General features: G+C 63.6%; 103 protein-coding genes and 1 pseudogene (1 of these 104 only partly in view). 52 read left to right on the top strand and 52 right to left on the bottom strand.

What is annotated here, in order from left to right:
- Positions 1–311 precede the first annotated feature (311 nt).
- From gatC to hslU, 18 genes are all read left to right on the top strand, one after another.
- Positions 312–611 carry an Asp-tRNA(Asn)/Glu-tRNA(Gln) amidotransferase subunit GatC gene (gene gatC / locus C404_RS52960; protein WP_021196954.1) on the top strand — a complete coding sequence of 100 codons (300 nt, stop codon included), beginning with the start codon at positions 312–314 and terminating at the stop codon, positions 609–611.
- 79 nt (positions 612–690) lie between these two features.
- Positions 691–2190 carry an Asp-tRNA(Asn)/Glu-tRNA(Gln) amidotransferase subunit GatA gene (gatA, locus tag C404_RS52955; protein WP_021196953.1) on the top strand — a complete coding sequence of 500 codons (1500 nt, stop codon included), beginning with the start codon at positions 691–693 and terminating at the stop codon, positions 2188–2190.
- A 157-nt stretch (positions 2191–2347) separates the two neighbouring features.
- A complete protein-coding gene (locus C404_RS52950) occupies positions 2348–2839 on the top strand; it encodes a hypothetical protein (protein ID WP_031330015.1) in 492 nt (163 codons plus the stop codon).
- Positions 2818–3828: a dienelactone hydrolase family protein gene (locus tag C404_RS52945; protein ID WP_031330013.1), complete on the top strand. Its 1011-nt coding sequence runs from the start codon at positions 2818–2820 to the stop codon at positions 3826–3828. The genes C404_RS52950 and C404_RS52945 overlap by 22 nt, the downstream gene beginning before the upstream one ends.
- Before the next feature lie 69 nt (positions 3829–3897).
- Positions 3898–5364: an Asp-tRNA(Asn)/Glu-tRNA(Gln) amidotransferase subunit GatB gene (gene gatB / locus C404_RS52940; RefSeq protein WP_021196950.1), complete on the top strand. Its 1467-nt coding sequence runs from the start codon at positions 3898–3900 to the stop codon at positions 5362–5364.
- Between the two features lie 14 nt (positions 5365–5378).
- The gene (locus C404_RS52935; RefSeq protein ID WP_021196949.1) at positions 5379–6056 is read left to right on the top strand and encodes a DUF484 family protein; all 678 of its coding nucleotides are present in this window, start codon (positions 5379–5381) and stop codon (positions 6054–6056) included.
- Between the two features lie 13 nt (positions 6057–6069).
- Complete coding sequence (gene xerC / locus C404_RS52930; protein WP_021196948.1) at positions 6070–7080, top strand: tyrosine recombinase XerC; 1011 nt, start codon at positions 6070–6072, stop codon at positions 7078–7080.
- A gap of 55 nt (positions 7081–7135) precedes the next feature.
- A complete protein-coding gene (locus tag C404_RS52925; protein ID WP_021196947.1) occupies positions 7136–8341 on the top strand; it encodes a class I SAM-dependent rRNA methyltransferase in 1206 nt (401 codons plus the stop codon).
- 78 nt (positions 8342–8419) lie between these two features.
- Positions 8420–8938 carry a metal-dependent hydrolase gene (locus tag C404_RS0130380; protein ID WP_037012530.1) on the top strand — a complete coding sequence of 173 codons (519 nt, stop codon included), beginning with the start codon at positions 8420–8422 and terminating at the stop codon, positions 8936–8938.
- A gap of 155 nt (positions 8939–9093) precedes the next feature.
- Positions 9094–10620 (top strand): FAD-binding protein, encoded by a 1527-nt coding sequence (locus C404_RS52920; protein ID WP_021196945.1) that lies wholly within the window; start codon positions 9094–9096, stop codon positions 10618–10620.
- A 14-nt stretch (positions 10621–10634) separates the two neighbouring features.
- Positions 10635–11882, top strand: coding sequence for a lactonase family protein (locus C404_RS52915; protein ID WP_031330011.1), 1248 nt, complete (start codon positions 10635–10637; stop codon positions 11880–11882).
- A gap of 84 nt (positions 11883–11966) precedes the next feature.
- On the top strand, positions 11967–12494 hold the full coding sequence (locus C404_RS52910; RefSeq protein WP_021196943.1) for a Fur family transcriptional regulator: 528 nt from the start codon (positions 11967–11969) through the stop codon (positions 12492–12494).
- A complete protein-coding gene (locus C404_RS52905) occupies positions 12482–13558 on the top strand; it encodes a CobW family GTP-binding protein (RefSeq protein WP_031330010.1) in 1077 nt (358 codons plus the stop codon). The genes C404_RS52910 and C404_RS52905 overlap by 13 nt, the downstream gene beginning before the upstream one ends.
- A gap of 434 nt (positions 13559–13992) precedes the next feature.
- Positions 13993–14412 (top strand): RNA polymerase-binding protein DksA, encoded by a 420-nt coding sequence (gene dksA / locus C404_RS0130375; protein ID WP_031330009.1) that lies wholly within the window; start codon positions 13993–13995, stop codon positions 14410–14412.
- A gap of 99 nt (positions 14413–14511) precedes the next feature.
- Entirely contained in the window at positions 14512–15828 is a 1317-nt protein-coding gene (zigA, locus tag C404_RS52900) for a zinc metallochaperone GTPase ZigA (protein ID WP_021196940.1), read from the top strand.
- 111 nt (positions 15829–15939) lie between these two features.
- Entirely contained in the window at positions 15940–17529 is a 1590-nt protein-coding gene (locus C404_RS52895; protein ID WP_021196939.1) for an ABC transporter substrate-binding protein, read from the top strand.
- 145 nt (positions 17530–17674) lie between these two features.
- Positions 17675–18211 (top strand): ATP-dependent protease subunit HslV, encoded by a 537-nt coding sequence (hslV, locus tag C404_RS52890; protein ID WP_021196938.1) that lies wholly within the window; start codon positions 17675–17677, stop codon positions 18209–18211.
- Positions 18212–18237: 26 nt separating this feature from the next.
- Positions 18238–19569 (top strand): ATP-dependent protease ATPase subunit HslU, encoded by a 1332-nt coding sequence (gene hslU / locus C404_RS52885; protein WP_021196937.1) that lies wholly within the window; start codon positions 18238–18240, stop codon positions 19567–19569.
- A gap of 159 nt (positions 19570–19728) precedes the next feature.
- Here hslU and C404_RS60120 read toward each other — a convergent pair whose 3' ends face one another.
- From C404_RS60120 to C404_RS52875, 3 genes are all read right to left on the bottom strand, one after another.
- The gene (locus C404_RS60120; RefSeq protein WP_152524485.1) at positions 19729–19986 is read right to left on the bottom strand and encodes a hypothetical protein; all 258 of its coding nucleotides are present in this window, start codon (positions 19984–19986) and stop codon (positions 19729–19731) included.
- Between the two features lie 144 nt (positions 19987–20130).
- Entirely contained in the window at positions 20131–20709 is a 579-nt protein-coding gene (locus tag C404_RS52880) for a response regulator transcription factor (RefSeq protein WP_021196935.1), read from the bottom strand.
- 42 nt (positions 20710–20751) lie between these two features.
- Positions 20752–22098 carry an ATP-binding protein gene (locus C404_RS52875; RefSeq protein ID WP_021196934.1) on the bottom strand — a complete coding sequence of 449 codons (1347 nt, stop codon included), beginning with the start codon at positions 22096–22098 and terminating at the stop codon, positions 20752–20754.
- Positions 22099–22242: 144 nt separating this feature from the next.
- Between C404_RS52875 and C404_RS52870 the strand changes: the two genes are divergently transcribed.
- Positions 22243–22752: a copper chaperone PCu(A)C gene (locus tag C404_RS52870; RefSeq protein WP_037012527.1), complete on the top strand. Its 510-nt coding sequence runs from the start codon at positions 22243–22245 to the stop codon at positions 22750–22752.
- Between the two features lie 47 nt (positions 22753–22799).
- Complete coding sequence (locus tag C404_RS52865) at positions 22800–23015, top strand: hypothetical protein (protein ID WP_021196932.1); 216 nt, start codon at positions 22800–22802, stop codon at positions 23013–23015.
- Between the two features lie 224 nt (positions 23016–23239).
- On the opposite strand, the gene C404_RS0130370 is transcribed toward C404_RS52865, so the two are convergent.
- On the bottom strand, positions 23240–23455 hold the full coding sequence (locus C404_RS0130370) for a zf-HC2 domain-containing protein (RefSeq protein WP_031330006.1): 216 nt from the start codon (positions 23453–23455) through the stop codon (positions 23240–23242).
- Between the two features lie 21 nt (positions 23456–23476).
- Positions 23477–24070 (bottom strand): sigma-70 family RNA polymerase sigma factor, encoded by a 594-nt coding sequence (locus tag C404_RS52855; protein WP_021196929.1) that lies wholly within the window; start codon positions 24068–24070, stop codon positions 23477–23479.
- A gap of 186 nt (positions 24071–24256) precedes the next feature.
- Between C404_RS52855 and argB the strand changes: the two genes are divergently transcribed.
- From argB to slmA, 3 genes are read left to right on the top strand one after another with little or no spacing between them, the layout of a single operon-like run.
- Positions 24257–25189, top strand: coding sequence for an acetylglutamate kinase (argB, locus tag C404_RS52850; RefSeq protein ID WP_021196928.1), 933 nt, complete (start codon positions 24257–24259; stop codon positions 25187–25189).
- Between the two features lie 10 nt (positions 25190–25199).
- Positions 25200–26075 (top strand): pyrimidine 5'-nucleotidase, encoded by an 876-nt coding sequence (locus C404_RS52845; protein WP_021196927.1) that lies wholly within the window; start codon positions 25200–25202, stop codon positions 26073–26075.
- 48 nt (positions 26076–26123) lie between these two features.
- The gene (gene slmA, locus C404_RS52840; protein ID WP_021196926.1) at positions 26124–26774 is read left to right on the top strand and encodes a nucleoid occlusion factor SlmA; all 651 of its coding nucleotides are present in this window, start codon (positions 26124–26126) and stop codon (positions 26772–26774) included.
- A 49-nt stretch (positions 26775–26823) separates the two neighbouring features.
- Here the strand turns inward: slmA and pdxR are convergent, their stop codons facing one another.
- Entirely contained in the window at positions 26824–28335 is a 1512-nt protein-coding gene (gene pdxR / locus C404_RS52835; RefSeq protein WP_031330005.1) for a MocR-like pyridoxine biosynthesis transcription factor PdxR, read from the bottom strand.
- Positions 28336–28489: 154 nt separating this feature from the next.
- Here pdxR and gabT point away from each other — a divergent pair, with 154 nt between their 5' ends.
- From gabT to gabP, 3 genes are all read left to right on the top strand, one after another.
- The gene (gabT, locus tag C404_RS52830; RefSeq protein ID WP_031330004.1) at positions 28490–29782 is read left to right on the top strand and encodes a 4-aminobutyrate--2-oxoglutarate transaminase; all 1293 of its coding nucleotides are present in this window, start codon (positions 28490–28492) and stop codon (positions 29780–29782) included.
- Positions 29783–29786: 4 nt separating this feature from the next.
- The gene (locus C404_RS52825) at positions 29787–31289 is read left to right on the top strand and encodes an NAD-dependent succinate-semialdehyde dehydrogenase (protein ID WP_021196923.1); all 1503 of its coding nucleotides are present in this window, start codon (positions 29787–29789) and stop codon (positions 31287–31289) included.
- 99 nt (positions 31290–31388) lie between these two features.
- Complete coding sequence (gene gabP / locus C404_RS52820) at positions 31389–32771, top strand: GABA permease (protein ID WP_021196922.1); 1383 nt, start codon at positions 31389–31391, stop codon at positions 32769–32771.
- A 51-nt stretch (positions 32772–32822) separates the two neighbouring features.
- On the opposite strand, the gene C404_RS52815 is transcribed toward gabP, so the two are convergent.
- Positions 32823–33386, bottom strand: coding sequence for a carboxymuconolactone decarboxylase family protein (locus C404_RS52815; RefSeq protein WP_021196921.1), 564 nt, complete (start codon positions 33384–33386; stop codon positions 32823–32825).
- Between the two features lie 61 nt (positions 33387–33447).
- Here C404_RS52815 and C404_RS52810 point away from each other — a divergent pair, with 61 nt between their 5' ends.
- From C404_RS52810 to C404_RS52795, 4 genes are all read left to right on the top strand, one after another.
- On the top strand, positions 33448–33786 hold the full coding sequence (locus tag C404_RS52810; RefSeq protein WP_021196920.1) for a winged helix-turn-helix transcriptional regulator: 339 nt from the start codon (positions 33448–33450) through the stop codon (positions 33784–33786).
- A gap of 284 nt (positions 33787–34070) precedes the next feature.
- A complete protein-coding gene (metX, locus tag C404_RS52805; protein ID WP_021196919.1) occupies positions 34071–35276 on the top strand; it encodes a homoserine O-succinyltransferase MetX in 1206 nt (401 codons plus the stop codon).
- A complete protein-coding gene (gene metW, locus C404_RS52800; protein ID WP_021196918.1) occupies positions 35273–35917 on the top strand; it encodes a methionine biosynthesis protein MetW in 645 nt (214 codons plus the stop codon). The genes metX and metW overlap by 4 nt, the downstream gene beginning before the upstream one ends.
- A 126-nt stretch (positions 35918–36043) precedes the next feature.
- The gene (locus tag C404_RS52795) at positions 36044–36757 is read left to right on the top strand and encodes a tetratricopeptide repeat protein (protein ID WP_021196917.1); all 714 of its coding nucleotides are present in this window, start codon (positions 36044–36046) and stop codon (positions 36755–36757) included.
- Between the two features lie 72 nt (positions 36758–36829).
- On the opposite strand, the gene C404_RS52790 is transcribed toward C404_RS52795, so the two are convergent.
- Both C404_RS52790 and C404_RS52785 read right to left on the bottom strand, forming a co-directional pair.
- Positions 36830–37024, bottom strand: a complete 195-nt coding sequence (locus C404_RS52790) for a YbdD/YjiX family protein (RefSeq protein WP_003268276.1) — start codon at positions 37022–37024, stop codon at positions 36830–36832.
- A gap of 61 nt (positions 37025–37085) precedes the next feature.
- Positions 37086–39140, bottom strand: coding sequence for a carbon starvation CstA family protein (locus tag C404_RS52785; RefSeq protein WP_021196916.1), 2055 nt, complete (start codon positions 39138–39140; stop codon positions 37086–37088).
- 290 nt (positions 39141–39430) lie between these two features.
- On the opposite strand from C404_RS52785, the gene C404_RS52780 reads away from it, so the two are divergent.
- From C404_RS52780 to otnI, 3 genes are read left to right on the top strand one after another with little or no spacing between them, the layout of a single operon-like run.
- On the top strand, positions 39431–40855 hold the full coding sequence (locus C404_RS52780; RefSeq protein WP_031330001.1) for a cache domain-containing protein: 1425 nt from the start codon (positions 39431–39433) through the stop codon (positions 40853–40855).
- On the top strand, positions 40852–41484 hold the full coding sequence (locus C404_RS52775; protein WP_021196914.1) for a response regulator: 633 nt from the start codon (positions 40852–40854) through the stop codon (positions 41482–41484). Before C404_RS52780 ends, C404_RS52775 begins: the two co-directional genes overlap by 4 nt.
- Positions 41485–41531: 47 nt before the next feature.
- On the top strand, positions 41532–42320 hold the full coding sequence (otnI, locus tag C404_RS52770) for a 2-oxo-tetronate isomerase (RefSeq protein WP_021196913.1): 789 nt from the start codon (positions 41532–41534) through the stop codon (positions 42318–42320).
- Positions 42321–42393: 73 nt separating this feature from the next.
- Here the strand turns inward: otnI and C404_RS52765 are convergent, their stop codons facing one another.
- The 3 genes from C404_RS52765 to C404_RS52755 form a co-directional block, all read right to left on the bottom strand.
- Positions 42394–42858 (bottom strand): DUF3617 domain-containing protein, encoded by a 465-nt coding sequence (locus tag C404_RS52765; RefSeq protein ID WP_031329998.1) that lies wholly within the window; start codon positions 42856–42858, stop codon positions 42394–42396.
- Between the two features lie 73 nt (positions 42859–42931).
- A complete protein-coding gene (locus C404_RS52760) occupies positions 42932–43762 on the bottom strand; it encodes a winged helix-turn-helix domain-containing protein (RefSeq protein ID WP_021196911.1) in 831 nt (276 codons plus the stop codon).
- Between the two features lie 856 nt (positions 43763–44618).
- Positions 44619–46487 carry a phosphoenolpyruvate carboxykinase (GTP) gene (locus C404_RS52755; RefSeq protein ID WP_021196910.1) on the bottom strand — a complete coding sequence of 623 codons (1869 nt, stop codon included), beginning with the start codon at positions 46485–46487 and terminating at the stop codon, positions 44619–44621.
- 435 nt (positions 46488–46922) lie between these two features.
- Between C404_RS52755 and C404_RS52750 the strand changes: the two genes are divergently transcribed.
- A complete protein-coding gene (locus tag C404_RS52750; RefSeq protein ID WP_021196909.1) occupies positions 46923–47951 on the top strand; it encodes a D-2-hydroxyacid dehydrogenase family protein in 1029 nt (342 codons plus the stop codon).
- Positions 47952–47973: 22 nt separating this feature from the next.
- Here the strand turns inward: C404_RS52750 and C404_RS52745 are convergent, their stop codons facing one another.
- The 7 genes from C404_RS52745 to C404_RS52715 form a co-directional block, all read right to left on the bottom strand.
- Entirely contained in the window at positions 47974–48864 is an 891-nt protein-coding gene (locus tag C404_RS52745; RefSeq protein WP_031329996.1) for a DODA-type extradiol aromatic ring-opening family dioxygenase, read from the bottom strand.
- Positions 48865–49013: 149 nt separating this feature from the next.
- A complete protein-coding gene (locus tag C404_RS52740; RefSeq protein WP_021196907.1) occupies positions 49014–50483 on the bottom strand; it encodes an efflux transporter outer membrane subunit in 1470 nt (489 codons plus the stop codon).
- Position 50484: 1 nt separating this feature from the next.
- A complete protein-coding gene (locus C404_RS52735; RefSeq protein ID WP_021196906.1) occupies positions 50485–53673 on the bottom strand; it encodes an efflux RND transporter permease subunit in 3189 nt (1062 codons plus the stop codon).
- Between the two features lie 15 nt (positions 53674–53688).
- Entirely contained in the window at positions 53689–54897 is a 1209-nt protein-coding gene (locus C404_RS52730) for an efflux RND transporter periplasmic adaptor subunit (RefSeq protein WP_031329993.1), read from the bottom strand.
- 343 nt (positions 54898–55240) lie between these two features.
- A complete protein-coding gene (locus tag C404_RS52725; protein WP_021196904.1) occupies positions 55241–56662 on the bottom strand; it encodes a dihydrolipoyl dehydrogenase family protein in 1422 nt (473 codons plus the stop codon).
- Positions 56663–56775: 113 nt separating this feature from the next.
- On the bottom strand, positions 56776–57669 hold the full coding sequence (locus tag C404_RS52720) for a patatin-like phospholipase family protein (protein ID WP_021196903.1): 894 nt from the start codon (positions 57667–57669) through the stop codon (positions 56776–56778).
- Positions 57666–58337 (bottom strand): TetR family transcriptional regulator, encoded by a 672-nt coding sequence (locus C404_RS52715; protein WP_021196902.1) that lies wholly within the window; start codon positions 58335–58337, stop codon positions 57666–57668. The genes C404_RS52720 and C404_RS52715 overlap by 4 nt, the downstream gene beginning before the upstream one ends.
- Positions 58338–58898: 561 nt before the next feature.
- Between C404_RS52715 and C404_RS52710 the strand changes: the two genes are divergently transcribed.
- From C404_RS52710 to C404_RS52690, 6 genes are all read left to right on the top strand, one after another.
- Positions 58899–60158, top strand: a complete 1260-nt coding sequence (locus C404_RS52710) for an efflux RND transporter periplasmic adaptor subunit (RefSeq protein WP_021196901.1) — start codon at positions 58899–58901, stop codon at positions 60156–60158.
- Positions 60159–60173: 15 nt separating this feature from the next.
- A complete protein-coding gene (locus C404_RS52705; RefSeq protein ID WP_021196900.1) occupies positions 60174–63326 on the top strand; it encodes an efflux RND transporter permease subunit in 3153 nt (1050 codons plus the stop codon).
- A 2-nt stretch (positions 63327–63328) separates the two neighbouring features.
- On the top strand, positions 63329–64888 hold the full coding sequence (locus C404_RS52700; RefSeq protein WP_021196899.1) for an efflux transporter outer membrane subunit: 1560 nt from the start codon (positions 63329–63331) through the stop codon (positions 64886–64888).
- Between the two features lie 180 nt (positions 64889–65068).
- Entirely contained in the window at positions 65069–65281 is a 213-nt protein-coding gene (gene rpsU / locus C404_RS52695; RefSeq protein WP_021196898.1) for a 30S ribosomal protein S21, read from the top strand.
- A 411-nt stretch (positions 65282–65692) separates the two neighbouring features.
- Positions 65693–65869 carry a hypothetical protein gene (locus C404_RS60340; RefSeq protein WP_021196897.1) on the top strand — a complete coding sequence of 59 codons (177 nt, stop codon included), beginning with the start codon at positions 65693–65695 and terminating at the stop codon, positions 65867–65869.
- A 21-nt stretch (positions 65870–65890) separates the two neighbouring features.
- On the top strand, positions 65891–66142 hold the full coding sequence (locus C404_RS52690) for a hypothetical protein (protein ID WP_021196896.1): 252 nt from the start codon (positions 65891–65893) through the stop codon (positions 66140–66142).
- A 9-nt stretch (positions 66143–66151) separates the two neighbouring features.
- Here C404_RS52690 and C404_RS52685 read toward each other — a convergent pair.
- From C404_RS52685 to C404_RS52660, 7 genes and pseudogenes are all read right to left on the bottom strand, one after another.
- Positions 66152–66412: pseudogene (locus tag C404_RS52685) on the bottom strand (low molecular weight protein tyrosine phosphatase family protein); the annotation flags it as partial.
- Positions 66413–66636: 224 nt separating this feature from the next.
- On the bottom strand, positions 66637–66777 hold the full coding sequence (locus C404_RS60335) for a hypothetical protein (RefSeq protein ID WP_021196894.1): 141 nt from the start codon (positions 66775–66777) through the stop codon (positions 66637–66639).
- A 61-nt stretch (positions 66778–66838) separates the two neighbouring features.
- A complete protein-coding gene (locus C404_RS52680) occupies positions 66839–67498 on the bottom strand; it encodes a hypothetical protein (RefSeq protein ID WP_031329991.1) in 660 nt (219 codons plus the stop codon).
- 575 nt (positions 67499–68073) lie between these two features.
- Positions 68074–68928 carry a metallophosphoesterase gene (locus C404_RS52675; RefSeq protein WP_021196892.1) on the bottom strand — a complete coding sequence of 285 codons (855 nt, stop codon included), beginning with the start codon at positions 68926–68928 and terminating at the stop codon, positions 68074–68076.
- Positions 68929–68933: 5 nt separating this feature from the next.
- A complete protein-coding gene (locus C404_RS52670) occupies positions 68934–69332 on the bottom strand; it encodes an NUDIX hydrolase (protein WP_021196891.1) in 399 nt (132 codons plus the stop codon).
- 30 nt (positions 69333–69362) lie between these two features.
- Positions 69363–69998, bottom strand: a complete 636-nt coding sequence (locus C404_RS52665; protein WP_021196890.1) for a hypothetical protein — start codon at positions 69996–69998, stop codon at positions 69363–69365.
- Positions 69999–70030: 32 nt separating this feature from the next.
- Positions 70031–70939 carry a LysR family transcriptional regulator gene (locus tag C404_RS52660; protein WP_021196889.1) on the bottom strand — a complete coding sequence of 303 codons (909 nt, stop codon included), beginning with the start codon at positions 70937–70939 and terminating at the stop codon, positions 70031–70033.
- Positions 70940–71063: 124 nt separating this feature from the next.
- Between C404_RS52660 and C404_RS52655 the strand changes: the two genes are divergently transcribed.
- A complete protein-coding gene (locus C404_RS52655) occupies positions 71064–72083 on the top strand; it encodes a zinc-dependent alcohol dehydrogenase family protein (protein ID WP_021196888.1) in 1020 nt (339 codons plus the stop codon).
- 100 nt (positions 72084–72183) lie between these two features.
- Here the strand turns inward: C404_RS52655 and C404_RS0130355 are convergent, their stop codons facing one another.
- Entirely contained in the window at positions 72184–72510 is a 327-nt protein-coding gene (locus C404_RS0130355; protein ID WP_031329990.1) for an EthD family reductase, read from the bottom strand.
- A 264-nt stretch (positions 72511–72774) separates the two neighbouring features.
- On the opposite strand from C404_RS0130355, the gene C404_RS52650 reads away from it, so the two are divergent.
- A complete protein-coding gene (locus tag C404_RS52650) occupies positions 72775–73014 on the top strand; it encodes a hypothetical protein (RefSeq protein WP_021196886.1) in 240 nt (79 codons plus the stop codon).
- Positions 73015–73161: 147 nt separating this feature from the next.
- Here C404_RS52650 and mnmE read toward each other — a convergent pair whose 3' ends face one another.
- On the bottom strand, positions 73162–74607 hold the full coding sequence (gene mnmE / locus C404_RS52645) for a tRNA uridine-5-carboxymethylaminomethyl(34) synthesis GTPase MnmE (RefSeq protein WP_021196885.1): 1446 nt from the start codon (positions 74605–74607) through the stop codon (positions 73162–73164).
- A 59-nt stretch (positions 74608–74666) separates the two neighbouring features.
- Here mnmE and C404_RS52640 point away from each other — a divergent pair, with 59 nt between their 5' ends.
- Positions 74667–75065 (top strand): VOC family protein, encoded by a 399-nt coding sequence (locus tag C404_RS52640; RefSeq protein ID WP_021196884.1) that lies wholly within the window; start codon positions 74667–74669, stop codon positions 75063–75065.
- A gap of 65 nt (positions 75066–75130) precedes the next feature.
- Here C404_RS52640 and yidC read toward each other — a convergent pair whose 3' ends face one another.
- The 4 genes from yidC to rpmH all read right to left on the bottom strand — a co-directional run bounded on the left by yidC (position 75131) and on the right by rpmH (position 77736).
- Positions 75131–76786, bottom strand: coding sequence for a membrane protein insertase YidC (yidC, locus tag C404_RS52635; protein WP_021196883.1), 1656 nt, complete (start codon positions 76784–76786; stop codon positions 75131–75133).
- Between the two features lie 6 nt (positions 76787–76792).
- Positions 76793–77107: a membrane protein insertion efficiency factor YidD gene (gene yidD, locus C404_RS52630; protein ID WP_021196882.1), complete on the bottom strand. Its 315-nt coding sequence runs from the start codon at positions 77105–77107 to the stop codon at positions 76793–76795.
- Positions 77104–77529: a ribonuclease P protein component gene (rnpA, locus tag C404_RS52625; RefSeq protein ID WP_021196881.1), complete on the bottom strand. Its 426-nt coding sequence runs from the start codon at positions 77527–77529 to the stop codon at positions 77104–77106. The genes yidD and rnpA overlap by 4 nt, the downstream gene beginning before the upstream one ends.
- A gap of 72 nt (positions 77530–77601) precedes the next feature.
- Positions 77602–77736 (bottom strand): 50S ribosomal protein L34, encoded by a 135-nt coding sequence (gene rpmH / locus C404_RS52620; RefSeq protein ID WP_003262958.1) that lies wholly within the window; start codon positions 77734–77736, stop codon positions 77602–77604.
- A gap of 607 nt (positions 77737–78343) precedes the next feature.
- On the opposite strand from rpmH, the gene dnaA reads away from it, so the two are divergent.
- The 3 genes from dnaA (at position 78344) to gyrB (ending at position 84013) form a co-directional block, all read left to right on the top strand.
- Positions 78344–79945 carry a chromosomal replication initiator protein DnaA gene (gene dnaA / locus C404_RS52615; RefSeq protein ID WP_021196880.1) on the top strand — a complete coding sequence of 534 codons (1602 nt, stop codon included), beginning with the start codon at positions 78344–78346 and terminating at the stop codon, positions 79943–79945.
- 277 nt (positions 79946–80222) lie between these two features.
- The gene (gene dnaN, locus C404_RS52610; protein ID WP_021196879.1) at positions 80223–81335 is read left to right on the top strand and encodes a DNA polymerase III subunit beta; all 1113 of its coding nucleotides are present in this window, start codon (positions 80223–80225) and stop codon (positions 81333–81335) included.
- 140 nt (positions 81336–81475) lie between these two features.
- Complete coding sequence (gyrB, locus tag C404_RS52605) at positions 81476–84013, top strand: DNA topoisomerase (ATP-hydrolyzing) subunit B (RefSeq protein ID WP_021196878.1); 2538 nt, start codon at positions 81476–81478, stop codon at positions 84011–84013.
- Positions 84014–84319: 306 nt separating this feature from the next.
- On the opposite strand, the gene drmC is transcribed toward gyrB, so the two are convergent.
- The 9 genes from drmC to C404_RS52560 form a co-directional block, all read right to left on the bottom strand.
- Positions 84320–85117, bottom strand: coding sequence for a DISARM system phospholipase D-like protein DrmC (drmC, locus tag C404_RS52600; RefSeq protein ID WP_064496156.1), 798 nt, complete (start codon positions 85115–85117; stop codon positions 84320–84322).
- The gene (drmB, locus tag C404_RS52595; protein ID WP_021196876.1) at positions 85114–86943 is read right to left on the bottom strand and encodes a DUF1998 domain-containing protein; all 1830 of its coding nucleotides are present in this window, start codon (positions 86941–86943) and stop codon (positions 85114–85116) included. Before drmB ends, drmC begins: the two co-directional genes overlap by 4 nt.
- Positions 86943–90506, bottom strand: coding sequence for a DISARM system helicase DrmA (gene drmA, locus C404_RS52590; RefSeq protein WP_021196875.1), 3564 nt, complete (start codon positions 90504–90506; stop codon positions 86943–86945). The genes drmB and drmA overlap by 1 nt, the downstream gene beginning before the upstream one ends.
- Positions 90507–90575: 69 nt before the next feature.
- A complete protein-coding gene (locus tag C404_RS52585) occupies positions 90576–92750 on the bottom strand; it encodes a KAP family P-loop NTPase fold protein (protein ID WP_021196874.1) in 2175 nt (724 codons plus the stop codon).
- Positions 92751–92760: 10 nt separating this feature from the next.
- Positions 92761–97041: an Eco57I restriction-modification methylase domain-containing protein gene (locus C404_RS52580; protein WP_021196873.1), complete on the bottom strand. Its 4281-nt coding sequence runs from the start codon at positions 97039–97041 to the stop codon at positions 92761–92763.
- A gap of 4 nt (positions 97042–97045) precedes the next feature.
- Positions 97046–100225 carry a DISARM system SNF2-like helicase DrmD gene (drmD, locus tag C404_RS52575; RefSeq protein ID WP_021196872.1) on the bottom strand — a complete coding sequence of 1060 codons (3180 nt, stop codon included), beginning with the start codon at positions 100223–100225 and terminating at the stop codon, positions 97046–97048.
- 15 nt (positions 100226–100240) lie between these two features.
- Complete coding sequence (locus tag C404_RS52570) at positions 100241–100429, bottom strand: type II toxin -antitoxin system TacA 1-like antitoxin (protein WP_021196871.1); 189 nt, start codon at positions 100427–100429, stop codon at positions 100241–100243.
- A gap of 5 nt (positions 100430–100434) precedes the next feature.
- A complete protein-coding gene (locus tag C404_RS52565) occupies positions 100435–100911 on the bottom strand; it encodes an ImmA/IrrE family metallo-endopeptidase (protein ID WP_235180671.1) in 477 nt (158 codons plus the stop codon).
- An 88-nt stretch (positions 100912–100999) separates the two neighbouring features.
- The gene (locus C404_RS52560) at positions 101000–101335 is read right to left on the bottom strand and encodes a helix-turn-helix domain-containing protein (protein WP_021196869.1); all 336 of its coding nucleotides are present in this window, start codon (positions 101333–101335) and stop codon (positions 101000–101002) included.
- Positions 101336–101490: 155 nt separating this feature from the next.
- Between C404_RS52560 and C404_RS52555 the strand changes: the two genes are divergently transcribed.
- Positions 101491–101685, top strand: a complete 195-nt coding sequence (locus C404_RS52555) for a hypothetical protein (RefSeq protein WP_021196868.1) — start codon at positions 101491–101493, stop codon at positions 101683–101685.
- On the opposite strand, the gene C404_RS60115 is transcribed toward C404_RS52555, so the two are convergent.
- Entirely contained in the window at positions 101643–101957 is a 315-nt protein-coding gene (locus tag C404_RS60115) for a hypothetical protein (protein WP_152524484.1), read from the bottom strand. The two genes, C404_RS52555 and C404_RS60115, sit on opposite strands and share 43 nt — an antisense overlap.
- A 161-nt stretch (positions 101958–102118) precedes the next feature.
- Complete coding sequence (locus tag C404_RS52550) at positions 102119–103165, bottom strand: hypothetical protein (protein ID WP_064496161.1); 1047 nt, start codon at positions 103163–103165, stop codon at positions 102119–102121.
- Positions 103166–103232: 67 nt separating this feature from the next.
- Here C404_RS52550 and C404_RS60110 point away from each other — a divergent pair, with 67 nt between their 5' ends.
- Positions 103233–103472, top strand: coding sequence for a hypothetical protein (locus C404_RS60110; RefSeq protein ID WP_104577692.1), 240 nt, complete (start codon positions 103233–103235; stop codon positions 103470–103472).
- A 75-nt stretch (positions 103473–103547) separates the two neighbouring features.
- On the opposite strand, the gene C404_RS52545 is transcribed toward C404_RS60110, so the two are convergent.
- From C404_RS52545 to C404_RS52510, 9 genes are all read right to left on the bottom strand, one after another.
- The gene (locus C404_RS52545) at positions 103548–104156 is read right to left on the bottom strand and encodes a hypothetical protein (RefSeq protein WP_021196866.1); all 609 of its coding nucleotides are present in this window, start codon (positions 104154–104156) and stop codon (positions 103548–103550) included.
- A 50-nt stretch (positions 104157–104206) separates the two neighbouring features.
- Complete coding sequence (locus C404_RS52540) at positions 104207–104983, bottom strand: hypothetical protein (RefSeq protein WP_021196865.1); 777 nt, start codon at positions 104981–104983, stop codon at positions 104207–104209.
- 255 nt (positions 104984–105238) lie between these two features.
- Positions 105239–105568, bottom strand: a complete 330-nt coding sequence (locus tag C404_RS52535) for a hypothetical protein (protein ID WP_031329982.1) — start codon at positions 105566–105568, stop codon at positions 105239–105241.
- The gene (locus C404_RS52530) at positions 105565–106257 is read right to left on the bottom strand and encodes a hypothetical protein (RefSeq protein ID WP_021196863.1); all 693 of its coding nucleotides are present in this window, start codon (positions 106255–106257) and stop codon (positions 105565–105567) included. The genes C404_RS52535 and C404_RS52530 overlap by 4 nt, the downstream gene beginning before the upstream one ends.
- A complete protein-coding gene (locus C404_RS58930; RefSeq protein WP_081659374.1) occupies positions 106254–106793 on the bottom strand; it encodes a PAAR domain-containing protein in 540 nt (179 codons plus the stop codon). The genes C404_RS52530 and C404_RS58930 overlap by 4 nt, the downstream gene beginning before the upstream one ends.
- 284 nt (positions 106794–107077) lie before the next feature.
- Positions 107078–107980 carry a plasmid partitioning protein RepB C-terminal domain-containing protein gene (locus tag C404_RS52525; RefSeq protein ID WP_021196861.1) on the bottom strand — a complete coding sequence of 301 codons (903 nt, stop codon included), beginning with the start codon at positions 107978–107980 and terminating at the stop codon, positions 107078–107080.
- Positions 107977–108846, bottom strand: coding sequence for a plasmid partitioning protein RepB C-terminal domain-containing protein (locus C404_RS52520; protein ID WP_031329980.1), 870 nt, complete (start codon positions 108844–108846; stop codon positions 107977–107979). Before C404_RS52520 ends, C404_RS52525 begins: the two co-directional genes overlap by 4 nt.
- A 29-nt stretch (positions 108847–108875) precedes the next feature.
- Positions 108876–110441: a recombinase family protein gene (locus tag C404_RS52515; protein WP_031329978.1), complete on the bottom strand. Its 1566-nt coding sequence runs from the start codon at positions 110439–110441 to the stop codon at positions 108876–108878.
- A gap of 165 nt (positions 110442–110606) precedes the next feature.
- A complete protein-coding gene (locus C404_RS52510) occupies positions 110607–111050 on the bottom strand; it encodes a hypothetical protein (protein WP_021196858.1) in 444 nt (147 codons plus the stop codon).
- A 733-nt stretch (positions 111051–111783) separates the two neighbouring features.
- On the opposite strand from C404_RS52510, the gene C404_RS60330 reads away from it, so the two are divergent.
- From C404_RS60330 to C404_RS52490, 4 genes are all read left to right on the top strand, one after another.
- Positions 111784–112146, top strand: a complete 363-nt coding sequence (locus C404_RS60330; protein WP_021196857.1) for a hypothetical protein — start codon at positions 111784–111786, stop codon at positions 112144–112146.
- 574 nt (positions 112147–112720) lie between these two features.
- Positions 112721–113497: a FadR/GntR family transcriptional regulator gene (locus tag C404_RS52500; RefSeq protein WP_021196856.1), complete on the top strand. Its 777-nt coding sequence runs from the start codon at positions 112721–112723 to the stop codon at positions 113495–113497.
- The gene (locus tag C404_RS52495) at positions 113494–114321 is read left to right on the top strand and encodes a transporter substrate-binding domain-containing protein (protein ID WP_021196855.1); all 828 of its coding nucleotides are present in this window, start codon (positions 113494–113496) and stop codon (positions 114319–114321) included. The genes C404_RS52500 and C404_RS52495 overlap by 4 nt, the downstream gene beginning before the upstream one ends.
- Positions 114322–114405: 84 nt before the next feature.
- On the top strand, positions 114406–114416 hold the 5' portion of the coding sequence (locus tag C404_RS52490) for an amino acid ABC transporter permease (RefSeq protein ID WP_021196854.1). Its footprint extends 715 nt past the window's final position; the window shows 11 of its 726 coding nt (coding positions 1–11); the start codon lies at positions 114406–114408; its stop codon lies off the right edge, out of view.

Below are 114416 nucleotides of genomic sequence, written 5' to 3'. Positions count from 1 at the left end.
CCCAAGGAACCTTTGATTAAGTGTCGCCAGATGCTGACGGCGGCGTCGCCGGGAGGTTCCCGGCCACTTAATCAGAGGGTCCGTGGCTGCACGAAGTCGCCTGCTGACTTAGAAATTTAGTCGGCAATCATACCTTATAATTCGGGCATTCTGCGGGTATTCGGCGGGCGTTTGCCTCCAATTTTGCGGCAAATCGGCACAACTCGGGCGTAACCTGAGCGAGCCTGGCGCGCAGTAGCCGTCGCTTGGCTGCCACTTGCGCACATTGCCCGCCTGCCTTTACTGATTGCCGCACTCACTGATCCACTCCGATGGCACTCGAACTCTCCGACGTCAAACGCATCGCCAACCTCGCCCGCATTGAAGTCTCCGATGGCGAGGCGGCGCAGACCCTGACCCAACTCAACCAGTTCTTCACCCTGGTCGAGCAGATGCAGGCCGTGGATACCACCGGCATCGAGCCGATGGCCCACCCGATCGAGCTGATCCAGGCGCCGGCACAGCGCCTGCGCGAAGATGCCGTCACCGAGGCCGACCGCCGCGCTGACTACCAGCAGTGCGCCCCGGCCACCGAGGCTGGTTTGTACCTCGTGCCAAAAGTGATCGAGTAATCGGCGCCCAAACGCGCGACTTGAGCCTCCCCTTTTTGCTGTCGCCGGCCGCAGCCGGCAGCCCATCCGAACGTATTCGATGACCGCATCCACGATCAAAGCCCTGTCTGCCCAACTCGCCGCCAAGGAGGTTTCGGCGGTGGAACTGGCGCGCCATTACCTCGCGCGCATTGACGCCGGGGCACACCTCAACGCCTTCACCCATGTTGATGCCGAGGCCACGCTCGCGCAGGCACAGGCCGCCGACGCACGCATCGCTGCCGGCAATGCGGTGCCGCTGACCGGCGTGCCGATCGCGCACAAGGACGTGTTCGTCACGCGCGGCTGGCGCGCGACGGCTGGCTCCAAGATGCTGGCCGACTACGTCAGCCCATTTGATGCCTCCGTGGTGGAGCGCCTGGGCGCCGCCGGCATGGTGACGCTGGGCAAGACCAACATGGATGAGTTTGCGATGGGCTCGTCCAACGAAAATTCGGCCTTTGGCGCGGTCAAGAACCCGTGGAACGTCGACTACGTGCCGGGCGGCTCGTCGGGTGGCTCGGCGGCGGCCGTGGCGGCCGATCTGGCGCCGGCGGCAACCGGCACAGACACCGGCGGCTCGATCCGCCAGCCGGCATCGTTCTCGGGCATCACCGGCATCAAGCCGACGTATGGGCGCGTGTCGCGCTACGGCATGATCGCCTTCGCCTCGTCGCTGGACCAGGGCGGCCCGATGGCGCGCACGGCTGAGGACTGCGCCCTGCTGCTGTCCGCCATGGCCGGATTCGATGCGCGCGATTCGACCAGCCTGGAACCGGGCCGCGGTGGTGACGTGGAAGACTTCACCCGCCTGCTCGGCCAGCCGCTGCAAGGTGCGGACGCTGCCCGCCCGCTGGCCGGCCTGCGCATCGGCCTGCCCAAGGAATACTTTGGCGAAGGCTTGGCCGACGACGTGCGCGCCACGGTGCGCGCCGCGCTGGCGGAACTGGAAAAGCTCGGTGCCACGCTGGTCGACATCAGCCTGCCCAAGACCGAGCTGTCGATCCCGACGTACTACGTGATCGCCCCGGCCGAGGCCTCGTCCAACCTGTCGCGCTTTGATGGCGTGCGCTACGGCCACCGTGCGGCCGAGTATCGCGATCTGGCCGACATGTACCGCAAGTCCCGCGCCGAAGGTTTCGGCTGGGAGGTCAAGCGCCGCATCCTGGTCGGCGCCTATGTGCTGTCGCACGGCTATTACGACGCGTACTACCTGCAGGCGCAGAAGATCCGCCGCATCATCGCGCAGGATTTCCAGAACGCGCTGGCGGGTGCAAATCGCCAATGCGACGTGATCATGGGCCCCGTGGCGCCGACCGTTGCGTGGAAATTGGGTGAGAAGAGCGACGATCCGGTGCAGATGTACCTGGAGGACATCTTCACGCTGTCGACCAGCCTGGCCGGTCTGCCGGGCATGAGCGTGCCCGCCGGTTTTGGCGCAAACGGTCTCCCGGTTGGCTTGCAGATCATTGGCAACTATTTTGAAGAGGCACGCATGCTGCAGATCGCGCATGCGTTCCAGCAGGCGACCGACTGGCACGCACGCCAACCGGCAGCCTGACGGCAATCACAAGCGCCAAGACCACCGCTGCACCGCAGGGGGCCGCATGAACAGTAAGCAGGGGCCCCGCGCAGCGGGGAGGCGCACGTCCGTGAATGCAGGCTGTCGCCGACACCACGAAGGCAAAATGAACGCAATCCGCTCGGAGGCGATCGCAATGAACCCCCGCAACCGCAACGCATTCGGGCTGGCGCTTGCCGCCGTCCTGCTGGCGGCCTGCGTGCCGATTCCGTTGCCATCGCTGCCGGGCATTCCCGGTTTTGGTCGCCCGTCTGGGCCGCCGCCGATTGCCGATCGCACCATCAGCGTCAACGGCTACTGCAGCCAGACCGAGGAAGACGGCTTCCGCGAGCAGGCAACCCTGACCGTGGACAACAACAACGTCAGTGCGTTGCAGTGGCAGTTGTGGGTTGGCCGTCGCGGTTCGTGCCAGTTTGATCTGTCGACCTTCCAGCAGACCAAACGCCGCCCGAGCATCGAACTGCGCGAGCGCAATGGCAGTTGCACGCTGATGGTCTGGCAGGACCCGCGCCGCGTGACGCTGGCCCACGCCAACTGCGAAGCGCATTGCACGCCCGGCATCTACGAAGAAGCCTGGCCGGTGATGTTCGACCCGCAAACGGGCCAATGCGCCCGCAATGCCCGGTAATGCGCCCGGTGATGCGCACATCGCTTCGGGTGGTGGCCGTGTTGACGGGCGCCCTGCTGGCGCTGCACGCGCTCGCCCAGCCGACACCCGACGCGGACGGCGCCCTGCCGGACATGCCGGCCGCGCGCGCCCCGTCGGCAGCGGAACTGGGGGTGCAGACGGTGGAGATTCCGCGCGCGGTCATGAAGGACGCTGAAGACGCGCCGCAGACGCTGACCGCGTACTGGGTCAAACCGGGGATCACGCCTGCGGGCAAGGCGCCGGCGGCCGGTTTGCCGGTGGTGATCGCGCTGCACGGCTGCAGCGGTTTGTACACGCAGGCCGGTACGGATGCGAAGGCGCTGGGTACGCGCTATCGCGGCTATGCGCAGTGGCTGGGCGCGCGTGGTTACGCGGTGGTGCTGCCCGACAGCTTTGGCCCGCGCGGCAAACCGCACGGCATCTGCACCGAGCGGTTTGCGGCACGCGATATCAACGGTGCCGTGCGTCGCGCAGACATTCTGGCGACGATGCGCTGGGTAGCCGCACAGCCCGGCGTGGATGCGCGCCGCATCGTGCTGCTGGGCTGGTCCAACGGTGCGCAGGCGGTGCTGGAAACCGTGGACGCGAGCCTCGCCTGGCCCGCCGACACGCCGGCCGTGGAGCGCGCCGTGGCGTTTTACCCGGGCTGTGCCGCTGCACTGCAGCGTGCGAAGTACCAGTTGAACGCGCCGTTGCTGCTGCTGGCCGGCGGCAATGACGATTGGACACCCGCCGACCGATGCCAGTCCTTGCAGACCGCGGTGCTGGCCCGCCAGCCGCAGGCGCGCTTCGAGCTGGAGACGTTTGGCGGGGCCTATCATGGCTTTGATGGCACGGCACCGGTTACGGAGCGCAGCGGCATCCCGAACGGGCGGCGTCACGGAACAGTCACCGTGGGTGGCGATCCGGCGGCACGCGAGGCCGCCTTCGCGAAGCTTGCGGCCTGGCTTGACGCGCCGCACCCCTGATCGCACCGAGCAGAAATACACGCAACACCTCAACATTCACACCACAACAATCGACAGGACACACGCAACATGCAATGGGAAGTGGTGATCGGCCTCGAGACGCACACGCAGCTCTCGACGGTCTCGAAGATTTTCTCCGGCGCCTCCACCGCATTCGGTGCTGAGCCCAATACGCAGGCCGCGCCGGTGGATCTGGCGCTGCCGGGCGTGCTGCCGGTGCTGAACAAGGGCGCCGTTGAGCGCGCCATTACGTTCGGCCTGGCCATCGGCGCCAAGATCGCGCCCAAGAGCATCTTCGCGCGCAAGAATTACTTCTACCCCGATCTGCCCAAGGGCTACCAGATCAGCCAGTACGAGATCCCGGTGGTGCGGGGCGGCACGCTGACCATCCAGGTGGAAGGCAAGAACGGCCAGCCCGGGTATGAGAAGACCGTGCAACTGACGCGTGCCCACCTGGAAGAAGACGCCGGCAAATCGCTGCACGAAGACTTTGCCGGCATGACCGGTATCGACCTGAACCGCGCCGGCACACCGCTCTTGGAAATCGTGACCGAGCCCGACATGCGCAGCGCTGCGGAAGCCGTGGCGTATGCCAAGGCACTGCACGCGCTGGTGATGTGGCTGGGCATCTGCGACGGCAACATGCAGGAAGGCAGCTTCCGCTGCGATGCCAACGTTTCGGTGCGCCCGGGCCCGGATGCGCCGTTCGGCACGCGCTGCGAAATCAAGAACCTGAACTCGTTCCGTTTCCTGGAAGAGGCGATCAACTACGAAGTGCGTCGCCAGATCGAACTGATCGAAGATGGCGGCACCGTGGTGCAGGAAACCCGCCTGTACGACCCGGACCGCAAGGAAACGCGCTCGATGCGCAGCAAGGAAGACGCGCAGGATTACCGCTACTTCCCGGACCCCGACCTGCTGCCGCTCGTCATCGGCGACGACTGGATCGAGCGCGTGCGCGCCACGCTGCCCGAACTGCCTGCCGCGATGGCTGCGCGCTTTGAATCGGCCTATGGCCTGCCGAAGTACGACGCCAGCATCCTGACCGCTACCAAGGCGACTGCCGCGTACTTTGAAGCCGTCGTGGCGGATGCCGGCGCTGCCAACGCCAAGGCGGCCGCCAACTGGATCATGGGCGAGCTGGCCTCGAACCTGAACCGCGCGGATCTGGAAATCGACACCGCACCGGTCAAGCCTGCGCAACTGGCCAAGCTGCTCGCCCGCATTGCCGACGGCACGATCAGCAACAACACCGCGAAGAAGGACGTGTTCCCCGCCATGTGGGCTGGCGAGCACGGAGGGGACGCCGACGCGATCATCGAGGCAAAGGACCTCAAGCAGACGTCCGACTCTGGCGAGCTGGAGAAGATCATCGACGATGTGTTGGCGGCCAACGCCAAGTCGGTCGAGGAATTCCGCGCGGGCAAGGAGAAGGCGTTCAACGCGCTGGTCGGCCAGGCCATGAAGGCTACGCGCGGCAAGGCCAACCCCGCACAAGTGAACGATCTGCTGAAGAAGAAACTGGGCGCAGCCTGATGAGCACCTCCACGATGAACGCACAAGACGTCGCCAACTATCTGCAAGCGCACCCGGCCTTCTTTGAAGAGCACGCGGAATTGCTGGCCGCCATTCAACTGACGAGCCCGCACAGCCACCGTGCCGTGTCGCTGCAGGAGCGCCAGATGGAAATCTTGCGCGACAAGAACAAGCACCTCGAACTCAAGCTGTCGGACCTGATGCGCCACGGCAACGAGAACGATCGCACGCAGCAACGCGTGCACGCGTGGACGGCGCGCCTGCTGGGCGAGGCCGACACGCATGCGCTGCCGTACGCGGTGCAGGATGGTCTGCGCGAGATTTTCGAAGTGCCGGCCGTGGCACTGCGCGTCTGGCAGGTGGGCGAAGAGTTCGCGCATCTGGAAGTCGCGCAAGGCGTGAGCGAGGAAGTGCGCCTGTTCGCGGCTGGCTTGCGCGCGCCGTACTGTGGCGCCAATGCCGGCTTCGAAGCCGCCGGCTGGCTGGAGACCGCTGAGACGATCGAGTCGGTCGCCATCGTTACGCTGCGCGTGCCTGTACGTGGCGATGCCGATCAGGCGGCAGCGCCCGCCTTCGGCCTGCTGGTGCTGGGTTCCCCCGATGCGCGTCGCTTCCACGACGGCATGGGCACGACCTACCTCGCGCAGATTGGCGAACTGGCCGCTGCCACGCTCAACCGCCTGCGCGACTGAGCGCGCGCTCCGCATGCCGCAATCTGCTCACCACGCGAGTGACGACGATGCGCGCGACGCACCCGCGCCGCCGCATCCGCAGATTGCGGCCTACCTCGATGCGCTGAAGTTCGAGCGGCAACTCTCGCCGCATACGCTGGCAAGCTACGGCCATGAGTTGGCCGTACTGCAGCGATTGGGCACGCAGCTCGCAGCCGGTATCGATCTCACGCAACTCCAGACGCACCACATCCGCCGCATGATGGCGCAACTGCACGGTAGCGGTCTGTCGGGCCGCAGCATTGCGCGGGCGTTGTCGGCGTGGCGTGGCTGGTACAAGTGGATGGCGCTGCGTGATGCGGCGGTGACGGCCAACCCGGTCGACGGCGTGCGTGCACCCAAGAGCCCGAAGCGGTTGCCGAAAGCCCTGTCCGTCGAACAAGCCGTCGCGCTGATGGAGCAACTGCCTGGCGACGACGCAGAGACGATCCGCGATCGCGCCGTCAACGAGCTGTTCTATTCGTGCGGGCTGCGCCTCTCGGAACTGGTCAGCCTCGACTTGCGCCACGTGAAGGCCGGCGAGTATGAGTCCGCCAGTTGGTTGGACCTCGACGCACGCGAGGTGATGGTGCTTGGCAAGGGTAGCAAGCGCCGCACCGTGCCGGTCGGCTCCAAGGCTGCCGAAGCGCTGTCCGCGTGGCTGGCGGTGCGCGAGCAACTGGCCAGGCCTGCGCAGCTTGATACGGCGCCGGAGGATGCGTACGCGCTGTTCCTGTCGCCGCGCGGCAAGCGCCTTGCACAGCGGCAGATTCAACTGCGCATGAAGCGCAACGCCATCGAGGCTGGTGTCCCGGCGGATGTGCACCCGCACGTGCTGCGGCACTCGTTTGCCACGCATATGCTGCAATCGTCCGGTGACTTGCGCGCCGTGCAGGAACTGCTCGGGCACGCCAGCATCGCCAGCACGCAGGTTTATACTTCGCTCGATTTTCAGCACCTGGCCAAGATCTACGATCAGGCGCATCCCCGCGCGAAGAAGAAGTAACGCGCCGCCCTGATTCCGCTGTCCCTGTACAGGGGCGCACTCATTTCCCAGTCGTATGCAAACCCTGATTCTCAAGCCCGGCAAGGAGCGCTCGCTGCTGCGCCGGCACCCGTGGATTTTCGCCAACGCCATTGACCGCATGGAAGGCCGCCCGCCGGCCTCTGGCGCAACGGTGGTCGTGCGTGCCGCCAACGGCCAGTTCCTGGCGCGCGCCGCGTTCAGCCCCGTCTCGCAGATTCGCGCCCGCGTGTGGAGCTTTGACGAGGCCGAGCCGATTGACCACGCTTTCTTCAAGCGCCGCATTGCTACCGCCGTGGCGTACCGCCGCGCCTGGGTGCATGACACCGATGCCGTGCGCCTCATCATGGGCGAGGCCGACGGCCTGCCCGGCCTGATCGTCGACCAGTACGGCACGGGCAAGGATGGCAATGGGGGCCAACTCGTCTGCCAGTTCAGCGCCGCCGGCGTGGAGCACTGGAAGGACGCCATCGTCGCTGCGCTCATCAAGGAGACCGGCTGCCCGAACGTGTACGAGCGCTCCGACGTGAGCGTGCGAGAGCGCGAAGGCTTGGAGCAGATGACCGGCGTGCTGGCCGGCGCCGAACCGCCAGAAGACCTCTCCGCCACCGAGCACGGCGTGCGCTACTACGTGGATGTGCGCGAGGGCCACAAGACCGGCTTCTACGTCGATCAGCGCGACAACCGTGCGCTCGTCGGCGCGCTGGCGAAAGACCGCGACGTGCTCAACTGCTTCTGCTATACCGGTGGATTCTCGCTGGCAGCGCTCAAGGGTGGCGCGAAGTCTGTCGTGTCGATCGACTCGTCGGGCGAGGCACTGGCGGTGGCTGAGCGCAATGTTGCCCTCAACGGCTTCGATCCGGCGCGCGCCGAGTGGCTCGATGCGGATGTCTTCAAGTCGTTGCGCAACTTCCGCGCGGAAGGCCGCCAGTTCGACCTGATCGTGCTGGACCCGCCCAAGTTTGCGGCGTCGGCCCAGCAGGTGGACCGTGCAGCGCGCGCGTACAAGGAGATCAACCTGGTCGGCATGCAACTGCTGCGACCGGGCGGTCTGCTGTTCACGTACTCGTGCTCGGGCGCGATCGATGCGGATCTGTTCCAGAAGATCGTTGCGGGTGCGGCGGCCGATGCCAAGGTGACGGCGCGTATTCAACGTCGTTTGGCTGGGGGCGTGGACCATCCGTTGCTGACGAGCTTTCCGGAAGGCGAATACCTCAAGGGTTTGCTGCTGCAGATCGGCTAGCAATTTGTCGCAATTTTTGGCTTGTTCCCGCAAGCCGCCATTGCGAAGATGCGGCCCTTCGTTTTCCGCATCACGTTGATGGCATCCAACGCAGCACATCATGCGACGGGCTGGGCGGCAGGTTTGATCGCCGCCAGCTTCGTCGCGCAGGCTTCCCACACCTCCCTCGAACACCTCGCTTCCATTCTCGCGTTTTGCGCTGCGGTTGCCGGCAGCACGGCGCCTGACTGGATGGAGGTCGCTTGGTGGAGCCGCGCCCGCCGGCTCTGGATCACGCACCGTACCGTCACGCACTGGGGCATCGGCTGGGTCGCAGCGCTGGTGCTGTCTTACCAAGCGCTGAGCCATGATCACCTGTGGGCGCCGCTGCTGTTCGGCTTTGCCTGCGGCGGACTGATGCACTTGCTGGCCGATTGGCCGAACCCGCTGGGCGTGCCCTGGATCTGGGGGCGCCATTCCCTGAACCTCTGGAAGAGCGGGCGCTGCGACCTGATCGTGGTGATCCTGGCATGGGCGGCGGCGTGCTGGCTGGTGCGCCCGCTGTGGGCGACGACGGCATCACGGGTGCTCACTTGGTTTGCCCATCTGGTGCGCTGAGGTGGCCTTGGCCGACCCAGCGCACACGTTGTGCCGGCAATGTCTGATGGAACCCGGACGCACGAACGACTAAGTTGGAACCGCCGGACGTATCGCGTCCGAATCCAACTCCGTTTGCGCAACGCTTGCGCAAACGCCCTCACCGGGAGTCGTCGATGACACTGGATGTGACCCGCCAGGACCCTCGCTACAACACGCTCAAGCATGGCTTCAACCTGCGCTGGCCCGCCACGGACGCCCAGGCCGCTGGCCGGATCGCCCTCGTTGAAAAGCCCGATGACGTTGCCCCCGCCATTCAGCGCATCGTCAACGCGGGCCAGCGCCCGACGGTGCGCAGCGGCGGACATTGCTATGAAGACTTCGTCTCCAACAACCCCGACGGCACGATCGTCGACCTGAGTCTGCTCGACTCGCCCGATGTACGTGCCGACGGCTCGGTGCACATTCCCGCCGGCACGCAGAACTGGAACGGCTACCTCGAGCTCTACAAGTGCCACAACGTGACGCTGCCCGGCGGCTCGTGCTATTCGGTGGGCGCGGGCGGGCACATCTGCGGAGGCGGTTACGGGCTGTTGTCGCGGCTGCAGGGGCTGACGGTGGATTGGTTGTCCGCCGTGGACATCGTCACCGTGGACAAGGATGGCAAGGCGGCCGCCCGCATCGTTGATGCCACGCGCGATCCGGAGCTCTTTCGTGCATGCCGTGGCGCGGGCGGCGGTACCTTCGGTGTCATCACCGGCTACACGTTCGCCAAGCTGCCCGAGGCGCCGCAGGAGGTGGCGCTGGCCACGGTGGCCTTCGACTGGGCCAGCATGACGCCGCAGCGCTTTGCCGAATTGCTGCGCATCTACGGCGAATACTGGGAGACGCGCGGCAAGGACCCGGATACCTGGGGCATGTTCTCCCTGCTCAAGCTCACGCACAAATCGGCCGGGCAGATCGTGCTGCTTACGCAATTCTGCAACCCCGATGGCACGTGCCGCGATCTTTCCGTGCTCAACGATTTTCTCGATCGCTTCCAGGCCTGCGCACCCACGCCCGTGAAGGGCCATCCGCCCGGCTATGGTCCCGCGCACAAGCCGGGCATGGGGCAACTGCTCTGCTCGAAGCCGCACACCATCGTGCAGTACGACTGGCTGACCGCCACGCAATACCTGAACGGCTCGGGTGCCAACCAGCGCGGCAAGTACAAGTCCGCTTACATGAAGCGCGGCTTCACGGCGCGCGAGGCGCAGCGCATCTACACGCACCTTACGCGCACCATCCCTGGCGTGGACTTGAGCCAATCGCTGCTCCAGGTGGATTCGTACGGCGGCGCCGTCAACAAGACCGAGCGTATTGCCGACACCGCCGTGCCGCAGCGCGCTTCCATCATGAAGCTGCAGTACCAGACCTACTGGACCGCCGCTGCCGACGACGCCGGCCACCTGCGCTGGATCAGCGATTTCTACCGCGATGTCTACGGCGCCCCCGACGTGCCCGCGCCGCACAGCGGCACACCCTACCCCGGCGACCGGTACGAGGGCTGCTACATCAACTACCCAGACGTCGACATGCTCGCCTACTCGTTCTGGCCGCAGCTCTATTACGGCGATGGCGATCTCTATGCGTTCCTGCAACGCGTCAAGCGCCGTTATGATCCGAACAACATCTTCCACCACGCGATGTCCGTGCGTGCGTGAGGAGGAGCCTATCCATGACTAACCGCAATTCGCCAACCCGTCGAACCTTCATGCAGTGGACCGGTAGCCTGCCCTTGTTGGGCGCTCTTCCCAAAACCGCGATGGCCCAGGCGAGTGAGCAGCCTGCCGCCTCCGGTGCACAACCCGCCGGCGCCGCGCGCCCGCCGCGCTTTGCCTACGTCGGCACCTACACATTCAACGCACCGGGTGGTACCGCCGGTGGCCCGCCCGCACGTGGCATCTACGTACTCGCCCCGCGCGGCGATGCGTGGACGCAGGTGCGGGTGGTCGAAAGCGCCAACCCGTCGTTCCTGGCGGTGCACCCGAATCAGCGCTTCCTGTACGCGATCAACGAGCTCGAGGTCTACGAGGGCCGCCCCAACGGCAGCGCCGAGGCCTACGCCATCGACCCGCACGACGGTAAGCTGACGTTGCTCAACCGGCAGCCCCTGTCGCTGTCGGGCACGAACCCGGCGCACGTGGTGGTGTCGCCGGACGGGCGCTATCTGGCGGTTTCGATCTATAGCGGCGGTGCGTACAACCTCCTGCCGATCGGCGCGGACGGTAAGCTGGGCGACGTGTCGGGCATCTTCAAGGACACCGGCGCCGGCCCACGCCCTGAACAGGAGGCGCCACATGCGCACATGATGCTGTTTGATCCGGCGGGCAAGCACGTGATCGGCACCGACCTGGGCACCGACCGCATCAACGTGTTCGCCATCGAGGGCGGCAAGCTGGCGCCGCGCGACCGGGCGCAACTCAAGCCCGGCAGCGGCCCGCGCCATCTGGCGCTGCATCCACAGGGCAAGCTGCTCTACGTCATCAACGAGCTGGACGGCACGGTCGCCTGCCACGGTTATGACGCGGACACCGGCCGCGTACTGGAGGAGCGCCAGCGCATCTCCACCACCCCCGCCGACTACACCGGCCAGAAGAGCGGCGCCGAGGTGCTGCTGCACCCGTCCGGGCGCTTCCTGTATGCCAGCAATCGCAAGCTGAAGTCGGATCACCCGCTGGCCGACAGTGTGGCCGCCTTCAGTATCGACACCTCGGGCAAGCTCACCGCCATCCAGTACTGGAGCGAGGGCCTGCACTTCCCGCGTGCGATGACGATGGCAGCCGACGGCAACCACCTCTACGCACTCAGCCAGAAGGGCGACACGATCCTGCGGCTGCGCATTGACCCGCAGACCGGCAAGCTGGATCAGCCCGTGGTGGTGGCCAAGGTGCCGACGCCGGTGTGCCTGGTGTTTGCCACCTAACGCGTTGAAAAACCCTGGGCGGTGCAAGGCCGCCCAGTTGCAACTCAATTGCAGCACCCCTCCGGCCGTGGGACAATCCCGCGCATGAACACCCCGGCCCCGCGAGACGATCTCGCCACATCACAACCTGATTCGCCTGATGCGGCTGCCCGCACACGCCTGCGCAGCCTGGGCAGCCGCGTGACGGAGCCCCGTGTGCGCGTGCTGGCCGTGCTGATGCAAGACGCCGAGCCGCTCTCGCACCAGGCCGTGTGTGATGCGTTGCCAGAAGACGCCGGCATCGACCGCGTGACGGTCTACCGCGTGCTCGACTGGCTGGTGGCCGGCGGCATCGTCCACAAGACGGCCGGCGCCGATCGCGTCTTCCGCTTCAGCCTGGCCGAGCACGACGCCGCGCGTGAAGCCGCGCACCGTTCGCACAGCCATTTCCACTGCACGCAATGCGGGCGCGACTTCTGCCTGGAAACGGCGGAGCCGCCGGCCATGCCGAAGGCCGCCCTGCCCGCCGGTTTCGCGGCCGACCACGCTGAACTCACCATCAAGGGCTGCTGCGCCGACTGCGCGCATCCAGCCGCCCATCACCAGACAGGAAACGCCTCATGTCCAAAATGATCCCGGTCACCATCCTGACGGGCTTTCTCGGTAGCGGTAAGACCACGCTGCTCAAGCGCATCCTGACCGAGCAGCACGGCATGAAGATCGCCGTGATCGAAAACGAGTTCGGTGAAGAGAACATCGACAACGACATCCTCGTGCAGGACGGCAACGAGCAGATCGTGCAGATGAGCAACGGTTGCATCTGCTGCACCATCCGTGGCGACCTTGTGGCGGGCCTGTCCGACCTGCTCACGCGCCGCGACAACGGCCAGATCCAGTTCGACCGCGTGGTCATCGAGACCACCGGCGTGGCCAACCCCGGCCCCGTCGCGCAGACCTTCTTCATGGACGACGAGATCGCCAGCCGCTACCTGCTGGACGCCGTCATCACGCTGGTCGACGCCAAGCACGGCAACATGCAGCTCGACAAGCAGGAAGAGGCGCAGCGCCAGGTGGGCTTTGCCGACGCCATCTTCATCACCAAGAGCGATCTGGTGCCGGCTGAGGACGTGGACGCGCTGCGCCACCGCCTGCTGCACATGAACCCGCGCGCCCCGATCCGCACCGCCAATTTTGGCGACACGCCGATCGACACGATCTTCGACCTGCGCGGCTTCAACCTGAACGCCAAGCTGGAGATCGACCCCGACTTCCTGCGCGAAGATGATCATGACCATAACCACGATCATGATCACGACCATGCCTGCTCGGCCGACTGCGACCACGGTCATGACCATGACCACCATCACGGTCACCACCATCACCACGGCCACGCGCACCACACGGATCGCATCGCCTCGTTCGTCTTCCGCAGTGACCGGCCGTTCAACTACGCCAAGCTGGAGGAATTCCTCTCGGGCGTGCTGAACATCTACGGCGAGAAGCTGCTGCGCTACAAGGGCGTGCTCTATATGGAAGGTGTCGACCGCAAGGTGGTGTTCCAGGGCGTGCACCAGCTCATGGGCAGCGACGTGGGCGGCAAGTGGGATGGTGAAAAGCCCAGCAATCGCATGGTTTTCATCGGGGTGGATCTGCCGCGCGAAACAATTTTGAAAGGATTGGAGAACTGTCTGGCCTAGGGCTTGTTTCCCTCGGGCCGCTTTCCCCCCTCCTTTTGGGTGGCCTTGTCCGGCGCTTTCAGGCAGAATCCGGGCCGTATTTTCTGTCCGTGTTTCTCCGATAGTTCGGGTAAGATCGTTCGGCTACAATAAGTCGATTCAGTGCACGTCGTCCCAGGCACGTCCGGTAGGAGGAGCAGGCGATGGTGACCAAGAACAAGGATGGACGCGGCGCCAACGGCGGCGCCCTGCGGTCCAATACGGAGTCGGCTGCAGCCCAGGCTGCGCCAGCCACCCGAAAAAAAGCGGCAGGGGGCGCCGCTGCGGGCAAGGCAACAGGAGGCGCGCGGGGCGGCAAGTCCGCCGCTAGCCAGAACGAGTCCAACGCATCCCCGCGCAAGGACGACGCGACAGCCGACACGGCGCGCGATTTACCAGGATCATCCGCAGCAACCATGAGCAGCAAGAAACTACTCACCGAAGCCGAAATCCTGAAGATGGGCGAAAAGGATTACATGAACGAGGCGCAGCTCGCCTTCTTCAAGGACCGGCTCGAACAAATGAAGGCTGACATTGAGAAGAATGCCAGCCAAACCGTCAACGAGCTGCGCGAGACCGTGGTCGTGCCGGACCCGGCCGACCGCGCGACCATCGAGGAAGAGCACGCGCTGGAATTGCGCACGCGTGACCGCGAGCGCAAGCTGCTCAAGAAGGTGGAGCAGTCGATCGCCCGCATCGAGAAGGGCGACTACGGCTACTGCGACGAAACCGGCGAGCCGATCGGCATTCCGCGCTTGCTTGCACGCCCCACCGCCAACCTGTCGCTGGAGGCGCAGGAGCGCCGCGAAAAGCGTCAGAAGTTGATGGGTGACTGACGCGCGCGTCGCACTCGGTTGACGCATTCGTTTGAATCTTGCAGCCCGGTCACCCACCGGGCTGTTTGCTTTTTTTAGCCACAAACTAGGGCCACGATCATGTCCCGTCCGCTTCCCGTTACCGTGTTGTCCGGCTTTCTGGGCGCCGGCAAGACTACGCTGCTCAACCATGTGCTCGCCAACCGCGAGGGCAAGCGCGTGGCCGTGATCGTCAATGACCTGTCGGACGTCAACATCGACGCGCAGCTCGTGGGCGACGGCACGGCCACCAGCGCCCAGCTCTCGCGTACCGACGAGCGCATGGTGGAGCTATCCAACGGCTGCATCTGCTGCACGCTGCGCGAAGACCTGCTCGACGAGATCGCGCGTCTGGCCCGCGAAGACCGCTTCGACTACCTGCTGATCGAATCGACGGGCGTGGCCGAGCCGTTGCCGATCGCCGAGACCTTCACGTTTGAAGACGCCGAGGGCGACGTGCTGTCCGACCTCGCACGCCTGGACACCATGGTCACGGTGGTCGACGCCCAGCACTTCCTGGCTGACTACGATGCTGCCGATTTCCTGGCAGACCGCGGTCAGGCCCGCGACGAAGACGACGACCGCACCGTGGTTGACCTGCTGATCGAACAGGTCGAGTTTTGCGACGTGATCGTGCTCAACAAGATCGACCTCGTGAGCGAGGCCGAGCGCGCGCGTCTGGCGAGCATTCTGCATTCGCTGAACCCGCGTGCGCGCATCGTGCCGGCGTCGTTCGGCAAGGTGCCGCTGGACGAAATTCTGAATACGCATCGCTTCGATTTCGATGCGGCATCGGCCGCGCCCGCCTGGCTGGCCGAACTGCGCGGCGAACACGTGCCCGAGACGGAAGCGCTCGGCATTCGCAGCTTCGTCTATCGCCGCCGCGTGCCGTTTCACCCGCAGCGCCTGTGGGATCTGATGCACACCGAATGGCTGCGCAGTCCGAACGGTGGCGGCCGCGTGCTGCGCTCGAAGGGCTATTTCTGGTTGGCCTCTCGCATGGAGACTGCCGGGAGCTGGGGCCAGGCTGGCGGCGTGATGCGCCACGGTGGCGCCGGCGCATGGTGGGCGGCAGTGGATCAGGCTGAATGGCCCGATGAGGACGAGGCCCGCGCCGACATCATCGACAAGCTGCACGACAACGGTGCGCCTGCGCCGTGGGGCGACCGCCGTCAGGAGCTCGTCTTCATCGGCACCGATCTGGATGAGGCCGCACTCGTCGCGCAGCTCGATACGTGCCTGCTGACCGATGCGGAACTGGCCGCCGGCCCTGCAGCATGGGCCGTGCTGCCCGATCCCTTCCCCGCCTGGGCCTTCGATGATCACGACGACGTTGATGACGACGAAGACCACGATCACCAGCATGGTGACGACTGCGATTGCGGGCACCATCACTGAGCATGCACACCCCCTGCTTCACCGACGTTGACACCGGCGTCATCCGGTCCTGACAATCCCCGAACGTTTTGCGAATGTATTGATTGAGTAACGAGCTATCGGGGAGTCGTCATGCCGGTTCTGCGTTTGCTGCGTGCCGCGGGTTTGGTCGCTGCGCTGTCTCTCACTACCGCCGCACCGCTTGCCGCGCAGGCTGCGCCGGCCAACGCGCTGGTGGTTGGCCTGTCAGGCGACATCACCTCGCTCGATCCACACTTCCATAACGTCACGCCCAACGATAACGTTGCCGAGCACATGTTCGAGACGTTGATCGCCAAGGACGAGAGGATGCGTATGAAGCCCGGCCTCGCCACCTCGTGGAAGGCCGTGAGCGACACGGTGTGGGAGATCAAGCTGCGCCCCGGCGTGCATTTCCATGACGGCAGCGAGTTCACCTCGGCCGACGTTGTCTACTCGCTGGCGCGCCCGGCCACGATCAAGAACAGCCCGTCGCCATTCACGATCTACACGCGCGGCTTCAAGGAGGTGACGGCGGTCGACAAGCTGACCGTGCGCATCACCACCAACGGGCCGTATCCGCTTGTGCCGAACGATCTGTCGACCATCTACATCGTGTCGAAGAAGGTGGCTGAGAAGGCCGGCCCGGAAGATTTCAACAATGGCCGTGCGCTGATTGGTACGGGGCCGTACAAGTTTGTGTCGTTTACCAAGGGCGATCGTGTGGAGCTGACGCGCTTCGATGGCTACTGGGGCAAGAAGCCGCAATGGGAGCGCGTGACGCTGCGCATCATGACGGCCGATCCGTCGCGCGTGGCGGCACTGCTGGCCGGCGATGTGCAGGTGATCGAAAACGTGCCGACCTCCGACATCAAGAAGCTGTCGAGCGATCCGGCGGTGTCGGTGTTCAAGATGCCGGTGTTCCGCATGATGTATCTGCACCTGGATTCGAATCGCGATGTATCGCCGTTCGTGACCGACAAGGCCGGCAAACCGCTGGCGAAGAATCCGCTCAAGGATGCGCGCGTGCGCGAGGCGATTTCGCTGGCGATCTCGCGCCAGGCCATCGTCGACCGCGTGATGGAAGGCGCTGCCGAGCCGACCGGGCAACTCGTCAACAGCGCCCTGTTCGGCCATGTGCCAAGCCTGAAGGCGCCAGCGGCGGACCCTGCTGCCGCAAAGAAACTACTTGCCCAGGCGGGTTATCCCGACGGCTTTGCCATCACGCTGCACGCCACCAACAACCGCTACGTGAACGACGACCGCGTCGCGCAGGTGATCGCTTCGATGCTTTCGCGCGTGGGGATTGCCACCAAGGTGGAGGCGATGCCATCGGCGACGTTCTTCACGCGCGCCAACAAGCTGGACTTCTCGTTCCTGCAGGCGGGTTGGGGGGCGGATACGGGTGAAGCCAGCTCCAGCCTGAAGGCGCTGCTGGCAACCTATGACCCGGCGCGCGGCTGGGGTGCCTCGAACCGCGGGCGCTATTCCAATCCGGCGCTGGATGCCAAGCTGGCCGAGGCGCTGCAGACCATCGACGACCTCAAGCGCGAGAAGCTGCTGCAGGAAGCCACGGAAATTGGCATGCGCGACTACGGGGTGATCCCGCTGTACTTCAACATCAACGTGTGGGCTGCCCGCAAGGGCTACACGGCGGTGCCGCGTCTGGATGAGCGCACCTACGCTTTCGACGTCACGCACTGACGATCCGACAAGCGATGCGGCGCGCACAAAAACTGTGCGCTGCTGCGGAAATCAGGCTTGAAATCCTGGGGGCTGGCGTCAAGTATGGAACTCTTTGACCGGCCCGCGGTGGGCCGGCTCAGGCTGCACCCCAAGGAACAAGCGCATGGAACAGTATCACGGCACCACCATTGTCAGCGTGCGGCGCGGCAACCAAGTCGCGCTCGGCGGCGACGGCCAGGTCACGCTGGGCAGCATCGTGATGAAGGGCACCGCCCGCAAGGTGCGCGCCATCTATGATGGCAAGGTGCTGGTCGGCTTTGCCGGCGCCACCGCTGATGCCTTCTCGCTGCTCGACCGCTTCGAAGCCAAGCTGCAGAAGCACCAGGGCAATCTGCTGCGCTCTGCCGTTGATCTCGCCAAGGACTGGCGCACCGACCGTGCGCTGCGTCACCTCGAAGCGATGCTGATCGTCGCGGATCGCGAAACGACCCTCATCATCACCGGCAACGGTGACGTGCTGGACCCGGAAGGCGGCATCGCGGCGATTGGCTCGGGCGGTTCGTACGCGCAATCGGCGGCCAAGGCACTGGTGGAGAACACCGACCTCAGCCCCCGCGACGTGGTGGAGAAATCGCTGAAGATCGCCGGCGAACTCTGCATCTACACCAACACCAATTTCGTGATCGAGACGCTCGAGTAAGCGGTCTCGCTCTGCACAGGATTCCCATGTCTGAAACCATGACGCCGTCGGAAATCGTTTCCGAACTCGACAAGCACATCATCGGCCAGCAGAAGGCCAAGAAAGCCGTGGCCGTGGCCCTGCGCAACCGCTGGCGCCGTCAGCAGGTGGGTGACCCCCTGCGCCAGGAGATCACGCCCAAGAACATCCTGATGATCGGACCGACCGGCGTGGGCAAGACCGAAATCGCCCGCCGCCTGGCCAAGTTGGCGGATGCGCCGTTCATCAAGATTGAAGCGACCAAGTTCACCGAAGTCGGCTACGTCGGCCGCGACGTCGACACCATCGTGCGTGACCTGGCCGAGATGGCCGTCAAGCAGACGCGCGAATCCGAGATGAAGAAGGTGCGCGCCAAGGCCGAAGATGCGGCGGAAGACCGCCTGCTCGACGTGCTGATTCCGCCGCCGCGCGATATCGGTTTTTCGCAGCCGGAAGAGAAGGATTCCAACGCACGCCAGGCGTTTCGCAAGAAGCTGCGTGAAGGCCAGCTCGACGACAAGGAGATCGAACTCGAAGTGTCGGCCGGCACCCCCAGCATGGACATCATGGGTCCGCCGGGCATGGAAGACATGACCGAGCAGATCCGCTCGATGTTCGCGGGGCTGGGCCAGGGCAAGAAGCATCGCCGCAAGATGAAGGTGGCGGAGGCATTCAAGCTGCTGATCGACGAAGAGGCGGCCAAGCTGCTGAACGAAGACGAGCTCAAGCACAAGGCCGTTGCCAACGTCGAGCAGAACGGCATCGTGTTCCTGGACGAGATCGACAAGATCGCCAGCCGCAGTGAATACGGCGGCGGCGAGGTGTCGCGTCAGGGCGTGCAGCGCGATCTGCTGCCGCTGGTGGAAGGCACGACCGTCAACACGAAGTACGGGATGATCAAGACCGACCACATCCTGTTCATCGCATCGGGTGCGTTCCATCTGTCCAAGCCGAGCGACCTGATTCCGGAACTGCAGGGCCGCTTCCCGATTCGCGTGGAACTGGATTCGCTGTCGGTGGACGACTTCCGCGCGATTCTCACGCAGACGGACGCGAGCCTGACCAAGCAATACCAGGCATTGATGAAGACTGAAGGCGTCGACCTTGTGTTCGCGGATGACGGTATCCGCCGCCTCGCCGAGATCGCCTGCGCGGTCAACGAGAAGGTTGAGAACATCGGCGCGCGCCGCCTGTACACGGTGATGGAACGCCTGCTCGAAGACCTGTCGTTCCACGCGCACAAGTCGTCGGGCGAGACGGTGACCATCGACGCGGCATATGTCGATGAGCGCCTGAGCGAGCTGTCGGGCAACGAAGACCTGTCGCGCTACGTGCTGTAAAGCCAGCCGCGCAGACCAAAAGAAACGGGCCGCATCTTCAACGATGCGGCCCGTTTTCCATTGCGCCATTGACGCGCTCTCGTGCGGTGCCTGTCGGATTTTTCCGATAGTGAGCGGTGCCTATGGGCAGGACCGCAGTGCTTTATCGCTTTTTGTGCCTCACGATTGATTGGTGTGAGGCATCGAAAAACAATCGAGATGCACAGTTTGTGCAATCGAGGGCGGAGCTTGAAAGGGAGACCAGCGCTTCTTCAAAGCGCCGTCCATTTCTTTCATGATATTTGACGGAGTACTTTCATGAAAAAAGTCTTCACCGGTCTCATGCTGGCCACGCTCATGCTCGGCGCGCAGGTTGCGCACGCAGGCTGTTATGGCAGCTACTGCCAAGCGTGGTGCTGCAGGTAAGTCGTGCTGCATCTGCAAACGCACTGATTGAGTTTGGTGCGGATGCTTGAAAACGCCCCTGTTTCCATCTTTACACCCCAGCGATTGGCGTTGGGGCGACGGAAGCAGGGGCGTCAGTCTTTCCGAAACGATCGCAATATCGCTCGACCGCGCTTTTTATTTGGCGACCGGTCGCTTGCCCAGCTTGCGCTGCAGCGTGCGCCGGTGCATGTTCAGCGCCCGCGCGGTGGCGGAGATATTGCCGCCATGCTCGGCCAGCACGCGTTGGATGTGCTCCCATTCCAGCCGCGCGACCGACAGCGGTGTGGGGTTCTCCATGGTCTGCTCGGCCACGGCTTCAGATACCCCCACCTGCAGCGCCAGCAGGATCGAATCGACGTTCGCGGGTTTGGCGAGGTATTCATCGGCACCGAGCTTTACCGCTTGCACGGCAGTCGCGATGCTCGCGTAGCCCGTCAGGATCAGCATGCGTGCGTCGGGCAATGCTTGGCGGAGTGGGGCGATCCAGTGCAGGCCCGAGTCTGTGCCACCGTGGGGCATCAGGCCCTTGTCGCTGGTGGCCAGGTGCAAGTCGACGGTCACGTAGGCAAAGCGCGTCTGCCGTGCCAGCGACAGTGCCTCGCCACCGGTGTGGGCGATCTGCGGAGCAAAGCCGCGACGCGTGAGCGCGCGCGCCAAGGTTTGCGCAAAGACGTCGTCGTCGTCGAGGATCAGGAAGGGGGCGGGTTGTTGCATGTGGATCTCCAGGCCACAAGGGCCGTGTTGGAGCGGTCGCTCTTATGTGAATAGGGTGGGCGCGCCGATGATGGGGGCAGCCGATTCTTCTTTCGGACCACCAACGGGCAGCCGGAGTTCGGCAATCGCGCCCTGCGGCGGGTTGGGGCGCAGCACCACGGTACCGCCCAGTCGACGCGCCGTGGTCGCGGCCAGATAGACGCCGATGCCGTGGCCACCATGCTTGCTGCGCACCGGCGTGCGGCCCAGCGATGTGCGCAGGTCTTCCGGCAGGCCAAGGCCCGTGTCGACGATGGACAGCACAATTTGCGGTGGGGCTTCACGCAGCACGTCTGGGTTGGCGTCAATCTTGGCGGTCAGCAGCAGCGGCACCTGATCGCGCTTGGCCTGTTGCTGGCTGCGCGCGGCGTTGTCGAGCAGGATGGTCAGGATCTGGCCCACGTAGACCGGGTCCAATTCCACCGCCTGCGCGGCCGGCGAGCTTTCCGTGTGCAGGCGGATATCGGGGTGGCGCAATTGCCAGGTCTGTGTGAACTCCGGCAGCCACTGGCCGAGCGGTTCAGGTGCGCCATCGTTGGGCTTGCGCTGCAACCGGGCGAGCGCGGCGCGACACAGTTCGAGCTGCTGCTCGATGGCGCGCAGGTCCTCGCGGTACGGTGCGAGCGGTGAATCGGGCTGCTTCGCATCGTGCTGCAACTCGCCGGTGATGACCGCCACGGTGGACAGCGGCGTACCCATCTCGTGTGCCACGCTGGCGCCTTGTGACATCAGCGCTTCGACACGCTGGTCGCGCAGCAGGCGCTCGCGGGCTTCGGTCAGCTGCTCATCGCGCTCGCGCAGTGCGGCGGACAGGCGCGCGGTAAAGCCGGCGATCATCGCGCTGCTGGCCACGAAGTCGATCCACATGCCGGCCAGGTGGTACGGCACGGCATCAGCCTGGTTCAGCAGGTTCAGCGGGATGTAGTTGCCGAGCATCATGCTGTAGGCAGCCAGCGCGTACAACGTCAGGCCGACCACGTGCGCGATCGGCAGCATGGCGGCAGCAATGGCCAGCGCGGGCAGGTAGAACGAGACGAACGGGTTGGTCGCGCCACCGGTGAAGTACAGCAGGGCCGAGAGCGCGGTGAGGTCCACCAGCAGCTGGATGGTGATCTCGATATGGCGCACCGGCCGCTCGCTGCGCATGCGCAGGCCCGTGGCCAGGTTGAACAGCGCATGCAGGCCCATCACCATGAGCAGCGGCACCACCGGCAGTTGCACGCCAAACACCTGCGGCGCCAGCAGCATCAGGATCAGTTGGGTGGCGAGCAGGCTCCATCGCAGCCAAAACAGGCGGCGTAGACTGGATGTGTCCAGTAGCGGTGCGGCAATCGTCAGGGTTGAAAGCATGGGGAAGAAGTGTAAACGCGGGCACCGCGCCGTTTCCTGTGCCGCGATGCGTCAATCAGCCGCACAATTGTGCACCCAACGTACCTTGCCACAAGCCCTGTGCTTTAATGCGCAGCACGTTTGTCCTGACAGGAGCTGTTCATGATGAAGTCCCGATCGATCCGTTCTTCTGCCCGCTTGGCCGCTTTGGCTGCCGGTCTGCTGGTCAGCGCTGCCGCCTTCGCTCAGGTGACGGTGCAAGACGCCTGGGTGCGTGGCACCGTGCCGGGCCAGACTTCCAGCGGCGCCTTCATGACGCTGCAGGCTGCGGATGGCGCCAAGGTGGTAGGCGTGTCGACGCCGGTGGCGGGCACGGCCGAGATCCACGAGATGAAGATGGAGGGCAACGTGATGCGCATGCGCGCCGTGCCGTCGCTGGACCTGCCCAAGGGGCAGTCCGTGCAGCTCAAGCCGGGTGGCTACCACGTGATGCTGATGGACCTGAAGCAGCCGCTGTCCAAGGACACCACTGTGCCCATCACGCTCAAGGTGGAGTTGGCCGACAAGCGCGTCGTCGAGCAGAAGGTGGATGCCAAGGTGCGCGACCTGACCGCCGGCAATATGCCCGCCATGAACCACGGTCATGACCAAAGCGGCGGCGAACACAAACATTGATGGCTTGCGGCGAGTGTTGCTGCGGGCCACGTAAGGCATGCTTCCACATGGCTAACAAGACGCTTGGCACTCGCCAGAAACTGACGTTTCGCATCGAGCCTTCCACGAAGGCTGGCACAGCGCGCCCGCGCAACTTCCTGGTGCCGCTCGCGCGCGGCCGTAAAGCCGGCGCCCACATCGAAGGCGGCCACGCTGAGCGTCAGCGCGGCCGGGCCGACGTCCGCCGCGCATTGCGCACAGTGGACGACGACAGCAACGACTAATCAGTTCAATTCCGACGCGGTTCGCGCGTGTGCGATCGCCTCGCGCAGGCAATGCTGGCAGCGGCAGCCCTGTCCAGGGCGCCGCGCACTGGCGGGCAGTTTCTCTTCCGTCATGCACCAGCAGGTTGCGTCTGGCTGTGTGCCATCACCGATGGCGCCACAGCGCAGCGCCGCCCCGCAGATTGCGCAGGCGGTGTTGGCATTCGGCGATTCCAAGGGTGCGCTCACGGGCGCCCGCCTCCTGCATCATCATCCTGCCCTAGCCGGTGCATGGCGCTGCGCAATACCCCCATTTGATGCGAAAAGCGCGTGCAGGCATCGCACACAAACAGGTGCGCGTGCAGGCGTAGGCGTTCGCCCGTGCTCAGATCGCGGTCCATTCTGCTGACCAGCACGCGGTGTGCTTCCTTGCAGGTGAGTTTTCCCCAACGGTTCGGCATGGTGTTCCTCTGTAATACGGCCTATGCGGCTGCAGGCTGGTTGCCGAACCAGTGCAGATCCAGGCACTCGCGCAGGCGCATACGGGCGCGGTAAAGCAGTGCCCAAGCATTGGTCGCGGTGATCTCCAATTCCTGACAGATTTCGTCGGTCTCCAGCTCCAGCCACTCGCGCATCATGAATACGCGCCCCACGCGCGGCGGCAGGTGATCGACACACATCTGCAGGATGTCGAAGAATTCCCGCCGCGACAGCGCCGCATCCGGGTTCCCCCAGTCGGACGGCGGCGTCACATAGTGGCCGTCGGCAGCAAAGAGCGTATCGAAGATGGCCTCGTCGGAGCGCAGGTCGGCTTCGTCCGATGTGCCACCGGCGAGCATTGAGACGCGCACTTCGCGCCGCCCAGAGCGAATCTCGTCGATGATCTTGTGCTTGAGGATGCCGATCACGTACGTCTTGAGCGATGCATTGCCGGCAAACCGCTCGGGGTGCTCCAGCACGGCAAGGATGGTGTCGGCGACCACATCTTCCGCGAGTGCCGTATCGCGCAATTGCAATTGCGCAAAGCGCAGCAGGTGCGGGCGCAGGGCGTTGAGCTGATCGGGGGCGATGGCCATGTCGGATGAATGGTGTTCTGTGTCTGCAACGGTGCGGTCGATACGCAAGGTGTGCCATCAGACCGCGCCTGCTTTTCTTGTAAAATCGCGCCTGCCGAAAATGGGCTGCAACGCTTTTGTGTCGCACGCGACATTCGGCGCTCCATCATACCCGCCCCAATCCGCTCAATCCCGGATGTCTCCGACATGAACGCTTCTGTTGCTGCTGCCCCCGACCCTGCTGGCCTGGACCCTGAACTCGCGCACATTGCGCCGCCGGTGAAGGCCGAAATCCTCGCGCAGGCTCTGCCTTACATTCGCAAGTTCCACGGCAAGACCATCGTCATCAAGTACGGCGGCAACGCCATGACGGAAGAGAAGCTCAAGCACGGTTTCGCGCGTGATGTGATCCTGCTCAAGCTGGTCGGCATGAACCCGGTGGTGGTGCACGGCGGCGGCCCGCAGATCGACGAAGCGCTGAAGAAGGTCGGCAAGCAAGGCACCTTCATCCAGGGCATGCGCGTGACGGATGAAGAGACCATGGAAGTGGTCGAATGGGTGCTCGGCGGCGAAGTCCAGCAGGACATCGTCATGCTGATCAACCAGTACGGCGGCCAGGCAGTCGGCCTGACCGGCAAGGACGGCGGCCTGATCCGCGCCAAGAAGCTGAAGATGCCGGATCGCGAGAAGCCGGGCGAATTCATCGACATCGGCTTCGTGGGCGACATCGAGACGATCAACCCGGCCGTGGTCAAGGCGCTGCAGGACGACGCGTTCATCCCGGTCATCTCGCCGATCGGCTTCTCGGATGAAGGCCAGGCTTACAACATCAACGCCGACGTCGTGGCCGGCAAGATGGCCGAGATCCTGAAGGCCGAAAAGCTGGTCATGATGACCAACATCCCGGGCGTGATGGACAAGCAGGGCAACCTGCTGACGGATCTGTCGGCGCGCGAGATCGACGAGCTGTTTGCCGACGGCACGATTTCGGGCGGCATGCTGCCGAAGATCTCGTCGGCGCTGGATGCGGCCAAGAGCGGCGTGAATTCGGTGCACATCGTCGATGGCCGTATCGAGCACTCGCTGCTGCTGGAAATCCTGACCGAACAGGCGTTCGGCACGATGATCCGCTCGCACTAAGCTGACATTCATGAGCAACACCCGGGTGGCTCAGGCGCGCCGCGCGCACGCCTGGCCACGCGAGGTGGTGGCCCCAACGCCACCCAAGCAACAGCCGGTCTGGCTGTTCGACCTCGACAACACCCTCCACCACGCCTCGCACGCGATCTTTCCGCAGATCAACCGGCTGATGACGGCCTACGTGGCGCGCGTGCTTGGCACGGATGACGCCACCGCCAGCCAGGTGCGTGTGGACTATTGGCGCCGCTACGGTGCCACCCTTCTCGGCATGGTCCGCCATCATGGTGTCGACCCCGATGACTTCCTTGCCCAGGCCCATACGTTTGACGACCTGCGCGCCATGGTGCGCGCCGAACGCGGCCTGGCCCAACTGCTGCGTGCGCTGCCTGGGCGCAAGATCCTCCTGACCAACGCCCCCGTCGCCTATGCGCGCGAGGTGGTGCGGCTGATCGGCCTCAAGCGCGCGTTTGCCCGAGAGATTGCCGTTGAGCACATGTGGGTGCACCGGCGCCTGCGCCCGAAACCCGATCCGCTGATGCTGCGCCGGCTGCTGGCGCGTGAGCGCATTGCGCCGTCGCGCGCCATCCTGGTGGAAGACACGCTTTCGCACCTCAAGCGTTACCGCAAGCTGGGCATCGGCACCGTGTGGGTGACGGGCTATCTCCGGCGTGTGGCGCCTGGGGTGGTTTCGCCGTCTGCTGCGCTGTCATCGCAATCGGCTGCCGAGGCTTTGCATCCAATGCAAGTGGCGGCGATGGGCGCCCGTGCAAATTCGCCACATCAGCCGGCCGCTGCACCGATTTTGTTCGCCAACCGGCCCGGCTATGTCAGCGTGAAAGTAAAATCGGTGCTTCAACTAAAACGAAGGCTTGTTCGACGCGGCTAGGCTGTTGCATGGTTTCCGCGTGCAGAACGGGAGAGGGGCCAGGAAGTCATGAGCAACGCGCAAACGGGGTTTCCGACGGCCGAGCTGGCTACGGAAGCGCCTATTGAAGCCACACCCGTACGCAAGCGCCCCCGCCCGGGCGAGCGCCGCGTGCAGATCCTGCAGACGCTGGCGGGCATGCTCGAACAGCCGCGTGGCGAAAAGATCACTACAGCGGGTCTGGCTGCCAGGCTGGACGTTTCCGAAGCGGCGTTGTACCGACATTTCGCCAGCAAGGCGCAGATGTACGAGGGCCTGATCGAATTCATCGAGCAGACCGTCTTCGGCCTCATCAACCAGATCACCCTGCGCGAAGAGCACGGCCTGCGCCAGGCGCACGCCATCGCGCACATGCTGCTCTCGTTTGCCGACAAGAACCCGGGCATGACACGGGTGCTGGTGGGAGAGGCGCTGGTCGGTGAGGATGAGCGCCTGCCCGAGCGCATGGCGCAGTGCCTGGACCGTATCGAAGCCTCGTTCAAGCAGAGTCTGCGCGTGGCGGTGACGCAGGGTGCGTGGCCGGCCGATACCGACATCGCGTCGCGCGCCAACCTGATCGTCTGCGTGGTGCTGGGGCGCTGGCACCGGTATGCCAAGAGCGGCTTCCGCAAGTCGCCCATGGAGGGTGTCGAGGCGCAGTTGCGGGTGGTGTTGGCCTGAGCCACTCGCCCAAGAAAACGCCCCGCGGATGCGGGGCTTTTTTGTGCGCTCAACCGATCGTTCGCACCGCCTCCGCCAGCGTGTGAAAACGCGCGGCAATGTGTTCGGTCTCCACGTGACCGTAGCCCAGCAGCAGGCCCGGTTGGCGGCGCGCGTCGTCCTGGTAGTAGCGCGAGAGCGGCCGCGTGACGACATCGTTGGCGAGCGCCAGATCTGCCACGGCCACGTCATTGGTACCCGCCGGCAGCCCCAGTACGAGATGCAGGCCCGATGCGCCGTCATGCACGGGCAGCGACTCGCCAAACTCGTTGGCGATGGAAGCAAGCAGCGTTTCGCGCCGCTCGGCATACACGCCGCGCATGCGCCGGATGTGCGAGACGAAATGGCCTTCCGCAATGAAGTCCGCCAGGACCGCCTGCGTGAGGATCTGGCCGCCGCGGAACATCTCTGAGAGCCCTGTCGCAAAGGCATCGGCCAGCGCGGGCGGCACCACCAGATAGCCGATCCGCAGACTCGGGAACAGCACCTTGGAGAACGTGCCCATGTAGAGCACGCGCCCGCCTTCGTCCAACCCTTGCAGCGATGGTAGCGGGCGGCTGCCGTAGCGGAACTCGCTGTCGTAGTCGTCTTCAACGATCCATGCGTCGGTGGCGTGTGCGGTGGCGAGCAGCGCGCGGCGGCGCGCCAGGCTCATCACCGAACCGAGCGGGTATTGGTGCGAGGGCGAGACCACCATCAGTTTGGGCGGCTTGCCACGCTGACGCGTGCGTGCGGGTACGGAAGTCGGCACGTCAAAGCGCATGCCTTCGTCGTCCACCGGCAGCGGCACGGTGCGGATGCCCGCAGCGGTGAGTACGCTGCGCACGCCCCAGTAGCCGGGGTCTTCAATCCAGGCGCTGTCACCCGCATCGCACAGCAGTTGCGCGATGAGTTGCAGCGATGGGTGGATACCCGCGGTGATGATGATCTGCTCGGGCTCGCAGCGCACGCCGCGCGCGGTGCGCAGGTAGTCGGCCAGCGCGGTGCGCAGCGGCAGGTAGCCGGCGCCCACCGGATACGTCAGCAACGCGGGCGAGGGTTTGCGCAGCAACCGGTTGTGCAGCCGCGACCAGATACGCGCGGGAAACATCCGCACCTCCGGTACGCCCGGCATGAAGGCGCCCCATTGGCGAGAGCTGGCGCCCGCATCGCGCACCAGGGCGCGGCCTCGCGTAGAGAGCATCGGTGCGATGGGGGCAGCAGCTTCCGCAACCTCAACAGCGGGGGCCGTTGGCACAGGCGTGGCGTCCAGCCGGTCTGGTGCGGTATCGGCGACGAAGGTGCCGCTGCCCACGCCTGCCGACACGTAGCCTTCCACGCCCAACTGCTCGTACACGTGGATGACCGTATTGCGTGCAATGCCCAGCTCGGTTGCCAACTGGCGTGACGATGGCAGGCGCGTGCCGGGCTGCAGCTCGTCGCGCAGGATGCCCTCCTGCAGCGCGCGATACAGGCGGCGGTGATCGGGCTCGCCGCTGGCATCGGCGCGGTCAAAGCGGCGCTGTAGGTAGTCGACCAGCATGCTGGCGCGGTGGGCGGGGGAATGCTCGGCCATGGCAGGTTGTGGAGCCAAAGTGGCTCCATCAGAAAAACACGATTGGGTCTCATTGTACGGGGCCAATGGCTGCCACACTGACCTTCATCGCATCTTTTTTGACCCAACGCACCCCAACGCCATGAACGCCCGAGATCCGCAACAAGCGCCGCAACAGAACGCCCAATGGAATGCCCGCCGCCTCGCTGCCACCCCGCGCGGCGTGGGTGTGATGACCGACCGCTACGCAGAGCGCGCCGAGAACGCCCTGTTCTGGGACGTGGAAGGCCGCCGCTACATCGACTTCGCGGCCGGCATTGCTGTGGTGAACACGGGGCACCGTCATCCGCGCCTGGTGCAGGCCGTGCGTGAGCAGCTCGACCACTTCACGCACACGGCTTATCAGATCGTGCCGTATGGCTCGTCCGTCGAACTGGCGGAGCGTCTGAATGCGGCCACGCCCGGCGCGCACGCCAAGAAGACGGCGTTCTTCACCACGGGCGCCGAGGCCGTTGAGAACGCCGTCAAGATCGCCCGTGCACACACCGGTCGTCCGGGCGTGATCGCGCTCACGGGCGCCTTCCACGGCCGTACGTTCATGGGCATGTCGCTCACGGGCAAGGTGGTGCCGTACAAGACGGGCTTTGGTCCGTTCCCGGGCAGCATCTATCACGTGCCGGCGCCGGTCGCGCTGCATGGCGTGAGCACGCAGGATTCGCTGGACGCCATCCAGCGTCTGTTCAAGGCTGACATTGACCCGCGCCAAGTCGCCGCCATCATCTTTGAACCGGTGCAGGGCGAGGGCGGTTTCTACCAGATGCCTGCCGACTTCGTGCGCGCCGTGCGTGCACTGTGCGATGAGCACGGCATCGTGATGATTGCCGATGAAGTGCAGACCGGCTTTGCCCGCACCGGCAAGCTGTTCGCCATGGAGCACACCGGCGTGCTGCCGGACCTGATGACGATGGCCAAGGGTCTGGCCGGCGGTCTGCCGTTGTCCGCCGTCACTGGCCGTGCGGAAATCATGGACGCACCGGCGCCGGGTGGCCTGGGCGGTACGTACGCGGGTAACCCGCTGGCCGTGGCGGCAGCCCATGCGGTGCTCGACATCATCGCGGATGAAAAACTGTGCGAGCGCTCCGCCGCGCTGGGCGCACGTCTGGTCGATGCGCTCAACGGCATGAAGGCCAAGCAACCGCGCATCGCTGAAGTGCGTGGCGTGGGCGCGATGGTTGCTGTGGAATTCAATACGCCGGACGGCAAGCCCGACGCCGACTTCACCAAGCGCGTGCAGCAACGTGCGCTCGACGCCGGTCTGCTGCTGCTGTCGTGCGGCGTGTACGGCAACGTGATCCGCTTCCTGTTCCCGCTCACGATTGAAGATGCGGTGTTCGAAGAGGGCCTTGCCATCCTGCAACGCGCACTGGAGGGCTGACAGCATGACCCGCACTGATTTGCCGAACGCACCGGCCGCACCGATCGCGCTCAAAGACCCGGGCCTGTGGCGCACGCAGGCGTTTCTTGCCGGCACCTGGGCCGATGCCGATGATGGCGCCACGCGCGATGTGACCGACCCCGCCACCGGCCGCACCATCGGCACCGTGCCCGGCATGGGCGCGGCCGAGACGCGCCGCGCCATCGACGCCGCACAGGTTGCGCAGCGCGCCTGGCGCAAGGTGCCGGCGCGTGAGCGTTCGAAGATCTTGCGCAAGCTGGCCGACCTGATGATGGATCACCAGCAGGACCTCGCTGCCATCCTCACGGCCGAGCAAGGCAAGCCGCTACCCGAAGCCGCTGGCGAGATCGCTTACGCCGCCTCGTTCATCGAGTGGTTTGCCGAAGAAGCGCGCCGCGTCTATGGCGACACGATTCCCGCGCCGCAGAGCGATCGCCGCATCGTCGTGACCAAGGAGCCGATCGGTGTGACGGCCGCTATCACGCCGTGGAATTTCCCGATCGCGATGATGACGCGCAAGGTGGGCCCGGCGCTGGCGGCGGGCTGCTCGATGGTGGTTAAGCCCGCGCTTGAGACGCCCTATTCCGCGCTGGCCTTTGCCGAGTTGGCTGCGCGTGCGGGTGTGCCTGCGGGTTTGCTCTCCGTCATCACGGGGGACTCGCAAGCCATTGGCGGCGAGCTGACCTCCAACACCATCGTGCGCAAGCTGAGCTTCACGGGCTCCACGGGTGTCGGCAAGTTGCTGATGCGCCAGTGCGCGGAAGACATCAAGAAGCTATCGCTCGAGCTGGGTGGCAACGCGCCCTTCATCGTGTTTGACGATGCGGATGTCGATGCCGCCGTGGAAGGCGCGATGATCGCCAAGTACCGCAACGCCGGCCAGACCTGTGTGTGCGCCAATCGCTTCTACGTACAGCGCGGTATCTACGACACGTTTGCCGCCAAGCTGGCCGATGCGGTGCGCGCGCTGCGCGTGGGCAATGGCACCGAGCCCGGCGTGCAGCAGGGCCCGCTGATCCACATGCGTGCGATGGACAAGGTGCGTCAGCATCTGGACGATGCCATCGCACAAGGTGCCCGCGTGCTGGTAGGCGGCAAGCCGCATGCGCTGTCCGCACAAGGCGGTGCGTTCTTCGAGCCGACCGTTGTGGTCGATGCCAAGCCGGGCATGCTGGTTGCGCATGAAGAGACCTTCGGCCCGCTGGCGGCGCTCATCCCCTTCGACACCGAAGACGAAGCCGTGGCCGCCGCCAACGACACCGAGTTCGGCCTGGCCGCGTACTTCTACACGCGTGATCTGGGCCGCGCGTGGCGCGTGTCGGAGGCGCTGGAGTCGGGCATGGTCGGTGTCAACACCGGGCTGATCTCGACGGCCGAAGCACCGTTCGGCGGCGTCAAACAATCGGGCCTGGGCCGCGAAGGCTCCAAGTACGGCATCGACGAGTACCTGGAGATCAAGTACATCAACATGGCTGGGCTCGGTTAAATCTCCATACGCAGCGCATCTGACGACAGGCCGGACACTAGAATCCGGCCGTTGTCATTTCCACCCAACCCCGGGGGAATGAAGCATCAAGGAAGAGACATGACAGGATCAAAGTCAGGCCTGAGTTCAGGCCTGAAGCCGCGCCACGTGACCATGCTGTCGATTGCAGGCGTGATCGGCGCGGGTTTGTTTGTGGGCTCCGGGCACGCGATTGCCAAAGCGGGGCCGGCAGCCATTGTCGCGTATGGCATCGCCGGTTTGCTGGTGGTGTTGGTCATGCGCATGCTGGGTGAAATGGCCGTGGCGCATCCGGATACCGGTTCGTTTTCCACCTATGCCGACCGAGCCATCGGGCACTGGGCGGGCTTTAGCATCGGCTGGCTGTACTGGTGGTTCTGGGTGCTGGTGATCCCGATCGAGGCCACCGCCGCTGCACTCATCCTCAACACGTGGTTTTCCGATGTGGCCACCTGGGTCTTTGCGTTGGGTGTGACGTTCGTGCTCACGCTCACCAACCTGTTCTCGGTCAAGAACTACGGCGAATTCGAATTCTGGTTTGCGCTCATCAAGGTGGTGGCCATCGTCATCTTCCTGGCGGTCGGTGGCGCGGCGGTGCTGGGCTTGCTGCCGGGCTCCGGCGTGTCGGGCGCGGCGCGGCTGCTGGATGTGGGCGGCTTCATGCCCAACGGCTTTGGTGCCGTGCTGGCGGCATTGCTGACGACGATGTTCACCTTTCTCGGCACCGAGATCGTCACCATTGCGGCGGCAGAGTCCGCTGACCCATCGCGCCAGATCGTGCGCGCCACCAAGTCGGTCATCTGGCGCATCTGCCTGTTCTACCTGGGCTCGATCTTCGTGGTGACGGCGCTGGTACCGTGGAACGATCCGCTGCTGGCGGCGCATGGCTCTTACCAGCGTGCGCTGGAATTGATTGGCGTGCCGCATGCCAAGGCCATCGTCGATGTGATCGTGCTGGTGTCGGTGGCGAGCTGCCTGAATTCGGCGCTGTACACGGCGTCGCGCATGCTGTTTTCGCTGTCGGTGCGCGGTGATGCGCCGGCCGCCTTGCGCCGGACAGATGCCAACGGCACGCCGCGTGCAGCCGTGCTGGCCTCCACCGCGTTCGGCTTTCTCACGGTCATTGCCAACTACGTGATGCCGGAGCAGGTGTTCTCCTTCCTGTTGGCTACGTCGGGGGCGATTGCGCTGCTGGTGTACATGGCGATTGCAATCTCGCAATTGCGCATGCGGGCGTCGTTGGATGCGTCTGGGGTGAGCACACCGCTGCGCATGTGGCTGTTCCCGTGGCTGACGTGGGCAGTCATCCTCTTCATCTGTGGGGTGCTGCTGGCCATGTTGATCCTCCCGGGCCTGCGCACCGAGGTGATTGCCACGGCGATTCTCGCTGCGCTTGTGTTCGTGGCCGCTTGGCTGAACCAGCGCAAGCGCACGGTGCTCACCGCCCAGCCCGCAAACGCGTGAGTAGCAACAGGCGGCGCCCGCCCCGGTCGAACCTCCCTTTGCCGCGACGGCTCAGGCCGGGGCGTTTTCCGTGGCAGGAAAGCGCCGCGCAAAGCCTTCGAGCGGCAACCGCAGAGCGTTGGTGAGATAGCTCACTGTGCGGTAGAAACCCGCGAGCATCAGCAGTTCGAGCACGGCATCGTCGCTGTAGTGGGCTTTCACGCGTGCCCACAGTGCGTCGTCGATATCGCAGGTCTCGTGCAGGGCATCGCAAAACTGCAGCAGCGTGGTCTCGTGCGGCTGCCAGCAGGCGTCGGTCGGATTGCCGTGCACCAGTGAGCGGATCTGTGCTTCGGTCAGGCTGGCTGCCTCGCCGAAGATCGCGATATGCACGCCCCATTCGTACTCGGAGCCGCAGCGCGCGGTGGTGCGATCGATCACGAGTTCGCGGTCCCGCAGGCTGAGGTGTCCCTTGTCCAGCAGACCGCCCGCGAAAAACTTGCCAGCGAGCCGTTCATCGCGGGCCAGCGTCGTGAACAGGGTCAGCGGTGGTTGCCCGCGCATGACCTTGTCGATGGTTTGTTGGATCGATGCGGCAAACGGTGGTGTCGCGGGGGCGATACGAGCGGTTTCCATGCGGTCTCCTGCGCTATGATTTCCATAGTAAACGTACAAAATTTGCTATGGAAAGTAAAGCATGAAGACGCCACTTCCCGGTCAGGCCGTGCGCGGTTCGGATTCCGGCCGTCCGATCATGGCCGCGCTGGACCTGTTCGGCCGACGCGGCACGCTGCGCATCATCTGGGAATTGCGCGACGGCCCACTGAATTTCCGGGCGCTGCAGGACGCGGCGGATACTAATCCGGCGTTACTCAACACGCGCCTCAAAGAGCTGCGCGCTGCCGGGCTGGTTGATCACGATGAGGGCGGATACCGGCTCACCGATTTATGTGTGGAGCTGCAGGCGCTGCTCATGCCGCTCCACGCCTGGGCTGAGCGTTGGGCGTTGGCGTTGCGTCATGACACCGCTGATTGATCACCACGCTTTCGACAGAGCATCACGAGACGACACAACGGCACGGCCGCATCGCTTCGGGCTTGCTCTATAATCACCATTTCCTGACGCGCCGATTTGACGACTGGCTTGCGGGCGCGCGGGAGTCTTGATGGCACGAATGTGGCTCAGGGCTCTCATTACAAATGCGGCTAAAGAGGTTCGGTCAGAACGCGGGTGGTGAAGGTAAGTGCCCCACGTGCGCCACATGAGAACCCGATTGGTTGCGACATCAGCGTTGCCGGTCGGGTTTTTTCTTTGGTGCCATGACAGAACTTCAGGCGGCCTCCGCAGATGCTGCGGCAGTGACCGAGACCCCTCCTCCAGCGGCACACAAGGCCAAATCGGCCAACGCCATCGGCCTGGTTGTGCCTGAGCGCATGCACTTTGCCGAGCCGCTGCCGCTGCGCAACGGCACGCAGCTCGCCGGCTACGACCTGATGGTCGAGACCTACGGCACGCTCAATGCCGACCGCTCCAACGCGGTGCTCATCTGCCATGCGCTCAACGCCTCGCACCATGTGGCCGGCGTGCATGCGGAAGGCGAAGTCGGCTGGTGGGACAACATGGTCGGCCCCGGTAAGCCGGTGGACACCAACCGCTTCTTCGTCATCGGGGTGAACAACCTCGGTTCATGTTTCGGCTCGACCGGCCCGATGAGCCCGCACCCGGAGACGGGCGCCCCGTACGGCGCGCGCTTCCCCGTGGTGACGGTGGAAGACTGGGTGAACGCCCAGGCGCGCGTGGCCGATCGTTTCGGCATCCAGCAATTCGCGGCGGTCATGGGTGGCAGCCTCGGCGGCATGCAGGCGCTGGCCTGGAGCCTGATGTATCCGGAGCGCGTGCGGCACTGCGTGGTGGTGGCCTCCACGCCCAAGCTGTCGGCGCAGAACATCGCCTTCAACGAGGTGGCGCGCAGCGCGATCCTGTCTGACCCCGACTTTCACGGCGGCGATTACTACGCCCACAACGTCAAGCCCAAGCGCGGCCTGCGCGTGGCGCGCATGATCGGCCACATCACGTATCTGTCGGACGAGGACATGGCGTCCAAGTTCGGCCGCGAGCTCAAGGCGGAAGACATCCGCTTCTCGTTCGATGTCGAGTTCCAGGTGGAGAGCTACCTGCGCTATCAGGGCGACAAGTTTGCCGAGTACTTCGACGCCAACACGTACTTGCTGATCACGCGTGCGCTCGACTACTTCGATCCCGCACTGGCCTACGGCGGCAATCTAACCAAGGCCGTGGCACACACGCAAGCCAGTTACCTCGTCGTCAGCTTCACGACCGACTGGCGCTTCGCCCCCGCGCGTAGCCGCGAGCTGGTCAAGGCGCTGCTCGACAACAAGCACCGCGTCACCTACGGCGAGATCGAAGCCCCCCACGGCCACGACGCCTTCCTCCTGGAAGACGCGCGCTACCACGCCCTGGTGCGTGCCTACTACGAACGCATCGCCCAGGAGATCGGCGCATGACCACCGAAACATTGAACGCGCAGAACGCCGCCGCACCCTCCGCTGTGCCCAACATCCTGGCCGACCGTGCGGATTTCCGTGCCATCGCGCGCTGGATCGAGCCGAACTCCACGGTGCTCGACCTGGGCTGTGCGGATGGCAGCCTGCTGCGCGTGTTACAGGACGAGCGGGACGTACAGGCCTATGGCATCGAGATTGACGACGCCGGTGTGCTGGCGGCCGCCAAGAAGGGCGTGCAGGTGATCCAGCAGAATCTTGAGGGCGGCCTGGCGCTGTTCGAAGACAAGAGCTTCGACACGGTCATCCTTTCGCAAACGCTGCAGACCATCCACAACACCGCACAGGTGCTGCGCGAGATGCTGCGCGTGGGCCGCGAGTGCATCGTGTCGTTCCCGAACTTTGGGTATTGGCCGCATCGGCTGTCGATCTTCCGCGGGCGCATGCCGGTGTCGGAAGCATTGCCGTATGAGTGGTACGACACGCCCAACGTGCGCGTGCTGACGATCCGCGACTTTGAAGTGCTGGCGTCCAAGGTGGGGCTGCTGATTCTCGATCGCGTCGTGCTACACGAAGGCAGCGTCGTGCGCTGGGGCGCCAACTGGCGTGGCAGCGTGGCGGTGTACCGGGTGCGTGCAGCCTGATTGCCACGGCAATCAGCTCGCGTCCGTCCATGCGCCTGCGCCATGCCAACGCGAGACGGGGCGCCGCGGTACACTCGACCATCTTCCGGTGAGGAGCACGTGATGGGCATATCAGTCACACGACGCATGCTGCGGACGGTCGTTGCCCTGGTGGCGAGTGCTGCGATGCTGCCGGCGCTGGCCGCGTCCTCACCGACAGAGACCCACAGCGATGCCGCCGCCCTCACCCAGATCGCCATCGCGCACTACGAACACAACGACTTCGGCCACGCCTTTGACGAGTTCGCCGAGGCCGCGCAACGCGGTAATCGTCTCGCGCAATTCAACTACGCGATGATGCTGATGCGCGGCGAAGGTACCGTCGCCCGCCCCGAAGAAGCCGTCAAATGGTTGCGCCGCGCCGCCGACAATCAGATGACCCACGCGCAGTTTGCCTACGGCGAGTTGTACGAACGCGGCGAGCTGGTGCCGCGCTCCGTGGAAGAGGCCAACAAGTGGTACGAGCGTGCCGCCGTCGGCGGGCATGTCGAGGCGCAGCGCGCGCTGGCCACCAACTACTTCACCGGCCGGGGCGTACCGCGTGATTACAAGCGCGCCTTCACCTGGTACAAGAAGGCCGCCGAAGGTGGCGATGCACCGTCGCAGTACATTGTCGGCAGCTACTACGAGCGCGGCGAGCCAGGCGTGGTGCCGCAGGACGTCGAGCAGGCCAAGACCTGGTACGGCCGTGCCGCCGCGCAGGGCGACGTGGGTGCGCTAGGCAAGCTGCGCGAGCTGGTGGAGAAGACCTATCGGGCCAAGCATGGCGATCCGCCCACGGCGGCGCGCCCATCCTTGTAGCGCACGCATGAGAAAACCGCCGGGCATGGCTTCATGCACCGGCGGTTTGTTTTTGCAGCGTTTGATTCGCCGTCAGCAGCAGCGACCCACGCGGCCCTTGTAGCGTGCGTCCTGGCGCTCGCGGAAGAACTCCTCGTACGTCATGACGGGCTGGCCGGGATGGGTCTCTTGCATGTGGCGCACGTAGGTGTCGTAGTCCGGCACGCCCACCATCAGGCGCATTGCCTGGCCGAGGTAGCGGCCGAGGGTTTCGATTTCTTCGCGCATGTGGGTGCTCCTTGCAAGACAGCGGCACGCACGTGGCATGCCGCTTCCACGGTGCTGGGCCTTATGCGCCCAGCGCTTCGTACGGCGTTTCGTTGACGGTCGGGCGGTTGGCCGCGCGCGCCTTGAGCACCGTGCGCACGCCGTACCAACCGATGCTGACCACCACCAGCACGAACAGGCCGCACAGGAAGGCGTCGATACGGTCGTTCAGCACGATCTGCTGCATCTGCGCCACCGACTTGGCCGGAGCCAACAGCTTGCCTTCGGCAATCGCGCCAGCGTACTTGTTGGCGTGGGCCAGGAAGCCGATCTTCGGGTCCGGATCAAACAGCTTCTGCCAGCCGGCCGTGAGCGTGCAGATCAGCAGCCACGCGGTCGGCAGCAGCGTCACCCACACGTAGCGGTCACGCTTCATCTTGACCAGCACGCAGGTGCCCAGTGTCAGCGCAATCGCGGCCAGCATCTGGTTGGAGATGCCGAACAGCGGCCACAGCGTATTGATACCGCCCAGCGGGTCGACCACGCCCTGGTACAGGAAGTAGCCCCACAGTGCGACCGTTGCGGCGGTGGCGATCAGGTTGGCGACCAGCGAGTCCGTGCGCTTGAGTGCCGGCACAAAGGTACCCAGCAGATCCTGCAGCATGAAGCGGCCCGCACGCGTGCCTGCGTCCACGGCGGTGAGGATGAACAGCGCCTCGAACAGAATCGCGAAGTGGTACCAGAAGGCCATCATGGCCTGACCGCCCACCACCTGGTGCAGGATGTGCGCCATGCCCACAGCGAGCGTCGGTGCGCCGCCTGCACGGGCGAGGATGGTGTTCTCGCCGACGTCCTTGGCGGTCTGGATCAGCACGTCCGGCGTGATGACGAAGCCCCAGGTGGACAGCGTCTGCGCCACCACATCCGGCGTTGCACCCACCAGTGCTGCCGGGCTGTTCATCGCAAAGTACACGCCCGGGTTGATGACCGAAGCGGCCACCAGCGCCATGATGGCGACGAACGATTCCATCAGCATCGCGCCGTAGCCGATGAAGCGCGCTTGGGTTTCGTTCTCCAGCAGCTTGGGCGTGGTGCCCGACGAGATGAGCGAGTGGAAGCCCGACACCGCGCCGCACGCAATCGTGATGAACAGGAACGGGAACAGGTTGCCCGACCACACCGGGCCACCGCCGGCCGCAAACTGCGTGAGCTGCGGCATCTGCATCTTCGGCGCGACGATCAGGATGCCGATGGCCAGCGCGATGATCGTGCCGATCTTCAGGAACGTCGACAGGTAGTCACGCGGGGCCAGCAGCAGCCACACCGGCAGTACCGAGGCCACAAAGCCGTAGCCGATCAGCATCCACGTCAGCGCCTTGCCGTCGAACGTGAACAGCGGCGCGAGCGCGGCGTTCTCATGCACCGCCTGGCCGCCGATGATGGCGAGCATCAGCAGCACGAAGCCGATGATCGACACCTCGCCGATGCGGCCCGGGCGGATGTAGCGCACGTACACGCCCATGAACAGCGCGATGGGAATCGTCGCGGCCACCGTGAAGGTGCCCCACGGCGAGCCGACCAGCGCCTTCACCACGATCAGCGCCAGCACGGCCAGGATGATGATCATGATGAGGAACGCGCCAAACAGCGCGATCACGCCGGGCACCGTGCCCATCTCGCTCTTCACCAGGTCACCCAGCGAGCGGCCGTCGCGGCGGGTGGAGATGAACAGCACGATGAAATCCTGCACCGCGCCGGCAAACACCACGCCGGCCAGAATCCACAGCATGCCCGGCAGATAGCCCATCTGCGCGGCCAGCACGGGGCCGACCAGCGGGCCAGCACCGGCGATGGCCGCGAAGTGGTGGCCGAACAGCACGTACTTGTTGGTGGGAACGTAATCGAGCCCGTCGTTATGACGCCAGGCGGGCGTCTTGCGGGTGCCGTCCAGGCCGAGCACGCGGTCGGCAATGAAGCGGCTGTAGTAGCGATACGCGATCAGGTAGATACATACGGCGGCCACCACCACCCACAGCGCGCTGACTGCCTCGCCGCGCGCGAGCGCAACGGTGGCAAAAGCAGACGCGCCAAGAATGGCGACGACCAGCCAGATCAGGTGTTGCCTGACGAAGCTCATGTCGGTCTCCTCGAACCTTGGTCGAAGTTGCTGAATGCGGGATGTGGGCCCATCCCTGCGGGTTGGTCCTGCCGATCCTGTCGCTCTCGCGTCGTCGGCAAGGTTTGCACGCAGTCCGTTGGCCTGAGTTGGCCGGACGGCGAGGCCGTGTAGTATTTGCCAGCCCCACCCTGTGCCACAAGCGGAGGACTACGCAGCATCTGTCCGTAGTACTACGCAGGCCACGTGATTCCCAATCGAATTCGCGCCCGAACCTTACGATGTTGCAACGCAAGGTGTCGCGCCCTGCCATGAAGCTCCGCCAGAAGATCCTGTTGCTCGCTGTTGCGCCGCTGACCATCGCCATGCTGGCGATCATGCTGACCGTGCGGCACCAGTCGATCGCGCTGGCGCAGCATGAACGGCAACTGGTGGAGTCCGCCTACCTGCAGGCCAAGGAGACCGAGCTGCGGGCCTATGTGAAGCTTGCTCAGAGCGCCATCGCGCCGCTGGTCGCGTCCGGCCGCGACAATGAGGCCACGCGCGACGAAGCCATGCGCACCCTCGCTCGCCTCGACTTCGGCACCGACGGCTACTTCTTCCTCTACGACATGCGCGGCCGCAACCTCATGCACCCGCGCCAACCCGAGCTGGTCGGCCGTGACTTGTGGGACCTGACCGACGCCGGTGGGCAGCCCACGATCCAGAAGCTGGTCGCGGCCGCACAGAATGGCGGCGGTTTCGTGCGCTACATGTGGGACAAGCCCTCCACGCACCAGAGCGTGCCCAAGCTCGGCTATGTCGAGCCGATCCCGAAGTGGGGCTGGATGGTCGGCACCGGCCTCTATCTGGATGACATCGAGCAGACCCTGCGCCAGATCGATCAGCGTGCGCAGACCAATATCGACCAGACGCTTGCGTGGGTGGTGGCCATCGCGGCCATCAGCATCCTGCTGGTGGCCGGCAGCGGCCTGGCACTCAACGTGAGCGACCATCGTGAGGCGGACGCCAAGTTGCGCCAGCTTGCGCAGCAGGTGGTGCGCTCTCAGGAAGACGAGCGCGCGCGCGTCTCGCGTGAGCTGCATGACGGCATCAGCCAGGTGCTGGTGTCGACCAAGCTGCTGCTGGAAACGGCGCACGGTCATCTGGAAGCGCAGCCTGCAAAAGCGGCCGCCACCGACAAGGCCACCAGCATGCTGCGCCGCGCGCTCGATCGCTTGAACGGCGCGCTGGGCGAGGTGCGGCGCGTGTCGCACAACCTGCGCCCTGCGCTGCTCGACGACCTGGGCCTGGCGGCTGCGCTGGAGTTGCTCGTGCGCGAAACGCGCGAAGCGCATGAAGACCGCCAACCGGGTTTCGCCATCGCGCTGGAGCTCGCCGGGCCGGTCGTGCAGTTGCCGGATGCCTGCAACACGGCGTTGTTCCGCATCGCCCAAGAGGCCATCTCCAACGTCGAGCGCCACGCCACGCATGCCACGCGCATCGGCGTGCTGCTGGAGAACGACATCGATGCCGTGCGCCTGTCCATCCGCAACAACGGCCCGGGCTTCGATGTCGAGTCCGTACAGGTCGACCCCGAGCACGGCATTGGCCTGCGCAACATGCGTGAGCGCATGGCTGCATTGGGCGGCACCTGTACCATTGTTTCCGACGTGCACGGCACGGAGGTCTGCGCCGTGCTGCCGCACATTGTTATCGCTCAACTGGCTTCTGCCGCCGCATCCACATCCGCATGAACACGCCCGTCAAATTGCTTCTCGTCGACGATCACCCGCTGGTGCGCGATGGTGTGCGCGTGCGGTTGGAGGCCGTGCCGCATTTCGAAGTGGTGGGCGAAGCCGGCGATGCGCAGGGCGCGCTCGAAGCCGCACGCACGCTGTCGCCCGATCTGGCGCTGATGGACATCGGCATGCGTGGCATGAACGGTATCGCGCTCACCGAAAAGTTTGCCGAGCAGTTTCCGGAGATTGCTGTGCTCGTGCTGTCGATGCACGACAACCTGGAGTACGTGCGCCAGGTGATTCGCGCCGGTGCACGCGGCTACGTGCTCAAGGACGCGCCTGCCAGCGAGCTGGTGGAGGCCATTGACGCCGTGCTCGCCGGTCGCGCCTTCTACAGCGCACAACTGGCGATGCGCATGGCCGAGCAGGCCATCATGCCCACGCCCGTGGAGGCGCTCACACCGCGCGAGCGCGACATCCTCGATGGCATCGCCAAGGGCTACGCCAACAAGCGCATCGCTGACGAACTCGGGCTCTCCGTGCGCACGGTGGAGTCGCACCGCCTGAACCTCAAGCGCAAGCTCGGCATCGAGGGCCAGGCGGAGCTGGTGAAGTTTGCCGTGGAGCTGGGCAAGGGCCGCTAAGTCATCGCTATCGTTACTGTTGTCGCTATCGTCTTCCGAGGTTTGCCATGCCGCGCTTTGCCGCCAACCTGTCCATGATGTATCAGGAGCACGCGTTTCTCGACCGCTTTGCCGCCGCGGCAAAAGATGGCTTCGAGGGCGTGGAGTTTCTCTTTCCCTACGACTTTGACCGCGCGGACATCCGTGCCCGCCTGGACGATGCAGGTCTCGCACAAGCGCTGTTCAACGCCCCGCCGGGCGATTGGGCAAGCGGCGAGCGCGGCATTGCTTCACTGCCCGGGCGCGAAGACGAGTTCAAGCGTGGCATTACGACAGCGCTGGAGTATGCGCAGGTGCTCGGCAACACGCGCCTGCATGTGATGGCCGGCCTGCTGCCCACCGGCGCCGACCGCGCACGCCATCAGGCCACCTACGTGAGCAACGTCGCCTACGCCGCGCGCGAGGCGGCTAGCGCAGGCGTCACCATCGTGCTCGAGCCGATCAACACACGCGACATGCCCGGCTTCTTCCTCACGCATCAGGCGCAAGCGCACGCGGTGTGCAAGGAGGTGGGCGCCCCCAACCTGAAGGTGCAGTTCGACCTGTACCACGCGCAGATCATGGAGGGCGATCTGTCGGTCAAGCTCAAGCAGTACGTGGCCGATGTCGGCCATGTGCAGATTGCCGGCGTGCCCGATCGCCACGAGCCGGATGCGGGCGAGTTGAACTACCCGTACCTCTTCGCGTTGATGGATGCGCTGGGCTACGACGGTTGGGTCGGCTGCGAGTACCGGCCGCGCGCCGGCACCAGCGAGGGGCTGGGCTGGCTCAGGCGTTGGCGCGAGAGCCAGCGCTGATCGGGCGCGCCGCAAAAGAAAAACGGCCGGATCTGCATACGCATTCCGGCCGTTGTTGTGTTGGCGCGTCGGCTTACGATTTGCACGCCCCCACGTAGCGCCCCTGGTAACGGAAGCCGATGGTCATCGGTCCGAGCTGCGGATGCTGCGAGCGCCCCGTCCCCGAGATGTCGTAGCGGTTGGCACTCAGGGGGCCGCTGCCTTCCAGTGTGCCCGTGCCACCCTGCGCGCCGGCATCGCAGTTGACCTTCACCTTGAGCGTGCCCGCAACATAGTTCCATTGCGTCAGGCGGCAGCCGGGCATGTCGCGGGCCATGTTGCGCTCCATTGTTGCGCGGACATCGCCGGCATCCTTGCTCGCCAGGCAGCCGGTGCTGGTATGCACGGAGACCTGGCGGCCGTGCTCATCCGGAATCGCCAGCGGCTTGCCGTTGACGGTGTAGCTGGTCTTGTCTTCCCATTGCCCTGGTGTCACTTCCTGCGCGTAGGCACAGACGGCCAGCCCGGTCAGCAAGGCGCTACTCAACCACGATTTCATGCGTGTTCTCCCCACGTTGATAAGAAAACGGCGCTCTTGGGCGCCGTTTTGTTTGATGCGTTTGTGGCTTGCGTCAGGCCGTCATCTGCATCGCTGTGGGACGCAGCGGCGTGCGTGCAAACGGGGTCTCGACGATCGGCTCGGGCTTGCGCGAGGCGGCCACGTTCAGGCGATCACCAATCGGTTCGGCCGCCTGAGCCGCACCACCGCCCACCACCAGGCGGTAACCACCACCACGCACGGTCTGGATCAGGCCGTCGCAGGGTGTGCCAGCCAGCGCCACGCGCAGCTTGCGCACGTGCACGTCGACGGTACGTTCCCCCACGAAGACGTGGTTGCCCCACACGCGGTCAAGCAGTTGCGTGCGCGAGTGCACGCGCTGCGGATGCGCGACCAGGAAGTGCAGCAGGCGGAATTCCAGCGGGCTGAGTGCGATGGCGCGCGGGCCGGTTTCGACTTGCGCAGTCACGCCCAGGGTCAGCGGGTCGAGGCGCAGGCCGTTGACCTGCAGGATCTCGTCGCCTTGCTGCGGTGCGCGTCGGCGGAGCACGGCGCGGATGCGCGCATGCAACTCGCCCGTGTCGCAGGGCTTGACGACGTAGTCGTCTGCGCCGGCGTCGAGTGCCGCGATCTTGGCGCGCGCGTCGCCATGGCGCGACAACACGATGACAGGCAGACCGCGCGTTTGCGCGTTGGCACGCAGCGCCAGCAGCATGTCGATCGACTCACGCTCGGGCCATGCCCACTCCATCACGAGCAAATCCGGCGTGGACGCCTGGATTGCGGTTTGCGCTTGCACTGGGCTGTCGACACGCAGGACATGATGTCCGCCGTCGCGCAGGGAAAATGACAAACGTTCGCCCTCTGCCTGGTCCTGTTCGACCAGCACGATTTGAGTACCCACTTGTAAAACCTCCCGTCTAACCAGCCGACACACTCCGGCGAGCAGCCTTGCGGCTGCGCTCTGCTGTCTGCGGTGCGCGTTGTTATGGATTCCGTGCCGGCATTGCGCGTCTGCCTGCAGGTCATGCCTCTCGGGCGCCATCTGCCGGACCTTGCGGACCTGCAGGACGATCGTCGTGTGTTGCCATCCCGTTGACGATCGGTGGCGGAGCCTCCTGGTGTATCCAGGGTGGTTTGGGATTGGTCGATCAGCCCCCCGGCCTTCTCGTGGCGCGCCGCACTATGCAATCGTTTGCACAAGGTGCGGCATCGTCAACGCGAAAACCGAGCCGGCGCCCCCCCGGGCGCCGGGAAGATGGGGCATATCCCCCATCGGCACATGGCATTGGCCAGCCTTCCTTTCCCGATTCCTCTTGTCTGGATACCCCCTCCGGCTCATGGAAGAGAAATCCCGTTTTGCTGGATTATAAGAATGTCGTGGGAATTCGTCACGCGCCAATTTTAAAAGTCGGTAATTTTTTAGGGGCGGTACATTTCGTACGCCAATGATTGACATGCGATCTTCATAAAGCTATGCCCAGCAAAGGTTTCGGGGCGCGTCATGCTTGCAATGATTTGCTGTTCGCATAAATGTGCGGTGATTATGTTTCCACCGGCATATTGTGCAATCACCTGTGCTTGACGGTATTTTTTACAACGGGATTCAATTAAATTTAATTCAAGTGATCTGTTTTATTGAAAGGGGTAAATCGCCTAATTTAAACCTTTAGGATTACTGCTTGTTGCTTGAGCAAGTGCCGGCTGTGGGCGAAAAAAAGCCCGCGCGAGGCGGGCTTCCTGTGGGGCGCGGGTGAGCGTCAGCCTTGCAGGCGACTCTCCAGGCGCGCCTTGGCTTCGGGCAGTGCCTGCGGCAGGTGGTTCGCCAACTGCGTAAACAGCTCGTCGTGCAGCGCCAGCTCCTGCTTCCAGGCGGTGGCGTCCAGCGAGATCACCTTGGCAAACTGCTCGGCCGTGAAGTCCAGGCCGTCCCAGCTCAGCTCTTCGTAGCGCGGCGACACGCCAAAGACGTGCTCATCGCCCTGCACCTGGCCTTCCATGCGGTCGATCATCCACTTCAGCACGCGCATGTTCTCGCCAAAGCCCGGCCACACGAACTTGCCGTTCTCGTCCTTGCGGAACCAGTTCACGCAGAAGATCTTCGGCAGCGTGGCGCCGCTCTTGGCGAGCTGGTCGCCCAGCTTGAGCCAGTGCGCGAAGTAGTCGGCCATGTTGTAGCCGCAGAACGGCAACATGGCGAACGGGTCGCGGCGCACCACGCCCTGCTGGCCAGCGGCCGCAGCGGTGGTTTCCGAGCCCATCGTGGCGGCCATGTACACGCCTTCGATCCAGTCGCGCGCTTCGGTGACGAGCGGCACGGTGGTCGAGCGGCGGCCGCCAAAGATGAACGCATCAATGGGTACGCCGGCCGGGTTGTCCCATTCCGGATCGATCGATGGGCATTGCGAGGCCGGTGCCGTGAAACGCGCATTCGGGTGCGCGGCCTTGCGGCCGGTTTCCTTGCCAATCTCCGGCGTCCAGCTTTGGCCCTGCCAGTCGGTCAGGTGCGCGGGCACGGCGTCGGTCATGCCTTCCCACCACACGTCGCCGTCGTCCGTCAGCGCCACGTTGGTGAAGATGACGTTTTCCTTCAGCGTCGCCATTGCATTGGGGTTGGTCTTCTCACCCGTGCCCGGTGCCACGCCAAAGAAGCCCGATTCCGGGTTGATGGCGTACAGGCGGGTCTGGCCGTCGGCGTCCTGGCGCGGCTTGATCCAGGCGATGTCGTCGCCGATGGTGGTCACCTTCCAGCCGTTGAAGCCGGCCGGCGGAATCAACATCGCAAAGTTGGTCTTGCCGCAGGCTGACGGGAAGGCCGCCGCCACGTGGTACGTCTTACCCTCGGGCGAGGTCACGCCCAGGATCAGCATGTGCTCGGCCAGCCAGCCTTGGTCGCGGCCCATGGTGGACGCGATACGCAGTGCGAAGCACTTCTTGCCCAGCAGCGCGTTGCCGCCGTAGCCGGAGCCGAACGACCAGATTTCACGCGTTTCTGGGAAGTGCACGATGTACTTGGTCGGGTTGCACGGCCACGGCACGTCTTTTTCGCCGGCGGCGAGCGGCTTGCCGACGGTGTGCACGCACGGCACGAACTCGCCGTCAGTGCCCAGCACGTCGTACACCGCGCGACCCATGCGGGTCATGATGCGCATGTTGACGGCCACGTAGGGGCTGTCCGACAGCTCCACGCCAATGTGCGCGATCGGCGAGCCCAGCGGGCCCATTGAGAACGGCACCACGTACAGCGTGCGACCGCGCATGCTGCCGTCAAACAGGCCATTCAGCGTCTGGCGCATCTCGGCCGGGGCGGTCCAGTTGTTGGTGGGGCCGGCGTCTTCCTTCTTTTGCGAGCAGATGAAAGTGCGGTCTTCCACACGCGCCACGTCCGACGGGTCCGACAGCGCCAGGTACGAGTTCTTGCGCTTGGCCGGGTTGAGCTGCTTCATGGTGCCGGCGGCGACCATCTCTGCGCACAGGCGGTCGTACTCTTCTTGCGAGCCATCGCACCAGACAATGCGCTCCGGCTTGGTGAGTGCAGCGATTTCGCCCACCCATGCGACCAGGCGCGGGTGTTTCACGTAATCGGGCACGTTCAATGCGGGCACGCCCTGCATCGCGGGTTGATTCATGACCAAAACTCCAATGGAAGTGAAAAAGAAAGCGGTGGCAGATCAGCACGGCAACCAGGGGCAGCGCGCCCGGCGGCGGCATGGAAGGCGATCGACGGCGCATCGTGAACGGGCCGGATCAGCGATTTCCAGAGGGAAGGGCAACGCAGGCGGAGGGACAGGAGCCGTGCTGATTTCACATTCAGTTACAAAGCGGTGCGCTGACGGAACGTGGGTTTTTCCGGGCAGCGGGGGCCGCGTGCGCTAAAGTGGCGGGACCGAGGTCAACAGACCCTAGAACAAGGACTCGTCACCAGCGAGGCGGCGCAAATTGCGTGCCCGCGGCGGGCAATTCCAAACGTCGCAACGGATTGTTGTGCGACGAGGGATGGGAAGAATACCACCGCGAGGGATCGCTGTTTTTTGCTGCGCACCATTGTTCGAAGTGAGATGTCGATGAAGATTGCCGTACTGGACGACTACCAAGACGCTGTCCGCAAGCTGGATTGCTTCAGCCTGATGCAGGACCACGAAGTCAAAGTGTTCAACAACACCGTCAAAGGCGTGGGGCAATTGGCCGCACGCGTGGCGGATGTGGAAGCCATCGTGCTGATCCGGGAGCGCACGCGCGTGACGCGTCAGTTGCTCGATCGCCTGCCCAAACTCAAGATCATCAGCCAGACCGGCCGTGTGTCGCGCGATACCGGCAGCCATATCGATCTGGATGCCTGTACCGACAAGGGCGTGGTCGTGCTGGAGGGCAAGGGCTCGCCGGTAGCGCCGGCCGAGCTGACGTGGGCGCTGGTGATGGCCGCGCAGCGCCGCATTCCGCAGTACGTGGCGAGCCTCAAGCACGGCGCGTGGCAGCAGTCGGGGCTGAAGTCGACCACGATGCCGCCCAACTTCGGCATCGGCCGTGTGCTGAAGGGCCAGACGCTCGGTATTTTTGGTTACGGCAAGATCGGCCAGCTTGTGGCGGGTTATGGCCGTGCCTTTGGCATGAACGTGCTGGTGTGGGGCCGTGAGGGCTCGCAGGAGCGCGCGCGCGCCGACGGCTTTGGCGTGGCGGAATCGAAGGAGGCGCTGTTCGAGCAGTCCGACGTGTTGTCCGTCCACCTGCGCTTGAACGACGAGACGCGCGGCATTGTGACGGTGGCCGACCTCACGCGCATGAAGCCGACCGCCCTCTTCGTCAACACCAGCCGCGCTGAACTGGTGGAAGAAAACGGCCTGGTGACCGCGCTCAACCGCGGGCGCCCGGGTATGGCCGCCATCGACGTGTTTGAAACGGAACCCATCCTGCAGGGCCACACCCTGCTGCGCATGGAGAACTGCATCTGCACGCCGCACATCGGCTATGTGGAACGCGACAGCTACGAGATGTACTTCCGCGTCGCGTTCCAGAACATCCTCGATGTGCTGCAGGGCAACGTCGACAGCGTCGTTAACCCGACAGCGCTGGCACCCGCGCTCATTCGCGCCTGACGCCAACCATCGTTTAGACCGATCAAGCCGCGGCGCGAAGCTGCGGCTGATTGGCGCCTGCGCCGTCAAAGCGGAAGCTGTCCATTGCCAGCGAGCCGTAGGTGACGGTGTCGACCACGTGCTGGGCCTGCACGCCGCCGGCCGTGGCCTGCGCCGGTTGGCCCATTGCCGCGCCCAGTGCCACGTACAGCGGCATCAGGTGCTCGTCGGTCGGGTGGGCGTGGGCGGCTTGCGGGGCTTGCGCGCGGTAGTCGCAGAAGGTGGTGAAATCACCACTGCGGATGCCTTCGGTCATGGCCTCCATCATCCATTCGCGGAACGCATCCACCCACGGCTCGACCGGCACACCATGCTGCGCCGTGCCGGGGCCGCGCATGAGCGCGCGCAGGTTGTGTGTGAAGCTGCCTGAGCCGATGATCAGCACGCCCTCGTCGCGCAGCGGCGCGAGCGTGCGCCCCATCGCCATCTGGCAGGCGGGCGACAGGCCAGGCATCAGTGATACCTGCACCACGGGGATCTTCGCCTCGGGGAACATCAGCATCAGCGGCACCCAGGCGCCATGGTCCAGCGGCTGGCGCGGGTCGAGCACGGTGGAGGCTTGCTCCTCCAATCCGGGGACGATGTTGCCGTCGATCAGCGCGCGGATGCGCTCGGCCAGATCGGGTGCGCCTGGCGGCGCATATTCCAGCGCGTAGAGCTGCGGCGGAAAGCCGCCAAAGTCGTGCCAGGCCTCCTGCTGTGCACGCGCGGTGACGGCCGGGCGGCGCGTCATCCAATGCGGAGAAACGACCACGATGGCACGTGGGCTGAGCGCGGTCATCTCTTGCCCAAGCGCAGCGAGGGATTGGCCGACAGGGCCCGGATCGGCCGCCAGCATCGGCGACCCATGAGACAGATAGAGCACGGGAAGCATGTCAAATTTCCTGAAGAATGTGGCCATCATTTTGCGCCTCCTCTACGCGGGTAACGTGCATGGATTTGGCGGTGGGGGTCAGGAAAACTGAAGAAGATGTGCGCAAAAAAGCCCGCCGGAGCGGGCAATGGAATCGGAGGACAGGCGCGTCAGCTTGCCGAAGTGGTCTCCGGCGACGGTGCCGCGGCGGCCGATTGCTCGGTCCACCCGCCGCCCAGGGCCTTGTACAGCGTCACCAGATTGTTCAGCCGCGACACGCGCAACGTGATCAGGCTCTGCTGCGCGTTGAACAGCGAGCGCTCGGCGTCGAGCAGCGTCAGTGCGCTGTCCACGCCACGTTGGGCGCGCGCCTCCGACAGGAGGAAGCGTTTGCCTTCGGACTGCACCAATGCCTGCTGTGCAGTCAGTTGCTCGTCGAGCAGGGCGCGGCCCGACAGCGCGTCCGATACCTCTTGGAACGCGGTCTGAATGGCCTTTTCGTACTGCGCCACAGCGATCTTCTTGTTGGCTTCCGACACGCGCAGGTTGGCCAGGTTGGCGCCGCCCGAGAAGATCGGCAGGCTGATCGACGGGCCGAAGCTCCACGCGCCCTGGCCGCCCTTGAACAGGTCTGAGAACGCAGCGCTGGCGGTGCCGTAGCTGCCGGTGAGCGTGATGCGCGGGAAGAACGCCGCACGCGCCGCGCCGATATCCGCATTGGCGGCCTTGAGCGTGTGCTCGGCCTGGAGGATGTCGGGGCGACGCTCCAGCAGGTCGCTCGGCAAGCCGGCGGGCAGGTCGGTCAGCAGGCGTTGTGCATCAAGGCCACCGCCGGTGGGCAACTCCGCTGGCAGCGGCTGGCCGATCAACACCACCAACGCATGCTCGGCCTGTGCGGCTTGCAGCTTGGAGGCGGCCAGTGCCGTTTGCGCGGTGTTGCGCGCGGTCTCGGCGGCGGCCAGGTCCAGTGCGGACGAGGCACCGACCTCGAAGCTGCGCTGCGTGAGCGCGAGGCTGCGCTCGTACGATGCCAGCGTGCCTTGTGCCAGCTGCACCTGCGCCTGCGCGCCCAGCCACGACAGATACTGGCTCGCCACGCCCGACACCAGCGTGATCTGCGCCGAGCGCTGTGCCGCCAGGGTCGAGAAGTAGGTCTCCAGCGCCTCGTTCTTCAGGCTGCGTACACGGCCGAACAGGTCCAGCTCGTAGGCGGTAAAGCCCAGGCCGGCGGAGTAGTCGTTGCCAACCGTGGCCCGGCCCAGCCCGTTGAGGTCGCCCGGCGTGCGGGCGCGGGTGCCGGCCGCTGAAGCGGCAATGCTCGGGAACAGATCGGCACGCTGGATCTGGTACTGCGCGCGTGCCTTCTCTACCTGCAGGGTGGCCACGCGCAGGTCGCGGTTGTTCTGCAGGGCCAGCGTGATCAACGCTTGCAGGCGCGCATCGGCAAAGAAGTCGCGCCAGCCGATGTCGGCGGCGGCGACTTGCGATGTGGCTGCACCTTGCGCGGCGTGCGGCGCATCGGCGGGCCAGTCCTGGGCCACAGGTGCATCCGGGCGATGGTAGGTCGGGGCCAGCGTGCAGCCGGCCAGCGTGGCCGCCGCAGCGGCGGCCAGGGTCAGTCGGGTGAGGGTCGTTGTCATGTCAGTGGCCCTTCGCCGGTGCGTTGGGAGTTGCGGTGGCAGCGGTGCCCCCGCTCGGAGTGGCCGGCGGGTTCGGTTGCGTCGGCACATCTGGAATGCGGAACAGGCGATTCACCACCACAAAGAACACCGGCACGAAGAAGATCGCCAGCAGCGTGGCCGACAACATGCCGCCTGCCACACCGGTGCCGATGGCGTTCTGGCTGCCCGCGCCCGCGCCGTTGGCAAACACCAGCGGCAGTACGCCCAGGATGAAGGCGATGGACGTCATCAGAATCGGCCGCAGGCGCATGCGCACGGCAGACAGCGTGGCGTCGATCAGGCTCTTGCCCGCTTCGTGCTCTTCCTTGGCAAATTCCACGATCAGAATCGCGTTCTTGGCGGACAGGCCAATGGTGGTCAACAGCCCCACCTGGAAGTACACGTCGTTCGACAGGCCGCGCCCAGTGGCTGCCAAGATGGCGCCGAGCACGCCCAGCGGCACGACCAGCATGACCGAGAAAGGAATCGCCCAGCTTTCATACAGTGCCGCCAGACACAGGAACACCACCAGCAGCGAGATCGCGTACAGCGCCGGCGCTTGCGAGCCGGAGAGCTTTTCCTGGAACGACAGGCCGGTCCACTCGTAACCGATACCGGCCGGCAGCTTGGCGATCATGGCTTCCATGGCCGCCATTGCGTCGCCCGTGCTCTTGCCCGGTGCGGGCATGCCGAGGACTTCCATCGACGACACGCCGTTGTAGCGCTCCAGGCGCGGCGAGCCATACGTCCAATGCCCGGAAGCGAAGGAGCCGAACGGCACCATCGTGCCGGTGGCGTTGCGCACGTACCAGCGGTTCACGTCGTCGGGCAGCATGCGGAATTCCGCATCGGCTTGCTGATACACCTTCTTCACGCGGCCGTTGTCGACAAAGTCGTTGATGTACTGCGAGCCCCAGGCGGCCGAGAGCACCGAGTTCACGTCGGTGAGCGACAGCCCGAGTGCGGCGGCTTTCGCCTGGTCCACGTCGATCTTGTACTGCGGTGTGTCGTCCATGCCGTTCGGGCGCACGGCCATCACGTCATGGCTCTTGGCGGCCATGGCGAGCAACTCGTTGCGCGCTTCGGTCAACTTTTCATGGCCAAGACCGGCCTGGTCTTTGAGCTGCAAGTCAAAGCCGCTGGCGTTGCCCAGCTCCATCACTGCGGGCGGGACGAAGGCGTAGGCCAGTGCGCCCTTGATGTGCGAGAAAGCACCCATGGCACGGTTGGCCACCGCCTGGACCTTCTGGTCGGCGCGTTTGCGCTGGCTCCAGTCCTTCATCATCACAAAGGCCACGCCCATGTTGGCGCCGCGCCCGGCAAAGCTGAAGCCCGCTACGGTGAAGACCGAGGCGACGTTGTCCTTCTCATCGGTCAGCAGGTAGTGCTCGACTTGCTTGAGCACCTCGATGGTCTGTTCTTGCGTGGCGCCGGTCGGCAATTGGATCTGCGCAAACATCACGCCCTGGTCTTCGTCCGGCAGGAAGGCCGAGGGCAGGCGCATGAACAGCACTGCCAGCACGCCCACAATGGCGGCATACACCAGCATCATGCGCACCGGCTTCTTGAGCAGGCGTTGCACGCCCGAGGTGTAGCGGTGTGTGCCGTTGTCGAGTGTGCGGTTGAACCAGCGGAACAGCGCGAACTTCTTCTCCTCGTGGTCCTTGTCGATCGGCTTGAGCAGCGTCGCGCACAGCGCAGGCGTGAGGATCATCGCCACCAGCACCGACAGCACCATGGCCGAGACGATGGTGATCGAGAACTGACGATAGATCGCCCCGGTCGAGCCCGAGAAGAACGCCATCGGAATGAACACGGCCGAGAGCACCAGGGCAATGCCGACCAGCGCGCCCGTGATCTGCCCCATCGATTTGCGCGTAGCTTCCTTGGGCGGCAGGCCCTCTTCGCTCATCACGCGCTCGACGTTTTCCACCACCACGATGGCATCGTCCACCAGCAGGCCGATCGCCAGCACCATGCCAAACATGGTGAACGTGTTGATGGAGAAGCCCGCCGCCGCCAGCACGCCAAACGTACCCAGCAGCACCACCGGCACGGCAATGGTCGGGATGAGTGTGGCGCGGAAGTTCTGCAGGAACAGGTACATCACGCAGAAGACCAGCACGATGGCTTCGGCCAGTGTCTTGATCACGTCCTCGATCGACTGCTTGACCACCGGCGTGGTGTCATACGGCGTGACGACTTCCAGGCCCTTCGGGAAGTATTGCGACAGCGTCTTCACCTCGTCGCGCACCACCTGGGCGGTGGCCAGCGCGTTGGCGCCCGTGGCCAACTGAATGCCGACGCCGGCCGCCGGCTTGCCGTTGTAGCGCGAGAGGATCGAGTAATCCTGGCCGCCCAGCTCCACGCGGGCCACATCGCCCAGCAGCACTTTCGAGCCATCCGGGTTGACCTTGAGCAGCACGTTGCGGAACTGCTCGGCGGTTTGCAGGCGCGTCTGTGCGGTGATGGTGGCGTTCAACTGCTGGCCAGATACGGCGAGTGCGCCGCCCAACTGGCCAGCCGACACGTCGGCGTTTTGCGCCTGCACGGCGTTGGCGACGTCGTTGGTGGTGAGCTGATAGCTCGTGAGCTTGTTCGGGTCCAGCCACAGGCGCATGGCATACGGCGCACCGAACACGGTGACGGTACCGACGCCGGGCAGGCGGCTGATCGGGTCCTTCATCGTCGAGTTGATGTAGTCGCCCAGTGCGCTCTTGTCCATCGAGCCATCGGTGGAGACTACCCCCAGCACCATCAGGAAGCTGGCGTTGGCCTTGGCCACGCTGATGCCCAACTGCTGCACCACTTGCGGCAGCAGCGGTGTGGCCAGTTGCAGCTTGTTTTGCACTTGCACCTGCGCGATGTTCGGGTCCGCCGCCGACGTAAACGTCAGCGTGATCTGCACGTTGCCGGCGGAGTCCGACGTCGACGCCATGTATTGCAGGTTGTCGATGCCGTTCATCTGCTGCTCGATCACCTGCGTGACGGTGTCCTCCACCGTCTTGGCGCTCGCACCCGGGTAGGTGGCGTTGATCACCACCGACGGCAGCGCGATGGTCGGATACTGCGACACCGGCAGGCTGGTGATGGACAAAGCCCCCGCCAGCATGATGACGATGGCGACCACCCACGCAAAGATAGGGCGGTCAATAAAGAAGCGTGCCATGTTGAATGCCCTCGCTTACTTGGCCGCAACCTGCGCCGCCGGGGCGGAGGCCGCATCCGGGGTTGCTGGTTGCGTGGCGGGAGCATCGGCTGCCACGGTCGTCACATCCCCACCCGGCTTGACCTTTTGCAAGCCGTTCACGATGACCTTGTCGCCGGCGGTCAGGCCGCTGTCGATCACCCACACCGAGCCGACGGCCGTGGTGGCCTTCACGGGGCGCGCTTCCACCTTGTTCTGCGCGTTGACGATCATCACCGTGGCGTTGCCTGCGGCATCGCGCGAGAGCGCGGCCTGCGGCACCGTCAGTGCGTTCTGCTGCGTGGCCTGGTCCAGGCGCGCGCGCACGAACATGCCGGGCAGCAGGTCCTTGTTGGGGTTCGGGAATTCCGCGCGCAGGCTGACCGACCCGGTGGTCTGGTCCACCGTGATGTCGGAGAACTTGAACGTGCCCGGCAGCGGGTACACCGTGCCGTCATCCAGCACCAGGTGCACCTGGGCTGCCTTGCCGTCCACGCCTTGCAACTGGCCGGCCTGCATGGCGCGGCGCAGCGCCAGGATTTGCGTGCTGGCCTGCGTCACATCCACGTAGATCGGGTCGAGCTGCGTGACGGTCGCCATGAGCGTGGCATCGCCCTGCCCGACCAGCGCGCCTTCCGTCACCTGTGCGGCACCGATGCGGCCATCGATGGGCGAGTTGACCTTGGTGTAGCCGAGGTTCAGCTCGGCCGTACGCACTGCTGCGCGGGCTGAGGCCAAGTCTGCCTCGCTCTGCTTCACGGCGATGACGGCGTTGTCGTAGTCTTGCTTGCTCACCGCGTTGATGGGCACCAGATCTCGATAGCGTGCCTCTTGCAAGGCGGCTTGCGCCAGCGTGGCCTGGGCCTTGGCAGCGGCGGCGCGGGCGCTATCCAGTGTCGCTTGCAGCGGGGCCGGGTCGATCTGAAACAACGATTGGCCAGCCTTGACCTCGCTGCCTTCCACGAACTGCTTCTTGAGCACGATGCCTGCAGCACGTGCGCGCACCTGCGCTACGCGCACGGGGTTCACGCGGCCGGGCAACTCAACGGCCACCGGCAGGTTTTGTGCGGCGACGGTGACGACGCCCACTTCAACAGGGCCCGAAGCATGTGGCACGGGTTTGTCTTTGCCGCAGGCGGCAAGCACGGTCACCAGCGCGGCAGCAGCCACCAGGCGACGGGAACACAACAGGGAACGGTTACGCATGACGCGTCCTCGGCTAACAAAGCGTGGGTTGATGGAGCGCCCCGCCAGGAGTTGGCGGTGGCGTTGGTCAGGCGTGAGGGCGATGAGGGGGCGGCACAGCGTCGGGCGGCATGTGTGCCGGCAGTGCAGCCGTATCACCCGCATGTAGTACCGCGTAAGCCAATGGCCGAGGCAGCTTGCCTGATCAGTCAATCGGCAAATATAAGGATGCCGATGTTGCGGTGCACCCTAACCAAGCAGAACGACATCTTTTCAACATGAATTTAAGAAGTCGCTTGGGAATCGTCTGAAAAACGGCCCCCGGTACGGTGTTACGCGCAACAGCCTGTTGTTGCCAATGGGATTAGAGGCTCAGCAGTTCTTCCGCCACCGTCGGGTGCAGGCCCACCGTGGTGCGCAGATGCTTGAGCCGCACCCCCATGCGCACCGCCACCGCCAGCGCCTGGATGATCTCGGGCGCGGCGTTGTCGACGATGTGCGCGCCGAGCACGCGCCCGCTGCGCGCGTTGCACACCAGCTTGATCAGCGATTCCATGCCGGTGCCGGCAAAGCGCTGTTCGAGTGAAACGAAGCGGCGGACTACCACGTCAATGCGGTCGGCGGCGGCGCGTTTGTCGGTGTCTGCGCGGTCTGGCCAGCGCGTGCGTGCGTCAGCTTCGGTCAAGCCCACGGTGGCGATGGCCGGGTCGCAGAACACTGCCGTCGGCACCGCATTCATGTCGGGCAGTCGCAGCATCCCCTTCAGGCCCTTGCCGAACAGACGCTCCGCCACGTACTGCCCTTGTGCGGTGGCCACGGGCGTGAGCTGCTGCGCGCTGCTGACATCGCCCACGGCATGCACGCCGCGCGCGCGGGTACGGAAGTGGCGGTCCACGGCGATACCGCCGCGCGCATCGAGCGAGACACCTGCCGCGTCCAGCCCCAGCCCCGCAGTGGTCGGTGCGCGGCCAATGGCGGCCAGCACGCGCTGGGCACGCAGCACGCGTGGGATGTCACTGGACGTGTCGTCGCTCACGTAGACGGCCACGCCATCGCCATTGACCGCATCGCGCTCCACGCGCACGACGTCGGCGTTTGGTACAAGGTCGACGCCGCAGTGGGCTAACGCCTGCGCGGAGGCCTCCGACACGGCGACATCAAATTCGGACAGCACGCGTGCCTCGCGCACCAGCAGCGTCACGCGCACGCCAAAGCGCGCCAGCATCGATGCCAACTCCACCGCCACCACACCGCCGCCCACGATAATGAGCGAGGCGGGCAGTGTGTCCCAGCCGAAAACGTCGTCGGAGCTGCAGGCGAGTTCGGCGCCGGGCACCGGTAGCGGAACAGGGTGTGCGCCGGTGGCCAGCACCACCTGCCGCGCGCGCAGCGTGGTCTTGCCGGTCTCGCCGTGCAACCGGACGATGCCGCGCCCGCGCAGCGAGGCCATGCCGGTCAGCCACTGCACACCGGCGTCCAGCAGGTGTGAGTGATAGACCTCGTTCAGGCGCGCCACCTCGGCGCGGGTGCGGGCGATGGCCTGGCCCCAGGCGTCGGCGGCATGCGTCGCGCGCAGGCAACGCGCAATCGTCTGTGACCAGGCCGCACCGTAACCGAGCAGCTTCTTGGGCACGCAGCCGCGGTTGACGCAGGTGCCGCCCACCTGCGCGCGGTCGATGATCAGGGTGCGCGCGCCCAACTGCGCTGCACGGCGCGCGGCCGCCAGCCCGGCCGAGCCAGCGCCGATCACGATCAAATCAAAGGAGGCTGCGGATTTTGCGGGCATGGCGGTGTCCGTCTGTCCATCAAGGTGGCATCGGCCGGACGGCCATGGCGGCACGCCGGCGGGCGCACCGTGTGCAGCAAACGGCGCGACCGCCGCTTGCCGGATGACGATGGCTACGCAGCCACCGGTTCGGCGAACCCGCGTGGAAGTTCGCGCAGGAAGGTTTCGCCGTCATGACGGCCGAGTGCATAGGCGTCGCGCATGGCGCCCGGGCGGGTGTAGTCCCAGCTCGAGATCGGCACCTTGCGCGAGGGTTGCACGTAAAAGCGGCGCTGTACGCCGCCGGCCACGGGCACATCCATGCGGAAGAACGTTGGGCGCGGGTACAGGCGCGTCACCAGCACCAGTGCATCGCCCGGGGTCGGGTCCAGCGCGTGCACCGGCACGTTGTCGACCATGCCGCCGTCGAGCACCGGCCGCCCCGCGCGCCGCAGGACCGGCGTGAACGGCGGGGTCGATGCGGATTGCAGCAACAGGTCGGCCAGCTCTTCGGGCGAGGCGCAATCCTGCGCGCGCACGAATTCGGGCGTGAAGCCCAGGCGCCGGCCCAATGTCGGGTGCAGCGTCTTACGGACGTGCTTTTCGATGTTGTACGCGATCAGCCCCGCCGCCACGGCCGTGCGCGCGCCCATCCAGCGTGGGATATGCGCCACGCCGATGCGGATCTCGGGCGCCTGCGCCAGCCGCGCAAAGCGGCCCTCGCCAAACACCGTCAGCAGCGCCGTGCGGTACATGCCGTAGTGCGGGAACACGCGCTCGCCGCGCAGCAGGTTGCCCCAGTGGGCGTTGCGCTTGTTGTGGCGCAGGGTCTCGCCGTAATAGTCCATCAGCTCGGCGGAATTCCAGGCGTGCAGCATGCAGGCTGTCGACGCGCCAGCCGAGATGCCGGTGATCACACGTGGCGCCAGGCCCAGTTCGGGCTGCACGACATCCCACCATCCGGCTTGCCACCAGCAGCGGTTGCCACCACCGGCAAACACCATCTGATCGAAAGTGGGCGTGCTCATGCGGAGGCCTCGGTACGGGCGGAGCCAGTAGCCGGCTGCGGCAGGCGCAGCGCGGGCGAATATTTCAGGGTGTCGATGCAGGCGTCCATGAGGCGCTCGCGTTTGCTGGCGAGGGAGGAGGCATCCGGATAGAACAGGAAGTCGCCCATGATGCCGTTGAACGTGGCATGGAAATGCGACACCGCCAGGGGAATGTCCAGGTCAGTCGGCAACTGCCCGCGCCGCGTTGCCTGTTCGATGATGCTGGTCAGGTGCGTCATGCCTTCCTCAAAGGATTCCTGCTGGCGCTTGAGGATGGGGCTCGTGTCTTCCACGAACTCGCACTTGTTGAACATGATCTCGAAGACTTTGCGCCAGTGCGCGTCTTCCACCAGTTGGCGCAGCAGAAAGTTGCCCACTGTGCGCAGCTCACCCAGTGGGTCGTCGGCTTCCACCCCCAGTGGCGTGCACATGGTCTCCATCGGCAGCTTCACACGCTCGCACATGGCGGCGAACACGTCCGCCTTGTTGCGGAAATGCCAGTAGATGGCGCCGCGCGTCACGCCTGCGGCCTGTGCGATATCCGATAGCGACGTGCGTGCCACGCCACGTGCATAAAACACGTCTTCTGCCGCATCCAGAATGCGGTTGCGTGTTTCCAGTGCTTCTTCCTTGGTTCGTCTGACCATGATCTTCCAGAGGAATGCCGGCTCACCCTGCCAGCGTTCTTTCGATTCGCTTTTGTGCGTCGCACAATCTTTGGCAACGCATTATTTCATACTGCGCAACAATGCGCCCAGTGCTTCAGGCGATGCAGGCCTTGATGGATCGCACCTTGCCGCGATCCCGCGCCGTTCCGCCATTGCAACGAATTTAGCCAAAGTTGCAACAATGGCCCTGCTTCGCCCAAGGATCCTGCTTACATACATGCGTGAACGTATCTATAATAGCGCGCACTTCGCCTGTTGCACATCGCAACATTCGCCAGATCAACTTGGTCAGTTCTACAGCCCGAGCGTCTTGTGACTGGGGGAAGCACTGCAGCAAATCGCGCTCGTTCTCGCGTCGTTGAGTCCGTTTTGTTGCGACTTCGTCGCAAACGCCGTATCGCATGCCATCGGATGCGGCTAGGATCGTGCGTTTCAATTGTATTTTTTGGTTTCGCTGACGGTTTGCCGATACCGCACTCGCACTCGTTTGCGCGGCGGCGCGGCGCCCGGCATTCCGCTTATCGCCACATGGGGTCATCTATGACGAACACCCGCCGTTATCACCAACTCGCTGCCGCCGCATTCATGGTGGTGGCGCTTGCAGCCTGCGGCAACAAGCAGGCACAAGGGCCGGGCGGCGCCGGCATGCCTCCGGCCGAAGTCGGCGTTGTGACCGTGCAGCCGCACGCTGTCGGTCTGACCAGCGAATTGCCGGGTCGCCTGGAAGCCACGCGTGTGGCCCAGGTGCGCGCGCGGGTCGCGGGCATCGTGCTCAAGCGTTCGTACGCTGAAGGCAGTGACGTAAAGGCTGGTCAGCAGCTGTTCCAGATCGACCCGGCGCAGTATCAGGCCTCGCTCGACAGCGCCAAGGCGCAACTGGCACGCTCCGAAGCCACGCAAACGCAGGCGCAACTGAAGGCCGAGCGCTACAAGCCGCTGGTCGCCACCAACGCCATCAGCAAGCAGGATTACGACGATGCGACGGCCGCTGCCAAGCAGGCCACCGCTGACGTAGCTGCCGCGCGCGCTGCCGTGGAAACCGCCAAGCTGAATCTTGGTTACGCCAGCGTCACTTCGCCGATCGCCGGCCGCGCCGGTCTGGCACAGATCACTGAAGGCGCACTGGTTGGCCAGGGTGAAGCCACGCTGCTGACCACCGTGCAGCAGATCGACCCGATCTACCTGACCTTCACGCAGTCGAGCACTGAAGTGATGCGCCTGCAGGAAGCACTCAAGGCCGGCAAGCTGGCCAAGGTTGGCGGTGATGCCGCCAAGGTCACGCTGGTGACGGAAGACGGCCGCGCCTATGCGCAGCCCGGCAAGCTGTACTTCTCTGACCTGACGGTGGACCCGGCCACCGGCACGATCACGCTGCGCGCGATCGTGCCGAACGCCGACCGCACGCTGTTGCCAGGCATGTACGTGCGCGCCCGTCTGGAGCAGGCCGTGGACGAGCAAGCCATCACGGTGCCGCAACAGGCCGTGACGCGCAGCCCGGATGGTGCCTCGGTCATGATCGTAGACGCCGATGGCAAGGTGGCGGTGCGTCAGGTTCAGGCGGACCGTTCAACTGGTACGGAGTGGATCGTCTCCAGCGGACTGAAGGCGGGTGACAAGGTCATCGTCGACGGCCTGCAGAAGGTTCGCCCAGGCGCGCCGGTGAAGGCTGTGCCGTGGCAACCGGGCACAGCGCCGGGCCAAGGTCAGGGCCAAGCCAAGCCAGGTCAGGGTGCAGCACCTGCTGCCAGCGCCCCAGCAGCAAGCGCCCCCGCTGCCAGCGCACCGGCAGCCAAGCAGTAAACAAGGAGCCATCGCATGGCAAAGTTTTTTATCGATCGCCCGGTCTTTGCCTGGGTGCTCGCGCTGTTCATCATCCTGGCTGGGGCGATCTCGATCACCCAACTGCCGATCTCGCAGTACCCGACCATCGCGCCGCCGTCCATCATCATCACGGCAACGTATCCGGGCGCCAATGCGAAGACGCTGGACGAATCCGTCACCAGCATCATCGAGCAGGAAATGAACGGTGCGGACGGCCTGCTCTATATGGAGTCGGTCAGCCAAGGCGGTAACGGCCAGGCCACCATTACCGTGACGTTCAAGGCCGGTACCGATCCGGCGTTGGCGCAGGTGGACGTGCAGAACCGTCTGAAGCGCGTGGAAGCGCGTCTGCCCTCGCAGGTGACGCAGCAGGGTGTGCAGGTCGACAAGGCCCGCGCCAACTTCCTGCTGTTCGCCACGCTGGCGTCGACCGACGGCAAGATGGACCCGGTGGCGCTGGGTGACTACATCTCGCGCAACGTGCTCAACGAAATCAAGCGCGTGCCGGGTGTGGGTCAAGCGGTGCTGTTCGGTACGGAACGCGCCATGCGCGTCTGGATCGATCCGGCCAAGCTGGTCGGCTACAAGCTGACCCCAACCGACGTCTACAACGCCATCCGCGCACAGAACTCGCTGGTGTCCGCCGGTACGATCGGCGATCTGCCGTCCGTTTCCGACCAGCCGCTCGCGGCCACGGTCGTGGTGGAAGGCCAGCTCACGACCACCGAGCAGTTCGGCAATATCGTGCTGGTGTCCAAGCCCGACGGTTCGCTGGTGCGCGTGAAGGATGTGGCGCGCCTGGAACTGGGCGGCCAGACCTACTCGACGTCGGCCCGCATCAACGGCCAGCCGATCTCGGCCATTGGTGTGCAGCTGTCGCCCACGGGTAACGCGCTGGGCACCGCCAAGGCCGTGAAGGCCAAGCTGGAAGAGCTGTCGAAGTACTTCCCGGCCGGCGTGGAATACAAGGTGCCGTATGACACCTCGAAGTTCGTCCAGATCTCGATCGAAGAAGTGGTCAAGACGCTGTTCGAGGCCATGGTGCTGGTGTTCCTGGTGATGCTGCTGTTCCTGCAGAACATCCGCTACACGCTGGTGCCGTCGATCGTGGTGCCGATCTCGCTGCTGGGCGCGTTTGCTGTGATGAACGCGTTGGGCTTCTCGATCAACGTGCTGACCATGTTCGGCCTGGTGCTGGCGATCGGTATCCTGGTTGACGATGCCATCGTGGTCGTGGAAAACGTCGAGCGGATCATGGCCGAAGAAGGCCTGCCCCCGCGCGAAGCCACCCGCAAGGCCATGGGCCAGATCACGGGCGCCATCATCGGGATTACGCTGGTGCTGATGGCCGTGTTCATCCCGATGGCGTTCTTCTCGGGCTCGGTGGGCGCGATCTATCGCCAGTTCTCGCTGTCGATGGTGTCGTCGATCTTCTTCTCGGCACTCATGGCACTGACGCTCACGCCGGCACTGTGCTCGACGCTGCTCAAGCCGATCGAGAAGGGTTCGCACCACGAGAAGAAAGGCTTCTACGGCTGGTTCAACCGCATGTTCTCGAGCACCACGAACCGCTACCAAAGCTTCGTGGAGCGCATGCTGAAGAAGACCTTCCGCTACATGGTCATCTATGTTGCGCTGATCGCAGCGGTGGTGCTCCTGTTCCTGCGCCTGCCGTCTTCGTTCCTGCCGACTGAAGACCAGGGTTACATCGTGACCAACATCCAGTTGCCGCCGGGTGCATCGGCCAACCGCACGTTGGAAGTGATCAAGCAGGTCGAGAACTACTACAAGCAGGAAAAGGCGGTCGAGAACATCGTTGCCGTGCAGGGTTTCAGCTTCTCGGGCAACGGGCCGAACGCCGGTATCGTGTTCACCCCGTTCAAGGACTGGAGCGAGCGCAAGGGCAAGGATCAAACCGCCGATGCGGTGGCCGGCCGTGCCTTCGGTGCGCTGTTCGGTGGTATTCGCGATGCGATCGTGTTCCCGCTGAACCCGCCGCCGATTCCGGAACTGGGTAACGCAACGGGCTTCACGTTCCGTCTGCAAGACCGCGCGGGTCTGGGGCATGACGCCTTGATCGCAGCCCGCAATCAACTCATGGGGATGGCGGCGCAAAGCAAGGTCATCACGGGCATGCGTCCGGAAGGTCTGGAAGACTCGCCGCAGTACCAGGTCGATATCGACCGCGAGAAGGCCAATGCGCTGGGCGTGTCCTTCACCGACATCAACGCCGTGCTGTCGACGGCGCTGGGTTCGGCGTACGCCAACGACTTCCCGAACTACGGTCGTCAGCAGCGTGTGATCGTGCAGGCGGACAAGATCAACCGCATGCAGCCCGAAGACATCATGAACCTGTACGTGCGCAACGGGCAGGGCAACATGGTGCCGATGTCGACCTTCGCGAAGGGCCATTGGATCGTCGGTCCGGTGCAGCTCGTGCGCTACAACGGCTATCCGGCGGTTCGCCTGTCGGGTGCGGCCGCGCCGGGTGCCAGCTCGGGTGATGCCATGGCCGAGATGGAACGCCTGGCCGGTAAGCTGCCGGCGGGTATCGGTTACGAGTGGACGGGCCAGTCGCTGCAGGAAAAGGCCTCGGGCTCGCAAGCGCCGGCGCTGTACGCGCTGTCGCTGCTGGCGGTGTTCCTGGTGCTGGCTGCGCTGTATGAGAGCTGGTCGATTCCGGCGGCGGTGATTCTGGTGGTGCCGCTGGGCGTGCTCGGCGCACTGCTGGGCGTGACGCTGCGTGCCATGCCGGATGACGTGTACTTCAAGGTCGGCCTGATTGCGGTGGTGGGCTTGTCCGCCAAGAACGCGATTCTGATCATCGAATTCGCGAAGGACTTGCAGGCGCAAGGCAAGGGCCTGATCGAGGCCACGCTGGAAGCCGTACACCTGCGGTTCCGCCCGATCATCATGACGTCGTTCGCCTTCATCCTGGGCGTGGTGCCACTGGCGATTGCCACGGGTGCCAGCTCCGCCAGCCAGCGCGCCATCGGTACCGGCGTGATGGGCGGGATGATTACCGCGACGGTGCTGGCCGTGGTGCTGGTGCCCGTGTTCTTCGTGGTGGTCCGCCGCATCTTCAAGGGCAGCGAGCGTCAACGCCGCCTGGATGCCGCGCACCGTCCGTTGGACGAGGAAATCTGAACATGCAGAAAACGATGACCTTCTCTTTGGCCTCATTGCCAACGCGCGCCCCCGCGCTGCTGCCGGCGCTTCTGCTGGCCGCCGGTGTATTGTCCGGCTGCTCGCTGGCGCCGACCTATGAGCGCCCGGATGCTCCGGTAACGAGCACCTACCCGCAGGCACCGGCCGGCTATGCCGTGCCGGCTGACAGCGCCAAGCCGGGCGAGAACGCCCCGCGCGCCACCGATCTCGGCTGGCGCGAGTTCTTCCCCGATCCGCGTCTGCAGAAGCTGATCGGCCTGTCGCTGGAGAACAACCGCGACCTGCGCATCGCCGTGCTCAATATTGAGGCGGCGCGCGCGCAGTACCGCCTGCAAGTCGCTGAACTGCTGCCGCCGGTCAACGCATCTGCCACGTACACGCGCAGCCTGACGCCGCAGTCGATCTCGCAGACCGGGCAGGACATCATCACCAAGCAGTATCAGCTTGGTGTGGGCATCAGCAACTACCAGGTCAACCTGTTCAGCGTGGGTGACGTGACGCGCTCCGCGCGCGCCAGCTATCTGGCGACCGCAGAGGGCCAGCGCGCCGCGCAGATCAGCCTGATCTCGCAGGTGGCCAAGGCGTACCTGAACGAGCGCGCCTATGCCGAGCAGCTTGAGCTGGCCCAGCAGACCCTGAAGGGTCGTGAGGACTACTACAAGCTCGCCAAGCAGCGCTTTGACGTGGGCGCCTCGTCGGCACTGGACCTGCGCCAGACCGAAACGCTGGTGGAATCGGCGCGTGTGTCGGTCGCCCAGCTCACGCGCCAGTACGCCCAGGCGACCAACGCCCTGGTGCTGCTGGTGGGTGCGCCGCTGCCGGCTGACTTGCCGCCGCCGACCACCGTGTCGTCGGAGAAGATCGTGGCCGACATTCCGCCGGGCCTGCCGTCGGAACTGCTGGAGCAGCGCCCGGACATCCGCCAGGCCGAGCAGAAGCTGATCGCGGCCAATGCCAACATCGGCATCGCGCGTGCGGCGTTCTTCCCGAGTATCGGGTTGACGTCCAATGTGGGCACGGCCAGCGGCGCGCTGCATGACCTGTTCAAGGCCGGCACCGGGCTGTGGTCGTTCGTGCCGAACCTCACGCTGCCGATCTTCGACTGGGGCACGCGCGTCTTCCAATTGGACTCCACCAAGGCCAACCAGAAGATCGCGGTCGCCACCTACGAGAAGACCATCCAGACCGCGTTCCGGGAAGTGTCCGACGCCCTCGTGGCGCGCGGCACGCTGGAAGAGCAGGTGGCGGCGCAAAAGCGCTTCCGCGATGCCACGGCCGAGCGTCTGACGCTGTCTGACCAGCGCTACCGCAACGGCGTGTCGAGCTTCCTCGACGTGCTCGATGCGCAACGTGACCTGTTCAGCGCTGATCAGACCCTGGTACAGACGCGCCTGGCCCGCCTGACCAACGCCATCGATCTGTACACGGCGCTGGGCGGCGGTCTGCAGGAGAGCAGCACCATTGCGGCTGCCAAGCAGGCGCAACCGACGGCTGCGCCGGGCCAGGCTCCTGCCGCACCGGACATGACGCCGGTCCGCTGATCCTTCGGCACATATCGTCCGCCGTCGTCTCCACGCGACGGCGGACGGTGCAAAAGTGCCTGATTGGACACGCAAAACCGGTGCTTGCATCGGTAAACCAATTCAACTACACTGCACGCCCTCTGGGCGGTATATAATCCGCTGTTTAGCCGTCCACCCGAATACTGAGTAAGGGATACGATGACCACTGTCCGTCTGAAAGAAAACGAACCGGTTGAAGTCGCACTGCGCCGCTTCCGCCGTGAAATCGAGCGCACCGGCCTGATCAAGGAACTGCGCGCACGCACCGCTTACGAAAAGCCGACGACCGAGCGCAAGCGCAAGAAGGCTGCCGCTGTGTCGCGCACGCGTAAACGCCTGCGCTCGCAAATGCTGCCGAAAAAGCTCTACTAAGATCGCGCGATTGTTCCGGTAGCACCAACTGGGTGCTGCCGTTGGCGGCGTGAAGTCAGTCGACTTCCAGTTCGCCGAGCTTGGTTCGTAGCGTGCCTTGCACGCGCCCGAAAGCTCTTTCGGGACCCGGCCAACGCTCCAACCCCCGATACAGAAGCTCGCAAGATGCGGTTGATGGCCTAAGTGCCGTTCTCCGCGGCTTCGATGCGCCTTCGCGCGCATGTTCTGTTGCAAACGACTTCCGCCAGCGGTGATTGACCGGCTGGCTGTTGGCGTTTGTCGCGCAGAACTTTCCGCGCTCGCCTATCCATCGCGTCGCCATAGATGCGAATTTTGCGCGGCCCCCTCGCCTCTTTACGACTTTTTGACGGGCACAGCCGTACGCTGCAGGTATCCCAGACTGCAGACGCCATGCGTCTTCCGATCATGAACCTGATGAGCCATTGGCTGCTCGGCGCGGGCGCCCTGCTGGCCATCCTTGCCCTGTTTGTCATCGAGTACATTGGAGTGGAGCGCGCGGCGCGCCGCAACGCCGAGGCCGAAGCACACCTGCCCAAGCCCTCGAGCGAAGACGCGACCGTTCTCTGAACGCTATGTCTTGAGGCAACCATGCCCACGGATTCCAACGACTACTGGTTCCCTGCCAAGCGTTACGGCTGGGGGTGGGGGTTGCCTTCGCGATGGCAAGGCTGGGTGGTGTTTGCCATCTACGCCGTTCTGCTGGTGGTGGGCATCGTCGGGCTGCCGCCTACCCGCTCGCAGGCCGTTTTCACGCTGTACGTCCTGGGCGTGACGCTGCTGCTTCTGCTCGTGTGCTGGTGGAAGGGTGAGCCGCCGCGCTGGCGCTGGGGTGGGGATTGAGTCCCTGCGCTACCTGCGTAGATGCGGACCCACCCGCTTCTCGAGCAAAGCGATGAGTTCCGGCTGCATCAACGTGTAGTCGTCGGGGATGTCCAGGCAGATCACCCGTTTGCCGCGCAGGTGCCGTCCGAAGCGTTGTGATAGCCGTCGCTGATGGCTGCGCTCCATCACGAAAATCACGTCGGACCAGTCGAGTTGTTCGGCATCGAGCGGAACATCCGCATCGGGCGCCAAGCCGGCGGAGTCGGTTTCGATGCCTGGCTAATGTGCGAGCGTTGCCTTGGCGACTGGGGACTCCTACCGCGTCTGGAGCGATTGCGCTGGTCTCAGATTGCCTCGGTGGGTTCCTAGGCTGGCGCGACAGCACCGGCTCTCCACGGGCTGCGACGCGATTCCCTTGCGCCAGATTGTTGATCGCACCGCCTACATCGGCGTTGTCCTCGAAACCGCATTCGACGCACGCGAACTTCGCCCGCGTAAGCCGGTTGTCTGCACTAACGCCCGAATTCGAACCAGACCTTGTTGAGGACGGACTTGTTCAGGCCAGATTGGGCGCGAGCGTTCTTGCCCGGCTCCACGGCGCTGCCTGCCGCAGACTTGGGCATCTTTCCCACCTGCACGTCTTCGAACGCCATCGCATGGGCCTCAAGTCGTTCAGCGCGCCGTTTCGGCGCACCGGTGTAGCAAGGGCCCCACTCAGAACCGATATGACACCCCGACCTGTATTACGGGATACCAGCGATAGCGCGACATCTCGCTTCGCAGCTCCTGCAGGCCATTCGTGGCGATAAGCTGACTATTCACCGGGCCGACCTTTGCGGCCAATTGCGGCGACAGGGTGTAGGAAGATTTTGGTATGCCATAAGCGACACCGAGATCCGCAATGAAGCCGAATCCCTTTGACGCCGGCTGATGGCCGTAGCCGATACCGAAATAAGGCATCACGGTTGGATATCGGGCTTTTGCGACGGCATACATGCCCGGCAATGCGCGAACCTTTCTGCCGGCGAACGTGTATGTGCCATTGGTTGGCACCGAAGTGCCGCTGAGTTCGTCGTCGGAAAATCGTGCACCAGCAGTTGTTCGAAAGCCGCTGTCACGCAAGGGAAAGACGTCGGCGTAAACGCCCCCCTGCCGAAGCCGAATGTCGTCCTGATAGCGATTGCCGCCGAAGCTGAAGTTGTGCGACAAGTTGATCGCATTGACATCGACATGCGCGCCAAGCCTCGAATTGAAGCTTACTGCCGCTCCAATGCCGGCACCCTGTGTACCACCTTGCAGAAATATCTCCTGCGCCTGTGCGCTGCCAACGAACATCCCCCCCATTGCTACCCACAAATAGACGGTCTTTTTCACGGACGTCTCCCTAGACGTGTCTAGGCCGCGAGCGTTTCGACTTAAGCGGTTAGGTCTGTCACCGCAACGCGCTCGGCGTTTCACTCGCGCAACGTCCTCCGTTGTTTTCACTATTGATCGGATCGCAACTCACGCTACGGGTGCGCCATACAGATATGGCTGGGGTGCATAGCCCCCGCTGTCTGTCGCGCCCCTGCTCGATCCAATCCTGATTGCGCTCTCCCCTACGGCCGTCGTGCGTTGGTCGACATTGCTCCGTCAAGGCTCGCACCGGTCGCGTTGGGATAACTGCAAGGAGCGCGCCATCGGGCGCAAACCCAATCGGGGCGGACGTTTTCCATGGCGGTCACGGATCGCGAACGCGCCAGACGGGCTGGATGTATCAAAATTGATGCGTGGTATCCCGCGATCAGTTCCCGCTCGGGGCAAGCAGTCGATGACCTGGATGAGCACGTGGGGATCGCCACGTATGCGGAATACTTTCGTGTTGAGCCGGAACCGGAGCGTGTTGGTGTGCTGGTGGAGGGGCGCCGCCGCGTTGGCAGCGGGGGGGGGGATAGTCCGAGAGGTCGCGCCTAGCTAGCCGCCTGAAGGGTGTAGAGATGCACCTCTGACGGTGAAAATAACCGGATCGGCAGATCGCTCATGCCGATGCCGCGACTGGTCACCAACTGCCCACCTTGGGCCAGCCGAAAATACCCGCTGGCAAAGCGCCGATCACCGGAGCCTGATGGCAGCACGATCGGGCGGCCATCCGGGCGCGCAATCTGGCCACCATGGGTATGGCCGCAGAATGCAAGATCGAACGGATAAGCGCGTACGTGCCGTAAGCCCTGCGGCGAATGCATCAGCAACAGCCTGCGCGCACCGGCGCCGCTGAAGGTGCGGGCAGGGTCGGGTTGCCCAACACCCGGCTCATCGAGCCCACATACATAGAGCTCGTCATAGGGCGGCGGCAGACGCACCGCTTCGTTGACGAGCATGCGCACGTCCGCCGCCTCCAGTTGCAGGCGGATGAACGTGTCATCTACCCAAAGGTCGTGATTGCCGAACACCCCAAACTTGCCGGCCGGTGCCGGCAGTTCACGCAAACGCGCGGCCAATCCAGTGACATGTCTGTGATGCAGCGAAACGAAATCGCCGCCCAGCAGGATCACGTGCGGTGCGAACGCCGCGATCGCTTGCTGCATGGCATCCAGCAGACGTGGATCAGTCAAGGGGCCCGCATGGAAGTCCGAAGCGAAGGCCACTCTGAGCGGCTCGGCCAGCGGTGCACTCAAGGGCAAAGTCACATCGCGGTGATCAACATGCAGCCGTCCTTGAAGACGCAGTGCGTGTGCGAGGTGCGCCGCCCAGCCGTTGGCGTAGAAGAGCGCTTCCGCGGTCTCGCCGGCGCGCCGCCACCAGTTGTAGTACCGGCCTCGGCCCATGTCTGCTAAACCGGTTGGACCGACGCGCCGCACGCCGCCGCAATCGACGCACGATACCCGCCAGGCAGATTCATCGGCAGTGCATCCGGTGCAAACAGCCCGAGCCGCTTGTGCTCATGGCTCACCACCGGCGCAAACGCGCCAACCAACGTGCAGTCATACGTGGCGATGAACACATGCTTGCCTGGCACGACCTCGAACAGGTACGTATCGATTGGCGCGCCGACTTCCACGCGCAGGTTCAATTCTTCGGCAATCTCGCGGGCCAGGCATTCGGTGGACGATTCGCCCAACTCGATACGGCCGCCTGGCAACTCCCACGCTTCGCGTTCATTGAGCAGCAAAACGACCTCGCCGGTGGGCGCGCGCAGCACGCCTTTGACGGAGACGGGGTAGGTGGACATGGCGCTCTCGGTGATGGTCTGCTACGTGGGTTAGGGCCCGTCCGCCACGTTGGCGGTGCCGCTGGACGTGCCCAGATGCAGTTCCTGATCAAAGGCGCGGTTCACATCGCAGTATTGTGCGCGTGCGGGCTGCGACTTCTGCCAGCGGAACGACAGCTTGGGATGGCCCGGTGTGCCATCGGCGTTCTCGGTCAGCACGTAGTAGTCGAAGCGTACGTTGGCATCAGCCGCGTAACTGGCGCCGGCTTCGCGGTTGGCGAGGATGAGCACGGCGGGCTTGCCGCCTTGCGCGAGCAAGAGCCGAAAGTCGTGGAGCAGGCAATCTGCGCCGCCGCCGGTCGTCACGTGCAGTTGCTCCTGCTCGCCACTACCGCCACTACCGCCACCCTCGCTGCGGCGGAATACCGGTACGAGGCTCCAGGGTTGCGCACGGCCTGCCGCGCCATCGCGCACAAAGAAGGTGACCACATCGAAGCTGTGCGCGTTGAAGTTCTCGCGCCACGCACGCACCGCGATTGCATCGTAGCCGCGCAGCTTCAGCGCGTTGACGCCGTTGTGTATGGGCATCAGTGCATAGCCCGCTTGCGCAGCGGCAGGGCCCGAGAGGCCGAGCAACGCCAGGCTCAGGGCGACACTGTTGTTCAGGTAGTTGCGGACCTTGCGCACCGGTCTCTCCGTTGGTGAATGGGTTCGGCCTCTCAGGCTTGGGCCAGTATGTGAGGTACTTCATCGACGAGGGCATCGATGGCCACGCGCACTTTGAGCGGCATGTGTCGGGTCTGCAGCCACAGTACGTTGATCTCTGTATCGAGCACGCCCTCGTGGCCCATGACGACCGTGAGCTGGCCGGCGTTCAAGTATGACGAAATGAGCCAGCAGGGCAGCCATGCCAGGCCAGTCCCCGCGGCTGCGGCGTCAGCGATGGAGAGCAGGTCGTCCAGCCGCAGGCGCGATGCGGGCGGATAGGTTTGCAGCTCACCATCCGGCCCGGGAAGGCGCCACGGCGTATGGTGGGCACCGCGGGCATAGACGATGCAGGTGTGCGCGTCCAGATCGCGCAGCGTTGTTGGGCGGCCATGTTTGTCGAGATAGGCCGGCGACGCGCAGAGCGCCATCCGGTTGAAGCCCAACTGTCGGCTGACCAGCGTGGCGTGGTTCGGCAGCGGGCCCATGCGTACGGCGATGTCGAAGCGGTCTTCCACGAGGTCCGCCATGCCGTCGCTGAACGCGATCTCGACTTCCAACTGCGGGTGGCGCTCGATCAAGCGGCGCATGACTGGCGCAACGCAGTGCCTGCCGAACAGCACCGGCACGGTCATCCGCAACCGTCCGGTCGGCTCCTGCCGGCTGGCGAGCAAGGCGGCTTCGGTTTCGCTCAACTCGGTCAGCACGCGCTTGCATTGCTCGTAGTAGAGCGCGCCTTCGCCGGTCAGGTTCAGGCTGCGCGTCGTTCGCTGCAGCAGCCGCGTGTTCAGGCGTTGCTCCAGCCGAGCGATGACCTTGGCCACCGCCGAGCGCGTGACCCCCAACTGCGCGGCCGCCGCCGCAAAGCTGCCTGACTCGACCACGTTCACAAATTCGGCCACGCCGCTGAGCCGATCGTCCATCAAGCCTGCTCCGTTTCGGTTGATCAAATGGCGCCTGATAGGCGACGGTGAGTCTACCAAATGGAGTCAATGCGTCTCGTGTGGAAACAATAAGATCGGTGCTTCATTGGAACGAGGAATTCACATGAAAGCATGGCAAGTGCGGCCGGGACACGGCATTGAGGGGCTGCAGCAGATCGACATGGCTGTGCGCGAGCCGGGGCCCAACGAGGTGCTCGTGAGCATGCGCGCTGCCTCCTTGAACTATCGCGACTGGATGGCGGCGCGCGGCGACTACCCGGGCATTGATGACACACCGCGCATTGCGCTGAGCGATGGCGCAGGCGAGGTGGTTGCAGTAGGGGCGCATGTGACCCGGTTCAAACCGGGGGATCGCGTGGTCAACACCTACTTCCCGAACTGGATCGACGGCGAAATCGCACTTTGGAAGATTGCCGAATCGCCCGGTGCGACATTCGATGGTGTGCTGGCCGAACAGTTTGTTGCCGACGAATCCACGCTGACGGCGATCCCGGCGCACCTAAGCTTTGAGGAGGCGGCCACGATCTCCTGCGCGGGCATCACGGCCTGGAATGCGCTGTTCGCGAATACCGTGGTCAAGCCGGGGGCGACGGCGCTGCTGCTGGGGACGGGCGGCGTCTCGATCTGGGCGCTGCAGCTGGCGAAGGCGGCGGGGCTGCGCACCATCATCACCTCATCCAGCGATGAGAAGCTCGCGCGCGCAAGGCAGCTCGGCGCGGATGCAACCATCAACTACCGCGCCGTGCCCGAGTGGCAGCACGAAGTGTTGCGGCTGACCGGTGGCGCGGGCGCCGACGTGGTGGTGGAGGTGGGTGGATACGACACCATGGCGCGCTCGATTGCGGCTACCCGGCTGGGCGGCGTCGTCTCCATCACGGGTTTGCTGAGTGGCTTCGCAGGCGTGGATTTCGGTCTGCGCAGCCTGTTCGACGTGGCCAAGCACCTGCACGGCGTGATCGTCGGCAGCCGCTCGGTGCTCGACGAGGTGGTGCGGCTGGTTGACGTGCAGCAGATCCGCCCAGTAGTCGATCGCGTCTTCGGTTTTGATGCGGTGCCGGCCGCGTATGACTACCTGCAGTCGGGCCGGCACTTCGGCAAGGTGGTGGTTCGGGTGGGGGGGTGAGGGGGATGCCCTCGGCGGGCGGTCCTACGTTTCAGCGGGCCGTTCGCTACGTCGATACAGAACCTGGCGCCGAGCTGTGGATGGCTTACCTGAACTGTTTTCAGGCTTCCGAACGCTCCACGACCACCTCACTGATTTGCAGCACGGGTTGGATATCCGTGTATTTGGCGATGTCGGCCTGGATTTCCTGCGCGTGCGGGGCGCGGGCTGCCAGGAACGCTTCTACAGAAGGACAGATGAAGTCGCACTTGGCCACGTAAACAGGGTCTGCGCCCGGAGCACCCCCTGCGATGCCCTTGTCCACCGTGTAGTACAAACACGCAGCGCCGAGCAGCTGTTTCATCATGGGCATATGCCGCTCGCGGTAGTACGCATGATCGAATCGCGCGCCTGCGGCGTACGGGTACATGACACTGACTTTGATCATCGGGTTCTCCTGTTGCTGCGCGGTCATCGAGGCGCCGTTGCTCGCGATGACGACATTGACGTCGCCGATATGGGGCGTGGCCCAGGCTTCTTCCAACATCGGCGTGCTGATTCTTCTGATTGTAAGCACCCGGTGAACCCGTTGTGCCGGCTAGGTGGCGCTGGGTGTCCAGCGAAACCGGAGTTCCCCCGACCAATCATGGATCGTCACCCGCGAAATCAAGGCTGGTATGCTGACCGACACCATCACCAGTTGGAGGGCAACATGGCTGCAAAGAAGGTCACCAAGAAGAAGTACTTGAAGATCCTCAACAAGCGCCTGCGTGCTGAGCCGGATGTGTCGCACAACGCGCTGTTCGTCTTCTACCCTCTCGGGGCAAAGGCCAAGCACGCCACCGGCGTGGTCGCCAACGAGCCCTACAGCGAGCCAGAGTTCGCAATCATGGCCGCCATTCAACGCCAGGCGGCCAGCGAGTTTATCGTTGTCAGTGAGGAGGCCGCGTAGGCAACGGCCGACGTTCAACTGTGCCGTGTGATTCCGCTATGCGAAGGCGTGCCTTTGATGCAGGGTCTCACGGCATCAGCAGTCTCAATCATGGTCATGTGGATGATTGGGACGTCTCGGCAATCTTGGGCGCCTCTGGGCGCCTGACTACTTGCCGATACAGAACCGACTAAAGATCACCCCCAGCAGATCATCACTGGAAAACGCTCCCGTGATGCTGTTCAACGCCTCCTGCGCGAGCCGTAGCTCTTCCGCAAACAGATCGAGCGATTGCGCCTGCTGATCCGCATGCTCGGCCGCCAAGGCCAAATGCTCCTTGGTCGCGCGCAAGGCGGCGAGATGGCGTTCACGCGCCAGGTACAGGCCCTCGCCGCCGCCCTGCCAACCGGCAATCTCCAGCAACGCCGCGCGCAGAAGTTCGACACCCACGCCATCACGTGCTGAGAGCCAGACCTCTGGCGGCTCGGCATCCACGCGGCCCGCGACGCCCACACTCGTCAGGTCAATCTTGTTGACGACGCGTAGCGTCGGCACGCCCGCCGGTACGTGACTGGCAATACGTGCGTCGATGGCGGCGTCTTCAGCCGAGAGGCCGTTGGCGCGATAGTCCGCTGCGTCCAGTAGGTGCAGCACCACATCCGCACGCGCGATGGCCGCCCAGGTGCGCTCGATGCCGATGCGCTCCACTTCGTCTTCCGTATCGCGCAGGCCGGCCGTGTCGACAATGTTCAGCGGGATGCCTTCAATCTGGATGGTCTGCTGCACCTTGTCGCGCGTGGTACCGGCGATGGGCGTGACGATGGCAAGCTCCGCGCCGGCCAATGCATTGAGCAGCGAGGATTTGCCCACGTTCGGCTGCCCGGCCAGCACCACGTGCAGGCCTTCGCGCAGGAGCGCACCCTGTCGCGCCTGCGCCAGCACACCGTCAACCGCTGTGCGAATCCCGGCGAGCTGGCCGCGCGCATCGGACGCTTCCAGAAAGTCGATTTCCTCTTCCGGAAAATCCAGCGTCGCTTCTACCAGCATGCGTAGATGGATCACGCGTTCGACCAGCGCGTGCACCGCCTGCGAGAACGCACCGTCGAGCGAGCGCGCCGCCGAGCGCGCAGCGGCTTCGGTGCTCGCCTCGATCAGGTCGGCAACGGCTTCGGCTTGCGCCAGGTCCATCTTGTCGTTCAGGAAGGCGCGGCGCGTGAACTCGCCGGGTTCTGCCACGCGCAGGCCGATCTCGCGGCCGGCCGCCAGACAGCGTTGCAGCAGCAGTTGCATCACCACCGGGCCGCCGTGGCCCTGCAGTTCGAGCACGTCTTCACCGGTGTACGAATGCGGCGCCGGAAACCACAGCGCGATGCCGCGGTCGATGGCGCCGCCGTCGGCGTCAAGAAAGGGCAGGTAGGTTGCCTGGCGTGGCGTCAGCAGCCGGCCGCACACGGCCTGCATGACGGCGCGCACGTCAGGCCCCGACACGCGCACGACCCCAATGCCGCCCCGCCCAGGCGCAGTGGCAATCGCCGCGATGGGAATGGTGCGGATGGGTGCGCGCGGGGCGTCGGCAGTGTTCGGCAAGGTCGTGGGGTGGTCAGCAGCAGTCATGGGCGGTATTGTGCGGCAGCCGCGCAGTTGCGCGCCAGTTTCCAACCAGGGAGATTCGGATGATCGATCACACCGGCGTCGTCGTCAGCGACTTCGAGGCCAGCAAGCGGTTTTACGAACAGGCACTGGGCGCCATTGGCCTGGCCAAGGTGCTGGAGTTTTCTGCCACCGTGACGGGGCACACCGATGTGGCCGGCTTCGGCCCGCCGGGCAAGGCGGAGTTCTGGATTTCCGCCGCGACGGCCGGGCAGGGGCCGAACAAGCCGCCGCTGCACGTGGCGTTTCGCGTGGAGTCGCGTGCCGAGGTGGCGGCATTCCACGCTGCGGCTCTGGCAGCCGGTGGCACCGACAATGGCGCGCCCGGCGTGCGTGCGCACTACCACCCGAACTACTACGGTGCGTTCGTGCGCGATCCGGACGGCCATAACATCGAGGCGGTCTGCCACACGCCGGCTTGAAGCGCGTGAGACAGGCATGAAAAAAGGGCACCCGAGGGTGCCCTTTTTGCTGGAGCGCGATCGCCTTACTTGGCAGGCGCGGCGCCCTTGTTGGTGCCCAGCATGCGGTTGATCGACCATTGCTGCGCGATCGACAGGCAGTTGTTCACCACCCAGTACAGCACCAGGCCAGCCGGGAAGAAGAAGAACATCACCGAGAACGCGATCGGCATGAACATCATCACCTTGGCCTGCACCGGGTCCGGCGGGGTCGGGTTCAGCTTGGTCTGCACGAACATCGACACGGCCATCAGCACCGGCAGGATGTAGAACGGGTCCGGTGCCGACAGATCGTGCACCCAGCCCAGCCACGGCGCACCGCGCATTTCCACCGACGACAGCAGCGCCCAGTACAACGCCATGAACACCGGGATCTGGATCACGATCGGCAGGCAGCCGCCGAGCGGATTGACCTTCTCGGTGCGGTACAGCGTCATCATCTCCTGGTTCATCTTTTGCGGATCGCCCTTGTGGCGCTCGCGGATGGCCGTCATGCGCGGCTGCAGGTCCTTCATCTTGGCCATCGAACGGTAGCTCGTGGCCGACAGCGGGAAGAACACCAGTTTGATCAGCACGGTCAGTGCGACGATCGACCAGCCCCAGTTGCCCAGCAGCCCGTGAATCTTCTCCAGCAGCCAGAACAGCGGCTTGGCGACGATGGTCAGCCAGCCATAGTCCTTCACCAGATCCAGGCCCGGGGTGATGGCTTCAAGCATGCGCGCTTGCTGCGGGCCGGCAAACAGGCGTGCCGTGGCCGAGACGCTGGCGCCCGGCGCCACCGTGCCCAGCGGCTCCTGAATGCCGATGCGGTAGAAGTTGGTATCGACGCGGTCGACGTAGTACTCGCGCTTGACGTTGTCAGCCGGAATCCAGGCCGAGGCAAAGTAGTGCTGCACCATCGCCACCCAGCCGCTGTCGGTCGGGGCCGGCACGTGTGCCTTGCCCTTGTCGATGTCGGAGAAGGTGATCTTGTGGAACTTGTCGCCGTCGGTGTACACGGCCGGGCCGGTGAACGTGCTGTAGAAGCGCGATTGCTCAATCGCGCCGCCGTCGCGGGCCAGTTCCATGTACAGCGTCGGGTTGATCGGCGCCGTGCCGTCGTTGGTCACGTCAAAGCGCGTGTCGATCACGTAGCTGCCGCGCTTGAAGACGTACGTCTTGACCAGCTTGGCGCCGCCCTTGTCGGCCGTCAGCGTGATGGAGACATCGTTGCCGGTGCCCAGGTCACGCGGGCCGGCCGAGGCCGCAAACACCGTCGTGTGGTTCGGGAAATCGCCGCCGATGATGCCCGAGCGCGCCAGATAGGTGCGCTCGATGCTGCGGTCGAACAGCACCATCGGGTTGCCATCGTGGTCCTTCTGGTCCAACAGCTCCAGCTTGGTGACGATCGCGCCGGCCGTGTCGATGGCGGCGCGCACCACGTCGGTCGTGATGACGATCTTTTCCGAAGCCGGTGCCTGCGAGACTGCGCCCGTGGCCGGAGCGGCCTGGGTGCCTGCGGCTGCCGCTGCGGCGCTCTTCGGCACGTCGCCCGCGGGAGTGCTGCCCGGTGCGGCAGTCGTGGCCGTCTGCGGCGTCGGGAAGAACATCGACTGGTGGCCATTCGCGCGTTGCCAGTTGTCGAACAGCAGGACAACCGCCAGCGAGAAGATCACCCAGAGAATGGTGCGTTTGATATCCATGTCGGATTACGGTCTGGGAAGGTGAATCGACGGCCGCACAGCCTGCGTGTCGGCTGCTGTCGCGTCGGTCGATGCGGAATCGGTGGAGCGGGGCACAGCGTCGCCAGCGGCGGGCGGCACAGGATCATACCCGCCTTGTGCGAACGGATGGCAGCGGCATAGGCGTTTTGCCGCAAGATAACTGCCGTAGCCCGGCCCGTGCGTGATGACGGCGTCGCGCGCGTAGTCGGAACAGGTCGGCAGGAAGCGGCATTGTGCGCCCACGAAAGGGCTGAACGCCACTTTGTAGATGCGCAGCAGAAACAACAGCACGCGCGTCATGACGTGCTCCCGGCAGCAGGCTGGGAGGCAACGGGTGGGGCAGGCGGAGCAGGCAGCGGCCGTGTCGCAATCTCAAAGAGGTGCGACAGCTCTTCGTGGCAGATGCGCTTGAAGGCGGCCACGGTGGGCACGTCCTGGCGTGGAAACTTGGCGTGCAGGCGGATCAGCACGTCGCGGCCGCCCAGAGACGGCTGCCGCAGGCGGAACAGCTCGCGGCACTGGCGCTTGATGAGGTTGCGCTCGACGGCGCGCTTGGCGAATTTCTTGCCAATCACCACGCCCAGGCGTGCCTGCGGATGCCCATTGGCGCGCACATACAGCACAAAGTGACGACTGCGCCGGACGGGCCGCAAAGCAAAAACGGATGAGAACTCATCCGTTTTCGTCAGCCTTGCGGCTTTGGGGTAGGCGTGCAAGCCCATCGCCGGCTGGGGGTAAGACTGCGGCAAAGCCATGGGCAACGGCCAGGGGCCGCCACCCGGGGCGCGGCAGTCTTAGATGGCCAGGCGCTTACGGCCCTTGGCGCGGCGTGCGTTCAGCACGGCACGGCCACCACGGGTCTTCATGCGGACACGGAAACCGTGGGTGCGCTTGCGACGGGTAACGGAAGGTTGGTAGGTACGCTTCATGATGCACTCTCTTGTTAATTGGTGGTGCGGACGCTGCCGCACGCGCCGGGCCTAGGGTCGCCCCGCAAAGCCTGGTGTCGATTCATTAGGAGAAATCGCCCACGCAGACCGCCGTGCGCTGTGTTGTTCACGGGCACCGACGGTATCGGGCCTTAGCCGGATCAGGCGCGCTGGACGAATCCGGCGCCGCGTCTGACGCGAACAAGCGTGCGCTCCCCTGCCGCGCATCGCAGAACCCGCCATTTAAACGATGTTTGCCGAATCTGTCAAGCCTGGCAGATTGGGGATAACGTGTGCTCCACACCAGAAATCCACCCGTCTGCAAGTTGTCCCCAACGCCTTGTGCGGCCTGGGTCGTTTCGGTGAAAGCCTTGCCGGTATTGGGTTTGTGGGCAGGTGTCAAAAGTAGTTGTCCACTGCTACTCACAGCAGTTCCACAGGTTATCCACAGACTTATCCTTTGTGGATAACTTTCGGCCGGGGGTACAATCCCGTTCCAATAACGAATGCCACCCGGTTTCTGGCTTGTGCCAGAGGCCCGGCGGCCGGCCCCGCCCGGGGACGTCGACAGACGCGTGTGGCGCCGGTCAAACAACTAACGATAACGATGCAGGATTTCTGGCATGCGGCATCCGCTCAACTTGAGAGTGAGCTGACGCCGCAACAATTCAAGACGTGGATCAAGCCGCTCACGCCGCTGTCATTTGACGAGCAGGCGTGCACGCTGCGGATTGCCGCGCCTAACCGCTTCAAGCTCGACTGGGTCAAGAGCCAGTTCTCCGGCCGCATCCAGTCGCTCGCGTGTGACTACTGGGAGATGCAGGTCGACGTGCAGTTCGTGCTCGACCCGGCCGCCGGCCAGCGCCAGGCGGCCCAGCAGCCGGCGTTTGCTCCGGCGCCGATGCAGCCGATGGCCGCGCAATCGATTCAGCCGAGGCAGGCAGCGCCAGCCGCCATGCCGGCCGCAAGCAGCGCCGCACTGGATGCTGCAGCCATGCGTCCGGCCCCCGCGATGTACCGCGAAAATGCGCTCGCCACGGCCAGCCATGCTGTGGCCGAGATCGACGTGCCCGTGATGGACGCCGCCGAGGTGAGTGCCCAGTCATACCGCATGCCGCCGCAGGCACCTGCCATGGTCACGGGCCTGGCGACGCCGCCGCAGGCGCCTGTGGACGACACCGTGCACGAGCGCTCGCGCCTGAACCAGATCCTCACGTTCGACAACTTCGTCACCGGTAAGGCCAACCAGTTGGCGCGCGCCGCGGCCATCCAGGTCGCCAACAACCCGGGCAAGTCGTACAACCCGCTGTACCTGTACGGCGGCGTGGGCCTCGGTAAGACGCACTTGATCCATGCCATCGGCAACTTCATGCTGATGGAGAATCCGCGCGCGCGCATCCGCTACATCCACGCAGAACAGTACGTTTCTGACGTAGTGAAGGCTTACCAGCGTAAGGCGTTTGACGACTTCAAGCGCTACTACCATTCACTCGATCTGCTGCTGATCGATGACATCCAGTTCTTCTCGGGCAAGAACCGCACGCAGGAAGAATTCTTCTACGCGTTCGAGGCGCTGATTGCCAACCGCGCGCAGGTCATCATCACCAGCGATACGTATCCGAAAGAGATCACCGGGATTGATGACCGCCTGATCTCGCGCTTCGACTCCGGGTTGACGGTGGCCATCGAGCCGCCCGAGCTGGAAATGCGCGTCGCCATTCTGATGAAGAAGGCGCAGGCCGAGAATGTGACCGTGCCGGAAGAGGTCGCCTTCTTCGTCGCCAAGCATCTGCGTTCGAACGTGCGTGAGCTGGAAGGCGCGCTGCGCAAGATCCTGGCGTACTCCAACTTCCACGGTAAAGAGATCACGATCGAGGTCACGCGCGAGGCGCTGAAGGATCTGTTGACGGTGCAGAACCGCCAGATCTCGGTGGAGAACATCCAGAAGACCTGCGCGGATTTCTACAACATCAAGGTCGCGGACATGTACTCCAAGAAGCGGCCGGCCAACATCGCGCGCCCGCGCCAGATCGCCATGTATCTGGCCAAGGAGCTCACGCAGAAGAGCCTGCCGGAAATCGGCGAGCTGTTCGGTGGACGCGACCACACCACCGTGCTGCACGCCGTGCGCAAGATTGCCGACGAGCGTACCAAGGACGCCCAGCTCAACCACGAACTGCACGTGCTGGAGCAAACGCTCAAGGGTTGATGGCGCATCGCGCTGCCGCGTGCCACCAAGGCGCATGGCAGCGCCATCTGCCCAGAATTTGCCGCATGCAAACGCCCGCTCGAACGCGGGCGTCTTTTCATGCACAATAGACATATTTGCCGCGCGCGCGACGCTATCCAGCGCCCCCTTCTTTGCGGTATAATTTGTGATTAACCCCTTGATTTACAACAACTTTGGGGTTAATCGCGAATGCTCCTGCAGGCACAGGCCATGAGGGGCGCGCGCGGTGTCACCTCAAACTGCAAGGATCGCCTTCATGCAATTGGTCAAAACCTCGCGAGACAACCTGCTGCGTCCGCTGCAAATCGTGAGCGGCATCGTGGAACGCCGTCACACGCTGCCCATCCTGGCCAATCTGCTCATCACCAAGAAGGGTGAACGGGTTTCCTTCCTGTCCACCGACATCGAAATCCAGATCACCACGCACGCCGATTGCGGCGCCGGCGCCGGCGATATCGCCACCACTGTGGCCGCCCGCAAGCTGGTCGACATCCTGCGTGCCATGCCTGACGGCGAAGTGGCGCTGACGCTCAACGACAAGCGCATGACGGTGCAATCCGGCAAGAGCCGCTTTGCGCTGCAGACGCTGGCCGCCGAAGAATTTCCGACCGTGGCCGAGGCAACCGACTTTGGTGCGCGCATCACCCTGCCGCAGAAGACGCTCAAGCACCTGCTGGCGATGGTGCACTTTGCGATGGCCCAGCAGGACATCCGCTACTACCTCAACGGCATGCTGCTGGTGGTGGATGGCAAGCAAGTCATGGCCGTCGCCACCGATGGCCACCGACTGGCCTACTGCGGCGTGGAAACGGGCGAGCAACCCGCTGGCGCTGGCCGCCACGAAGTCATCATCCCGCGCAAGACCATCCTTGAGCTGCAACGCCTGCTGGAAGACGTGGACGATCCCGTCTCGGTGCAACTGGCCTCGAACCAGGTCAAGTTCACCTTCGGCAATATCGAGCTGATCTCCAAGCTGGTCGAAGGCAAGTTCCCGGATTTCCAGCGCGTGATCCCGAAGGGGTACCGCAACAGCTTCACGATCGACCGCACGTTCCTGCAAAGCGCACTGCAACGTACGGCCATCCTGACGACCGACAAGTTCAAGGGCGTGCGCTGCATGCTCGACACCAACGTCCTCAAGATCAGCTCCACCAACGCTGACCAGGAAGAAGCGCAGGAAGAACTCGAAATCGACTACCAGGGCGACGCGCTGGATATCGGCTTCAACGTCACCTACCTGCTGGACGTGCTGGCCAACCTCAAGGCCGAAAAGGTGCAGGTGAGCCTGGGCGACTCCAACTCGAGCGCGCTCATCACCCTGCCCGACGACGACACCTTCAAGTACGTCGTCATGCCGATGCGCATCTGACACGCATTTGCCAGATAAGCACTATCGATAGCAAGACGAGGGGCTGGATCGGAAAGATCCGCCCCTTCGCCGTTTTTAAGCAACCCCGCTGTGTGCGCTGAGACAACCATTTCCGTGCCCATGGCTGCGAGCAGAACGACATGACCGAAGAGCAGAAACCGCAATCCACCCCCGCCGAGGCCAGCAGCTCCAACAGCTACGATGCCGCCTCGATCCAGATCCTGGAAGGCCTGGAGGCGGTACGCAAGCGGCCGGGCATGTACATCGGCGATACCTCGGATGGCACCGGCCTGCACCACCTCGTGTTCGAGGTGTTGGACAACTCCATTGATGAGGCGCTGGCCGGGCATTGCACCGAGATCCAGGTCACCATCCACACGGACAACTCCATTTCCGTGATCGACAACGGCCGCGGCATTCCGACCGGCATCAAGTTTGACGACAAGCACGAGCCCAAGCGCAGCGCGACCGAGATTGCCATGACCGAGCTGCACGCCGGTGGCAAGTTCAACCAGAACAGCTACAAGGTGTCGGGCGGCCTGCACGGCGTGGGTGTGTCGTGCGTGAACGGCTTGTCGAAGTGGATGAAGGTGACCGTCCGCCAGAATGGCAAGGTGCACCACATCGAGTTTGCGCAGGGCGTTCCGCAAAACCGCCTGATCGAAACGGTGCAAGCGCCGGACGGCACGATGGTGGAGGTCTCCCCGCTGCACGTGACGGGTACCACCGACAAGCGCGGCACCGAAGTGCACTTCCTGGCCGACGAAGAAATCTTCACCAACGTCGAATACCACTACGAGATCCTCTCCAAGCGGATTCGCGAACTCTCGTTCCTGAACAACGGCGTGCACATCCGCCTGACGGACCAGCGCACCGGCAAAGAAGAAGACTTCGCCTTCTCGGGCGGCGTGAAGGGCTTTGTTGAGTACATCAACAAGAACAAGACCGTGCTGCACCCGACCATCTTCTTTGCCGCGGGCGAGAAAGACGGCGTGGCCGTGGAAGTGTCGATGCAGTGGAACGACGCCTACAACGAACAGGTGCTCTGCTTCACCAACAACATCCCACAGCGCGACGGCGGCACCCACCTCACGGGCCTGCGCGCCGCCATGACGCGCGTCATCAACAAGTACATCACCGACAACGAGATCGCCAAGAAGGCCAAGGTCGACACCTCGGGCGACGACATGCGCGAAGGCCTGACCTGCGTGCTGTCGGTCAAGGTGCCGGAGCCCAAGTTCAGCTCGCAGACCAAGGACAAGCTGGTCTCATCTGAAGTGCGCTTGCCGGTGGAAGAAGTCGTCGCCAAGGCGCTGACCGACTTCCTGCTGGAAACGCCGGTGGACGCCAAGATCATCTGCGGCAAGATCGTCGAAGCCGCCCGCGCGCGTGAAGCCGCCCGCAAGGCCCGCGAAATGACGCGCCGCAAGGGCGTGCTCGACGGCATGGGCCTGCCCGGCAAGCTGGCCGACTGCCAGGAGAAAGACCCCGCGCTGTCTGAACTCTTCATCGTCGAGGGTGACTCCGCAGGCGGCTCTGCCAAGCAGGGCCGCGACCGCAAGTTCCAGGCGATCCTGCCGCTCAAGGGCAAGATCCTGAACGTGGAGCGCGCGCGTTTTGACAAGATGCTCTCCAGCCAGGAAGTGCTCACGCTCATCACCGCACTTGGCACCGGCATTGGCAAAGACGACTACAACCTCGACAAGCTGCGCTACCACCGCATCATCATCATGACCGATGCTGACGTGGACGGCTCGCACATCCGCACGCTGCTGCTCACGTTCTTCTATCGCCAGATGCCCGAGATCATCGAGCGCGGCCACGTGTACATCGCCCAGCCGCCGCTCTACAAGATCAAGCACGGCAAGGAAGAGCGCTACATCAAAGACGACGTTGAGATGGCCGCCTACCTCGTGCGCCAGGCGCTGGACACCGCCGTGCTGGTGCGTGCCGACGGCACCGAGATTGCCGGCGACGCCCTGGCCGAACTCGCACGCCAGTACCAACTGAGCCGCGGCGTGATCGAGCGCCTATCCCGCGTGATTGACGCCGACGCCCTGCGCGCCATTGCCGAAGGCGTGGTGCTGGACCTCAGCAGCGAAGCCGCAGCCGAGGCATCTGCCCGCACGCTCAAGGCCCGCCTGCTGGAAATGCAAGGCAATGCCAGCAGCGCCAACGGCGGCGCCACCGCAGACGCCTTCATGCAGTACGACGAGAAGAGCGAGAAGTACCGCGTGATGGTGGTGCGTCGCCAGCACGGCAACCAGCGCCTCTCCCACATCGACGCCGACTTTGTGGCCGGCGCCGACTACGCCGCGCTGTCGGGCACCGCCGCCACCTTCCAGGGCCTGATTGGCGAAGGCGCCAAGGTGCGCCGCGGCACGGGCGACAAGGTGCGCGAGCAGAACGTTGCCGACTTCCACGCCGCCATGACGTGGCTGCTGAGTGAGGCCGAGCGTGGCGTGAGCCGCCAGCGCTACAAGGGCCTGGGCGAAATGAACCCCGAGCAGCTGTGGGAAACCACCATGGACGTCACCCAGCGCCGCCTGCTGCGCGTGCAGATTGAAGACGCCATTGCGGCGGACCAGATCTTTACGACGCTGATGGGCGATGACGTGGAACCGCGCCGGAACTTCATTGAGAGCAATGCGTTGGTGGCTCGGAATATTGATGTTTGAGGGTTGTTGTAGATAGCCTCATAACCTGAGAAAAACGGACCCATAAGTTGAGAAGCTTATGGGTCATTTTCTGTTGATAGCTCAGGGTTATGGGGAGCGCCGACGCCCCTGGCCGCTCTTAGCGCATTCCTCGAATCTGGTCGTTACCGCCATCGTCGCAAGGGCTCGGGTAAAACGCCCAACAATGGTTTCCGAGCGGCGCGTGTGAGCTGAACCGGACCATCAAGCGTTCAGCACCCAGAGCGGAGCAGCAATGAAAGGCGAAAGCGACGGACGGTCTCCTTACTGACCTGAACGATTGAGGCGCTAACGGTTTTGCCGTGTTGCTGCGCACACGACACCGAGGCGAATCAGTTCATCAACATGACGAGCGGCCTCGGCAGGAGCATGGCCACCCGAAACTAAGATACCAAGCTCGATATTCAGGTTGAACGCGAATTCCGTCAGGTTGGCGCTGGACACGAGCAGACGCGTGCGGTCAGCAACCGCAAATTTTGCATGCAGGCTGCCATACCGCCCACACTCGTCCCTAATCCGATTCTTCTGGGGCCAAACGTAAACCTCCACCTCGCGAAGCCCTGAAGCGCGAAGATGCGGCATCGGGTCGAAGTCGACCTTGCCACCGTTGTCTCCGTCGCTTTCGACGACAAAGACTACGCGGACGCCTCGCGCTTCAGCCGCTGACAAGGCCTCGGCCACAGCCGGCACCTTGTACGCCGCGAAGGTTACGAGATAGACCGACTCACGTGCGGATGCAATCAACTCTAGGAGGGCTGGCCCGGTGCTTCTCAATGTCGTAGAGATAAGCGCGGGGCCAGACCACACCAGCTCAAGCTGCTGCCGTTTTCGCTCCTCGTGGCTGGTAGCGCTTGCAGCGAGTAGCACCTGTCCTAACTGCGAATATTCAGCCGTCGGCATCTCGTGCCGCCAGGTCGCCATGAGCGCCAAGAACAGCCTCGCCGCATCGGCAGATAGAAACGATTGAGCCTCGACTGTTCTTCCGCGGGTAAGGCAATCTGACACGCGCAGCACGGTTTCCCGCGATACATCACAGGCGAAACGAGCCACGGCCTCGGGCCAAAGAAGTGCTTGCTGCTTGCTCACAGGAACAGAGGCACGGCTGAATTACCCAAGGTCTGGACAAGCAGGGAGCGGTCCAGGTACTTATTGCCGCGTTCGCACGACGTCTCAGGGGCGAACTGGCAGGCATGACACGCTGCTCCGTGAAGCGACGCAGTCCCGTCGTTCGCAGGCCGGTGCTCCCCGCACAGGGGGTCGGATGTACACAGTTGCATTGAATCCAGCGCTTGACGGACTAAAGCGCCGAGTCGAGCCGGTTCGGCTTGCGAGACAAGACCGCCCAAGGTGCCCTCGCTGTCTGGCGCGGCGGTGTACAACAGCAGGCCTGCCATCGGAAGCCCGGTACCATCGTCGCAGTATATGCGCTCACGGATGCTTGCCGCGCTATAGCCGGATTGGAGCGCCAACTGTCGCATCAAGGCATGCGAGAAGGAGTGAATCAGCGCGAAGCGAAGACCAGGGAAGCCGTCGGTCGGGTTGGGCATGTTGCGCGCCATCTTCCAGCCTGCGTGGGCCGCAAGGAACTCGCTTTTGCGCCCCATGTTCTTGGCTGCCCAGTCTAGCAGCACGTCACGTTTGAACTGAAGAAACAGCCCCTCACCCCGCACTTCGGAAACCGGCACCCAGGTCGGCGCGTTCCGCGACAACGGTGCGCGCATGTCGGGCGGAATATCGGACGGGTCGGCATAGTCACCGGGCGAGTCGATTCGCGTGAAGCCCACTAGGGCTCGCACTTCCCGCAGGCGTTCAACTCTCACCACCTTCTCGAAGAAACTTTCGAAGCCGACGGGCGGTGCCACAGGGGTCAACTCGAAATCGACCGTATTTCGAGTCGGGTCGGCGGTCGAGAAGACCTGCCACTCCGGCTCCTTGAGATTGGTGCTCGCTTCTTGCTTCGCCCTATCCGAACGCTTGGCCAGGATGGCCTCCCAGACCTTCGCGTCGTTGTACTCCTCAAGTCCACGCATGTTCCCCGCCGCCCGGAAAGCAACCAGCACTTCCGGAGACGTAACGAGTTGCAGCATTACCCACTTGTCCTCCACCAGTTGGGGCAGCGGGTCGGAATGCCGTGGAATCGACAAAGCGGAAAGGGAGATGCCGAACCAACTGTTCGAGGCACCCAACAGCATGGTCTCAGCATGCTCGGTGCAGCCACCAGGCTCAAAGTCCCGCAGGTGGGGACGCCGACCTCGACACGCGAAGAGCGGGTCGGCCTTTGCAGTGTCCCCGAAGGCCTCAACTAGAGAGCGGGTCTGCCCACAAGAATCGCAGTGGACAAAGAGGTTTGCCGCCTCGTCTCCTACTCCCATCTTCCGCAGCCTCAGAGGGCCATTGCAGTTCGTGCTGCCGCTGTGCACATACTGCAGCCACGGGAAGTCGTCGACATGTCCGTGCTTGCACGCCAGTTGGAAGCGGGTCGGCAGCACAGCAGGTGGATTAGGGCTTCGGTTGCAGGAGACGTGCCGGTAGCGAACCCGGTCGGGTCGATACGGGTCGGACTGGAGCTCGAAGAGTCCCGAGCTCAACGGTGCCACTAGGTCGCACCACGGGCAGCGGTACCACTGCGGAAAGGCTGCGACGGGCACGCCAATGCGCGGGCCGTTCAAGGGGTCACGAGAGCTCTCATCCAAGTCAACCGGCGGCAGCATCAGGCGTTCGACCTGCGGCCCCAGTTGACCGCGCACTGCAGCCAGCAGGCGCTCTTCGCCAACCGGAGTGGCGTACTGAAGCTTCCAGTCATCGAGGCCCATGACCATCGCCGCGATGTTGGGCAGGTCGACCATGGCGCCGACCCCGTAGGTGTGCAATAGTTGTGTCGGGCGTACGTCGCCCACGCGGTGTTCGGCCATCAGCCATTCCCTCCCGTTTGGCCGGCCGACCCGGCACTTGTATTTGCTGCTGCAGCGACCTGGATGGCCAGAGTCCCTGCAGGCTGGTTCACGACGGGCACCGAGTAGCCTTGGCCGTACCCATCATCAAGGGGGCGGTCGTCGAGTAGCAGGTTGACGCTGGGCTCCACGTCGCGCAGCGAGCCAAGGCAGGTGAACGTGTCCCAGTCGCCAAGCCCGGCTTTCTGCAGCAGCGGCCTTGTCAATCCGTCACGCTCAGACTGGTAGCCCAGCTTGGCACCGCCAGGCTTGGGAGCTGCCTCACGCAGCCAACGGTCGAGGCGGTTCTGCAGGTGTCGCTGCACCTTTTGCCCCTCGGCCACTGACTGAGTGACCTCCTCCGCGCGTCGCGCAATGGCTGCGACCGCCGCCTGAACCAGTGCCGCCGTCCTGTCGACCTGACCTGCCGCCTGGTTAGGGTTGTAGGTGGAACCGGGCAGCCGTACAAGTGCAGCGAGGATGGCCGACAGCCCGCGGTCGACAGCCCTGCTGGCGAACGGCGTCACCGACAGCGCCTCCACATGCTGATAGAAGGTGGCGTGGTAGTGGCCAAAGCGCTCGTAGTGTGACAGGTCCCGGGGTCTGGCCCAGTTGTAGACCGTGCACACGAGACCTGGCGCCGCGGCGTTCCGGCCGACACGGCTGGTTGCCTGGATGTATTCCGAAGTGCCTTTCGGTTGGCCGGCCACCACCATCAAGCCCAGGCGCTTAATGTCCACGCCGACTGAGACCATGTTCGTGGCCAGCACAACGTCCAGGGGCGACGGCGAACCCTTCTGCCCGGGCGGCCGCTTCGCGTGCGGAGGCAAGGTCGGGTCGTGTTGCACCTCCAGACGGTCCAGCAGCAGCGGAATCTCACCCGAGTTCTTCCGGGAGGTCAGCTCTTCTAGTGCTGGGCTATGGCGCCGTGCCAGTCCGCGCTGGTCCATGTCGCGCACGCGAGAGCGCACGTCGTCGTCAATGAGGCGGCGCATGCCCCCCAGCTCGCGCATGGAGTTGAAGTAGCCCAGCACCGTCATCCAGGGGTCGACTGGCTTGCCGTACTTCTGGAACAACGTCTGACCTGCGGCCAAGTAAGCCACGTACACGCGGATGAGGGCCAGCTTCAGCCGGCGTCCGAACGCTGCCACGCCGATGTAGCGCCGCCCCGGATACTTGTCGTTGGGCGTCCGCTGCACACTGAAGAAGTTGTCCTCCACGTCCAGACCCTGCGGCGGGAACACTCGCACATCCCGCAGAAACAAAGACCGCATCTGCTCACGGGCCTGGCGAACCGTAGCCGTTGATGCAATCAGCTTCGGCCGTACCGTCTGACCGTTCACGGCCCAGGTGCACAGCTGGTCGACTGCCGTTTCATACAGCCCCACCAGGCTTCCGAGCGGCCCTGAAATCAGGTGCAACTCGTCCTGGATGATGAGGTCGGGCGGACGCAGCGGTCCGTGGTCGACTTTTCGGACCGCGGCAAACCCGTTGCGGGCCGGATGTTGGCTCGCATCTTCCATGCAGGGGGACGTGAAACCGTGGCGCGGGCAGTACCCGTCCACCTGCCCGAACAGCATCTGCGTGCGGCCGTTCCAGGGCATCTGCGCGAACTTGTCGACCGTAGCAATCAGTAGCGCGGGAAGGCGACGATAGATTTCCTCGTCTACCGTTAGGACCGGAATGCCCTCGTCCGGCGACTTGGCTCGGCTGAAGTCGCAGCGACCCAGTTGGTCGCCGCAGAAGGTGAAGACTCGGGCTCGCCCACGGTTGTAGGTCTCCACGGTCACGTCCTGCCCTGCTTTGACCTCGCATCCGCACCACGGGCAGTTCGTCAGCTGCAGGGGAGAGCCGGTTCCCCGGCCAACCCCTGCGCCTTGAGTACGCAGGATGGCCTCGTGCGCATCCTCAATCGAGTTGGGCGTCGTGCGTTGCCCCACCCATAGTCCGATGCGGAAGGGCTCAGCCCCCCAGGTCGCGCTGTCGCCTCGGCGAATCATCTCGCAGGCGCAGATGAGCGCCGCAGCCCGCTGGAACTGCTGCAGGGTCAGCAGGCGCAGGGTGTAGCGCATGATGACGGCCACGCCGGCATGGCCCAAGCGTCCGCCCACGACGCCCTGAAGGCGACGCATTGCCAGCGTGTATGCCGTCAGGCCCAGATACGCTTCGGTTTTGCCGCCTCCAGTGGGAAACCACAGCAGGTCTGCGATGGCCGAGGCCGATTCGCTGCGGTCCGGGTGGTCCAGCTTGGTGACCCCTGGCAGATTAAGCAGTACGAAGGCGAGCTGGAATGGCCGCCAACTGCGGTTCTCGGGCACGTCCAGCTCGTCCGGCGTCTGCTTGGAGCCAGCTCGCCGCCGCTCCGAGTACAGCGCATGGATGCGTTGCTGCCACATCGCTTGATTCGCGAAGCGGAAGGAGCGCAGCGCTGCCGTATCGGTCTCCAGAAGCTTGATGCCGGCCTCGATGCGCTGCTGAGCCTCCTGGCAGTCGTCCAGCGCTTGCCTCGCGATGGCCTCGAACTCGTCCAGCCCATCGGCCTTGGCGTCGATGCGCGCCCGGTTGGTGGCAGTCCACTCGGAGTAGGCCGCCGTCAGCGACCGCAGGGAGGCAAACAACGCCGCCTCATCCATCTCGGCGAGCAGCTTCATGTCCAGCACCACGCCTGCCAGTGCCGGGTTGTCATCCGCGGTCGGCGGCGTCGTCATCGGCACTTCGTAGGTCGGGGTGACACGGGTCCGCAACCTCAACGCCTTCTGCGGCTCCGCTGCAGCCACCTCGGCGTCGACCGCAACGCCGTGCCCGGTGGCGAACTCCACATGCTTGCGGTAAAGCATCTCGAGACGCGCCTGCTCGTCAGAGGCCACTCCCGAACGGCGGCGTCGCTTCTGGAACACAGGGGCGCCATCTGGCGCGGCAACCTCCAACTCGGGCTGGAACAGCAATTCGTTGTCCTTCGAACGGCGGGTCGCCGAAGGTTGGGCATTGACGAGGAACAGACTGACCACCCAGTCGCCATCGAGCTTCCTGGCCCGACCACGAATCACCACATCGGGTTGAGTGGGGTCGGCCGACTTTGCCGGAATGTCTCCCTCGGTCAAGTCAACCACGACCGGCTGGCCGCCCATCGGGTAGCGCTTCCAGACCGCCTTGGGGTTGCCCTTTTCGGTTGTCGCCTTCGCGCTTTTCTCTCGCGCGTATCGCCCCCATCGGGGCGTGACCACCAGTTGAGTGGCGCTTCCGTTGACAGTGCAGGTCAGCCCGATTGCAGCAGGCGCCAGGGAATCAATCGGCAGCGCCAAATCATCGGCGTTGCCGTCCTCGACAGTCCCAGCACCGTCTGACGCGAGGGTGTCAGACTCGGCAGCACGGACCACCGTTCGCTTTGGCGCCAGGGTGCCGACCAGATAGCGGTCGGATACGCGTGGCTCATCGACCTCCTCATCGGGACCGCCCGCGGGGCCTAGAAGGTCCTTGACGACAAGGTCCTCCAGCTCGGCGCGAAGGTCGCGAGGCCTCGGCGCGGCCGCAGCCAAGGGCGCCAAAGGTGCCGCCGCTGGGGGGCTTGGAGTTGTCGGGGCTGTTGTGTCGGTCATAGAGTTCTTCCCCCCTCTTCAATTATCGAAATCAAAGGAATCTGGGTCCTTGCCAGCCTTCATACGTTCGCACTCAAGGACGAACTGCCGAACTGCCGGCAGATACACCTCGGGTACCTGCCCGGCATCGAGCAGTGTCTGGAGGCGTGCCCCCATGACCTGCACATCTCCATAGGGCGCGACGCCCTTCGGATTGACTCGCAGGTGCACGCTAACGGCGCGGTCCCCGAAGCCATGCGACGTCGACTCGGACTGAAACGCTACGATGAGCTTGATGAGCCCTTCGTCGGTGCTCGACGCCGTTGCCCACCAAGCTCTTGCCTGTGCATCTCCACCCCAGTGACACCAGCCACTGAGAAGACTCGCCAATGAAGGGTGGTCGATGAAGGTCGGCTCGCTGGCAAGGACTTCGACACGCGACATCCATGCCGATTTCATTCCGTCTACATCCTCCGCCCGAACGAGCGCGGGCCCGCCCTCACCCTTGGCTTCCTTCTCGACTTCGCCGACCAGTGACCCGACCAAGCGCTGGCCGCAACGCAACGCCCTGCCTTTCGTTAGAGCCGTTGAGACCACCCTGCAACGGTCGGCTTTGTCGACCTTCTTCAGCAGGTGATAGACCACGCGCGTAACGCGCGACTCGTTTCCAAAGTCAAACTCGCCTGGAATCCTGTCGGTCCGGACGAGCAGTTCGTCGCCCATATCGAACAGCGCGGTGACGACCGGTTCTGCCGCTGAGGCATCGAGTTCATCGGGAACATGGTCCATCAGACGCTCGAGCAACGCGCGGGCCTTTGACGTCCCTCTGGCTGTTTTCTGTGCCAGTGCTCCGCGCAGAACGCTGGCGAAAGCAACGGGGTCAGCGGCGGCCGAGAGCAGTGCATCGATATCGGCGCGCGTGACTGTCCCAACAGGCAGAGACAAGCGGAAGTAGGCCGGAAAGATGTCGGCAACGCAGACCCGCAGCTCGGCCCTCCACCTCTGCAGCGAGTCTCCGGAGTAATGCATGTTCGACCAGACCGACTCCAAGCGTGGGAACAGCCGATGCATCAGTTCCTGTGTCGATGTACGCAGGTCCTCTGGCACCTTCTGCAACCAGCTGTCGTGGAAGGCAATCGCACGGGCCTTGTCGTCGCCATTGCCAATGGCCTTGTAGCCGCAAAACTGCTCGGGCGAGGTTCGAATGACGTCGTACACGGCAGGCAAGAACACGCGCAAGCACTCGATGGCGATGAAGTCGACCGGGTTCACCTCGCCGACGACCGCCGGGTACGTCACGCTCAACGCGTTGGTCAGGCGGACGATGTCTCGAGGCACTGTGAACAGCCTGTGTAGCCCCGAGTAGAAGACATTGGTCCAATAGTGCGAGTCGAACCGACCCTCCGGCGTGGGAGCCATGACGGCGTCGAGACGAACGAATAGGGCCTGCAGCAGCGTGGAGTGGTCAACCCTCGGTAACTCGAACGGCACCTGAATAATCTTCTCGATGTACCTGTCGCCAGGCAGGCCCGTCTGCTCGCTGATGGCAGTGGCGGCCACTTCTCGGTCGAACGCCAGCAGGTAGGTGACGTACGGAAAGTCGGCCAGCGCCTTGATGACGGTGAATAGCTGCCTCACTTCCTCGGGGGCCAAGCGGTCGATATCGTCGATGACAACCAACACCCGCTTCTTCTGCTCGAGCAGCACGGAAGAAAGGGCCTTCTTCAGCGCAGGCACGTCCTTTGGTTTTGTTGCCAGTCGCTTCGCACCGGCTTCAATTACCTTGCCGATGAACGGAATGCCGTGACTCTTGCCAGCGAGGTCCGCGACACCCCCCAGCGCACCCGAGAATTCTGCGATGAGGTGGCCGACCTTCTCGAAGCCCTTGAACTTGGCGGGCAGCACGGCTTGTAGCTGGCCCAGAAAAGCCTTGGCCAGGTTCTCCTGCCCCGAGAACCACCATGGGTTGAAGCTCACGACGACAGGCCGCTCAGCCTCTGGACCTTGTTCGAGTTCATGCTCGATGTAGGCCAACACCGTCGACTTGCCTGAGCCCCAGGGGCCATAGAGCGCGAGCACGATGCCGTCGCTACCTCGATAGCCGCGGATGGTTTTGGCCAAGGTCTTGGCGAACGGCGCGTGGCCAAAGAGGTCCTGCGCGGGGTCCGTTGATGGGCGGTCGGACGAGAGCTCGGCTGCCTGCTTGTCAGTCATTCGACGGACCTCACTCGAACAACTGCGGCTGCATGCTCGGCGCCGCGGCCTTCTTGGCAGCTGGCCGCCCAGCACGCTTGCGTGGAGTCAAGCGCTCGGCTTGTGCGGCCTCCAGGCTACGGGCGGCGTCCAGCTCCTCTTGGTAGCGCTGGCGATTAAGAGCGGAGAGTCGGCGCAAGATTTCGAGACGAGCGGTCTCCGAGGCAGTGAAGCGCACCCGGTCGTTGGCAGGCAGTGATGCGACCTCATGGAATCCATGTTCCGGATTCAGGTCAGTCCAGCCATAGGCGGCCAGTGCGGCGCAGTCAATTTCAGCAAGCCGTGCGCGTATCGCCTTGACCGGGTTCTCCTGCCGACCTGGGTCGTGTAGGGCGTTGTAGAAAGTTGTTAGGCCGCCGTTGGATAGGCACCAATTCGCCCGTTCGACACTGAAGGCCCGTCCGAGTACAGCCAGCTGGCTCATCTCTCCCTCTGGACGTGGGAACGTCTCAAAAATCTCGCTCGGCAGATAGCGCAAACGCGATTCAAGTGAAGACGAGTTCTTTCGCGCCCAAACCTCATGCAGCGTTGAGCTCAGGAGGCCGATGTCTGCCCAATCAGTTGTTGCGAACACAGCGAGGGCATGTGAAAAGACCGCTTGAGGTGAGCAGGCCGCAATCGCTAGGTACTTGCTGTGTAGGGAGCATGCCAGCACATGTTCGGGCTCTGGGTTGCTACTCGACCAGCCGTCAGGATGCCTAGTAAATACGTGCCCTCGACCAATCGCGTGGTACAGCGCCGGGCGCTTCTCTGCGAAGTGCCACCACTTGTCGCGATAGACCGCCCGATTGTTCTGGTCGCGCTCGGGCTTTACGAGCCTTCGCACGATATCCAGCAGCTCCGGGAAGTCCCCCGCCACCCGACCAGGATAGTCGTCGGGCACCCGTCCATCTCGCAGCCAAAGCTCGCGCTGCCGAGCGTCGGCAGCCGACCAAGAGCCATCCTCCACGGACCGTTCCAAGGGCCAGTCCCAGAAGTTGATGACCCAGCGGGAAGCTTGCTGCCGTGGGTGTGAGTTCAGGTCCTCTCCGTTCAGGTAGGGAAAGAGCACTTCAGCATTGCGGGGGGCACGCGCGATGTGCGCCTGCGCATCTTCCGGCGACATTGTGAAGCCCATGCCCAGCACGATGGACCCCTGAAAACTCTTGCCGGTGTTTGCCCTCAAGGGCTTGGGACTCCACTCGTCCTCAGCGGACAGGAATGCCGAGATGGTGGGCACCGCCATGCCGTTAAGGCGACGGGCGCCAGACCATGAACCGCAGACACCGTGGACGGCACTTGCGGCAACCGCCGCAGCGCCCGGCCATTCGAAGTTCGGCCTCGCCGCATACAGAGCGACCCCCTGGCGAAGCATCGCCTCCAAGCCCACTTGCCGTGTGTCCCCTTCGGCGATGGTGTTCACCGCCAAGAGGCCAAAGGTTCCCCCAGGTCGCAGGGCTTGCTGGGCACGCAGGAAAAAGTAGGCGCAGAGGTCCGCACTACCTCGTCGGCCATCGGCCAGATACAGCACGAGGTGGTCGCGGTAGTCGGTTCCGAACAAGCCCGTAATCTTCTGTCCACCGACAAACGGTGGATTGCCTACCAACGCGTCAAAACCTCCCGAGCCGGATGCCATGAAGACCTCTGGGAACTCGACCAACCAGTGGAACGGTCGGCGTGGCTCACCGCTGCCATTGGCGGTACCCAGCATCTGGGTCGCAGACTGACGCAGCGGCCACAGCAAGGTGTTCGACGCACCTTCCGCGACGAGACGCTGCTCGACTGCGGGTGCCAGTGCTGTTCCTGCCTGCAGCAGTAGTTCCTCGAGTCTCGCATCCAGGAGCGCCGCGCTGCGGTCCGCATTGGAGCCCGCCGTTGACAGTGCCGCGCCCACAATGAGGTCAGCCAAGACACGCACCATCGCCAGAGAGGCCTCCGCCTCCCTGTGCAGCTGCGCCTTCAGCTCGGCATCGCGAACATCCAGTGCCGTGAATCTCTCCAGCGCTTCCCGCTTTCGCCGAGCTTCCGCGAGCAACTGCTGGACTTCGGTGAGCTGGTAGTCCACTACGCGTGTCTGGGTCCGCGACGGCACGAGGTGAAAGCGCTCCAGCTGAGCCGGGTCGTGCAGCCCGAGCAGGCTGTCGCCGCACTTGATGGCATGGTCCAGGAAGGTGAACGGCCGGTGCTTGTGCAGCGTGACCAGCCAGAGCGACAGCTTGGCCATCTCCACGGCCATCGGATTCAAGTCCACGCCGTACAGGCAGCGCTCGGCCACCAGGCGGCGGGCCAGCGCCAATCGTTCCTCGGGCTCGGGCGGCAGCAGTTGCTGGCTGTGGCTGGCTCCGGCTGACAGGGCCTCAGGCACTGTGAGCGGGCCGTTGCTTCCGGATTCTGCTTCGGCCTTGCCCCAGCCCTCGACCACGCGTTCGGCCATGTAGCGGCAGGCTTGGACGAGGAAGGCGCCCGAGCCGCAGGCGGGGTCGCAAACCTTGAGCGCCAGGACGTCGGCCGGCGTTTTCAGGGTCTCCAGGGACGGCTCGGCGCCCTGGCTGACGCCCGTGTAGAGCAGCGGGTCCAGGGTGGCCTTGACGACCTCCTCGGTCAACGTGCGTGGGGTGTAGTGCGTGCTGGTATTGCGGCGGTCGCTGCCCTTTGTGACGTATATGCTGCCGGGGTGGATGACCACCGGGTGGCCCAAGGAGTCATCTCGCAGCAGATGGGCAAAGCGCGCAATGCGGTTGAAGAGCCCGTCATGACCAGCGCACACCGCCTGAAGGGCTAGGGTATTGGGTGGCTCTTCACGACGGAGGTCGCTTCTCAGCGCGGTGGGGGTGCGGCCTGTTCGTTCTTTCAGATAGTTGACTACGGCTTGCTCGCTCTCAGCAGCCTTTCCCTCCAGCACGGAGAGCTCGACTTCTACATCGTCACCGCCGCTGCCCCGGAGGCCAAGAACCGTCGACGCAGCCCGGCGGGCCGTATGGTCGAGCAGACCTTCGTACACATGGCCAATCTGTTCGATATCGAGCGCGCGGAAGCTCAGGCGCCTCGGTTCCACACCGCCGCCCGGGATGCGCATCTGCAAGAACTGCAGGGCCTCCAGTAGGTGCAGCACGGTACGGTTGCTGACCGGTAGCGGTTGGGCGGGAACCTCTTGCCAGTTTGTCCCGGGCTGGCGCCCTTCCAGGAACGGGATACGGTCAGGGTCGAACAGTGCACCGCCGTAGGCAGGCAGGCGCATCTGGTCGTGCTCCACGCCCGCGTGGATGGCTCGGAAGGTGGAGAGCAGCCGCGACCAAGCATCGTGCCGGTAGGCCAGTAGGTTCTCGTCCGGCACCTCGCGCAGCTGGTCGCGCAAGGTCGACACGGCGTAGTGCCGATTCCAAAGCGGGTCGCCCAGGAGAAGCAGGCCCCGCTCTTCGGCGGAGAGCACGAAGACCAGCCGCATCATCACTGTGAGCGCAGCCTGGTACAGCTCTCTCTCACCCACACCGGTGAGCAGTTGGCCACCACGGTCGGCGTTGATGCGGTCGACAGCCTGGACCAGCACTTCCACTGCCTTGCGAACCTGCAGGCCAAGTTGGTCGGTGACTTCCTGCTGGTTCTGTGCACTTTCGGCCAGCAGGGCTGGTAAACGGTCGCGCTCCGCCACGCCGAACAAGCGCATGGACCCTACCAGCGAGCTGAACGCCCGCAGCGTGAGCGGCTCTTCGCTCCACAGCGCAGCATCCCAGGTCACATACGTGGCGGGCTCACCTGGACGTGCGCTCACCAGCATCCAGTGCGAGCCGTTAGTCACCAGACCCAGGGGGACCCCCGTTCCCTGCAGCAGGGCCAGCATGCGCGTGGCCGGGGAGGCTTGCCAGCGCGCGCTGTTGACTGTCCGGTCCAACTCCTGAGCGACCGGGTAGGCAACGACCAACAGCGCTGCGCGCTCGTCTTCGGCGCGCTTGACGACCCATTGGGGACGCAGCGTTTCACCGTGCTCAGCCACGGTGAACTCCATGCCAGGCGGGATGGCCTGGTCAGTGAATAGCACTTCGTCGGGCAGGCTCAGAATGCGTTTAAGTACGAACTGCAGCCAGGCATGGTGGACGGCACGGTCGCCTTCGGCGTCTTCCCATTCGGCAAAGGCCAGCCGTGTGTCGCGGCTGACCCCCGCATCAAGTGCATCCAACTGCTGGGGAAACACCCGCAACAGAACAGGCAGCGAAAGAAAGGGGCCGGAGATTTCGACCAGCGACAGCCATTCGGCGTGATGACGGGCTACGGACATGGGCTTATCGCTTGCTGAGCTCAGGGGGCACGAGGTAGGTCACGGAGACAGGGAACAGCCGCGGGGACGGACTGGCGTAGCGCGCACGGATGCGCTCTTCCTCGCGGGCCATCTCCTGCGGCAGGTCATTCAAGCGCCGTTCGAGCGCGCTGCGGTCTCGTTCTAGCTGTTCACGTTCAGGCGTGGAGAACAATTCCATCTGCGGCTGGGCGTCATTGAGCTGGGAGCGGATGCTGGTGATGAGCTCGCCGATGGCCGAGCGCATGGCGGTCACATCGGCCTCGGCTCTCTCATCCAAGCGGCTCTGCAGCGTCTTGGTACGGTCGCGCATGCGGGCTTCGAGGGCGCGCCACAGGTTCTCACGGTGCGTCGGCCACAGGGGCTCGACGCTCTCTTTGAACCAGTTAGGAGCGGGCTGTGGGAGCCCGGAAGCGGCCAAGCGCTCCAACTCGCCAACCCGGTCGATGCGGGTGATGCGTCCCTCACGAAGCTGGCCTCCAGCGAAGATGACTTCTTCGTGGATGCGCTGGTTGTCGGCACCGAGTACCACAAGGCGGGCATGTGCAATTGCGACTGGCATGTCCGTGGCGTTGGGTGGCACCAGCCTTGCTGTGATGCGGCTCAGCCGCTGCTCACCCTGAGACCAGACCTGGGCACGCAGTAACTGTAGGCACATCTGAACCAGGCGGTGGTTCAGGTGTACCAGGACCACATCGTCCCGCCCTTGCGTCAGAGCGTGGTCGAAGACGATGGGCCGAATCTCATGCGTGTGTGGGTGAGCGAGGCCGTCGTAGGCCGATTGCCAGGTGCCGACCAGCCGAGGCAGGCGGAAAACGGGGCATCGGTCACGCTGCCCAGTCGGGTCGGGCCAGATGCCAGGCAACGTGGCCTCGATAAGGGGCTGCTGACCGGCCAGTGCCAAGCCCGCCTCGACCACCGCATGGATGGAGTCAGGGGTGAGGTTCAGCTCACGCCGTGTGTCTTGCAGTTGGTGATGCAATCGAGCCAGTTGTGCATTGAGCTCGTTCTCTGCGCGTCGCACGCGAAGAAGCTCGCGCGCCGGCTGCGACTGCCGTTCGGCTTCGGTCGTGTCCAAGCTGCGCCGGCGTCCGAGCATTGCCTCGGTGACCTGACGGGAGATGACCGGTCCGACCTTGCCCAGGTCTTCGCGAATCGTCTCCACCTTGCGCGCTGCCCGCAGCAAGAACTCCAGGTCGCCCTCCAGGTCGCCCGGGTTGGCGTTTTGCATAAGGCGTGAGCGCTGGTGGTACCCCTGGCCGACGAAGTGGAAGATGTGGACCTGGGGCTGACGTTGACCGTGACGGTCGATACGACCGTTGCGCTGCTCCATTCGGTTCGGGTTCCAGGGAACCTCGATATGAACCAACTTGCTGCAGTGGTTCTGCAAGTCCAGACCCTCGGACGCCGAGTCCGTAGCCAGCAGGATTCGCACGTCTGACTGTGTTGGTGAAGCCTGGAATGCGTTCTTGGCCTGCTCACGCTCCTCCAGCGGCATGCCTCCGTACATGAGCTGAACCCGACCAGGACCTGAGAAGCCGGCGGTGACCAGCCGCTCCTGCAGCCACTTCTGGGTAGCACGGTACTCGGTGAAGAGGATGACCCGCTCCTCGTTCCATTGCCCGTTAGGCATCAGCGTTTGCTTCAGCCAGGCAAGCAGCGCTTGGAGCTTGGAATCGCCTCGGGCCGACATGCGGTCGGCATAGGCGCGCAGGTTGTCCAGCAGCGCCGCCTCTTCGTCGTTGAGTGGCCGGAACAGAGAGGCCGCAGTGGTCACAGCCTCGTCGGCCGCGGTGTCCCACTCGGCATCGCTCTCGACTTCGACCTCCTCGTCCAGGCCGTCAATCATTCGCCGCAGCAATCCTGGAGATGGCGACGCCTGGGCAGCGCGGCGACGGTTGACCAGCGATTCCACATGCTTGGCCAGCGTGGTCCGGAACGCTTCAGGCGACGAGAAGAGCCGCTTCTTCAGCAGCTTCAGAACGAACTCCGTGGCATAGCGCTCGCCGTCGTCGTGGGCTCCCGCCGCACGCAGCTCGGAGTAGCGCTTGAGGTCCTGGTGCGCCTGTCGCTCCTCGAGCGTGTAGTTCACTTCGAGCGCCTCGATGACACGCTCGGGGTACCGAGGGGTTCCGTCCCATCGGGGCGGGAGCTCGCGCTTAAGTCGGCGAACCATGACGGCGGCCAGTTGCTCGGGCTTCGGCCGAACAGCACGCGCGAAACGCTGGTCGTCGAGCAGTTCCAACAGTGCCGAGAAGCTCTCGGGGTAGCCGTTGTGCGGAGTAGCCGACAGGAAGAGCTTGTGCTCGAAATGCGGTGCCAGTAGACGAATGGCCTGGGTGCGCTGGGAATCGATGGCGTACTTGCCGCTTCCAGATGGTGCGACGTTGTGTGCCTCGTCTACCACCAACATGTCGAAGCGCCGAGGGTAGGTAGGCTGCCCTGCGGAAGGGAACACTTCGCGCATCAGCCGCAGCGGACGCTCGCGCTTCAGGAAGTCGATAGATGTGATGAGCCGCGGGTAGTGGCTCCACGGGTTCACATGCAAGCCTCGGCTGCGACGAAGCTGCTTCATCGCTTCGCTGTCGACGATGCGGAAGTCCAAGCCGAACTTGTCACGCATCTGCTCGCGCCACTGAATCTGCAGCCCCGAGGGGCACACGATGAGCACAGACCGGATGCGATGACGAAGCATCAACTCCTGGACGACCAGGCCGCTCTCGATGGTCTTGCCTAAGCCGACGTCGTCTGCGATGAGCAGATTGACCCGAGGCATCTGGATGGCGCGCGCCAGCGGGTCGAGTTGGTAGTCCTCGATTTCGATGCCCGCACGGAAAGGGGCTTGCAGGGTGCTAGTGTCGGTCTGCGACACGGCGCCCCACCGCACAGCGTTCAGAAATGCGTCCAACTGCAGCGGGACATCGAAAGCGGTCAATTCGGGCATGGAGGCCCGCTCGAGCACTGAAGTCCCGGGTTCCAGCTCCCACACGACCCGGAGTTCCTCGCCGAGCGCGTCATCTTCGACTGACGACATGGAGACCAGATGTTGCGGTGCCGAGTCAGTCCGTCCTGCCTCGACGGCAGTTACGACGAATCGACGGTTTCTGGCCTGCACGAGTTGACCAGGTGCCGGGAGCCCCCGCTCAATGCTGACGACTTCTGCCACGTTCCTACTTCTCCTTTATTGGCGGCTCAGCGGCTGCTTTATTAGCTCTGGACCTGCTGCTATGCCGAACTTCTCGTAGTGCTCGCGAACCAGCCCTTCGATGAAGTTTGCGATGGTGCGGTGGTCACGTGTGGCTGCGATGCGAACAAGGTCCTTCAACTCTGGGCTGACCCGCAGGTTCAAGGTTTTGGTCTTCAGGTCCATGCGCCTCACCGGAACTGTCGGTTCACACCTGTCATTGATACGCGATAGGTGTACATCCGCTTGCTCACGCCGTATTGCGCGACGACGTCTTCGTCGGGAATCCTCTGGCGCTTAATTTGGACAAGCGCATCTCGCGGCAGCAGAAGCACACCCGCCAACCAGTCCGCCTCTTCCTCCTGCTCCTTGTCATACGCCTTCAGCAGCATCAGGCCTTCGGAGGAGATACTCATCTCTTCCGGCTCATGATTGCGAATGCGATGAGCGAGCTCGTGCATCAGGTCGCTCGCCTGACGAGCGGGCGAATGCGACGAGTTCAAGATAACCAGCGTTTTCTCGCCAACAACCAGTGTTACGGCAGACCAGCAGCTCGGCGTGCCGTCATTGCGCAGCAGCACCTGCCTTGTTTCTGCTGACAAGCCGGGCACATTGTCGGGCGTCCATACACGGATTCCCAAATGGGCGGCTAGTTGTCGAGCGCCCAAGGGCGCAGTCGAAGACAAACCGAGCTCGCGGCGAGTGTCGGCCGAAAACCGCTCGCACCAGGCCTTATATCCACGCTGCACAGTAAGCTCAGACCTCTTCCTTCAAAAGGGCCTCCTGAGCAAGAACAATCATCTCGCTCAACGCTTTGGCGCTTTCCGGGCGTATTGCCGTTTCTTTTTTGAAATGAACCTGAGCTCGCGGTGCCGATGAGGATGCTTGCACCAAGCCAAGGAAGGTTGCAGGGTCCTCCCCAAGCCACGCGCATATCTTGCCGAAGGTTTCCAGGTCAGGAACCTTCTGGTTCTCTACCCGGGAAAGCGTAGCGGGACTGATGCCCACTTCCTTGGCGGCCTCCCGGACACCACGGCCATCTCTACGTCTGAGGATGTGCTTGGCCAGCACCTCCATCTTCACGTGTTCCATTTCTCTCCTGTCTTATATGTGCAACAAAAACCGTTTGACTAGAGAAACACCTCGTGCCACACTGTCTCACATGTAAGACGGAAGTCTGGCACCGGGCCGGTCGAACGTCAACATCGCCCTATGGCGCCTGTCCATCCGACGCAACGGAGTTTGAAATGTCTGCAAACGAGCAACGCATTGAAGAAACCATTATCGTTGGGGCCGCCAGCCACGACGGCGAAGAAATCATCGATGTGGAGATTTTCGTCCGGGAGAAGAAGCCGATTCCCCACGGTCACAAGTACAAGATTCGCATCGACAAGGCTTACTACGTTGTCGACGTCCCGCACATGAGAGCCGCAACGAGATAGGTGTGTCGTGTCGCACGAAACGTTGCTTGCCGCACGCCAAAGTGAACGACGTTCCCTCTTTCTCGCGTTCCTGCTTTGTACAGCGTGACGGTACGGCACTTCAGTTGAATAGCTACTGAGTTTCCGGTCTGCTTGTCGTAGAACAGCACATCCAGCCCGTCATCATCAGCATACGGCTGAAAAGGCGACAGCCTCCCGTCGCTCGCTTTCATGACGGCGTTGACCAGAAGGTTTTCGCCGATGGTGCCGATTTGCGTCGAGGTTAAGGCCATGCTTCAGTCGTCCAGTAGCCGCTGAGCGTGAAGGCCAACTTCGCTGAGTTCCGATGCGTTCGAGGCCATCAACTGAGCAGTCCTTCACGTTGAACATGAGCCTGCGCGTTGCTGCAATCTGCGCTAGGAATCTGTCCCGCGGGGGGGTAGTGAGAGAGCGCCTATCGTAGCGGCTTGCCTGTCTTGGTGAATCTGTCGAACGAGTACACATGTTCGGCAGGATATTCATCGCACTTTCCCACAAGGCGCCCGGGGAACTCTCGTCGACCGTCGTGCAGATGGACCGTCTCTCCGCATCTTGGGCAGGGAGCCGAGTACCGCACCAACCGTATGACGCGGACGTGCTGGCCGTCGTCCGCCGGTTCTTTTGCTGCCTCAAGTTGAACATGTTGGTCGCGGAACGACAGGAGTAAGTCGGGAGCCATGATGATGCGCAAATCAATCAGCCTCCAAAAGGGGCTCAGTAATTCGTAGCCCAGCCATCCGACCAGAGCAGCGGACAGAATCAGCGTAACAATGTCTCCAGTACGTATCCTCGCTGACTGAGTTGTCAGCGCGAGCCACAGCAGGATAAGGAACGCCCCGATGACCACAATCCCGCCGACGCCGTACAGCAGGAAGGCGACACGTCGCCATCCCTTGAGTGCAAAGCCAGTCTGCATGAGCGGTTTTACCCAAAAGGCGGGTTTCAATGTCAGGTCTGGCACGTAAGCGATACCGCCCGGTGCCGGTGCAACCGGCTCGGCATCCGACGCGGGAAGGTCGAGAAATTCGATGTCATACGTGGAGTTGTTTCCAGCGCCACCTGCGCCAGCAATCTTCCTGGGCCGCGCGTAAATGGATAGACCGGCCTGCCGGGCAAATTCCTGGATGCCGGGTTCCCATTCTTCGAGGCGCTTTTCAAGAGTGGTCCAGTTTCTGGTGAGCCAGCCGGTGGCCCGGTCTGGTGGCACGTTGTGGCCGGCCATCCCAGCGACGTTGACTGAGTTGTAGGCAACCAGGACTTTGCCAGCATGTAGTCTTTCCAAGCTGCCTTCCGCGAGCGCACGTGCGACCCTCAGCGGCTGCGTCTCTTTCCCCTGGAGTTTGAGAAAGCCCAAGAACGCGTCAATCGCACCCTGCTTTTCGTCCGCATCCGTCCGGTCCGCTTCAGTGTCTACGTCTTTGATTTCAATGGAAATATTTCCGTCTCGCACAGTTTCTTCCACTGTTGGTGACTGTTTTCGATGACTCGTGCTGACTAGGCTGGCCTCGTTACCAACACAGGAGGTCAACATGTTCGAACGGAACGGAGTATGGACGTTTTCTATTCTGGGCGTGTCGGTTCACGTGCGTGAATTGCCCGCAAACAACATCGCAGTATTCCATCCAGTCTGCGAGCCCGTTCGGCAACTGGTCGAGCCAATTTGCCGAGGTCGCGGATATTGGAACGCTCAGTTCAGGAATTGGATTATCTTCGAGGTATTCAAAGATACGGTCCTGGCCGAGCTTGGGCATATTGCGGGCGGGCGTTGACACCGGGGCAAGGGCGCCGGCCCCGAGCCTAACATTGGCGCTTGGGTCTGCGTGGTGCGCTAGTGGTTGGCGGTCTCAACCACTGGTAGTCAACTTGTCCAAGACGGCGCGCTCCTTCGGGCTCGCCTTTTGATACATGCGCTCCAAAAGAATACCCCATTGCATGCGCTGAATATCTTTCTCAGCGAGGGGGCCGGGCTTTGTCAGCTTATAAGTAAGAAAGGCGGCAATCATAGCCAGTGCGAAGCTCAGGAATATCGCGATGACCCAGGGCGCCTTGCTCATGCGCATTGCGCTTCGGAGATTGTTGGCGGCGTCATTTGCTGCATTCACTGATGTAGTTAGCTTTGTGTTCAGCTCTGCCACAGCCTTGTTTACCGTTTCCGTGCTCGCCTTGGCTGCGGTTGCGCCCACAACCTTGGCGAGGCTCTCGGAATGCTCCCATATGTCGCCGAGCCTTTTCGCACTTTGCTGCAAGGCATGAATATCCGACTGGGCTCTGGCCACCAACTCACCGGCAAGGCGAAGCTGCTGCTCCGACTGTGGCAGTTCGTCACCGAGCCTGTCCACATCTCGAGCAAGCAGGCGCGATATGTCTCTCAAGTTCCTGAAGACTTGCTCGAGATTCTGCGGTTCTTGGAGGGACGTGAGCAGGTCCGTCTGCGGTTGGTCCGATGGTGCCATGTTAGTTGCGTACGTTGACGAACATTGCGGTGCCGGCAAGGAAAGGGTGTCTAGCGCCCAAATCCCTTTCCCAAATCGTTATCTTTCGTCTTCTCCCGGTCCTTGACTTTGCTCTTCTCCCGGCTGACGGCTAGCTCTTTGGTCAATCGAAACAGATGTTCTATTCCGGTGAATTCGATGGAAAGGAGTTCGGCGGGTGCGCCGTCCGATGGTGGAACGAAGACGTAGACGGTTCCTTGGAAGCCATCTTTCCCGTTTTTTTCATCGGTCTCGGCTAGCTTAAACAGCTCGCCAACGTATTTATCAAATCGCTTTGCATCTGAGCCGACGACCTCGCCATCAATAAATTTGTCGATAAATGCATCTTGCGTCATCGTTTCAAAGGCGGACGCCCGTACGTTATGGCCAATTAACGGGCATACCTTTCCAGGGTACGCTGACAGTGATACTCCCAGGAGCGTTTCGGGTTGCGGCAGGCTCGGCGCGCGGAGTTCCTGCTTCGTACCCCAACCAATGAAGTGAATGTCCTCCGCGCGTGCCATCGTGGCAGCTCGCTTCTGGAAGGTTCTGCATAGCGCATGCCGCAGCGGTTTCTTGGTCTCCGCGAGTGCTGCATCCTCATCTGCTTTGAACTCGATTAAGCAGTATCGTCCCTTCCCGGCCAGCAAGTAGTCCGCGAGCGCTTTGTCTTGCCCTCCGAGGGGTGTGGCAGCGAAGTTTGGGTGCTCCTCGTTACGAGAGAACACTTCGCCAAAGCGTTTGTGTAGCCTTCTGGAGAAGCGGTCAACGACGTCATCCTCACGCTTGTGGTCAACGGTATTTGTCATCCTGAGCTTCCGCTTGAATTGATGGACTGCATCTCGGTGAGGCTTAACCCGGTCCAGCGCGTCCCATTTCAACCATGTAAGAACCTCTGTGAGGTTGGGGGCGTTGCAGTTTCGCCATCCAACTGCAGCTCTTTCCTCTGGTGCCAACAAGGCAGCATTTTTTACACGTGGTCATCGAAGTCGCAGACAAGGTGTTCGACGACTATCACCGCAGAGTTGTGGGAATAGCTGATGTGGTTGTCCTCAGCACTTGTATCAACTCCCCGCCTTAGTAAAGCCAAAGCCGGCATCTCTTTCCGGCATGCCACGCCGAATCCATTCTTCGTACTCGACCAGGACGTTGGTCTCAATCGCCCACACGACGAGCAGCACGTTCGCGGCGGCCACGACGACGACCGCCCAGAGCCATCGGCGCTCAAGTCGAAAGGTGAGTGCCAGCACCACGGACGCAACGGAAAAGATGTCCAGAAAATGAGGCGTCAGTCCAACGTGGTTGACCTGTACGAAGGCTGCGCGGTACAGCACGTACACGATAGACAAGAGCGCTGGAGCGGCGGCAATCAGAGCCAATAGCTTATTTTTCATTTCGCTGGTGTGAAGATTTTGTCTGGCATCGCTTCCCCGTCCCCAAAATATCCGTTCTTACCCCACTTGTAAGGGTGCAGATAGACCTCGGTGGAGCTGTCGGTGATTTTGACGTGCTTGTCGCGGGACGTAGAGAAGTATGCGTACCCAGTCGTGCCGGAGGTCTTCACGCCCTGGGCGTCTGCGAAAGCCTGTGCCGGAGTCCAACTGCGGCCTTCGCCTGCTCTCCCGGTGTTGCAACCGTACAAGATTAGCTCTCCAGCCTTCTGCCAGGGGAGCTTGGCGAGCTGGGACACCTCCTCGCGCGTAATGGTGCCATCGCCGGTTCCTGGGATGGCCGCGAACTCGAGCCCACCGCGACCGCCTTTTGGCTTGCTGGCGTGGGTGAACAGGTGACCTTCGGCAACGACATAGCCCTCGTCCTTGGCCTGCTTCATCACACGTGCCCATGCGGCACGGAAATCCGCCTCTGTTCGCACTTCAATGGCCACGAAGGTATCGCGGGCAGGTTTCCAGTCTGAACGGCCCTTTATCTCGCGCTCCTTGGTCTGGGAGGCACGTTTGAACGCGTCATCCTTGGTGTAGTAGTAGATAGAGAAGTAGAGTCTTTTCGACGGGACATCGACCTTGATGGCGTTGCGGTCCTCAGTGGGCGTGAAAAGCAGGTCGGCGGAGTGGACTGGACTCATGCCTCTTCGTCCGTCAAGACGTGAATCTCGGCGGTTTCGGCCTGGTCGCTGCGGATGAGCATCGTATGTCCCGAGGCGCTCGTGATGCCCTCGACCGTACCGCCTGACCACGTCATCCGATAGCGTTGGCCTACGAGCGGCTGCTGCGTTTCCGCATCGACCAACTGTGCGCGCTGGTCGAAGTCGTGCGTGACCAAAGCTATCGGCTCCGCAGTCCTGCCAGCAGTTTCCGAATTACCAGAGCCGTGCACCTCATCCGCGACCATGTTCACGCCGGGAGCTATCACCCGCGGCTTCTTCGGGCACTTGCACAGCACAAGGTCGTTGTGTCGGGCGACGGGAACACCCTGGACGGTTTGGATGGGGAAGGTTTCCCCTGTGATTTTCCCGGTCGATTTGCATGCAGGGCACGTTGCGACGTCTCCCCACAATGCAGCAGACTTGCCGTCGATGGTCATGAATGAGCCACCGCCGCCGGCAATTATTACGCCCCCTGTTGTCGTTCTATCGCCGACGACTGCACACGCTCGCGACATAAGCCCCGCCTTCCATAACGCCGGAATGATTGCCGTCCTCGAGAACGGCGGCCGTTAATGTGAGTCAGCTCGGGGTGTATGACAATTGAATCTTCTTCAGACCTGTTCTTAGCACCTACAAGTGGGCTGTGGCAACCACGAACCCATCTTCAACGGCTGGCGCAGCTTTCCCCAAGCGTCAGTAAGAACTCAGGGCGACTGGGGCCATTCTGCTGCACGAGGCTTGGCTGTCAGGTCAAAGCCGCCTCGGGGCAACTCCTTCGCGAGAAGGTCCGAACGCTAGGCTAAAGGACCACGCCGGATTGCTGCTGGTCGAGAGAAATGGTCGCGATGATGGATTCAAACTCCACCATCAAATCCGGATGGCGCTGGGCAACATACTGCCGCGCCGATTCGTTCTCGAGGAGCTTCGCGAGATACCCTTTCGCAAGCACAAGATTCAATACGTCTTGACCGTAGGTCTGTTCCACGAGCTTGTACTGCCCCTGCAGATTGCTCATTTCCTGCTCCATCTTTGCCATCTGCTCCGGGCTGACTCCGGTCAGCTTGTGAGGCTTTTTTCCCTCCACAAGACGCGCCGCTGGTGTGGCCACCAACAACGCCTCGGCATAGGAGACGGACACGTTGTTCGCTGCCACCATAAGCTCCACGCATTCGACCTGGCGCGTGGGCTTCATTTTGCGAAGGGCACGAACGAGCTCCGGCGAAAACTGACGGTCTCCGAGCAGTTCGGCAGCTTCTGGGCAAATGCCGTCTAGCAACGACATCCTTTTTACAATCTGAGAGACGTCGACGGAAAGCGCTTTCGCCAATCGCTCAGGCGAGACACCTCGGTCAATGACGCGCCGTATCATGTAGTGCTCCTGAATGGTCGACAGGCGATTGACACGGTTGTTATACGTGTAGCTCTCGTCATCGGTAGCCACAAGGCAGGCCACCTGCTCGTATCCCAGGTCCTGAATAGCAAGTAAGCGCAGATGCCCATCCAGCAGGACATGCTGCCCGGAAGACTGGTCTGCAGGCGTGACAGAGAGTGGTTCGATGAGGCCCACCTCCGCAATGGAGGTTCTTATCTGTTGAAACTTGCGCGATTCCAGTACAGGCGCCGGTATTCTGCGTGACGGCAGGATGCTGGCCACGGGCACGGACAAGGGCTCGGGGATGAACCCGAGAGTTATGCCAGTCATGTGCCACTTCCGGCGGGCCAGACGCGCTCGGCAAGGTACTTCGGCAGGCTAGCCAAGCCCTCGGCACGCAGCAGATTGACGAAGTTCTCATCGGCAAACAGTTGTCGCAAGGCGCCGACCACAAATAGCAACCGCTGTTGCGTGAACTCGGCTTTTCTCACCATGGCCTTCTGCCGTTCCACCTCGCGTTCGTACGTCCGCACGAGACTCGATGTCGTGACCGCGGCGGACTTGTGCGTCATATTGCGGGCTGCGCTTCGCCCGAGTGTTTTTCTGCGCTCGATGACGCGGCGAGCGTTCATCAGTTGCTTGCCCCGCAATTTTCCGGACTCGTAGGCTTCTTGAAGTGCCGCTTGGATTTCGGCGTCGTCGTTGCCAGCACCGACAATCGTGAGGGCTGCGTTCAAGGGGACGAGGCCCTTCTCCACCGCCAGCACAAGCCTCTCTTCTCCCTGGCGCAGGAGCGTGAGAATGCCTTGAACGTAAGTTGGCGTGAGACCGGTCTTTTCGGCAATGACCTTCGGTGTGTATCCCTGGTCCTGCAATTGACGAATGCCGGCAAGCCGTTCGAGCGGGCGGCACTGTCGACGCGCGATGTTTTCCGTCAGGCTCATGACGAACGCGTCCTCATCGCTCACGCTGACGACGAGCGCAGGGATGGTCTCTTCCCCCAGGGAGCGGAACGCCTTCAACCGTCCCTCACCGCACACCAGCAGGTATTTTTCGATGCCGCCGGCCGTCGCCCGCGGCGTGACCACGATAGGCTTTTTGAGACCGATGGTCTTGATGTTGTCGACGATTTCTTTGAAAACCCGACCATTGCGTCCACGCGGATTGATGACCTCAATCTGAGCGACGGGGACCATGCGGATTTCTCCGACCTGCTGCCGCGCGTTCACGCTACTCTCCTGAGACGGGCACGCGCGGCCAGGCCATACAAGTAGTCCAGCGTATCGAAGCGATAGCTCTCAAACTCGATTGGATTTTGGTCGGCGAGATGAATGCGCGGTTGTCCAAAATCCAAACGTGGCAGCAGGTAGTAATCCAATGCCGACGCATTCGTGTGGTCGAGCCGCACCGCCACCGTGATGTCCGGCAGGAGGCTTGTGTCGAAGCGGACTTTCCAATGATTTCGGCCATTTTCATGCGCCTGGCAACGCGAGAGCACGATGCAGGCCGTGAACTCGTCATTGACCGTGAGCAGGTCGGTGGCCGGGTCGCGTATCACCGTGCCGCCCAAATCCGCGATTTTCCGCTCCGTCTGCGCGATGATTTCCGGATGCAGTTGTCGCAGGAAGCGGTTGGTTTCAATGTATCGATAGTCTCGACCAGGCGTAAAGCCGACGGTCTGGTAGGCGCGAATCAAACTGCCGAATCGGTACACATAGACGGACGTCGAGGGCATGCCATCCGTTTCATCAATTACGACGCCGGACAAAAACCCGCGGCTCCGGTACAGATTACGCAGTCGTTCGATGAGCTCCTCATTTGAGTAGCGACGTGCTCTGGCTCTCATAATGCCTTGCGCCGTGTAGAACGTTTCGCTCGGCACAATGCCCTGAAATGCGCCTTCTTTTCGAATCCACATATCAGGTGTGTTGGTCACGCGTACCTTTTTCAGTTTGAACGACACCCGGTTGTAGACGTTGTTGCCGATGTATTTCTCGTTCGTTAATACCTCCCGCACGGTAGCTCGCGTCCACTCCCGGTTCAGGTCCGTCCGCACACGCATGCCATTCAGGCGCGCTGCGATTTCATGTTCGTCGAGCGATTCATTAATAAACCAGTCGTAGATTAGGTTGACGATTCGCACCTCGCTGTCCGGTCCAGGCATAAGGACGACTCGGTCGGTTTGAAGGCTTTTGCGTTCACCACGGCACAGCTCTGCCTTCATGAGACCGTGCTCATCGACCAAAACCCGGCGCAGCCCGTAGCCGGCAGGTCCTCCTTGCCGGAAGCCCATCTCAATCAAGCGGCATTGGCCGGCAAACACCTTCGCGGACAGTTCTCGGCTGTATTCGCCGGCCATGGCCCGCTTTACCCCTTTCACGATGGTCGAAACAGGGGAGCCATCGTTCTCGAACTGCTCGGCGCAGTACGCCACCTGAATGCCGGCGCGGCGGCAAATGTACTCGTAGTACGCGCTCTCGTCGGCATCCTGGAAACGTCCCCATCGACTCACGTCATAAACCAGGATGACCGAGAAATCGGCCTTGCCATTGGCCACATCGGCGATGAGATTCTGCAGCGCCTGGCGCCCATCGATTCGGAGCCCGCTTTTTCCTTCATCGGCATACGTGCGGACGATTTCGAATCCGCGGCGGGCTGCGTAGTCGCGAATTTTGTCGCGCTGGTTCTCGGTCGAATACTGCTGGTGCTCAGTCGACATGCGGACATACTCTGCCGCCCGTCCTCCAGAGGAGCCGGCTCCAACTGCTGCAGCAGCGGTATTGGATGACATTTTTCACTCCGCAACTCAGGCATAGGCCGCGGCAGGCACCGAGGGTGTGGGGCCTCATGCTCACGCGCCACGATTTCACATCAGGCGGTGGCGTTCGAAAACGAACTTTGGTGAGGCCAGCGTAGCAGGCACGGCGCCAATGAGAATCACGTCATCTCTTTGCAATCACTCCGGCGGCCCTGTCGGCGCAGACAGCACGGCGATGTGGACGGTCCACGCGTCCATCTTTGCAACGCGGCTTTCATCCGCATGAGACAACACGTAGAAGCCAGAACCCAGCGGCCAACGGCGCCCGATGACGTCCATCTTTGCAATCGGCCTGCAACTCCGCCGTGCATTGCGCATCCGCTGCATGCTGCGGTTGCGCTCGCGGTACGCCGGATGTGCAGCCCGATACTCGCGCCAATAGCCTGAGTGGCCGGCGCGCCATTTCGCTTGCGCCCGGGCTTGGTTGTCGCGGTAGTCCTTGTCGATGCGGAGCCGGTGGTTCTGCCAGTCGCGCCGGCGAGCACGCTGGCAAGCCTCCGACGAGCAGTAACGCTGGTGAGGAACATGCGGCAACGGGACGAACGCGTTACCACAGGCGAGACATAGGCGGGTCGATTTCATAAGCCACCCTCCAGGCCGGGTTGCGATGGGCGGGTGGGACGGGTGGGTCTCGACCGGCCACGGAAATCACTGGCCTGAGACGGGGTAGAGATGGGGGAGACAACTCGGTAGCTGCCTCGCCAAACGACCATCGCAATTTGCTAGACGCGATAGTGGGCCAGTCGCGGAAACTTAGACATTTCCGGAGCGCCGGCGTGCATCGAAGGAGGGTTCGCTCACGAGTGCAATTTGCTAAAATTGCCTTGTTTCAAGCGCAATTCTTGCGGCGGCCAATACAAACCTTGGCGACAGCTGCTGATGGGATGGCTCCGTTCCATCGCGCGCTCCCGCGCGCATCGAAGCTGGTCGGGGAAGGAAGTTCTCGGGTTATGCGTCGACTTTTCTCGCCTTTTGCTTCCCCGTTGGCTTGAACGCCTTGTCCCACAAGGGGCAGTTTCTCGGGTTATGAATCCATCTACAGTTGTGTCGGACCTCAAAATAGTTGATGTGGTTCACAAGTAAGTGAATCGATTTGAGGCAGACGCATCGTTGTGGATCGTCAGATCCATCCACTGGAAAGCTATGCGATTAGAAATAACCGGGCCCAAAGAAGCCCGGTTTTTTTTAGGTTCCAGCAGCAGCACACGCATTTGAAGATATTGGCGAGCGGATCCTGCGCCATCTTTTCGCTCAAGACCTTGAAGGTTGGCACCGCCAATCACGGACCGATGACGGCCTCAACCAATTTGATTTCGTGTGTCGAATCAAGCCACACCGGCAATTCTGGAAATTTCTCGTTGACCACCTGAATAGCCGCTACATCATTTTTGAGTTCAAGAACTATGCTGAACCGATCTCACAGGGCCAGGTTCTGACAACAGAGAAATACCTGTTGGAGCGCGGTCTTCGGAGAGTTGCCATTATCCTTGCACGTCGTGGCGCAAACGAGAGCGCGCTGAAAATGGCCCAGGGTGCGATGCGTGAGCACGGAAAGCTAATTTTGGTCATTGACGACAAGATCGTTAAAAGCATGCTAGCGCTACTTGACAGCGGAGCGGACCCCAGCGACTGCCTGTTCGACCTTGCGGATGAGTTCCTCCTGACACTCCCCCGCTAAAGCAAGCCTGTTCAAACCTGATCTTCTCGACGCGTTCTGCTTCTTGCCCAGGTAGTAGTCCTCAATCAAGAACGCGGTGGCGGACGGAATTAATTCCCGCAGTCGTTGGCATGGGTGCGTTTCGAAGAACCACGCTCGCGCCTCTTCGGCGTCGATTGTCAGTTTGATGACATCCCGCGCGACGCGCCTTGACTGTGCGATGCCCCGATGCGGCTCTGGGCTGTAGGGGTAGAAGGTCGGACTCGTCGTCATGCGTCTAAGTTATCTATCTTGCCTAACGAGGTCACGTTTCTGGTGACGGCACTATAGCTCCTTCGCTCTGCAGTCGATGCGTTGCGAGGTAAGGGCGCGCTTCCCCAAAACGATGGGCCGTCCCAAATCGGTGCCACCACGCACCAACTCCAAGCCGCCGATGCCCCCATCGGGCTGCGCGTGCCTCACGCAAGGGCATCGCCCAGGCAACCAACGCCTCGCCAACCCGCACAACCGCTATTTTTTGCTGCATGGCACAAAACTCGCATAAGCCGTGGGCGACCGGTCAGACCACGACCGTGTCTTTCTCCCAATTCGGCCCATGCACAGCATTCCCTCTTCCGTTGCGCAAGCACTCCAGCAAGGCATCTTGAGCGGCGCTTACCCCAGCGGCAGCCGTCTGCCGCCGCAGCGTGAGCTGGCAGAAAGCCTGGGCGTGAGCCGCGCGTCGTTGCGCGAGGCGCTCACGGTGCTGGAGACATTGGGCCTGGTCGACATCCTGCCCAGCCGGGGCGTGGTGGTGCGCGGCCCGCAGGTGGGCGCCGATCGGGCAAGTGCCGATCGCCTGCATCGCCCGTTTGCCACGCCGGCGCTGGGCACGCTGTCGCCGCGTCAGTTGATTGAGCTGCGCCTGGTGCTGGAGCCCGGCTGGACGGCGCTGGCCGCCGCGCGCATGCAGGCTGCCGGCCTGCGCCACCTGCAATGGCTGCAGCAGCAGTTGGCCCATGCGCTGGCGCGCAATGACCTGCTGAGCGCGGCGGAGGCGGATTTGCACTTCCACATGCTGCTGGCGCAGCTGTCGGGCAACCCGGGCCTGATGGCGATAGCGGGCCAGTTGGAACACGCCATCGGCCACAGCCTGCGCCTGCCCTTTGCCCGCAACGGCGCAGACGACCACCCCGCGCACGAGCACGACGCCATCGTGCAGGCCATTGCCGCGGGCGATGCCGCCGCCAGCGCAGAGGCCATGCGCGCCCATCTGCTGTCATCCGCACGCCGCAGCGGCATCGATCTGGCCGCGTCCGATCGCGCGGTTGCCGATCCCGTTTCCTTTCGCCTTGTTTCGCCTGTCTCGATTTCTGAAGGAGTTTTTGAATGACCCGCATCGCCGCTTTCTCCCGCTTGCACCACACCTCGCGCCGCACCTTCCTCTACGCCGTCATGGCGGCCAGCGCGGTGGTCGCGTTGCTGCCGGGCCGCCCGGCGCATGCCGATGTGCTGGCCAACATCCAGAAGGCGGGCGTGATCCGCGTGGCGATCCCGAATGACTTTCCGCCGTTCGGCTCGCTGGGGCCGGATCTCAAGCTGCAGGGCTATGACATCGACATGGCCAACCTCGTCGCCAAGGAACTGGGCGTGAAGGCCGAGCTGGTGCCCGTCACCAGCACCAACCGCATTCCGTTCCTGACCACGGGCAAGGTGGACATCGTCATCTCCAGCCTCGGCAAGAACGCCGAGCGCGCCAAGGTGATCGACTTCACGCAGGCGTATGCGCCGTTCCCCAAGAGCGTGTACGGCCCGAAGGATGCGTCGATCAAGAAGCCGGCGGACCTGGCCGGCAAGACGATCGGCGTGACGCGCGGCTCGACGGAAGACCTGGCCCTCTCGGCCGTGGCGCCGGCGTCGGCCACCATCAAGCGCTATGAAGACAACAACGCCACCGCGCAGAGCTACCTGATCGGCCAGGTGCAGTTGGTGACGGTGGGCAACATCGTGGCCAACGCGGTGAACGAGCGCACGAAGCTGCGCCAGCTCGACCTGAAGTTCCCCGTGGAAGACACGCCCTGCTATGTGGGCGTGGCCAAGGGCGAGCCCGCGCTGCTCGACAAGGTGAACGCCGCCATCACCAAGCTGAAGACGGACGGGCGCCTGAACGATCTGTCGCAGCGCTGGATCAAGATGCCGCTGCCCGCCCAACTGTAAAACCGTAAGCATGTCAGCACGCCAGGCGTGCCCGGGCCCGCATGCCGCGGAGCCCCGTCATGGCCTGGCGCGTGGAGTTTCGTTATGGCTTATCA

The organism is Ralstonia sp. AU12-08, from assembly GCF_000442475.1.
Classification (GTDB): Bacteria; Pseudomonadota; Gammaproteobacteria; order Burkholderiales; family Burkholderiaceae; genus Ralstonia; species Ralstonia insidiosa.
Note: the sequence above shows the minus strand (reverse complement) of the source record. Positions and strands in the feature narration are given on the sequence as shown.

What these genes read in the sequence shown, in the direction of transcription:
- C404_RS52765 (WP_031329998.1), bottom strand. Translation starts at nt 42,858, where the DNA reads ATGAAATCGTGGTTGAGTAGCGCCTTGCTGACCGGGCTGGCCGTCTGT.
- mnmE (WP_021196885.1), bottom strand. Translation starts at nt 74,607, where the DNA reads ATGACTGCTGCTGACCACCCCACGACCTTGCCGAACACTGCCGACGCC.
- C404_RS52655 (WP_021196888.1), top strand. Translation starts at nt 71,064, where the DNA reads ATGAAAGCATGGCAAGTGCGGCCGGGACACGGCATTGAGGGGCTGCAG.
- C404_RS52555 (WP_021196868.1), top strand. Translation starts at nt 101,491, where the DNA reads ATGTCTGCAAACGAGCAACGCATTGAAGAAACCATTATCGTTGGGGCC.
- C404_RS52815 (WP_021196921.1), bottom strand. Translation starts at nt 33,386, where the DNA reads ATGGAAACCGCTCGTATCGCCCCCGCGACACCACCGTTTGCCGCATCG.
- gatB (WP_021196950.1), top strand. Translation starts at nt 3,898, where the DNA reads ATGCAATGGGAAGTGGTGATCGGCCTCGAGACGCACACGCAGCTCTCG.
- zigA (WP_021196940.1), top strand. Translation starts at nt 14,512, where the DNA reads ATGTCCCGTCCGCTTCCCGTTACCGTGTTGTCCGGCTTTCTGGGCGCC.
- C404_RS60120 (WP_152524485.1), bottom strand. Translation starts at nt 19,986, where the DNA reads ATGCAGCACGACTTACCTGCAGCACCACGCTTGGCAGTAGCTGCCATA.
- C404_RS52525 (WP_021196861.1), bottom strand. Translation starts at nt 107,980, where the DNA reads ATGACTGGCATAACTCTCGGGTTCATCCCCGAGCCCTTGTCCGTGCCC.
- C404_RS52720 (WP_021196903.1), bottom strand. Translation starts at nt 57,669, where the DNA reads ATGAGCACGCCCACTTTCGATCAGATGGTGTTTGCCGGTGGTGGCAAC.
- rpsU (WP_021196898.1), top strand. Translation starts at nt 65,069, where the DNA reads ATGACCACTGTCCGTCTGAAAGAAAACGAACCGGTTGAAGTCGCACTG.
- dksA (WP_031330009.1), top strand. Translation starts at nt 13,993, where the DNA reads ATGAGCAGCAAGAAACTACTCACCGAAGCCGAAATCCTGAAGATGGGC.
- C404_RS52560 (WP_021196869.1), bottom strand. Translation starts at nt 101,335, where the DNA reads ATGGAACACGTGAAGATGGAGGTGCTGGCCAAGCACATCCTCAGACGT.
- C404_RS52895 (WP_021196939.1), top strand. Translation starts at nt 15,940, where the DNA reads ATGCCGGTTCTGCGTTTGCTGCGTGCCGCGGGTTTGGTCGCTGCGCTG.
- gabP (WP_021196922.1), top strand. Translation starts at nt 31,389, where the DNA reads ATGACAGGATCAAAGTCAGGCCTGAGTTCAGGCCTGAAGCCGCGCCAC.
- C404_RS52740 (WP_021196907.1), bottom strand. Translation starts at nt 50,483, where the DNA reads ATGACAACGACCCTCACCCGACTGACCCTGGCCGCCGCTGCGGCGGCC.
- C404_RS52950 (WP_031330015.1), top strand. Translation starts at nt 2,348, where the DNA reads ATGAACCCCCGCAACCGCAACGCATTCGGGCTGGCGCTTGCCGCCGTC.
- metX (WP_021196919.1), top strand. Translation starts at nt 34,071, where the DNA reads ATGACAGAACTTCAGGCGGCCTCCGCAGATGCTGCGGCAGTGACCGAG.
- C404_RS0130355 (WP_031329990.1), bottom strand. Translation starts at nt 72,510, where the DNA reads ATGATCAAAGTCAGTGTCATGTACCCGTACGCCGCAGGCGCGCGATTC.
- C404_RS52530 (WP_021196863.1), bottom strand. Translation starts at nt 106,257, where the DNA reads ATGAGTCCAGTCCACTCCGCCGACCTGCTTTTCACGCCCACTGAGGAC.
- dnaA (WP_021196880.1), top strand. Translation starts at nt 78,344, where the DNA reads ATGCAGGATTTCTGGCATGCGGCATCCGCTCAACTTGAGAGTGAGCTG.
- yidC (WP_021196883.1), bottom strand. Translation starts at nt 76,786, where the DNA reads ATGGATATCAAACGCACCATTCTCTGGGTGATCTTCTCGCTGGCGGTT.
- C404_RS52495 (WP_021196855.1), top strand. Translation starts at nt 113,494, where the DNA reads ATGACCCGCATCGCCGCTTTCTCCCGCTTGCACCACACCTCGCGCCGC.
- C404_RS52880 (WP_021196935.1), bottom strand. Translation starts at nt 20,709, where the DNA reads ATGCAACAACCCGCCCCCTTCCTGATCCTCGACGACGACGACGTCTTT.
- C404_RS52520 (WP_031329980.1), bottom strand. Translation starts at nt 108,846, where the DNA reads ATGGTCCCCGTCGCTCAGATTGAGGTCATCAATCCGCGTGGACGCAAT.
- otnI (WP_021196913.1), top strand. Translation starts at nt 41,532, where the DNA reads ATGCCGCGCTTTGCCGCCAACCTGTCCATGATGTATCAGGAGCACGCG.
- xerC (WP_021196948.1), top strand. Translation starts at nt 6,070, where the DNA reads ATGCCGCAATCTGCTCACCACGCGAGTGACGACGATGCGCGCGACGCA.
- C404_RS52650 (WP_021196886.1), top strand. Translation starts at nt 72,775, where the DNA reads ATGGCTGCAAAGAAGGTCACCAAGAAGAAGTACTTGAAGATCCTCAAC.
- C404_RS52875 (WP_021196934.1), bottom strand. Translation starts at nt 22,098, where the DNA reads ATGCTTTCAACCCTGACGATTGCCGCACCGCTACTGGACACATCCAGT.
- C404_RS52755 (WP_021196910.1), bottom strand. Translation starts at nt 46,487, where the DNA reads ATGAATCAACCCGCGATGCAGGGCGTGCCCGCATTGAACGTGCCCGAT.
- C404_RS52700 (WP_021196899.1), top strand. Translation starts at nt 63,329, where the DNA reads ATGCAGAAAACGATGACCTTCTCTTTGGCCTCATTGCCAACGCGCGCC.
- hslU (WP_021196937.1), top strand. Translation starts at nt 18,238, where the DNA reads ATGTCTGAAACCATGACGCCGTCGGAAATCGTTTCCGAACTCGACAAG.
- rnpA (WP_021196881.1), bottom strand. Translation starts at nt 77,529, where the DNA reads ATGGGCTTGCACGCCTACCCCAAAGCCGCAAGGCTGACGAAAACGGAT.
- hslV (WP_021196938.1), top strand. Translation starts at nt 17,675, where the DNA reads ATGGAACAGTATCACGGCACCACCATTGTCAGCGTGCGGCGCGGCAAC.
- metW (WP_021196918.1), top strand. Translation starts at nt 35,273, where the DNA reads ATGACCACCGAAACATTGAACGCGCAGAACGCCGCCGCACCCTCCGCT.
- C404_RS52535 (WP_031329982.1), bottom strand. Translation starts at nt 105,568, where the DNA reads ATGAAAAATAAGCTATTGGCTCTGATTGCCGCCGCTCCAGCGCTCTTG.
- pdxR (WP_031330005.1), bottom strand. Translation starts at nt 28,335, where the DNA reads ATGCTGGTCGACTACCTACAGCGCCGCTTTGACCGCGCCGATGCCAGC.
- gyrB (WP_021196878.1), top strand. Translation starts at nt 81,476, where the DNA reads ATGACCGAAGAGCAGAAACCGCAATCCACCCCCGCCGAGGCCAGCAGC.
- C404_RS52845 (WP_021196927.1), top strand. Translation starts at nt 25,200, where the DNA reads ATGAGCAACACCCGGGTGGCTCAGGCGCGCCGCGCGCACGCCTGGCCA.
- C404_RS52865 (WP_021196932.1), top strand. Translation starts at nt 22,800, where the DNA reads ATGGCTAACAAGACGCTTGGCACTCGCCAGAAACTGACGTTTCGCATC.
- C404_RS52660 (WP_021196889.1), bottom strand. Translation starts at nt 70,939, where the DNA reads ATGGACGATCGGCTCAGCGGCGTGGCCGAATTTGTGAACGTGGTCGAG.
- C404_RS52570 (WP_021196871.1), bottom strand. Translation starts at nt 100,429, where the DNA reads ATGGACCTGAAGACCAAAACCTTGAACCTGCGGGTCAGCCCAGAGTTG.
- C404_RS60335 (WP_021196894.1), bottom strand. Translation starts at nt 66,777, where the DNA reads ATGGCGTTCGAAGACGTGCAGGTGGGAAAGATGCCCAAGTCTGCGGCA.
- C404_RS52870 (WP_037012527.1), top strand. Translation starts at nt 22,243, where the DNA reads ATGAAGTCCCGATCGATCCGTTCTTCTGCCCGCTTGGCCGCTTTGGCT.
- rpmH (WP_003262958.1), bottom strand. Translation starts at nt 77,736, where the DNA reads ATGAAGCGTACCTACCAACCTTCCGTTACCCGTCGCAAGCGCACCCAC.
- C404_RS52825 (WP_021196923.1), top strand. Translation starts at nt 29,787, where the DNA reads ATGACCCGCACTGATTTGCCGAACGCACCGGCCGCACCGATCGCGCTC.
- C404_RS0130380 (WP_037012530.1), top strand. Translation starts at nt 8,420, where the DNA reads ATGGCATCCAACGCAGCACATCATGCGACGGGCTGGGCGGCAGGTTTG.
- gabT (WP_031330004.1), top strand. Translation starts at nt 28,490, where the DNA reads ATGAACGCCCGAGATCCGCAACAAGCGCCGCAACAGAACGCCCAATGG.
- argB (WP_021196928.1), top strand. Translation starts at nt 24,257, where the DNA reads ATGAACGCTTCTGTTGCTGCTGCCCCCGACCCTGCTGGCCTGGACCCT.
- C404_RS52735 (WP_021196906.1), bottom strand. Translation starts at nt 53,673, where the DNA reads ATGGCACGCTTCTTTATTGACCGCCCTATCTTTGCGTGGGTGGTCGCC.
- C404_RS52545 (WP_021196866.1), bottom strand. Translation starts at nt 104,156, where the DNA reads ATGGCACCATCGGACCAACCGCAGACGGACCTGCTCACGTCCCTCCAA.
- gatA (WP_021196953.1), top strand. Translation starts at nt 691, where the DNA reads ATGACCGCATCCACGATCAAAGCCCTGTCTGCCCAACTCGCCGCCAAG.
- C404_RS52510 (WP_021196858.1), bottom strand. Translation starts at nt 111,050, where the DNA reads ATGAAATCGACCCGCCTATGTCTCGCCTGTGGTAACGCGTTCGTCCCG.
- drmB (WP_021196876.1), bottom strand. Translation starts at nt 86,943, where the DNA reads ATGGCCGAACACCGCGTGGGCGACGTACGCCCGACACAACTATTGCAC.
- C404_RS60115 (WP_152524484.1), bottom strand. Translation starts at nt 101,957, where the DNA reads ATGGCCTTAACCTCGACGCAAATCGGCACCATCGGCGAAAACCTTCTG.
- C404_RS52580 (WP_021196873.1), bottom strand. Translation starts at nt 97,041, where the DNA reads ATGTCCGTAGCCCGTCATCACGCCGAATGGCTGTCGCTGGTCGAAATC.
- C404_RS52710 (WP_021196901.1), top strand. Translation starts at nt 58,899, where the DNA reads ATGACGAACACCCGCCGTTATCACCAACTCGCTGCCGCCGCATTCATG.
- C404_RS52745 (WP_031329996.1), bottom strand. Translation starts at nt 48,864, where the DNA reads ATGCTTCCCGTGCTCTATCTGTCTCATGGGTCGCCGATGCTGGCGGCC.
- C404_RS52780 (WP_031330001.1), top strand. Translation starts at nt 39,431, where the DNA reads ATGAAGCTCCGCCAGAAGATCCTGTTGCTCGCTGTTGCGCCGCTGACC.
- C404_RS52500 (WP_021196856.1), top strand. Translation starts at nt 112,721, where the DNA reads ATGCACAGCATTCCCTCTTCCGTTGCGCAAGCACTCCAGCAAGGCATC.
- C404_RS60340 (WP_021196897.1), top strand. Translation starts at nt 65,693, where the DNA reads ATGCGTCTTCCGATCATGAACCTGATGAGCCATTGGCTGCTCGGCGCG.
- C404_RS52515 (WP_031329978.1), bottom strand. Translation starts at nt 110,441, where the DNA reads ATGTCATCCAATACCGCTGCTGCAGCAGTTGGAGCCGGCTCCTCTGGA.
- C404_RS52715 (WP_021196902.1), bottom strand. Translation starts at nt 58,337, where the DNA reads ATGGTCAGACGAACCAAGGAAGAAGCACTGGAAACACGCAACCGCATT.
- C404_RS52935 (WP_021196949.1), top strand. Translation starts at nt 5,379, where the DNA reads ATGAACGCACAAGACGTCGCCAACTATCTGCAAGCGCACCCGGCCTTC.
- dnaN (WP_021196879.1), top strand. Translation starts at nt 80,223, where the DNA reads ATGCAATTGGTCAAAACCTCGCGAGACAACCTGCTGCGTCCGCTGCAA.
- C404_RS52725 (WP_021196904.1), bottom strand. Translation starts at nt 56,662, where the DNA reads ATGCCCGCAAAATCCGCAGCCTCCTTTGATTTGATCGTGATCGGCGCT.
- C404_RS52775 (WP_021196914.1), top strand. Translation starts at nt 40,852, where the DNA reads ATGAACACGCCCGTCAAATTGCTTCTCGTCGACGATCACCCGCTGGTG.
- C404_RS0130370 (WP_031330006.1), bottom strand. Translation starts at nt 23,455, where the DNA reads ATGCCGAACCGTTGGGGAAAACTCACCTGCAAGGAAGCACACCGCGTG.
- C404_RS52785 (WP_021196916.1), bottom strand. Translation starts at nt 39,140, where the DNA reads ATGAGCTTCGTCAGGCAACACCTGATCTGGCTGGTCGTCGCCATTCTT.
- slmA (WP_021196926.1), top strand. Translation starts at nt 26,124, where the DNA reads ATGAGCAACGCGCAAACGGGGTTTCCGACGGCCGAGCTGGCTACGGAA.
- C404_RS52705 (WP_021196900.1), top strand. Translation starts at nt 60,174, where the DNA reads ATGGCAAAGTTTTTTATCGATCGCCCGGTCTTTGCCTGGGTGCTCGCG.
- C404_RS52730 (WP_031329993.1), bottom strand. Translation starts at nt 54,897, where the DNA reads ATGCGTAACCGTTCCCTGTTGTGTTCCCGTCGCCTGGTGGCTGCTGCC.
- gatC (WP_021196954.1), top strand. Translation starts at nt 312, where the DNA reads ATGGCACTCGAACTCTCCGACGTCAAACGCATCGCCAACCTCGCCCGC.
- C404_RS60110 (WP_104577692.1), top strand. Translation starts at nt 103,233, where the DNA reads ATGTTCGAACGGAACGGAGTATGGACGTTTTCTATTCTGGGCGTGTCG.
- C404_RS52920 (WP_021196945.1), top strand. Translation starts at nt 9,094, where the DNA reads ATGACACTGGATGTGACCCGCCAGGACCCTCGCTACAACACGCTCAAG.
- C404_RS52795 (WP_021196917.1), top strand. Translation starts at nt 36,044, where the DNA reads ATGCTGCGGACGGTCGTTGCCCTGGTGGCGAGTGCTGCGATGCTGCCG.
- C404_RS52945 (WP_031330013.1), top strand. Translation starts at nt 2,818, where the DNA reads ATGCGCCCGCAATGCCCGGTAATGCGCCCGGTGATGCGCACATCGCTT.
- C404_RS52750 (WP_021196909.1), top strand. Translation starts at nt 46,923, where the DNA reads ATGAAGATTGCCGTACTGGACGACTACCAAGACGCTGTCCGCAAGCTG.
- C404_RS52675 (WP_021196892.1), bottom strand. Translation starts at nt 68,928, where the DNA reads ATGGGCCGAGGCCGGTACTACAACTGGTGGCGGCGCGCCGGCGAGACC.
- C404_RS52585 (WP_021196874.1), bottom strand. Translation starts at nt 92,750, where the DNA reads ATGACTGACAAGCAGGCAGCCGAGCTCTCGTCCGACCGCCCATCAACG.
- C404_RS58930 (WP_081659374.1), bottom strand. Translation starts at nt 106,793, where the DNA reads ATGTCGCGAGCGTGTGCAGTCGTCGGCGATAGAACGACAACAGGGGGC.
- C404_RS52810 (WP_021196920.1), top strand. Translation starts at nt 33,448, where the DNA reads ATGAAGACGCCACTTCCCGGTCAGGCCGTGCGCGGTTCGGATTCCGGC.
- C404_RS52910 (WP_021196943.1), top strand. Translation starts at nt 11,967, where the DNA reads ATGAACACCCCGGCCCCGCGAGACGATCTCGCCACATCACAACCTGAT.
- C404_RS52640 (WP_021196884.1), top strand. Translation starts at nt 74,667, where the DNA reads ATGATCGATCACACCGGCGTCGTCGTCAGCGACTTCGAGGCCAGCAAG.
- C404_RS52690 (WP_021196896.1), top strand. Translation starts at nt 65,891, where the DNA reads ATGCCCACGGATTCCAACGACTACTGGTTCCCTGCCAAGCGTTACGGC.
- C404_RS52855 (WP_021196929.1), bottom strand. Translation starts at nt 24,070, where the DNA reads ATGGCCATCGCCCCCGATCAGCTCAACGCCCTGCGCCCGCACCTGCTG.
- C404_RS52925 (WP_021196947.1), top strand. Translation starts at nt 7,136, where the DNA reads ATGCAAACCCTGATTCTCAAGCCCGGCAAGGAGCGCTCGCTGCTGCGC.
- yidD (WP_021196882.1), bottom strand. Translation starts at nt 77,107, where the DNA reads ATGACGCGCGTGCTGTTGTTTCTGCTGCGCATCTACAAAGTGGCGTTC.
- C404_RS52915 (WP_031330011.1), top strand. Translation starts at nt 10,635, where the DNA reads ATGACTAACCGCAATTCGCCAACCCGTCGAACCTTCATGCAGTGGACC.
- C404_RS52540 (WP_021196865.1), bottom strand. Translation starts at nt 104,983, where the DNA reads ATGACAAATACCGTTGACCACAAGCGTGAGGATGACGTCGTTGACCGC.
- C404_RS52670 (WP_021196891.1), bottom strand. Translation starts at nt 69,332, where the DNA reads ATGTCCACCTACCCCGTCTCCGTCAAAGGCGTGCTGCGCGCGCCCACC.
- C404_RS52905 (WP_031330010.1), top strand. Translation starts at nt 12,482, where the DNA reads ATGTCCAAAATGATCCCGGTCACCATCCTGACGGGCTTTCTCGGTAGC.
- C404_RS52790 (WP_003268276.1), bottom strand. Translation starts at nt 37,024, where the DNA reads ATGCGCGAAGAAATCGAAACCCTCGGCCGCTACCTCGGCCAGGCAATG.